A 115,343-nucleotide genomic window follows, 5' to 3' on the forward strand; every position below is an offset into this window, starting at 1 on the left:
TTGACGGTATTGCTTAAATTGTGATCTATTTCAAGCATACGTTTTCGTCCACAGTGTGATTTAGCCATATGGTAAGATTCCTGTGCATGATTTGGAGAATAAGCTCCTGATTTTGTATGGCGCTTCCACTCACGACTAATACTAGATGGATGACGATGAAGTAACTTAGCAATTTGAGAAAAATTTAGGCCTTGCGTACGGTAAATGAGAATACTTTCACGCTCGTCTATGGTAAAATGATGGTAGCTCATAAGATTTCCTTTCGTAACTAGTTCGTTCAATTCTATTTTACTAGAAAATCTTATGAGTTTTTATTGTGCACTTATATTGTATATTCAAGACAAAAAAATAAGGCCAGCGCCATGCTGACCTTGTTTTAATTTTTGAAGGCTTCAACGAGAACTTGGAATTCCTCGTTGCTTAGGGTAATCCCCTTGCCCATCTTGGTGTGGTCTGGACTCCATGCACGGATGTCATACTTAGCCGGTGCGCCATTAAAGCTCACACGATTGAGTTCCTTAGTCCAACCCTTGTCATTCTCAGACAAAACCAAGAGTTTTTCTTCAATTTCAAATGAAAATTCTGCCATTTGCTTACCTCCACTAGCTTTATTCGTTTTTTTTTGTGAAAATTGTCTGTTTTAGAATGAAGTTATCCACAAAAATTCACCTTTCATGCTATAATTATTTTATCAAGAAACGAGGGAAATGACCATGATAAACTTTTTAGAAGCCGTAAAGCATCAGCTTCATCAGTTTGTGGAAACAGGTCACAGCAAACCTGTCCACCTAATGCAGAATCAACTTATTAACGATATCTATCATGCTATTGATCATAATCAAATGGTCATGCTGACATCCAATCAGAAGACCTATAAGGGCTACATCAACCGTTATGACAGGGAGCGACAAGCCATCTTTATCGAGCAAGATAAGATCATCAGCATGATTGAACTTAAAGAAATCAAACGTCTAAAAATCATATCGCAACGAGGTTAAGTTTATCAGTTAACCTCGTTTTGTTATTAGGTTGACTTTTTTGAAACCACTTGCTATAATAAGTTAACTATTTATTTATGAAAGGTTAACTAAAATGACACGAAATCGTACACTGTCGCTTATTCTTCCAGCCTTCGGTGCTGCTATCATTGCCGCACTGGCTCAAATTGTTATTCCTATCGGTGCAGTTCCAATCACACTACAGACTTTCGCTGTTGGACTTGTTGCTGCCATCCTTAAGCCAAGAGAGGCGACACTTGCTGCTACCCTCTACCTGATTCTAGGTGCCATTGGTCTACCTGTTTTTGCAGGTGGAGGCGGTGGGCTCCAAGCATTCTTTGGTCCTTCAGCTGGCTATTTGTTGGCTTATCCATTTTTCGCCTTTGTCACTTCAAAACTGTCGCATGCTGAGACTCCTATTTGGAAAATCTTTGTGGCTTTTGTTTTAGGTGATGCACTTGTCTTTGTCGGTGGTATCCTCAGCCTTCACTTTCTTGGAAAAATGGGTTGGTCTGCTGCTGTAGCAGTTGGCTTGACACCTTTTATCATTCCTGATCTCTTAAAAGGTCTCATCGTCGCTTTGGTAACTAAGCCAGTCTTAAAAGCTCTTAAAAATCATAGCTACTTTAACTAAAAAAGATTGAAGACTTTGTTCGTGTGAACAGAATCTTCAATCTTTTTATTTTTCAAAATAAATATCATAGTGCTTTGAACAAGCTGGGTTGAAGGCACTGTGACAACTGGGACAAGCTTCTACATCTTGATACTCCTCAATTGTCATCTCATGCCTACAAACGCCACAGATAAGGACCTTGTCCTGCTTCAATTGACAAGGATAAGCTCGATAGCTATGATCCTCCAAGCTATCATGACACTGATAACAGGCATAATACTTCTGGCACTCGAAGCATTTTAGGGCAACAATATCTAGTTGGGAATGGTAGTGCTGACATCTACTCTGATCATCTACCAGGAGCCCATTGATTTGACTTGTCATTAGGCACGAACAGTTTTGCTTGAACCGTCTTTTTGGTAAAGGTTAATTAAACCTTCTTTAGTTGAACGAATCATGTCACCAAGTTTAACTTCTTGTGGCACGGTAATTGTAAGAAGTTCCATTGGGTTTGGTGCACGGTCAATTTTGTTACCATTGGCATCGTGAAGGTCTTTGATATCACACTCGAAATGACGGAAGCCTGGTCCGTAGAATTCAACGTGGTCACCTTCGAGGATAACGTTACGTTGACGGATTGTAGCTGTCATAGTTGCTGGATCAAAGTCTACGACTTCACCAACGAATTTGTATTGTGGAATCTTACGACGAGCTCCAAAGAGTTGTTCGTTTTCTGTTGGTGTCTTGTAGTAGAAACCTGTTGCCAATTCACGTTGGGCAACCTTCCAGAGTTCGTTAATCAAATCATCTTTGATGGCATAAAAGGCTTCTGCACTTTCCATGTAAGCGTCACAAGCAGCCTTGTAACAGTTAGCAACTGTTGAGACGTAGTGGACAGATTTCATACGACCTTCGATTTTAAGACTGTCAACGCCATTGTCGATAAGGTCTGGGATATTTTCAATCATACACATGTCAACGGCTGACATTGAGTATTCTTCAGGAACTTCACCGTGGATACTCTTTCGCTCTTGACCGAATGGCATGTCGTAAAGGTCATATTTCCAACGGCAAGACTGTGAACAACCACCACGGTTGGCATCACGGTCTGACATGTGGTTAGAAAGGGTACAGCGACCTGAATATGAGATACACATAGCACCATGGACAAAGGCCTCAATTTCAAGATCCGTACGTTTACGGATTTCAGCCAATTCTTCCATAGTTACCTCACGTGCCAAAACAACACGGGTCAAGCCATACTCTTTCCAAAAATGGAAGGTTTCAACGTTTGTTGCAGATGCTTGCGTTGACAAGTGGATGTTAAGTCCTGGAGCGTAGGTTGAACAGATTTCAATCAAGGCTGGGTCAGATACGATAACAGCATCGAGTCCCATATCACGCAATTCACGGAACCACTCACCAGCACCCTTTTCATTTCCTTCATGGGTAACCATGTTTGAAGCAACGTGTACATCAACGCCACGAGCGTGAGCGTATTCGATACCTTCTCGAAGCTCATCCATGGTAAAGTTTCCGGCACGGCTACGCAAACCATAGGCTTGTCCACCAACGAAAACAGCATCTGCGCCGTAATTTACAGCGACTTTCAATTTTTCCAAAGTCCCAGCAGGTACCAGAACCTCTGGGCGTTTTTTAGTTGTAGTCATAATTTCTCCAATTTGCAAGATTGTCGATTTTAGTTTTTAGAAGGCTCCTTCGTTCCCTGAAAATGGAAAACTCACAAACGAAGGAGGAAGTTTTTTTATTTTACACGGTCAGGTTCATAGTCGTAGAAACCTGTGTCCAAACCACGGTTGGCTGGGTGTAATTTATGAATAGCCTCATCAAAGAGGAAGGCTTGGTCTTGTGAAAATTCGCCAGCCTCGATGAGGTCACGAGCCTTCACAAAATACTCAGTAATTTTTACAAAGTTTTCACCTGGGCAATAAACGCCGTCCAACTTCCAGTGATCAAAACCATGTTCAACGAGTTCTGAAAGTTTAGTCATCATATCCAAGTCATTGTTGGCAAAGATATGTGTTCCATGCAAGTCTTCATAAACTGAGTAGTGAGAATCTGGATCTCCTGGCTCAGAAAGGAAGAGGTCACGTTCTTTGGTAACAGCTTCATCCGTTTTGATAAAGTTGTAGTAGTTTTGAAGAAGCGGACGTTTTGAGTGGTGAATGATACTTGCACCATAAACCAAAACCTCAGCTGGAATTTGAAGATTTTCAGCCATGACGAAAAGTTCCGCAGATGGAATTTCACGAGCCAAAACAGCTTCAGAAGCTCCAGCTTGTTTGCCCCAGAAATTAATCTGACGGCTAGAGGTTACCATGGTTGAAGCATCATAAATCATTTTGAAGGGGCGTTTGTCACGGTTACAAATGTAGAAAACTCCTGCATCACCAACCGTGATATAATCTGCCTTGATTTCTTCAAGAAAATCAAGGTAGTCTGGAAGAGCATCCATCATACCTTGGTGCATGAGGGCGTTAACGGCAACAGTCAATTCCTTGCCAGACTCATGTACCAGCTCTGCAATCTTTCGCATCTCTGCGAATGAAAAAGGCTTAGGCAAACGAAGGCCAAAAGCTTTTTCGCCGATGTAAATACGATCTACGCCAAGTTCTAGGAGCTCACGTGCCTGCTCGTAGCTCTCAGCAGTCGCTGTAATCACTATTTTTTCCATAACTCACATTATAGCACAAATGATTTGATTTTTTTAGAATTTTTAGGCTCAAAACTCTGTATCTAAATATTTTTAATTAGTTTTTGAATACTATGATTTTTACAAAAATCAAAAAAAACTTTGCAATATAAAATTTTTGTGGTATTATTAATGAGATTCTAAATAGTGAAATACTGACTAAGTATTTTAACCTACACGAAAAAGTGATTTAGATATTTTATATAGAAAGGAGGCAGACATGGCTGACAACTTACACCGTCAATTTGATCACATCGAAGATTTCGAGACTGAGCGTCCTCAAACGACGAATTATCAAGATTATCAAGGTTTAAATAGTAATAGTATTAAGCTACAAGATATGATTTTCTTTGGACGTATCTCAAGCTTCTGTGTTTCAACAGTCCTAGTTGCCTTCCTTTTCTTGGTAGCACAGGTGGCTACCTTCTGGGCCTTCTTCTGGGCAATTACCATCAGCGTCATTGGTCAGATAGGCATTTATGTCCTAATCGAATATTATAAAGCACAAAAACGTTGACTGTTTGGTCAACGTTTTTGTGTCTTGAATATACAATATAAGTGCACAATAAAAACTCATAAGATTTTCTAGTAAAATAGAATTGAACGAACTAGTTACGAAAGGAAATCTTATGAGCTACCATCATTTTACCATAGACGAGCGTGAAAGTATTCTCATTTACCGTACGCAAGGCCTAAATTTTTCTCAAATTGCTAAGTTACTTCATCGTCATCCATCTAGTATTAGTCGTGAGTGGAAGCGCCATACAAAATCAGGAGCTTATTCTCCAAATCATGCACAGGAATCTTACCATATGGCTAAATCACACTGTGGACGAAAACGTATGCTTGAAATAGATCACAATTTAAGCAATACCGTCAAACATCTATTTCTCGATTACCAATGGTCTCCTGAAGAAATAGAAGGTCGGTTGCAATTAGAGTACGGAAAAACTGTTATTAGTTATCAAACAATCTATAGAGCCATTTACCGAGGACATTTTGAGGATAACTCATTATCTCATGGTGCTCGTGGTGTCATTCGTAAACTTCGTCATCGTGGGAAAACACGTCATACTAAAGGTCATGTTGAAAATAGAGGGAAAATATCCATTTCTCATACAATTCACGAAAGACCAGAAGAAGCTAATAATCGAACTAGAATAGGAGATTGGGAAGCCGATACTGTTGCAGGTAAAACTGGAAAAGCTTGTTTAGTTACTCTAACAGACCGTTATTCTCGTTTTCTAAAAATCAAAAAGGTAGCTGTTAAGAAAAGCAAGTTGGTAATAGAAGCTATGGTAAAAATGTTAGAACCCTTGACGAAGTATACAGTAACTCCTGATAGAGGGAAAGAATTCACGTATCATCAGAAATTGAGTGATCAATTGAACATTGAAGTCTATTTTCCTGACCCTCATGCTCCATGGCAACGAGGAACCAATGAGAACACGAATGGATTACTTAGAGAATATTTTCCAAAGGGTAGTGATCTAACATTGGTTGATGATCAGACTATTCAGCTATGGGAGAACAAACTTAATAATAGGCCACGAAAATGTCTTAACTGGAAAACACCTTATGAAGTATTCTATGGGGAAAGTATGCACTTAATTTGACAATTCAAGATACTAAAAAAAGCCTCATGGGCTTTCTTTTTTTATTTTGCTTCTGTTGCTTCTTCAGAGATATCTTTGATATCAATGACGATATCATCAACGATAGCTTTGGTTTCTGCTTCAACATCTGCTTGCTCAGGAGTTACTTGTGCTGTTTTCTCTTTGATAAGTTCAAAGCTCTCTTTGGCAAAGTCAGCAACTTGAGCTGTTTTTTCTTGAACTGCTTTTGTCAAATCATCTGCAGTGATGTCGCCATTTTCAAATTTTGTTTTATAGTCTTGGAAAGTATCGACTGCCAAATCTTTGTAGTCGCTAGCTTTTTCCACCACTTGATTTTGATAAGCTTTTGGATCTTCTTTGAATGAAGCGATTTCTTCATCAATACGTGCTTTAACAGCTTTACCTTTTTCAGTTGTAAAGAAGTAAGCTGCTGCAGCTCCAGAAGCTACACCAATGATTAGGGTGTTTAAAAATTTACTCATGAAAAGACCTCCTTATTTTTTCTTGTCTTTTTTACCAAATAGTTTTGAAGCAACCTTACCGATAGCAAAGGCTGAACCTGCTTTACCGACACTTGCTCCTGCTGCACTTGCTTTCGCACCGAGATAACGAGCTTCAGTATTCAAGTCAGAGACACTTTCTGAAAGCTCAGCTACTGCTACGAAGAGAGGATCGATTGTTTGAACTTTTTCATTAACATCTTCAACCAAGACGTTTGCCTTAGCCAAGATTTCATTTGTTTGATGAAGGGTTACATTGATATCTGTACGAAGCACAGCAACTGTTTCTTCAACTTCTTTAACCACATGACGGGTACGAAGTAGAGTAGGGATTAATGCAATGAGAAACGCAGCAAGTGCGATTGCGATAATAAGAAATGCAATTTCTGCCATAGTTTAGGACTCCTTTGACCTTTTTAAAAGGTCGCTACAAGAAAACTGAAGTAGAATCTCCAGTTTCCAGTGACCTTTGTTATGATAATTTTCATTATATTATAACAAAGTCTGAGCTATATGACTAGTTTTTCATTTTATAATCTGCCTCTGGGCGTTGCTTTCGCAAATAGAGCAAGGTTGCACCCAAGATGATAATAGCGATGCTAACCCATTGAGAAACACGCAAGCCAACAAACATGAGGCTATCCGTACGCATGCCTTCAATGACAAAACGTCCAAGACCATACCAGATAAGGTAAAATGAGGTCACATCTCCTTGACGCAGTTTCTTATTAAAGCGTCTTAGTCCTAGGATAATGATAAATCCGACCAAGTTCCAGAGACTTTCGTAAAGAAAGGTCGGTACACGATAACTACCATCAATGTACATCTGCTGGCGAATAAATTCTGGGACATAATTCAGATGACTAACTGCTTTTCCGTAGGCCTCCTGGTTAATAAAGTTTCCCCAGCGACCGATACTCTGAGCAATCATAACGCCAGGTGCCGCGATATCTAGAAAATCCAAGACAGCAATGGCATGACGTTTAGCAAACCAATAGAGGACAGCTGCTCCAGCAATCAAGCCACCATAGATGGCAATTCCACCATTCCAAATTGCAAAAATTTCAGAAGGATTTTGACTGTAGTAGGACCACTGGAAGATCACATAGTAGAGCCTAGCACCAACAATGGCTATCGGAAAGGCAAGAAGAATAAAATCTAAGATGTTTTCAGGGTCAATTCCCTTTTCAGGAGCCCAACGCTGAGCCAGATAAACGGCAAGTAAGAGACCAGATACGATACAGATGGCATACCAATGAATACTAATGGGGCCAAGCCTTAGAGCAATAGGATCAATAGTAGCAAACATTAGTCTTCACCATTCTTACTAATGAGGTTGGTCAAACGTTCTTCAAAGGTTTTGGTTGCATCAAATCCCATTTGCTTAGCACGGTAGTTCATGGCTGCAGCTTCGATAACGACTGATACGTTACGGCCTGTCTTAACAGGAATGCGGACACGTGGAATCTTAACGCCTTGCAATTCGATTTCTTCATTCCCATTTCCAAGACGATCAAAGACCTTACCGTCTTCAAAATTTTCAAGATAGATGGCCAACTGAACTTGAGAAGAATTACGGACAGCACTAGCTCCGTAGAGACTCATGACATCAATGATACCAACCCCACGAATCTCAAGAAGATGGTGGAGGATTTCCGCAGGCTCACCCCAGAGAGTTTCCTCATCCTTAGCATAGACATCCACACGGTCGTCAGCGACTAGACGGTGACCACGTTTCACCAACTCAAGCCCTGTTTCACTCTTACCAATACCAGAATCGCCCTGAATGAGAACACCCATGCCGTAGATATCAACCAAAACACCGTGAACGCTAGTACGCTCAGCCAACTGTGCATTAAGGTACCAAGACATATCACCTGAAAGAGAGGATGTGCCGTTACGACCTTGAAGAACCGCAACGCCATTTTCTTTAGCTGCTCGATACATCTCCTCAGGAATATCAAGTCCACGCGCCACGATAACAGCAGGTGTCTCTTCTTTAAACATGTTACTGAAAACAGAGTAACGGTTGTGGTCAGTCAAAGTTTTAAGGTAAGACCACTCCTTCATCCCAACCAATTGAATACGCTCTGGTGAATAAAAATCAAAATATCCTGTCATTTCTAAACCAGGGCGAGAGATATCAGCGGTTGTGATTGGTTTTGACAATAGTTTTTCATTCCCATAGATAACCTTAAGCTTAAGCTTATCAACCAGCATTTTAACGGTTACTGTCATATTATTTCCTCCGATTATTTACTAGTTTCATTGTATCATAAAAAGGTTTTCAATGCGGTTCTCAAAGCAAAAAAGACCTGTGACTAGCACCAGGGCCAATCATAGGTTAATGTCTATTAACAATTACTTACCAATTCCACTCATCTTCAACAGGTTCAGCGTTTTTACGTTTGCGTCCATCCTTGAGCTTGATTTCGGGATAAATATCTTCTTTGTAAGGAAGGAGAAAGGCTAAAACCAAGTATAGAAAGATTCCAAACTGCGTTGAAACCATGAGAATAATAGCCAAAATACGAGCTAGAGCTAGGTCCCAGCCAAACTTATCTGCCAAACCTGCAACAACACCGGCGACGAGTCTATTTTTTCGTGTCTTATAAAAACGATTTGACATGGTCTTCTTCTCCCATCATTTCTTTGATTTAATTATATGATTTTTTTAAACCAAAAAAATCAGCCCTAGGACTGATTTAGAAAAATGAGTTTGCCTCGGCACAGACCGCAACCAAATTTCTGTGTATTGACACGGCGTTTGCGACGGTAGGTATGACCACAGGATTGGCACTGATAGAGGTAGTAGTTCTCCTCCTGACCTTGCATCTTTGGAGCGTACCTAAGGCCATCGACCTTGGCTAGTAAGTCCTTGAAATCTCTATCCGCATGCTTGTAGCCCTTCCCTTGAAAATAAAGGTGATAATGACAGAGTTCATGGCGGACAATTTTTCGAAAGGTTTCAAGACCATGTTCCTCATAGAGTTTTGGGTTAAAATCTAAATGACCATCCTTGGGAAAGAACCGACCTCCAGTGGTTCGGAGACGCTTGTTCCACAAGGCTTGATGCTTAAATTCCCAACCAAAATCTTCTATAGAAACAGTCTTAACATAATCAGTTAGATTCACGTGGATTCACCAAGGAGAGATTGAGTTTTTCATGCTCTAAATCAACTTTTGATACCCACACGGTAACCAAATCCCCAACAGATACGACCTGACTTGGGTGGTTAACGAAGCTCTTACTCATCTCTGAGATGTGGATAAGTCCATCCTCGTGGACACCGATATCCACAAAGGCACCAAAGTCCACAACGTTACGGACCGTTCCTTCAAGTTTTTGTCCTACTGACAAGTCTTTGAGTTCAAGAACATCTTGACGAAGCACTGGTGCTTCAAAATCGTCACGGAGGTCACGACCTGGTTTCAAAAGGTCAGCAATGATATCTTTGAGGGTTTCCTGTCCAAGTCCCAATCCTTCCGCTGTTTCTTTAAGATTAAGAGCCTTCAATTTTGCCTTGGCAGAGTCGTCCAAGTCTGTGATAGCCAACTGCTTGAAGAGGGCTTTTACCGCTGGGTAAGACTCTGGGTGGACCCCTGTATTATCCAAGATATTCTTGGCATTTGGAATACGAAGGAAACCGGCGGCTTGTTCGAAGGCCTTGGCACCAAGACGTGGGACTTTTTTGATTTCCGCACGTGATGCAATCTCACCATTCTCCTCACGGTAGGCGACGATATTTTCAGAGATGGTCTTGTTGAGTCCTGACACGTGTGACAAGAGGGTACTACTTGCCGTATTGACATTAACACCGACCTGGTTAACCACGGTATCGACGACGAAATCAAGATTTTCAGAGAGTTTCTTCTGACTAACATCATGCTGGTATTGGCCTACTCCGATTGATTTAGGGTCAATCTTAACCAACTCAGCTAATGGGTCTTGAAGACGACGGGCGATAGAAATGGCAGAGCGTTTTTCGACCGTTAAGTCTGGGAACTCATGACGGGCCAACTCTGATGCAGAGTAGACAGAGGCACCACTTTCATTGACAATGACATATGAAGTCTCTGGAAAATCCTTGAGAACTTCTGCCACAAAAGCTTCACTTTCACGACTGGCTGTTCCATTACCGATAGCGATAATCTCAATGGCATGTTTCTTAATGAGGTCAGCCAAGTCTTTCTTAGCTTGGGCAATCTTAGCCTGACTGGCTGGAGCCACTGGATAGATAACTTGCGTTGTGATGAGCTTACCAGTTTGGTCGACGACAGCCAACTTAGCCCCTGTACGAAAGGCTGGGTCAAAACCGAGTACCATCTTACCTTTAAGTGGCGATACTAGAAGAAGACTGCGAAGATTTTGAGAGAAAAGTTGAATAGCACCATCTTCTGCTGCTTCAGTCAACTCGCTACGGATACGACGCTCCATGGCTGGAATGATTTTCTTCTTGAGAGATTGGTTGATAACTTCCTCGATATAGTCATTTTTTTGTTTGAAACGAGCACTGTAAAAACGGTGCATTTTCTCAAGATTGTGCTTAAAGGCCACCTTAATAACACCTAGTTTCTCCCCACGGTTAAGGGCTAACGTACGGTAACCTTGAAGTTTAGACACCTTGTCTTCAAAATCATAGTAGATTTTGAAGGTTTCTTTTTCATCCAGAGATTGATCCTTGAGGGTTGAAGTGATGTCACTGTTGTTCCAGATTTCGTTGTAGGTCCAAGAGCGCAAGCTATTGTCCTCAGAAAAGGCCTCAACCAAAATATCCACAGCACCTGCGAGAGCCTTGTCAGCTGTCGGAAAGGCTTCAGATGTCAGCTTTTCAGCTTCAGCCTTGAGGTTAGGACTATTTTGCAAGATAAGACGAGCCAAGGGGAAAAGACCTGCTTCACGGGCAACCGTCGCCTTGGTGCGGCGTTTTTCCTTATAAGGAAGGTAGAGTTCTTCCACGTCTGCCAACTTTTCAGCGGCTTCAATAGCTGCCTTGAGTTGATCGGTCAATTTGCCCTGAGCCTCAATCTTGGCAAGAACTGTTTCCTTACGGTCTTGAAGAGCAGTCAAGGACTTGTCCATATCAATGATGGCCTTGATTTGCGTTTCATCCAGATTGCCTGTTTTTTCCTTACGGTAACGGGCGATAAAGGGGATGGTATTGCCTTCTGCGGTCAATTCCAAAACAGTTTCAACTTGTTGTTTTTTTAGGCCCAATTCCTGAGCCAATGTCTCTAAATTACGATTTTCCATAAGTTCTATTATACCACGAGAGGAGATTTGCTTGGGCAGAAAACCTTGTAGCTGAAGCGAGAATTTTTAAGCAAGAGGTAGTATAATAGAAAAGTAAACCTATTGTTAGGGGCTATTTCTAACAGAAATAACGCCCTTAGTATCTTATGTAAACTCGGAGGCTTTTTATGGCAGTTATTCAGAAAAAAACAAATGAACTTGAAAGCATGATGGCATCTTTTGCGGCTATCCCTGATTTTGAAAAGGCGGGAACTGATCCTAAGAAGGATAAACGTCTTCAAGAAGATAAGAAGAAATAATTTTTATGGCTATTTTTCATCAACTACCAGATAGCGTTCTGCAGCTTCTGGCAGTTTTTCTATCGATTATTATCGAAGCCCTGCCCTTTGTTTTACTGGGAAGTATCCTATCTGGCTTTATTGAGGTCTTTGTGACTCCTGAAAAGGTCCAAAACTTCCTCCCTAAAAACAAGGTCCTGGCTATTCTCTTTGGAACTCTTATTGGTTTTATTTTCCCTTCTTGTGAGTGTGGGATTGTTCCAATTATCACGCGCTTTTTAGAGAAAAAAGTGCCTAGCTACACGGCTATTCCTTTCATGGCAACTGCTCCTATCATTAATCCAGTCGTTCTCTTTGCGACCTATACGGCCTTTGGGAACTCTTGGTACTACGTGCTTTTACGTTTCGTCGGGGCTTTCTTGATTGCCATGATTTTGGGAATCTTGCTGGGCTTTGTGGTGGATGACCAGATTCTCAAGGACAACCGTAAGGTTAGTCATGTGCACGACTATAGTGGTTTGTCAGCTGGTAAGAAAACCTTTCAAGCTCTGGTTCATGCGGTTGACGAGTTCTTTGACACTGGGCGTTACTTGATTTTCGGGAGCTTGGTGGCCGCAAGTATGCAGACCTACCTACCGACCCGTATCCTCACGACCATCGGTCATAATTCAGTGACAGCCATCCTGATCATGATGCTCTTGGCTTTCATCCTCTCGCTCTGTTCAGAGGCGGATGCCTTTATCGGAGCTTCACTACTCTCTAGTTTCGGAGTAGCACCAACGGTTGCCTTTCTCATCATTGGTCCTATGGTTGATATCAAGAACTTGATTATGATGAAACACCAGTTTAAAACACGCTTTGTTGGTCTCTTCGTAGGAACTGCTAGTCTGGCGACAATCATTTACTGTCTGGTATTGGGGGTGATTTAATGTTACGTTTTCTCATCTTATCTGGGTACTTTGAGCTGGTCATGTACTTGCAAGTTTCTGGCAAGCTCAACCAGTACATTAACATCCACTACTCCTACTTGGCCTACATTTCCATGGTGCTTTCCTTTATTCTTGCTGTGGTTCAACTCATCGTTTGGATGAAGCAGATGAAGGTTCACTCGCATTTGTCAGGTCGAGTAGCCAAGGTAGCCAGCATCGTTCTCTTGGCCTTTCCAGTCCTCACGGGGCTCTTGGTGCCAACAGTGACCTTGGATGCCAATACCGTGTCAGCTAAGGGTTATCATTTTCCACTGGCGGCAGGGAGTGATTCTAATCAGGCCGACCAAGAGGGAACGACTATTCAGTACTTGAAGCCAGACACCAGCTCCTACTTCACCTCCTCAGCTTATGAGAAGGAAATGACCAGAGAGCTCGCCAAGTACAAGGGACGTGAGACCATCCAGATTACCACGGAAAATTACATGGAAGTCATGGAGCTCATCTACCTCTATCCTAACGATTTCGTAGGCAAGAAGGTCACCTATACCGGATTTGTTTACAATGACCCACAAACCAAGGGTTATCAGTTCATCTTCCGTTTTGGGATTATCCACTGTATCGCCGATTCAGGTGTTTACGGACTGGCGACGACAGGAAGTGACCAAACCTTTAAGGACAATACGTGGGTAAAAGTCACTGGTACCATCACTGTGGATTACTATCAAAATCTCAAACAGAGCCTTCCTATCCTTAATTTGACTGAGGTCAAAGAGGTCGGACAGCCTGACAACCCTTATGTATATCGTGTATTTTAAAAAGCCAAGTTCAGTTGAACTGGCTTTTTTAGTTGAATTAATCAAACTGTACAGTCACTTAAATCTTAAAGTACAAAAAAGGGGTTGTGCTTTCCGTCCAAAACTGCCCAGTTGTACAGTTACTTAAATCTTGAGAGTACAAAAACAGCGTGTTGATCCGTTAGCTTTAAAATCAAGTTGTACAGTTACTTAAATCTTGAGAGTACAAAAACACATCATCAATTCTGTATCAGCATTAATGCGTTGTACAGTTACTTAAATCTTGAGAGTACAAAAACCAACGGTGCTGTCTGTGAACTTGTTTTCTGTTGTACAGTTACTTAAATCTTGAGAGTACAAAAACCCATTCGAATCTACTGGAATATCCCATGAAGTTGTACAGTTACTTAAATCTTGAGAGTACAAAAACACATCATCAATTCTGTATCAGCATTAATGCGTTGTACAGTTACTTAAATCTTGAGAGTACAAAAACCAACGGTGCTGTCTGTGAACTTGTTTTCTGTTGTACAGTTACTTAAATCTTGAGAGTACAAAAACCCATTCGAATCTACTGGAATATCCCATGAAGTTGTACAGTTACTTAAATCTTGAGAGTACAAAAACAGTACACATTAGAACTCATTTCTAGTGATGGTTGTACAGTTACTTAAATCTTGAGAGTACAAAAACTGTACTTCTTGCCGTCTACGTCAACACCAGGTTGTACAGTTACTTAAATCTTGAGAGTACAAAAACTGTACCCATTTTATCAAAAAAGTGAGGTAAGTTGTACAGTTACTTAAATCTTGAGAGTACAAAAACTGTGTGAGAAATCGCTAGGTATTTGTTCGTGTTGTACAGTTACTTAAATCTTGAGAGTACAAAAACCAGCCTTGTAAGCATTCGTGTACTCGTTTAGTTGTACAGTTACTTAAATCTTGAGAGTACAAAAACTGTGTGAGAAATCGCTAGGTATTTGTTCGTGTTGTACAGTTACTTAAATCTTGAGAGTACAAAAACGGTAGAGTTCTTTCAATAATCGACTATATTGTTGTACAGTTACTTAAATCTTGAGAGTACAAAAACGTGCCGCTTGTGGGTCTGTGAATTTAGTCGGTTGTACAGTTACTTAAATCTTGAGAGTACAAAAACACCAGAGGGTACGGATGTTTCGAAGAATGGGTTGTACAGTTACTTAAATCTTGAGAGTACAAAAACGGCGTAGAGTCTAAGAAGAAAGAAAATGGAGTTGTACAGTTACTTAAATCTTGAGAGTACAAAAACCCTCAAATGAAATTTTGACGTTTTTATACCCACATAGTGATTATAGAATCAATAACTGTCCTTGTCAATTCTTACTTTCTAAATATCTATGCAATAGCTCCTCATCAGGAGTTTGTGAATATCTTATACGGTAATTAAATTGAAACAGCTGATTTAGGATATTCAAAATTACAGAATCAACAAGTGTGAGACTAGGTTGTCTCAGCATTTTTGTCAATAAATAAGGCGTCACATTCTCTAAGGATTTCCTAAAACCCTCTCTCGGTGGGAAATTATTACTTGGATAATGTTTCTTTACCCTGTCATACATAAACTCAATATCGTACAAATGCTCCACTTGGTCAGATAAAATATTGACGAACCTACTATTTTCTTCATCAATCTTTAAATAGCCTTGATTACTTGGAAATAAAATTAAGTTTAGATTTGGATACTTTTTGACTAGCTGACCAATTTGCTTATAAAAACTATCATAAGATTCCTCTGAAATAAAACTATCAATATTTTTTAGCACAATGAGATATTTCTCTGTTGTTTGTGACAGAAGACGGTCTAACATTTCTAAAAAGAGGGATAGTTTATCAGTATTAGAAACCCATTCAAAAGATAAATTCTTGTTCTCAATGGCAAAAAATGGGCTAAAATTTTTTGAAAGTAGTTGATCTAGTGTAAGAGAACGATTCTCTAAATGGTATTCCACCTTACCACTGTTTAAGTTGATATGCTGGTTCATTGCCCCTTCTATAAGCTCTACTTGTTCATTAATTTTCTCCAAATGGGCTACAATATCAACTTGATTGACAATTTTACCAAGGTAACCATGAGCAAGAGTCCCTTTCTTATATTCCATCTGCTCAAGTAAATCCTTAAAACTTGAAATCTCGATATAGTGATAGCTACTTCGCTTCACTATTTCTCCAGACTCATCAAGTATAGTAGGTTCCTCATAATCAAAAATACTTAAGTCATCACTTGAGTATTTTTTTCCACCAAAATACCAGCTCAAAATCTGCCAAATATAATATTTGAGTTCTTTATTCTGACCAACAATTTGTGTGATTGCACCAATATTCAATTCAATACGTTCCTTGTAAGGATGTTGTACAAAAAATTTCATATAACCACCAACTTATTATCACTGACGATTTCTTCTTGCTTAGTTTTGCCACCTATGATTAATGTCATTTCTGAAAACTGCTTTTCAGTAACCGCCAAAAGTCTCACATTTCCAGCAGGTAGATTACTCATCTTTAACTTCTTATAAAATTTATTTGCAAAACTTCTATTAGGACAAGTGCGATAATAGACCGAAAATTGTAACATTTCAAACCCATTTGAAATTAATTCTTTACGAAAATTTCGATAGATTCTTTTTTCATCCTTGGATTCCATTGGCAAATCAAAAAAACATAATAACCTCAACGCTTCATACCTCATCTTATTTTCTCCACTCTAAACTTGATACCACTGGGCAGTGAAATTTACTACTATCTTTTTCCGAAATATATTTGATAAAGCCTTTGACATATTTGTCCATAGCAACTGTCACTGAACAAGTCTCTTTGCCATATTTGATTTTAGCATTGAGCAAATCTGTCAATCCTAACCTATACTCATACTTAAGGAATTCTTGATCTCGTAGATTATCATAAACCCAAACATCCACAATCTGTCTAAATGGCTCCATTAAGTCATCAACCAAATTAAACTGATTGTATTCATTTTTATGGAAGATACCTAACAAACCGTTTAAACCATAACCCGCCACTATTCTAGCCATCTGAGCCCTCATGATAGCATAGCCATAGTTTAAGCCAGCATTGATAACATCTGCTTCTTGCTGGGTTACTCTGACAAATTGTTTACCAAAGAGTTCATTAAAGTAGACCTTAGCAGCATGACCCTCTCTATTGGTTCTATCACCGGGTTCTATCTGCTCTTTATAGTCTGAAAGTAGTCTAATGTTATCCAAACTTTTTTCAAACATGGCTAGGACATCCTCTTGGTTATTAATTTTATAGTATGTCACAATCTGCCATGCCTTGTCCTTTTGTTTCTGAGACCAGTCCATCTGTTCTTTCAAGCGCTTGTAAGCTCTAAAATGCCCATTTTGTGAATGATAGATCCCTGTTGGTAAATGTTCGTTATCACAAACAACTAAGGCAATATTATATTTACTTAAGGCACTTAACAGACGAAGGGTAACAACTGTATCCCCACCTTCTGCAACAATTATCGAAATATCACTAAGTGGCACCGTAAACTCTTGTCCCATCTTTTGCACTAACAAGTTATCAAGCTTTAAGCGCATCTTCTCACTCTGACTGACATGTACAACTCTCCAAGTCATTTTTTCTCCTTTTTAAATAACGAAAACACCCTGCCATAAAATGACAGGGTGTTGATTTCGGCATGAAGCCTTATCTTTGTAGCTTCTGCAAGATTTAAGTAACTGTGTAAGGCGTCCCTTACACGATAATTATAGTATATGATAACTATAATTGCAACACTTTTTAACAATTAATATTAAAAATCTAGCTTAGGCTTATCACCCTCATTTTTGATGATATGCTGATTTCCTAGGACATCTGTTCTTACTTTATAAATTGATAGATTTTCTATCTGCATATTCTTTTGCAATTGATTAGAAGAAGGTGGGACCTTTCCTAATACCTCAAGTTCTTCTCCCTTCTCGAATCTTGCTTTTTCATAAGGTTTTAATTCTATTTTATGCTTTTCAAAACTTTTTGGATTATCCTTCCCAGTACGAGACCAAAATCTAAAGATTTGTTGACGATTTGTTTCAGTATCCTTAATTAAAATTAAATCATTCTTATACAGTGTAAACTTAAATTCTGAATTCTTACCAATTCCTTCTTTCTCTCTTATTTTATTATACTTAACTTTTGAAATACCGTAAGAACCTCCTTTTTCGAAACACAAATCTGCATACTTTAATCCTAAGAATTCATATTTTCTTGTTTCTGTATTGTAGTATACATCTGTTCTCCAAGGATTCAAAGATAGTAAAGCTACAGGATTTTTACTTTCTGAGGGAGTTATATCAACAAATCTTCCTAGGAGATTATCGTAGTATTTAAGACTCTTGATTTCAGGACCATTGCCTTTTCGACTATACTTGCGAATAGGTCCATTTTCAATTCTATATTTTTCAAAAGGATTAAAATCAACCTCTTTTCCATTTTTGTCCTTTTCTTTAAATGGTCGATATTGTTCCAATATCTTCTCTATTACTTCATCCCAAGTTTTTCTATCCTTCTGATACATTAAGAATTGGGATTTATCCTTTTTGTATAAATCTAAAAACTTATAAAATCCCGTTTTAGAAGGAGTTTTTGTCCCTAAAGCATAGATATCTTTTATTTTCCCCAAAGTATAAGTGTATTCTTTTTTCTCTTTATCTAATTTCGCTTTTCTTGTTGCGTAAATTGTTGCATCAGAAATCTTTCGATTAAACTTAGAATCCACTTGATATGAGAACAAGATACTGTCTTCAAAATCTTTACTCTTCAATGTATCAACAAAATGTTGATAAGGGGCTTTAAATACAGATTCCTTGTACTCATCGTCACTAATAAGTTCACCTGTTTCAATATCAAGTAGTTGGTCTTCTGAATAACTTACAAGAGTATTCTTTTGTTTTTTCCACAAATTCAACTGACTTGAAGCAGCAATAATCAGTGCATCTACGGCATGGTGATGATAGGTATCACGAATCTTATCGATTCCCCAATGGCGTCTCAATTGAGATGTGAATTGCCCGCGAACCACGGAAACTTTTGTATCAATCTTGCGAGTTCTAAAGTGTTCTTGAAGGGCATTGAGGACAACTCTTGAAGCGTATCTTGTATCTACAAGATTTCGTTCAATAAATTTCTTTCGAACATCAAATTTTGAAATATCCTCTTCCGTAAGAAGGTATTCTTTTTTCTTGTTTGAAAGTGTTTTCGACTCACGGACAAAGGCTTTTAGTTCACGGAAAGACCATGCATCATCCATACTATCTAATGCCTGGTAAGGTGTTCGTTGTCCTTTTTCTTGGTTAGCAGTTGCATAAACCAAAACCTTATTAGCAAGGCTATCATCAAAGGTAATAGAGAGAGGTAAAATATGATCTATTTCAAATTGATTGGGATTATTAATCAAATCATGGATTGAAATTGTTTTACCAGTATAAAGGCAACGTTCTCCTTGCTGATGCCAGAGACGGATTTTGGTTGCTAATTGCTTATGACCATGGAAAACACTATGTGGTAATTCAGCCTTTCCATTATATTGGTTGGCAGCCTTAAGCATGGCTGCATCCTTTTCATCTTTATTAGCTTTTTGAATCTTTTGAATAGCCTTCTTTTCGTCATCTTCATTTGTTTCACGAGCCATTTCGATGACAATATTGTCAAAGTCGCTATATTCTTTGATTGCCGCATTTACGATTTTTATAGCTTGGCGAACAGACTTAGCAACAACAGGATTGTAGATTTCTTCAGTTAGTCGTTTCTCATCTATATATTTTGTTTTATTTGAAGACGAAGTCGTTTTTTGTTTTCCTAGTCGTGTCAAAATAGTCATTTGTTCTTCTGACGTCGCATATAATTCTGGGATTAATTCCATCATCAACTTGACAGAAAAATTATGCCAACCTTTTCCAAAAATGGAACTATTTGCTTTGCGAAATTGAACCAATTCGTCAACTTGTTTCTGACTGAAGGTACCATCAGCAAACTCATGCTCTAACGCTTCTTGGATACCTTCCTTCTCCGTATTTAATGTTAAAACATAGGCTAACTTATCAAGCTTTTCTCTCTCCATTTGCTCAATATCAATGGTTTCAAGCGTCTTCATTTTTCGATAGGCTTCGAAAGTATGAATTTCAGCCTTATCTGATTTATCGATACGGTATCCTTTGATATCCGCAACATCGCAAGAAAGTAGTTTAGCGATATACTTAAAGAGTTTCGCTGGACCCATCGCCTTTTCATTTTTGACATAGGTAATGATTTTATTCTTCTGTTCTTCGCTTAACTTCTTGGTTTCTGTTGGAACGGTTAGATTGTTCAAATCATTTAGCAAATTGAATTCTTGAGCCGTGTAGGAAGCTTTTGCTGCTCTATACTCTTCCGGATAAAATGTACATTTCCCAATTAGGATTCCAAAAATATTGTCTAAAGTTAGGTACTCATCTTCAGAATCTTTCTTAGTAGTATACCTTCCATAATCAGTCCGTGACTTCTCATTTCCTGGTCCGTGATAATATTTACGTTTTCCAGTTAGAATTTGGAGATAACTATTAATAAATTCATCGGTAATCTGTGGATTAAATTCTTGTTGGGTTTGCAGTATTCTCAGTGCTTCTGCTCGATAAGCTGATGTTGGAAAGACATTAATTAAGCGATGTTTTTTTCCATCCTCCTCAATAGTAAAATCACCACGTAATTGACCATATTTTTGATAGCGTTCCAATTGAATCTGGCCTGGTGTTTTTGTCTCTAATTGTTTGCTGTTCTCTTTGACAATTTGTGCATAGTCTCCTACTGATGAATTTCCGTCATCACTGGCATCATCAAGATAACTAATCCCACGATGTTTCACCATATTTTTAAGAGCGATAAACAATTCTTCATTAGACAATTCATCGGTCAAGCCCTTAACTCGCAATTGATATGGGTTAAGATTTATTGAAACCTGTGTAAAATCAGTGATTAATCCACTTTCCTCAAATAGATGATTTAAACGAACTCTACGATGTTTTTTACGTCGTGTCAATCGTCTTCCTTGACGATTTGTTCTACGTTCTACATTATTCTCCGCTTGAGCTGCTGGGAAAATGCGTGAGTTCTTATGGATAATTTCTCCCGTCACTTTATTAAGGATACCTACGCCAACAGAACCTATACCGATATCAAGTCCTAAAACTAAGTCGCTCATTTAAGAATCTCCTTATGCTTTTTTCTAATATTTTACAATAATATCTGAAAATTTACAACAAAATTTGTAAACGCTGTCTTTGTTTATATTTTAAAAAGCCAAGTTCAGTTGAACTGGCTTTTTCTTCTTGTATTAAAAACATTTGTCTAGGCTTCTTTTGCTAGTGCCGCTGCTTTTTCAAGGGCTTGATCGGTCGACTCGCAGATATGGTCTGCTCCTATAGTCTGGATAAATCCTGATTTTTCAAGTACTCGGTAGGGTTGAGCATTAACGTGAGAAAGAAGCAAGGTCATGCCACGTTTTTGGCAGATTGCCAGGGTTTCTTCAAGGGCATCTAGGCCTGAGATATCCATGGCTGGAACATTTCGCATGCGTAGGATGAGAACATTCTTAGTTTCATCATTGATTACATTCAAGAAGTTATTGGCTGCACCAAAGAAGAGGGCTCCAAAAACTTCATAGACGACAGTGTTTTTTGGGACTTGCTTCAAGTCGCTATCTTCAGACAAAACTGGATCGTCCAGATTTTCCTTGTCCACCCACTGACGGATTTGAGCCACGTCGGACATGCGCTTGAGGAAGAGGAAGGCTGCTAGGACCATACCAAATTCGATGGCAACCACTAGGTCAAAGAAAACGGTTAAGACAAAGGTTACTAGCAAGACTGCCACATCACTTTTAGGGGCACGTTTGATCATACGACCAACTGTACGCCAACCACTCATGTTATAACCGACAATCATAAGGATTGAGGCCAGACAGGTCATGGGAATCAATGAGGCGTAAGGCATGAGGAAGAGTAAAATCAGAAGTAGGGTGAAGGCATGAACCATACCCGCTACTGGTGTTCGTCCGCCATTTTTGACGTTGGCTGCAGTACGGGCAATAGCTCCCGTTGCCGGAATCCCACCAAAGAGGGCTGACATGATATTCCCGACACCTTGACCGACCAATTCTGCATTAGAGCGGTGATTACCACCAATCATGCCATCTGACACCACGCAAGAAAGGAGCGATTCAATAGCTGCTAGTATGGCAATGGTGAAGGCTGGCGAAATCATTTGACGAATCAAAGAAAATGATAGGTCAGGAACCGTAAAACTTGGGAGTCCCGCCTTGATGGTGTAAAGGTCACCAATGGTTTTGACTGGGAGATGACCAAAGGCCACGATGGCTGTGGTCACAAAGATAGCAACCAGAGAACCCGGAATTTTCTTAGAAAGGCGTGGCCAAAAGATTTGAATGAGCAGGGCCAAAATACCAATAGCTAGGGTCGCCCAACTAATACTTGAAAGATGCTTTCCATAGGCAATCATCTTTTCTAGAAACTCAGCTGGCACGGACTTCATCTCAAGGCCTAGAAAATCCTTAATCTGTCCAGCCACAATCCCAACGGCAATCCCCAAGGTAAAGCCAAGTGTGATGGTTTTGGGAATGAATTTAATCAGGTCACCGAAACGCAGGAGCCCCATGATAATAAGCATGAGTCCCGCCATGAGTGTGGCAACAGTCAGACCCGCCATGCCATACTGGGCGATGATGCCATAGATGATGACAACGAAGGCTGCGGTAGGTCCACCAATCTGAACCCGACTACCTCCTAAAAAGGAAATAAAAAAGCCTGCAACCACTGCTGTGTAAAGACCTTGTTCGGGATTAACACCAGAGGCAATCGCTAGGGCAATCGACAAGGGCAGGGCAATGATAGCCACGATAACTCCTGCAACCAGGTCCTTGATGAACTGTCCCTTGGAATAATCCTTGATGGTGGTGAAAAATTTGGGTGTGATATATTTTAAAGCGTCCATTTTTTCCTCCTAACTATTATCCTAAAACTCTTTGACTTAACTCTTTTTTCAATGAGTGTCAGACGCTTATCATTTTTACAGTCTTATGATAGCACAGGAAATCCCCATTTTCTAGGGGATTGGGAGATGTAAACGTATTATTTCAAGAATTTTTTAACTTTCTTAGTTTAGAAGTGAAGGTATCAAAAAACAAGTCCAGACTATGGACTTGTTTTAACTTATCATGGCTTGATAGATTTCTCTTGAATTACCAACTGGTTGGCAAGGAAATCGGAATGTTAAGCTTGACCTTCATCTTGCTGTTGGTCACGGTAGCCTGCTCAATTTCGTAGCCGATTTCAGGAAGCTTGAGCTGAATCTGATTGTTAACCATGCGAACACCACTGCTTGACTGGGCAATACTCTTCTTGAGGTAAGGCAGAACCAGTGATTTAGGTACAGGGAGACGACCCAGGTGGGCACCTGCCAAGTCTAATAGGATGACTTCCTTGTTTGTGCTGACCGTGAAATCAAGGCTGAATGTTGATTCGATAGGTCCAAGAGACACTGGTAGCTTAGCTGTAAGATAAGAATCATTCAACTCTACAGTACTGTTTAGCAAGGTCTCGTCATTAGAATCAGCCATGCTTGCTTTTAGGATTTGACGAAACTGGTTGCTATCAAGATTAATCTCGGTTGAAACCCCACCTGATGAGAGGGACGCTCCACCAATACCAGCCTGGGCTAGATCGGCAAGAGATGTTTGTGTAGATACATTTTTTAATTGGTCCTGACTGTCAATTTTGTCCGGAATGAGTAGAGCCGCCACTGCAAAAAATAGGACAATGACGAGGACAATGAGTCGTTTAAACCATTTCCACATAGGGATACCTCATTTCAATTTTTCACTTTTGACGTCTATTGTACTGTAATCAAGGGAAAAAAGCGAGTAAGAACTGGAAATTCTCTCATATTTTCTTAATTCAAGAGGTAGGGTTCGAGAGCTTCATAGACTTTTAAGTAAGCATTGGCATAAAGGTGGACACCGTCATAGGTGTGCTCAGCCTTCTGCTCTTTCCTATCATTGACCAGCCCAGCATTACAATTAATAAAGTGGCAGCCATAGGTTTGGGCGATTTCCTCGAGTGCCTGATTACAACGGTCAAGATTTTCAGTTGTTCGCAGTTTCATCCACTGGATTGAAGCCTTGGTCTGCCAAGGTAAATGAAGATTGGCTGGGTAGAAAGCCATGAGGTAAATCTTGGTATGGGGCAAGACAGCTTGTGTTTGCTCAAGAATCTGCCTGATGTTTGCTGTCAGATGCTGGAACCATTGGTCTCCATAAGGCTCCTCGGTCATGTCATTGGTACCGATATTGATAAACACCTTGCTCGGTTGCAGATCCAAAAGTAGGGGATGGATATGCTGGAGAAATTCATCCGTATTTAGGCCACTGATACCTCGATTGTAGATGATGTCGTCGACACCTCTACTCCTAGCGATTTCACAAATTGGAAAAAGCTCCATGAGAGATGAACCTGTGAAGAGCGTCTCCCCCTTGATAGCAACCTCATTTAAGTACTGATAATTTTTAAGTTTGATTTCTTTTAATTCATCCATGATAACTTTTTTCTATATAACTTAATCTAAACGAGGGAGAAGGCAAAGAGAAGCCCTACAACCGTATTGGCCAAGGCGTGGATAAAGACACTTGGAAGAATAGAGCCACCTGCTTTTTTCTCATTGATAGCACCAAAAACGTAAGCGATGAGACTGATAAAGGCCATGATAGCCATAGCTTTTAGGTAACCAGTTAATTGGATAAACATAAGTGCATGGATGAGGCCAAATAAGAGAGACTGAACCAGATTGGCCCCCAGGAATCCTAGTTTTCCTTGTAGCCTTTTCAAAAGAAAACCTCTAAAGAAGATTTCTTCTGGCAAGGCAGTCCCTAAGATAGCGTATGCCAAGATGGCTGGAAGGGCTCCAATTCCCTTTCCAGAAAAAGCTGCTGTGGCCGTTTGGCTAGAGTCGAACCAACTAAAGACCACAATCGAAAAAAGAAGAAAAAGTAGACTAATCCCCAGAATGGTCAGTAGTAATCGCCTCTTCTGCTGACTTTCAACTTTCTTCAACCCAATCCAGTCAAAGAAACCCACCTTTTTCCTGCTCCAAATTAACCAAGTGATGAAAGGAATGACAGAGACTATGAGCAGTTCCATAATACCGTTCATCAGTTTAGATATAAATAGGGTCATGAGTTTGTCCTCCTCTTCTAGTCAAAAGACAGTTTTTACCTTTTGAAAGCGTATACCTCTACATTTTCATTATACTACATTTAGAGGAAGAGAAAACTCATTCTCACCAATCTTGCCAGGTTTCTTTGGCACGAATCACACGGCCTTGCTCATAGTCAATATGGTAAACACGCCAGCCACCAATCCAATCGTCAGCCAGCTGGTACTCAACACTTCCTTTAAGGTCGTTACCCTTGCCCAAGAGCTTCTCCACTTTTTCTCTCGTCATGTCCTCAAGCTGATACTGACGGTGAAAACTCCACATGAGTTTGTGTCGCATAGGAGCTGGTGTATGAGCCCAATTTTCAGGCGTAAATACTCGGTCACGAGGGACAATGATTGCAAAATGAACCAGACAAATGATTTCAATGATTAAGCAAAAGGCTTTTCGCCTTTTTCGTCTGGTTTCTGGGGTGAGGTGTGCCATAGGACTACCTGACTTTCTCTTGCTTCCAATGGTCATCCAAAATCACTGTGTGCTCTTTAGAAAAGCGAATAAGGATGTCTCTGGCAACTTGTTGGGATACACGCGCGACATTGGTCAAGTCTAGTCCTAGCTCAGGTGTGTCGTGTTCCAAACGATACTGGTCATCCTCGTATTCAACAAAGATAAAGCTCGTTGACTTTTTATCGCCATAGGTAAGATAGAGACTATCGTAGGATGCTGGGAGTTGCACCAAGGCATCCCAGATATCACTGTCACTTGGGTTCGTAATCGTTGCATAGTCTACCTGATTAGCTGTCGATATACGCATGACAAGGCCTTCTGCTGCTTTCTTTTTAGGTGCTAGCCACTTAAATAAATGCATCGTTTTCCTCCTTTAGATCATGATTCCTTTTTGCTTGAGATTGTCCAGACATTCCTGTAAATAGGCGGCATCATGCTCTGGGTAAATGATGTCTGGTAATGTCTCCGCTTCAAGCCTATCGTAGGCTCGCATCTGCTTGCCTCGATACTCCTTTTCTAGCCACTCGGAGCTGACACGATAGCCACGTTCCGTCATTTCTTGCATAATGAGTTCATGGTATTTAAACAGGCGATATGGAGAATAATCAAAAACATAGTTAACCGTAGCGTGTTTGCGTTGCCAACCCTTGCCACGAAGGGCACAACATTCTCGGTGTTGTCCTAATAGTTGCTGACGAGGTAGTTTTGCAATCAAGTCTTGATGCCACAGTCTCATTTTGAACCCCCATTAATTAAGGTTGACTCCTCCAGATAACGATTAGGATATGTGATTAGGAGCTCTTTGACGGATTCCACCAAACAATGCTGAGGAATTTGGCCTACTGCATAGCTATCCAGTTGGGCCATAAACTTTTCCTTTTCGCTGGCGGTTGCTTTCTTCTTAAAATATCCCCAGATATGTTGGAAGGCATTGACGACCTGACCGGGATTTTCAGGAAGGTTAAGTGCTTGATCAATGTAGGCTTGAACCTGATCCAAACTAACCTCTTCATTCTTGAGATAGTTACGGATTTCCAAGTAAATCTTGTTTGAATGGCTGAGCACCAGATACTTATTGGCTGCCCATAGTTGCTCGCACTGGCGACGTGGATTAGTAGTTGTCATTAGGAACCTTCCTTCTTGCTTTTTATCAGTATAGCATAGTTTAAATGGGGATAATAGATTATGCCTTTGAGAATCCGAAAGAGTGATTTCCAAGTATTTTCAGAAAAGGTTTTTGCTTGGTTTGTTTGTAAGCGTTTGCTATACTTAAGGTATCAAAGAAAGGAGACAAGCCTATGACATTGTCCAAAAAACTCACACTTTCTCTTGCCTCTATGGCAGTTCTTGGTCTTTTAGCAGCCTGCTCAAACCAGAAAGCTCAAACACCTGAAAGCTCTGCTAGCACCCAACAAAGTTCAAGTAAGGTTTCATCTTCACAAAGTTCTGAAGCCTCTAAACAAACTGAAGGGCTAGATGGCACCTATAAAGGGACTGACGAAAATGATCGCATTACTCTTACCATCTCTGGAAATACTGGAACTTGGGAGGAGGACGAGGCAGATGGCGAAAAGGAAAGCAAGCCTGTAACAGTTAACTCTGACAATCAAAGTCTAACGATCGGTGACGACACCAAATATTATAAACTCGACGGTAATCAACTGACTGTTGAAGATGATGACCATGATCCAAATGATACGGTTATCTTGACGAAATAAGATTAAAAACCTTAGCCAAACCGCTCTATGGAATTTAGCTAAGGTTTTTTATGTTATACTATAGGCAGAAAGAAAACGGATACAAAGAGGAGGTTGACGATGACTCAAAGAAGATTATGGGTGACGCTATTTGTTGTGTCGATTATTGTAACTCTTATTGGACTGGGATTTGCTGTCTATAACTATTATGTCTTTGATAAACCTTTCATGACGACTACTACAAAAGGCTTACTAGCAGCCTTTTTCCTGTGTGCGACAATGGTTGCCATTAGTCTATCCAAGTCAAATAAGAAGTAAAGATAAGAAAGAGGTATAAGTTTGCGGACTTATACCTCTTTTCATACAACATTACTTAATCTTGTGTTTATTCATTTTTTCTTCAAAGATACCTGTCATGATTTTACGTAGCTCTTGGCCTTCTTTTTCAGTCTTTAGATGATGAAGCCAAACGAGTCACCTCCTAAAAATGACACTATGTCATTATCTCAACAAATAGGAAAGAAAAGCTCCCACCGAAATTCAGTGAGAGGTTAAAGTCTATTTCTATGATTTTCTCATAGCCACTAGCCAAGAGGCTATCATGATTTCAAAAATAACCAGAAGGATAATCTGAGTGAGTGAACTCTGAACCAGCATGAGAACAGCCAGACTATCAATTAGCATATGGGCAAGGATACAAGGAACAGCTCCTTTCGAGTACTCTTTAAGAGCTCCCAAAAGAAAGCTATTACCTAAAATCATCAGGTAAAAGATGAGATAGTTGGACGAGCCTGCTGTAATCCAAGGGAGTTGATAGATAGGGATATGCCAGAGGAACCAAACAATGGAAAGAACCATCATTTTAGTTATAAAGTGCTTACTAAAGTAAAGATGTTCTTGTAAAAACCAACGCCAACCGACTTCTTCCAGACCGCCATATAAAAAGGTCCAGGGGAAATATAGGAAGAAGGCCAAGAGGGAGTTCCCAGTAAAGCGAACATTCATGAGCAGGATTGAAATCCCATAATAAATGACTGGAATGAAGATAGCTAGGATCCAGGACAGGGGACTTTCTTTTTGAAGAAAGACCTTTTTGAAAAATTCCCCCAAGGATTTAACTTCCCTCAACACAAGAGAAAAGACAGCCGCCATAATCAGGGGAATACAGTTCATTAGGATAAACAGCAGTGAAGCCCCCATACTACTCCTATCTGGGAAAAACCAAAGGATAACTTGCCCAACTAGAAAGGTAGCAAGGAGGGCAGTCAGTGCATACCAGATAGCGACTGATTGTTTTGAAATAAATTTGCTCATTTTTCCTCCGTAAACAGGATAATAAATCAGATAGATCGCACCTTAATCCGCATCGACTCAAAGATGGTATTGTTCACGATCTTTATAAATCTTACTTAATCTTGTGTTTATTCATTTTTTCTTCAAAGATGCCTGTCATGATTTTTCGCAACTCTTGGCCTTCTTTTTCAGGAAGGTCCCCTTGGCGTTTGGCTACTGCGTAGAGTGCAGGATATTGCTTAGCCACACGCTCCACCGTCTTGGTCGTCGCATGGCCTCTGACAAAAAAAGGAATGCGTTTAATCCATTCTTGAGGTACGAGAGCGAGCAACTTCTTAGCCGCTTCCTTGTCAGAAATCTCAGCTGTACTCAAACCTTTTTCGATTTGCTTTTGTTCTTGTTTTGTAAAATCTTTTAATTCCATACCTTGCTCCTCTTTATCTTTGTATAGTAGATTTTACACCCTTGTATGAGAATATACAACTGATTAAGATGAATGAGGCAAGTCATAAAATACCATAAAAGATAGGCTCAATTTTTTCCAAAAATACCATACAAAAAAATCTGATGAATTTGCTCAACCTCTGTCTCTAAATTGTCACTGTTGTCTAACTGATTTCCCATACTATTAAGAGCATCCATGACATTTAAGATAAGCTCTGTCGATAGGTCTTCAGCAATAGCCCCCTCTTCTTTTCCTAGCTCAATATAAGCACGATAGATATCACGTTTTTTTGCAGTGATCGCTTTCGCTAAGAGAGTTGAAAAAGTAGGTTCTTTCACCATTTTATCTTGAAAATAGTCCGAGATTTGCCGACTCATTTTCTCCTGACATAGGGAAAAAGCCTGGTTTAATTTTGTTTTAAAATCTAGATTACTATTTAAAATGTCCTCAGCTTGCTGTGTGACTTCTTCAAACAAGTCATTAACACAGAGAGCTACCAAATTATCTTTGCCCCCGAAATAATTGTAGATAGAAACTGGTGATACTTCTGCTACCTCTGCAATAGATTTTATACTCGTTTCCTTAAAACCTTTTTCTTTAAATAATTGTAAGGCTGCTTGAATAATCGCTTGCTTCTTTTTCTCAGTCGTCTTTTGATATTGATTCATGTGAACACCTCTGTTACTACCAATTGTAGCATAAGTTTGAAATTAATGAGCATATATTTCATTTTTTCTTGCTATTCTTACTAGCTTTCTCTATAATAAAGTTTGAATTTTAATCATGTATATTTCAAATTTTATTTTCAAAAATGGGAGGGAACATGCTCATTCAATATCTTATAAAGCAATCTAGAAAACCGAGTGGTCTTGTCGGTCGATTGATTACCAACATCTGGTCGTCCTATTTCAAGGAACTCAGCCTTTGGGCAATCAAACAAACCACTATCCCCAACAATAGTCGGATTTTAGAAATCGGCTATGGCGGTGGCAGCACTATTAAGAACCTTCTTGAGTTAGATAAAAATCTTGACATTCATGGTATTGATATTTCCGAAGAGTCTTATCATACTGCTAGACGAATTCATTCAGATGCTATAGAAAACAGAAGTGTTAAGCTGAGGATTGGCAATGTAGCAAACCTTCCCTACCAAAATAATGATTTTGATTTGGTATTTGCCATCCAGACACATATTTTCTGGGAGGATTTAAAACAGAGTTTTCAGGAAATCTATAGAGTCATGTCCAATCCTTCCACTTTGATTATTGCTTCCGAGAAAGAAAAAATAAAATATCATATGACAGATTATGGAACAAGCCATGAATTGAAACAGTTGTTAGCAAGCATTGGCTTTTCAAAGATTGAAGAAAAGCAAAATTACAAATGGGTTGTGTATGTTGTCACTAAGAGTGATTAGGAAATTAAGCATAACAAAAAGTAGTGAAGTGATTCCATCGTCGGAACTTTCTTCACTACTTTTCTTATCTCTTTCCTACTCACCACTATCAGCAATTCAGAGTTGCCACTGCTCAATCAACCAATCCGAAAAAGCGTCATATCTTTCTTGGAGATGGTCATGATGTCCGTAGGGGTCAAATGCTGAATAAGTAGACACGCTCTGTTTTTTGATAAGTTCATGCACTTCTTTGGCATAACTAGGAGCTTTGGCCAGTCTATTCTTATGATTAGCCCCCTCGGTCAAACCGTTATGTAAATAGACTGAGCAAGACTTATTGATGGGCTGGTGGGCTTTGCAGTAAGCTACAAAATTTGGATACCAGAAGGATCCACAAATGGAGAAGAGCAAAGGCATCTTATCACTGCTATAAAGACTGGAAATAGCAGCCAAACCACCCAGCGAGTATCCTCCGTAAGCCATACGACTTTCATCCAGTCGAAACTCCTGTGTGATGCTTTTGAAAATATGCCCAAATAGATGGTCATGATAGCTGGCTAGCTTTCCGCCAAAATCAGAGCTTCCAGGTCTCAGAGCCTGAGCCTGCCAAGGCGTAAAATCATCCAAGCGACTCTGAGGTTCAAGTCCAACCAGGATAACAGAATCTTCCAACTTTCCCAGATAATCAAGCTGCCCATCGTTCAGAAAAACTACTGGATAAGCCTTCTTGGAATCATAGGACTCAGGAAGGGCAACTGTAACCTGAATGTCATGGCAGACAAAGTCTTTATTTATTAACAAAGTCATTAACCTTTTCAAGAGAATCAATCACAGATGGACCGTAATCCATAAGCTCATCATAAGAAATAGTCATGATTTTCTTGTTTTTAACGGCTGGAACATTTTCAAGAACAGCGTTCTTTTCCATCTTGTCTGTTGCTTCCTTGTCCATGGCCTTATTACGGTCACTGGTTACATAGATAATCAATTCTGGTTCCATTGACACGAGATTTTCCAGAGTCAAATCTGATGTTCCTGTCGCAACATTGGTATAACCAAGCTGATTGAGCATACTTTCTTGAAGGGCAGATTTGTAAGTTCCAAAGGTCTCATCGTTGTAAGCACACATGATAAGAGCCTTCTTCAAGTCTTTGTCAGAAGACTTGTTTTTCTTTTTAACAGCGTCGATACGCTTTTGAAGTTGTCCCGCATACTTGTCTGCCTTGTCTTGAACGTTGAAAATGTCACCAATATTTTTAACATCTTCGATGATATTATTCAAATCTTGTTTAGTTGTTGAAACAGAAGCTTTTTGCGTATAGACAGGAATGTCGTTGCTGTTCCATGTACTGATGGTTCCCATTGACTTGTCTGAGAACATCATGTTACGACCAATAAGAGCATCTGGTCCGTAAGCCAAGATGGCTTCTTGAGAAATTGTTTTCTTATCACCGATATGTGGGATTGAAGCAATGTCATCCTTATATTTATCGGTTACTTCATTGTCAGGGTTAAGCATACCGACAATTTTGTCTTTCAAACCAAGCTCAATCAAGATTTCAGTTGATGAAAGGTTGTTGGTGATAACCTTTTCTGGTGCCTTTTTGAAGACTTGATCTAGCTCAGTTCCTTTATCGTCATAAGTTTTGACAGTCAAAGGATACTGGGTTTCTGACTTGGTCTTTTTCACCGTTTCTTTTGCTGTTGATGACGATGATGTGCTGTTTTTATATGTAGAACTGCATGCTGTCAATGTGAGGACTGCTGCAGCGATTAATGCGATACGAAATGTTTTCTTGTTCATAAGGCCTTCCTTTCCTAGGCTTATAAATACTGAATCATTGCCTGCTGGTCATCCGTCCAGGTAATACGACTCTGAACATCATAAACCGCCTGCAAGGATTGTGGGGTTACGGCATCCCTTGGGACACCTTGGGCAACAATCTCACCCCCTTTCATTAAGTAGATATAATCTGAAAAACGACAGGCCAGTTGAATATCGTGGAGAACTGCGAGAACATTGATGCCGAGTTCCTTGACCAAGGCCAACATCTCCAACTGATACTTAATGTCCAAATGATTAGTAGGCTCATCCAATAAAAGTAGTTTGGGTTCCTGAGCCAAGGCACGCGCTAGGATGACTCTTTGTTTTTCGCCACCTGATAAGGACGAATAATAGCGTGTCTTCTTTTCAGACATGCCAACCTTGTCTAGGGCATCCTGAACGAGGACGTGATCCCGCTCTGATTCTTTTTGCAAAAAGGAAAGGTGGGGCGTTCGGCCAAGCATGACAATTTCTTCCACCGTACAATCAAATTGAAGGGTGTTAAACTGTGTCACAACGGCCATTTCTTTTGCAGTTTCCTTTAGGCTTACCTGGTCTAGGGATTTTCCATCAAGAAAAATCTGACCGCTATCTGGTTTCAACTGGCGGTAAATCGTTTTGAGCAAGGTTGATTTTCCACTCCCATTTGGTCCCAGTATGGTCTGGAATTGCCCACCTTCAACCTCAAGAGAGACACCGTTTAGGATTTTTTTCTCTCCAATCGAATAATGAATATCCTGACACTTTACATCCATAAGTCTAAACCACCTTCCTACGATTTCTAGTCACAATATAAATAAAGAAAGGTGCGCCAACCAAGGCTGTAAAGATTCCGATAGGTAGCTCCGCATTTTTGACGAGGATTCTAGCTAAAACGTCTGCCCAAACCACAAACAAGGAACCTAAGAGAGTTGCCACTGGGAAAAGCTTACGATAGTTAGTCCCGACTAAACTTCTAGCAATATGAGGGGTAATCAAGCCGACAAAGCCAATAATCCCACAGCTAGCAACTAAGATGGCCGTTATGACCGCAACAATGGCAATGTAAAGATACCAGTAGAGTCTAAGTGGAATCCCTAAAGTCAAAGCTGCTTCATCTCCCATCATCATGGCATTGAAGACACGATACTGAGTTGAGAAAAAGAGAAAGGCCAAACCAACCACTACTGCTGGAAGCATCACATCTGACCAAGATGTTCCTGTCAATGAACCCATGGTCCAAAACTTAATGGTCATGACACTGTCTGCTGTCGCTCCAATAGAGATTATAAAATTGGCAAAGGCAATAAAGAGGGCATTGACAACCGTTCCAGATAAAATCAGGCCAGATGTGGTCACTCTCCCCTGCATAGAGGCAATGATTAGGACAAGAATCGTCGCTAGGATAGCCCCCACAAAGGCACCCAAGCCTACCACAGCCTTAAGGCCTAAAATGATGGCCAAGGTTGCTCCAAAAGTTGCCCCTGCCGAGATTCCCAGGATATAGGGTTCGGCAATCGGATTATTGACGGTTGACTGCATGACACTCCCAGACATGGAAAGACCTGCACCAACTATTAACCCTAGGAGAACCCTAGGAACTCGCATATTCCAGATAATAGCTTCAAGTGGCTTGGCTATGCTATGACTGGCAATCGGAAGCCCCAATTTACTGAAGATGACACCATAGGTATCACCTATATCTATAGTGACCGCCCCTAAAGACACTGCTACAAAAACTGACGCTACTAGTAAAACTAGAAGCAAACAGAGCAGGCTTAGGTAGCGGGAAAAAACAAGGTGTTTTGTTTTTTTAAAAGGCATTAGCACCTCCTTTCCACCTGTAATGTCAGAAAATTTTGACAATACCTTTCTAGTATAACATGCCTCAAAAATATGGGCAAGGTCATTTGAGGCTTACAAAGAAAAAAAGAGCAGTCACTTAACTACTCTTAGGAATTATAACTAACTAAAACAATGAAAATCAAGCTAGCTTAGGATTTCACTTTCTCCATACTGCTACCAGCAATTTTCATTGCAAGAAGAATTATCAACACCTTAATCACAAGGGATAACCAAAGGCTCTCCTCAGTTGATGACAGTTGCGATAAAGCATTGACTAGCGCATGAGTCATGACACAAAGCCAAAGGCTTCTGGTCTTGGTATAAATAGCGGATAAGATAAAACAGTTGCTTAATAAACCTAGCAAAAATGGCAATAAATGAATCGTGGCCAGAGAGCCATCAATGTAAAAATAGAGGATATGCCATAGTGACCACGCCAAAAATGTAAAGAGCGTGGACACTAGATAGGTCAACTTTTCTTGCAAAGCAGGCTGGAAAAAATAGCGCCAACCGATTTCTTCGATACCACCAAAGACAAGGGTTTTGCAAAATAAGATAATGGGGAGATACCAAGCCTGAATAATCATCCCTCCACTCAAGACCAGTGGTAAAAAATCCAAACCTAGAAAAATGAGGACTAAGAGATAGTTACTAAGAGGCTGTTTGACTTGGAAAAAATCTCTGACAAGTTGTTTAAAACTAGAGTGATGATAGCGGATGCTAACATAGCCTCCCCAAATGGCTGATGACAAGCCACCTAAGATAAGGGTAAAGAGGCCAATTGGAGTTCCATAATCAACCCTAACTCCTCCTGCTCTTAGCAACCAAACTAGGAGACTGACCAGTAAGATTTGTCCAAGGGTCCCCACTAGATAAAGCAACAAGGCTTGTTTTCTTTTCATATCTTGCTTCCTTTTTCTTGCCTATTTAAAACCTTCTTCTCACCTTAAGCTAGTCCATATCCACCCATTTGCCATTGTCCATGATAAAGGGTTTGGCTAGACCCGGTCCGGTATAATCCTTGTACTTGGTTGTGAGATACTTGTAGCAATCTTTCTTACTAGCAAATTTTATGGCTTGGTAGGGCTCTTCGAAGGTCAATTTTTCGACAAATAAGTATCCATCTGTCGTAGGTACCAGGACGCCAACGTGACCGACAAAAAGGGAATCTCCATCCAGATTATCGTGGACAACGACTGACAGCATGCGTGCCTTGTCATCAAAGGTGAATTGCTTGTAGTAATCCTCCATATGCTTGGCGTGAATCTTGACATCTTGGGTGGCTTCAGTCTTGACCCTTGAAAAGAGAATTTCAAAGTCTGCCTGATCCTTGGCATCAAAGAGCTTGCCCTTGTCAATAGCGTCCTTATCTTGGAAAAGGAGCTCACTATCACTCTTGACCTGTGGAATCTTAATTTTGCCTTTCAGTAGCGTATAGGTGTTGATACGACAGTTGGTACCGATAAAGTCACCATGCTTAGCTGTCCACAGGCTACTGATTTTTTCCACATCATAGTCTGTTTTGCTAAATGGTGCAAAATCCCCAGAAAGTCCAACAGAACCCACGGTATCATTGTAATCCCTAACCAGATTGATAAAGTTATCCACACTCCCCTTTTCCAAATGTTTCGAGAGAATGGAGCGCACTTCATTAAGACTGGCCTTGCTATTAAGGTTGGAGTAGCTTGGTTTTTCCTCCTTTTTGTGGATATGTGCAAAAACTGCTAGACCGACGAGTAATAGGCTAGCGATAGATAAAAGAATTAGCGTCTGTTTTTTCAGATGTTTCATAGGCGCCTCCTTGGCTTCATTATACCAGATTTTGCTGACTGCTCATTCTCAAGATGCTTTTTCTTGTGGATAAAGACTTTTACTTGAGACTTTCCTTAGGTGATAGCGGACGCCAGCGAACTCCTTCGAAGTTCCATGGCTAATTTTTGAGCCTAAAGTCTCAAAAATTCCGAACGCCTGAAATACCAATGCTTCAGGCGTTTTTATCACGGCGTAAAGTCTCAGTTTAGACTCACACCATTTGAAGACTATGGAATGTTATCTTTTTTTCTCTATTTTTTATTATTTCCAAAATAGTTGTTCAATTTTTATTATATTATCTACAACTTTTTCGGGACTTTCCGATAAATCATTATCAATCCAAAAAGAAATAATGGTTTCAAAAGATGCAGAGAAGGCTTTTATCACAATTTCATCTGAAATCTTCGTATTTTTCTTGATCTTTTCTCTAATAGTTTTGTTGTTATTTATTAAGTCGCAAATTAGTTGTTGAACTTTATCTTTAAATTGAACGTGAGGTGCTTTTGATATTGCTTTAAAATGTTTATAGTCATTTTTAATTAATAGTAGAGCCTTTAAAAGCATGTCCTCTTTATCTAAATTTCCTTGAGCTAAAATCTCCCAAAATCTTTGCATCGTCTCTGTTCCGATAGAGTATGCTAAATCATCCTTATCAAGAAAATGTTGGTAAAATGTTCCCCTACTAACATTTGCTCTCTGAGTTATATTTCCAATGGTTATTTTTGAGTACTCCATTTCAAGTAGGAGGTCTATCAAGGCAGCCTTGAGGTTAGTAACGCTATTAGTCTTTCTTTTATTTGTCATTTTTTCCTTAATTAAACATATTGTTTGATGTTGTCATGGTCAATATATGGGTATTATTATATTCTTTTTATGTGAATTGTAAAAGTAAAAAAAGACTGTTTTATGTTCACTAAGATAATTGATGCATCATTAATCATTTAACAAAATAATTAATGAAGGGAATAGAATTTAATGACAAAATCAAGAAAAATTCTAGGATTTATAGGGCTAGTTTTAGCAATGTTTATGGGAGCTTTAGATGCAACGATTGTTAATATCGCCCTACCAAATATTATGGAAGACTTACATACTGGATTGACTGATACAAGTTGGGTAGCAACAATCTATGTTTTAGCAATGTCTGTATTTATTATTACTGTTTCAAAACTCGCTGATATCTACGGTAGAAAATTGGTTATGCTAATTGGTGTTGTAATATTTGGTATTTTCTCATTCGCCTGCATGATGGCTGATTCATTATTACTCTTAATTATTTTTAGGTTCTTCCAAGGAATTGGAGGTGCCATATTAACTCCAATTGTTCTCCCCATGGGAATTGAACTATTGGGGAAAGAGAATACCAGCCGTATTACTGCTATTATGGGGGCCTTCAGTGCCTTAGCTGCAGCGGGAGGACCAGTAATTGGTGGTTTAATTGTCCATTGGACAACATATCATTGGATTTTTGGTATTAATGTTCCAATCGCCATTATTGCATTTTTGATGATCCTAGTGGGAACAAAAGAATCATATGATTTAACAATTTCAAAGAATATTGACAGGCTAGGTATTATTTTTCTTACTTGTACTTTAGGTGGACTTATATTTGGTTTATTAGAAGGTCGCGAGTATGGTTGGGGTTCACAAACCATCATAGCTAGTTTTGTTATTAGTGTCGTAGGCCTATTTTTCCTTTTTTTAACCGAAAGAAGAGTAAAATCACCTGTCATTGACTTAAAATTATTCAAGGAAAGTACGTTTACATCTTCAAGTCTTATTTATATGATTTTTGGATTTGCGATTATCGTACCTTCATTAATCTTAAACTATTTCTTGCAAAATGTTCGCAACTATTCTGCTTTGCATTCAGCATATCTTATTATTCCTACTTCTTTAGCTATCGTAGTAGGTATGCCGTTAGCAACTAAAATGTACCAAAAAATTAGTGCAAGATTGCTCATTAGTATCGGTTTAGTTATTACAGCAGGTGGATTATTTATGCTTAGTCTTATTCAGTATAATACCTCACAAAGCATCATTGTTTGTTGTAATGTAATTATTGGTTTAGGACTAGGATTTATGGCAATGTCCTTAACATCATCAGTAAAATATTTACCAATTAATAAGGCCGGAATTGGGTCAGGTATCGTTAACTCTTCTAGATATGTTGGACAGGCCATTGGTATGGCTCTTCTCGTTACCATTTTAAATAGTAATGTCAATATTGCTAAAACACAAATTAAGGAAACAGCGTATAACCAAATTGAAAAACGGGTTTTATCAACAGACGTAAAAAAAGTTGCTAAGAAGGAAATTGCAAAAACTTTCGATACGACTAAGAATAGTAATAGTATTTCAACCAAACAAAGCAATATGGGCGATACAATCAAAACAGCTGCTCAAAAAACAGATAATCTTCCAGAACCTAAAAAGGGGAGCAATTATAGAAAGATTTATGATACAAATCAGTTATTGATCAATGGAGTTGAAACCATTAGTTCAAGTGTCTCTCAGTTATCAAGCAGTTTAAAAACTATATCTGGAGAACAAGCTAAAGTTGGTACAGCGGTTAAATTATTAGCTCAAAGGGATGAATTATCATCTGCTCTTAAAGTCATTGTCAATGAAAAAAATGATCAGTTAAGCAGGGCATTTGATAATGTATTTATTGTAGGAGCAATCGTTGTATTGATATGTACTCCGTCAGCTCTGATGACAGAAAAGCGAAAAGTTGAATAACTAAATTATTTTATAATAGGAAAAGCCAGTCTAAACTTTAGGCTGGCTCAAAATGAAGACAAGGTCCTCAGAAGTTATACTTCTGGGGATTTTTCTTGCTTTTTATGAACTTGTTCCTAAAGACCATTTTCTAAGAAAAGTCGAGGAAACGATTGATTTCTCTTTTATTTATGATCTTGTCGAAGATAGTTATTCCTCGGATAATGGTCGCCCTAGTCTAGACCCTGTTTTATTAGTTAAAATTCCGTTGATTCAATGTTTTTATGGCATTCGTTCTATGCGCCAAACCATTAAAGATATTGAGGTGAATACGGCTTACCGTTGGTTTCTTGGCTTATCTCTGGACGATAAGGTGCCTCATTTTACAACTTACGGTAAGAACTATAGCCGACGCTTTGAAAACAAGGAAGTGTTAGCACACATTTTTAGTCATGTGCTTCATCATGTTTTGGAAGCAGGGCTCATTGATCCCTCAGAAATCTTCATTGATGGGACCCATATCAAGGCAGCTGCTAATAATCATAAGTACAAAACTGTTGTTATTGATCAAAAAGCTAAATTCATGAGTGAACAACTGGAGATTGAGATTAATTTAGATAGGAAAAAACACGCAAAAAAGTTCTTAAAGCCCGCCAAAAAAGGCGAGGCTAAACCTAAGAAACAATCAACGACAGACCCAGACAGTGGTTGGTTTCATAAGGGGGAACATAAGGAAGTCTTCGCTTACAATGCTCAAGTAGCTTGTGATAAACACGGCTGGGCCTTAGCTTATACGGTTGAAGCATGATTTACAAGATAAAAGCGGAGTGAGCGATTATGAAAACAAATGGACTTAATAGTCGTTTGAATTTCGTACAGATTGCGAAAGTGGGATACCAAAATAATGGCTTTTTTATTGTCTTTATGCATCGGTGTAAGATAGTTTAATAAATCTCTCTTTTCTTTCATTTGGTAAAAGATGTGAGACTTTGGTAGCTTCCTATTTTCAATTTCTGAAATAAAGAAATTTAACGAATCCATATAACCTTTTTTATACGCCCTCAGTGGATATCCCAGAGTCGCCAACATTGATAATCGTTCCTCTTGAATTAAAAGACTCTCATTAAACCAGTCAACCGTCCAATTACGCGATAAACTCTCTCCTCGATGTCGATAAATATAAGATCCTTTATGGATATAGACTATTTTTTCTGATTTCAAGAAAACTTTCAAATTAAATAAGGCATCTTCCCCCGTCCTTGCCAATGGAAAGTGAAGATCATTAAGAATTTCTTTTCGATAAATTTTTGCCCAAGGAACAATTAAAGCGGCATTTTTCGACTCTCTAGAATCATTTAATAAGTTCATTACTGAATAATTGTCATAAATTTCTTCATAATAGTCATTTGACATATGGAAGTAAAAGTTAGAATCTTCATCATTGAAGCTGGTATAATTTTCAAAAACAATATCTGCTTGATATTCTTCAATTTTTTCATATAAGACTTCAACATAAGTCGGTTCAATCCAATCATCAGAGTCTATAAAAATAATATATTCAGAAGTAGCAAAGTCTAATCCTAAATTACGCGCTTCGGACACGCCTCCATTTTCCTTTTCTAGATAAACAATTCGGTTATCTCGTGCTTCATATTCCTGACAAATAGCACCAGAATTATCCGTCGAACCATCATTCACAATAATGACCTCGAACTGATTAAAAGTCTGTCCTAAAATACTATCCAGACATTGCCTTAAGTATTTTTCTACATTAAAGACTGGCACAATAATGCTAACGAGTTTTTTCATTTATAAATCTCCATCATAACTACAATTGGTTTTTATCTGCATAATCCTTTTTAAATAATGTCATGATTAATTTCATATCCATAAATATTAATGCTATCTAAAAATAGGTATTATTCATAAGATTTCATTAACTTCTCACTATACATATTTTCTAATCACTATTTACTCTATTATTACTAGTTACACTTGGTCTATCAATTACTAAGTATTCATTCAAAATTTCTTCAACTGCTATGAGGCGTAAACTATCACATAACCTATCACTGAAAGTTCCTTGCTCGCAAGTTTTATGACAAACAAAACACTTACTATCATTCATTATTGCATTTTACACTTTTTCCGAAGTCAAAGAAAAATATTACTAATACTCTTTGTGAACAGTACAATTAAAATGTTCGGAAATACTAGAGATATATGGGTAAGTTCATTTTAATAGTAAACTAGAACCAAGCCAAGAAGCTGGTTCCATTGAAATCTAAAAGGCGACACGTGTTCCATGAACTTGCTCAAGACCAGGTATGGCAAGAAATTGGTCACGATTAGCCAGGGAGATACCACCACCGGCTAAAATCTCCAACTGACCTTCTGCTAACCCAACCAATTCTGCATAACGTTTCAAGCGTGATTCTAAATCAGTCTCGGGAGTCCCAGCACGTGTGAGAAGACGCGTCACACCGTGGTCCTTAAGCCATTGGATAGCACTAGGTTGATCTGCTTTAGGAATCTGGTCAAAGGCCATATGCATGGTAACCTCTAAGCCTCGACAGGCATCTAGCAAGGCCTTTAGAGCCTCTGTATCGAGTTGATTTTCTGAAGTCAAAGCACCAAGTGCAAAGCCGTCAACACCCAAGTCACGCGCACATTTGATATCTTCTAGCATGATAGCCAATTCCTGCTGGCTATAGACAAAGTCGCCCCCTCGTGGACGGATCATCACAATCACCTTAGCCTGATAATCCTTGGCCAGCTCAACGGCTGCCTTTATGACACCATAAGAAGGCGTCGTGCCTCCAACAGCCAGATTATCACACAACTCCACGCGTTGAGCACCGGCTTTAAAAGCTTTTTCTAAGTTAGTGACATTCTCTGCACAAAATTCATAAATTGGCATACTGAACCTCCTATTAGTTGTAGTAGCGAGGGGATTACTACTTCTTCTTATGTGGAAAAAGGGGAAGGCCGAGCTTAGCAATCTTTTCTGCTGGGGTCTTCATGCCATCCTTGACCCATTTGGAAATTACTGAAACAATAGCCGAGCTCCAGAAGGAATTAAGGTAGCTACCGGAACCATTTGATGAGCTACCATTTCGTTTTTCCAAAAAATCATAAACAGCCTTGGTCAATACCTGCTCAAAATTATAATCAATGGCAAGACTGATGATTTTGGCTTCTTTTTTGACTTCTTTAAGGAGATAAACCCAGACTTGGTAAAGATCTGTCTTGAGATTATAGCCGTCCAAAGACTTGGTAATCTTTGCAATACTAGACTCAAAAATAGACTTCAAAATCTCTTCCTTGGACCCATAATTGCGATAAAAGGCAGCACGAGATACACCTGCACGCTCAACCAGTTCCGATATGGTAATCTTTTTAAAGTCTTTTTTCTCCAACAATTGCAGGAGAGAAATTTCGATGGATTCTCGTGTAATTGCCTTGTTTTCTTGGTTAAATCGTTTCAGATTTTCCAAGGATTTCTCTGAGATTTTTCTTTCTGCCATAACATTCACTTTCTATCTGTCACACCTGATGAGATCTACTATGATAGCAATACACTTCATGATAAAATTGTAAAAGAAGACAAAACACTTGTCAATGTACATTATGCAGATATGAGGTATAAACCTATGAAATAGAAAATTATTGCGGATTCAGGCTGTGACTACCGTTCTTTAGACAATCTGGCACCAGATACGGAGTTTGTCAGTGTCCCTTTGACTATCCAAGTGGGCGAAACCATTTACAGGGATGATGCCCAACTCAATATTGATCAAATGATGGAGGAGATGTATGCGACTACAACTGCTTCAAAATCTGCTTGTCCAAGTCCTGATGACTACATGAAGTCCTTTGAAGGGGCGGACAATATCGTCGTCGTGACGATTACTGGAACCCTTTCTGGTAGCTATAATAGTGCTGAAATCGCTAAGAAAATTTATCTTGAAGAGCATCCTGATACCAAGATTCACGTCATTGATAGCCTGTCAGCTGGTGGCGAGGTCGACCTGCTCGTTCGTAAGCTCAATCGCTTAGTTGCTGAAGGCCTTGATTTTAACCAAGTCCTTGATGCTATCACAGCTTACCAATCTAAGACTAAGTTGCTCTTTGTTTTAGCCAAAGTTGATAATTTGGTGAAAAATGGTCGTCTAAGTAAACTAGTTGGCACCGTTGTTGGACTCCTCAATATCCGTATGGTCGGTGAAGCTAGTATGACGGGTACCCTTGAGTTACTTCAAAAAGCTCGTGGTCAAAAGAAAGCTATCAAAGCTGCCTTTGATGAACTGATCAAGGCTGGTTATACAGGTGGACATATTACGATTGCCCACCGCAACAATGACAAATTTATCGAGCACTTCTCTGAATTGGTTCGTGAAAAATTTGCCCATGCAAGCATCGAAACCCTTCCAACTTCTGGACTTTGTAGTTTTTATGCCGAAGAAGGCGGACTCCTTATGGGATATGAAATTTAAGAAGACATCGAATAGAGGCTGTACTAGATGTTCAGTCTTTTTTAAATCCTACTCTGTTATTAGATAATCAGTAGAATAAAATTTTATAACTAAAGATTCTCTCTTTTTCTTTGCGATAACCTAACGTAATCGCTTTCATTACCCCCATCATTTATGGTAAGATGGAAGTGACGCATTAGTGTCATATTCTTATAATCTTAAATCCCCTTATTAAACATGGAGATGCTTTATGAAACAGAAACATTCACATTTTCTAATCCCTGGAATCCTTCTTCTAGGGATCGTTTTGCGGGCTCCGTTCACAACCTTGTCCACTGTCTTATCAGACATTGCTTCTGGTCTAGGTGTTGAGGTCAGTTCACTCGGTCTCTTGACAAGTCTGCCTCTCTTGACCTTTGCCATATTCTCGCCTTTTGCGGCTAGGTGGGCCAAACGCTTTGGTATCGAAAGACTCTTCCTAGGTGTTTTAATTGTGATGACTCTTGGTTCTGCTCTGCGTACCGTCAATCTCCCTCTTCTTTATGCGGGAACGCTTTTAGTCGGAGCTGGGATTGCCTTTATCAACGTCCTTCTCCCAAGCCTAATTCAGGCTAATGAGCCAAATCAGTTAGGATTCTTAACCACACTCTACATTACAGCCATGGGCTTGTCCACAGCCGTGGCTTCATCGGTAGCCGTTCCAATCACTAAGGCAACCTCATGGCAAGGTTTGGTCTGGGTATTGACAGCAGTCTGTGCCTTGGCTCTTGTGGTTTGGCTTCCTAATGTCCGCCATAATCATTATTTAGAACAAGATACTTCTACCAGCGAAAACTCAGGCAGTTGGTATAAGAGCGGCAAAGTCTGGGCCATCATGATTTTCGGTGGATTACAGTCACTCTTCTTCTATACCACTATCACTTGGCTTCCAACCATGGCTACTCAAGCTAGTGTCGGCGAAGCCAATGCCGGAATTCTAGCTTCCGTTTTTACACTGACGAGTATTCCATTCTCTATGATTGTTCCTAGCCTAATCACGAAACTTTCTGATCGCAACCGTCATTTGATGCTAGTAACCACTATCCTAGCGGGATTAGTCGGAGTTGCCATGCTTTTGGTTAATACCAACAGCTTTGTTTATTGGTTGGTCCTTAACCTCTTAATCGGAAGTTCTGCTAGTGTCCTATTCCCTTACATGATGGTTGTCTTTTCAATGAAGGCTAGCTCTCCTGAAAAAACAGCCCAACTATCAGGGTTATCCCAAACCGGAGGCTATATCTTTGCAGCCCTTGGTCCAGTCTTGTTCGGTTCAAGCAAACAACTCTTTAACTCTTGGACCCCTGCTGTTTTAATTCTTCTCGTCTTGACCCTAATTATGGGAATAGCCCTCTATAAAGTCGAAAAAACAGACGTTATTTTGTAAGTGAAGAACTCATATAAGAAAATGCCCCACAAGTTATAACTTGTGGGGTGGTTTTTGTGTGTAATCAATTATTATTCTCCAAAAATGGAACAACCAACTCAATCCACTCTTGAGGTAGGTAGGCTGATAAATAGCCGTGATTATAACCCTTTGCTTCATACAGGATAGTGTTGGGATACAACTGCTGAAACAATCTAGCTGATTCCTTAACACAGTTCAATTCTTTTTCACCATAGATATAATGAACCTGAGCCTTACTTTTAGAAATCCTACTATTCAATTTGTAGTGCCCCATATAGGTTTTATAGATGGTCACTAATGTTTTGATAGGTGTCCTTGGTATATCCTCTATATAATAATTTTTTATCTCGTCTGGATAAGCTAATTGGGGATAGAATTTATTCATTAAGCTTAACTGAAGTTTACAAGAGGATTTACTGAACATCAGTTTACCGAATAATGCTACCAGTAGGATGCAAAGTCTCGCCAAACTTGGTTGAGGAATACAGATACTTCCATCTATAATTGCTTTCTCAGCTATATCGCTGTCTAAGGACAAAAGTTCCATAGCAATTTGACCACCAAGAGAAACTCCACCTAAAGCAAACAGTTTTCCATCACAGTTTTGTCGAACATAGTTCAGAATTTCCTGTGCCGAATCTTCCGTTGATATATAATCCTTTTGATACTCCTCTCCGTGACCATTGAGTGTTGGTAGAATGACATGGTATTTATGAGACAAGATACGAGCTTGCCTAAGGTAACTCCACCAAGAACTACCCCCACCGTGTATTAATAAAATGGGAGGCAAATTTTTATCACCAAATTCATGAAATTTCATATTTGAACTCCTTACTGTAGACTTCTACTAGATCCTTCAATTAAGACTTATCACGTTCAAACTGTAAAAATACCACAACGTATGATTTCAGTATACATCTATATTTTAATAAAACTATGATAAAAAACGCTAAAAATCCGCGTCAGAACAGTGAATGCCACGCAAAGTAGCAAAAATAATGAGAATGCAACCGATACTTGCTTGTGCTGTAATCTTCGTTTATTCTATACTAAAATCAGTCATATTGCTACTTTATGACAAATTACATCATAAAATATAGAGGAGGGCATACAACATGACATTTGCCAAAAAATTAAAATCCATACGTAAACAAGTAGGGATGTCACAAGAACTTTTAGCTGAAAAAATCGGTGTATCAAGACAGGCTGTAACAAAGTGGGAAACAGGTGCTGGAATTCCAGATATCGAAAATATGATATCCATCTCAAACCTATTTAACATCTCTATCGATGAGCTAATCTGTAATGAAAGAACTAGTCTTAAGACAAGCGAATATCTTTTTGAGAGTATCACAGAGTATGATATTGATAAGATCAAGAGCTATGATATGAAATTTGGAGGCTCAGAAAAGTTTGTATTGTCCGGATACAAGGGAGAAAAGATTCGAGTTCGTCTGGTATCCAATCTTCTTTCTACACTTCAAAATGATTTTAAAGTAAAAATTGATGATAGTAGAAAAAGAATTGACCTAGATGTAAAACGTTACAATGGTGTAACAGAGGCAACGGCTAAAGAAACGGTCAGTATCTTTGTGCAAATCCCAACTCGCTATATTAGTCACATTGAATGTGCGGTTCGTGCAGAGTCTGTAGAAATTCACTCCCTAGAATGTGACAATATCGAACTTGACCTTAAAACATCTCGTATTACCCTAGAAGATATTTCAGGTAAAGTAAAAATAAACTGTAATCTTGATATGGAAGTATTATGTCATTCATTAAACGGTGAAATTGACATTAATCAGATTTCAGCAACATCCAGAATTCGTATTCCTGAAAACAGCCTATTTACTGCTGTTGCTAAAGGGATTGGAACAAACATTTATTATGAAAAAAATGGGCAAAAAACTGAACCATTCGATTCACCTGATTCAGATAATATAATTGAATTGAATGGAATTAAGAGTGAACTGGTTATCTATACAGCCGAAGAAAGAGGATAACTAAATGAATGTAAATTATTTAAAAAGATACATCATCAGTTCTTATGTCCTTGTTTGGGCACTCATTATTTTTGTAGCAGCTCCTGCAAGTTTAGTATTTAAGGTTCCACCTGTTATCATGTGGATTGTACGAAATATCGTCGCATGGTCTCCATCATACCTTCTTTTATTTGGATGGAAGTATTTCAGGACTGATGAGAAAAGAACAACTTTCCTTAAGCGGTGTTTCTCTGCTAAAGTGTCGTTACTCCCACTGCTATCTTCATTTGGTCTTACATTTGGGCTCAGTATTTTATCACTCTTCCTCTACTCACTTATGACCAAAAAAACAATGTTCTCCTACATCAATCTAGGAACCGTATCATTGCCACTAAGTATTTTCTTATCATTTACATCAGGTCCGACTGGAGAAGAATTAGGGTGGCGTGGTTATATGAGAGAAGAATTTAATAAAAAATATCATTTTTTAAAATCCTCTATTGACCAAGGCCTAGTCTGGTGTTTCTGGCATACACTTCTGTGGGTTGTAGATTCAAAATTTACGGACTGGCGCGCGGTTCCTTATATTATTGCTAATATAGTTGTGATTACATCTATTACTATTTGTATGAATATTATTCTGGAAAAATATAATAATCTGATTTATTCTATTTTCATGCATTTTGGCTTTAATATCATTTATGTATTTTTGGATGCTGATATCGGATTTTTTATCATTTTGACCTTGCTATACCTACTTATCACTCCGATTGCAATTCATATACGAAATAAAACTGTGGAGAGATTATAATGAGAAAAATCCTCCATTAACCGTACAAAATTTTAAGCCCATTCTGAGAAAAAGCCAACAATTAACTTTTAAAATGAAATCACTTGCAAATTCCTTAGTTTAGTCATTATTTAATCTATCGCTATTTCACTCTATTACTGTTTCAGTAACAAGCTTACCCAATCAACAGTTCGAACTAAATATTTCATTTCGCAGAATCATAGAGTAGGCTCTAGGATTTTCAGTGATCTTGCGACAGTGACCATATCCTTGCCAAATATGAAATTTGGCTTGAGGATACTTTTTGGGGAGAGCTTTTTTAGCAGCTATCAAGTCGAATTCTTTTGAACCATAAAAGAATACACAACTTTTTTGTTCCTCTGGCGTAAGGTTGGGCAAATCCACAAATGCACAATCATGGGAAATATGTTTGATGCTTTCTTCATCCATAGCAATGAAAGAATCTGCCATCATCACTCCTTTTTCTCCATAAAGTGAAACCATCTTTCGAACAGCTAGATCTATGTTGCGTATAGCTTTTCTATGTTTTTTTAGCAATAGGTACCTAGTAAATACATCAAGCAAAGGTGATTTTGTCCATAAACTTACCCCCTCAAAAACAACCTTACCAAACCCGATATCCTTATATTTCAATAATTTTAGTAAAACGACTCCACCCAAGGAAGCACCGAACGCTAAACGCAAGTCTTTAATATGATGATCCTTTAAATATTCATAAATCATTTGGCTTTCCTTAAGAGCCGATTCGTAAATGGTCGAAGCTGATTGCCCATGTGCAGATAAATCCGGAATGATATATCTAAACTCTTGTCCCATCTGATCTGCAATCAGCGATTTCATCCCTTGTGCAGAAGATAACATTGGATGGATTAATAATATCGTCTCCTTCTGATTAGAATTAAGATCAAGAATGTTCATTTTTTTCCACCAGATTTCCTTCCTTTACTACTCTTCTTAAGTTTCATCCAGATAAATATTGACTGCTAGGTATTCTTGCTTTTTAGCATAAGCAAATACATCTGAGGCTCTAATATAATCAAAAATATTTTCCTCTAAATCTTCATCCCAGGTTGATTCACTAAAGATTTGATTGTCTTGACTAGCTTCATAGAAAATATCAAGGTGAACTTGATAAAACTCTTCATCTTCATTTGGAGCTTGCCTTACTAACGATAGTTGAAACAAGGGTTTATTAGATATAGCTGAATATGCCCCTGTCTCAAATAAAATCATCTCATCCTCAATAGGAACACTACACAAATCTTCAAAGATTTCTACCATATCCTCTAAAGGCATCTTATCAGTGATTCTATCTTTTAAAAATTCAAGTGATTGCTTCATGCTTTTCCTCTTTCTACATAATTGCCATCAGAAACTAACTTAAAATTAAAAATGACTTATAAATCAAAGTAGTATCTCCTTATTGGAGTTGCTACTATAGATGCCATAACAACTATACCGATAACAATCCATAGCCAGATATTCCTTTGGGCCTATTCGATGACAAAAGCACTAAAATAAAGGATCACCCAAAGTATGGACAGATAAAGAGATCCCACACCTAAAAAAGCCCTGTCATCCAAGTGTAGGGAAATGGTTCCCTGATAAGATAATTCTCTAAAATAAAATAAGAAATAATCTCTCGAATTCACTCAACTTTCTTATCTCTAATCTGGATTTTAACTTAATAGAATGACTAATATCAGCTTGGAAAAAATCTAATAAAAAGTAGAACCTCTACTCCCTTCATTATACTACATAAATAGGATAAAAGACTGAACCATATAGTTTTCACCTTGGTTTCAGTCTTATTTTTTTATAAGAGCCACGTTGTAAAATGAAGTGCAACACAAAGTTCCTCATCCTACTTATAAAAAATCTTGACCCAATCCTGCTCTGCACTTAGGATACGAGCAACATACACTGTATGCTTCTCCATATAATAAAATGCGAGATAGTTCTCTATTGGCATATAACGATAGGGTTTTCCATCATTTGTCATATCACCATACCCCCGGCTTGATACCAGAGGACATGCTTCTGGAAACAGTTCTAGGGTCTCAAGAGCGCTTAATAGCAAATCGACTTTGCCATCTGCAGCTTGCTGACTATAAAAATTCACAAGAATATAGTCGTGAATCTCTCGCAAGTCCTGCTTAGCTCTATCTGTAAGGAAGACCTGATAGCGTTTCAACTTAGTCAAGACCAAATTCCTTTCTCACATCGGCTACAGAAGTGACTTTTCCTTGAGCAATTTCCTGGTGCCCCACTAAAATCTCCTTCTTTAAGTCCTCAAAGGCCACTTGATACTGCGTGTTCTGCAAATCACTTGAAACAAATTCTCTTGGATCCACAGTCCCGTTGGCAATTTTTCGAAGTGCTGCATTCAGGACATCTGACACAGAAATTTTTTCATCTGCAAGTACTTCTTTTGTTTTCTGATAAAACATCGCATCTGCGCGAAAATTCACTGCTTTCGTGTTTGCCATTTCTACCTCTCCTTTGTACATACAATTTGTATATACATTCTACCATATGAAAGAGAGGAGATTCAAGTGAAGAATGGATTCTTCTTTCACCGAATATAAGGTGGAATAGATAAGAGGGCTGAAGTAATTAATATTTTTTGACAGAAAAAGGTGATAGATTATTCTGTCTATCACCTTGTGTTTTGTATTTGCGAAGTTCCTTATTTCCCCTTTAAAAATGGCTCAACTAAATCAACCCACTCTTGAGGCAGGTAAGCTGATAAATAGCCATGGTTATAGCCCTTTGCTTCATACAGGATCGTGTTAGGATGCAACTGCTGAAATAATCTAGCTGATTCCTTAACACAGTTCAATTCTTTTTCACCATAAATATAGAGAACCTGCGCCTTACTTTTGGAAATCCTACTATTCAATTTGTAGTGCCTCATATAAGTTTTATAGATGGTCACTAATGTTTTGATAGGTGTCCTTGGCATATCTTCCATAAAATAATTTTTTATCTCGTCTGGATAAGCTAACTGGGGATAGATGTTATTCATTATGCATAATTGAAGTTTACAGGCGGGTTTACCGAACATCAGTTTACCGAATAATGCTACCAATAGGATGCTAAATCTCGCCAACCTTGATTGAGGAATACAGATACTTCCGTCTATGATAGCCTTCTCAGCTATATCGCTGTCTAATGACAAAAGCTCCATGGCAATTTGACCGCCAAGTGAAACACCACCCACAGCAAGTAATTTCCCACCGCAGTTCTGTCGGACATAGTTCAGAATTTCCTGTGCCGAATCTTCCGTTGATATATAATCCTTTTGATGCTCCTCTCCGTGACCATTGAGTGTTGGTAGAATGACATGGTATTTATGAGACAAGATACGAGCTTGCCTAAGGTAACTCCACCAAGAACTACCCCCACCGTGTATTAATAAAACGGGAGGCAAATTTTTATCACCAAATTCATGAAATTTCATATTTGATACCCTCCAAAATGTCTCATATAGATAGTACTATTCTTTTTTTGAACGCCTACGCTCGTCTTTTTCATTCTACTTATAAAAAATCTTCACCCAATCTTGTTTTGCACTTAAAATACGAGCAACAAATACTGTATGATTCTCAATATAATAAAATGCGAGATAATTCTCTATTGGCATATAACGATAGGGTTTCCCATCGTCCGTCATTTCACCATAACCTCTACTAGATACAAGTGGACATGCTTCAGGAAATATTTCTAAGGTTTCAAGAGCAGTCAATATCAAATCGACCTTACCATCTGCAGATTGTTGGCTATAAAAATTCATAACAATATAGTCATGAATTTCTCGTAAGTCCTGCTTAGCTCGATCCGCAAGAAAAACCTGATAGCGTTTCAACTTAGTCAAGGCCAAATTCCTTTCTCACATCTGCTACAGAAGTAACTTTATCTTGCGCAATTTCCTGATGCCCGATTAAAATTTCCCTCTTTAAATCCTCAAAAGCCACTTGATACTGTGTATCTTGCAAATCACTAGAAACAAATTCTCTTGCATCAACTGTCCTATTAGCAATTTTTCTAAGTGCTGCATTGAGGACATCTGATACCGTAATTTTTTCATCTGCTAAGATGTCTTTCGTTTTTTGGTAAAATACCGAATCTGCTCGAAAATTTACTGCTTGTGTCTTTGCCATACTAACAACTCCTTTCGTAAATACATTTTGTATATACATTCTAACATATAAAAGAAAAAGTATTCAACTAAAAATAACGCATCACATACGACAAAAAGCCCTTTCGTTCAAAGGTTTCTAAGATTTTAAGCAGAGAAACACACTCCACACGGTGCATCTTGTGGAAGTTCAAAGCTCCGGTGGAGCTTTGAAGCGTCTCGCCTAGAAATGTAAATGCGAGATGTTTGACTACATTTTACTAACAAACATACACACTCAACGTGAAACGAGTGCTCGCTAAGTACGTCAAGTAGTTATGTCTGTATGTGGGAACATGTCTATAACCCTTTTAACGATAGATAAAGTCTATCGTTAAAAAGTATCAGACAGATAAACTGGGATTTCTCTCTATTCTCTCCAAATGTATTATGTGGAGCACACCACCCGTATATACAATCTAACATCTGCAAGATACTCTTTAGACAAGCTACCCTTTAAGCTGTTGTGATACTTTAAAAGTAGGTTGGATTACTGCTCTTGTTCAATACCTAAATCCTTATTCGTGAAATTTGACTAAGCTATTATTTCAAACTTAGATGCATCAACATCTCTCCATTAGCTCCTACCCCAAAACTGGATTTGAAAAGACTTGTCTATAATGATAAGCTTTATCACGTACAAAACGGGACAGTTCTTTTTTTCTCATGTTGCATTTTTAAGATGCCTGAACGGAGACCATATGTGCGTAAACACCGTCTTTTTCCATGAGTTTCTCGTGATTTCCACGCTCTATGATTTTCCCGTCAGATATAACAAGGATCTGGTCTGCATCTTTTATCGTCTTTAATCTATGGGCAATGACAAGAAGCGTCTTATTCTTGCATAGTTCCGAAATCGCTTCTTGTATCGCACATTCATTATCTGCGTCAACACTTGCTGTTGCTTCATCTAAAATAACGATGGGCGAATCCTTCAGGATACATCTAGCAATGGAAAGTCTTTGCTTTTCTCCGCCGGAAAGCGATGCTCCGCCTTCCCCGATTACCGTATCAAATCCTTCTGGAAACGACATAATAAGGTCATAACATCTTGCCTTCTTTGCAGCCTCAATTACTTCTTCCCTTGTAGCATCAGGTCTACCAATTATGATATTGTTGTATATCGTGTCCTTAAAAAGATAAACCCTCTGGAACACCATACTGATTTTATCCATAAGGCTTCCCAAGGAAACATTTTTTATATCTTTGCCATCAACTTTAATCGTTCCATCCTTGATATCCCAAAATCTCGCAAGAAGAGAGGCTATTGTAGATTTTCCACCACCTGAGGGTCCTACAAGAGCAGTCATTTCCCCCTTTTTCATAGTAAAAGAGATATGATTCAGCACATTCTTTCCTGTATAGCCAAAGCTTACATCGCTATACTCAACAAGAGAATCATTTCCCCCTGCATCTTTAGATAATGCAATATCAGCAAAATCATGAAGTTCTTCCGCTTCAAACACCTCTTCTATTCTGTCTAAAGATGCCGCTGTTACGGTAAGTCTGGTAATTTGTCCATAATAGCTCTCTATGGAAATAAATAGATCAAATAAGAACAATACCATTCCCACCATATTGTCCGACGCCATTTCACCTTTCGCATATAACAGGCCTGCTACAGCAAGCATGAAGGATGTGCCAATCCCGTAAGTAAGGTATAAAGCCCTCGCCCACGGCCCATAACTTTTCTCAAAATCAATACTTTCCCTACAGCTTTTATCAAACTCAGCGGAAAGACTTTTTGATTTTTCCCCTAGCATATTAAATGACTTGATAATTCCTATTCCTTCGGCAAAAGCCAAAACCTCTTCCGTAAGCGATTCACTTCCCTCTTGCTTCGTCTTGGAATGCACAAGAGTCGTTTTCATCATGCAATTTCCAACGATGAAAAAGGCAATAATGACTACGCATGCAGCAACCCCTAATCGTATATCCATGACAAACATCATGAGTGTCATGAGCCCCTGGGAAATCATAAAAGTCACAAGTTCCGACAAAACACCCATACAGCACTCTTCAATAAATACCATGTCTGTACATAGAACCGTGCTTATTTTTCCCATATTTCCTTCTGTAAAGTATCCCATAGGAAGTTTCCGGAGATGATCTCCGAGTCTCATTCGCATATCCGCAAACACCTCATATCCTGTTGCGGATTGAAGAACATTCGTGATGTGTTCAAAAACAGCTTCTACCGCTATACAAATAACAAGACCAATTCCGAGATAAAGGCATATCTTTTCATTCATCTGCCCTTTCATAAACAGACTGATTGCAAAAAAACTGAAGATTAACGGTGCCTTCATCATAATCCCCTTGATGAAAGAAGTTAGATACGAAGCTCTAATCCTGGAGCTATATTTTCCTGTCATACAAACAATTCTATGCAGTATCTTTAACATGCCTTCTCCCCCTTAATCTTCCATGTACTTGCACTTACAGAGGCATCCCAGAATTTCTTATACTCCGGACATTCTTCCAAGAGCTTCTCATGCTTATCGGCTGCCATACACTTGCCCTCCTTTAGCACACAAATCTTATCCGCATTTTTTACCGTGGAAAGTCTGTGCGCAATCACAAGCACCGTCTTATTCTTTGTGATTTCATCAAGAGCAGCATTTAATTTTTCTTCATTTTCAGGGTCCATAAAAGCAGTAGCCTCGTCCAAAACAATAATCGGCGCATCCTTCAAAATCGCACGTGCCAAGGAAATTCTCTGGCGCTCCCCTCCGGACAGTTGCTTTCCGCCGTCTCCCGCTATGGTCTCTATTCCATCCGGAAGTCTCTTCAGAAATTCATCACACTGCGCTCTCTTTGCCGCTTTGAGCACCTCTTCTCTTTTCGCATCGGGCTTTCCGATAAGAATATTTTCATACAGACTTGTATTAAATAAAAATTGTTCCTGCGAAACATAAGAGACCTCATTATTCAGTGCTTCCAGAGACATGTCTGTGATATCCTGTCCACCGATCCGGATTTTTCCCTCATTCAAGTCATAATAATGTACTAAAAGCTTAGCCAGTGTAGATTTTCCGCTTCCCGATTCTCCCACCAGAGCGGTTGTCGTTCCCTGCTTCAGTTCGAGACTTACCCCATGAAGAATCTCTTTCTCTCCATAAGCGAATCTGACATTTTCAAACTGAACATCCCTATTCACTCCACTAAACTTTGCACTTCCCTCTTTAAGAGCCGGTTTATCCATAAGATGTTCCAGCTCTGTGATTTTATAATTCAGCTGAGGAAACTTTCCTGCATAATTCATCGCCTTCATAAAAGACGGACCGACTGCGAAAGACATACAAAGCACTAAAATCAGTTTATCTAAGGCAAGACTTCCACTGATAACCCAAAATGCCCCTACCGGAATAATGAAAAGCGAAAGACTCGGCAAAACACTGGAATACATGGCCATCCAGGGCCAACAAGCTTTGTACCATAAAAGTGTAAAATCTCTGTAGTTCTTTACGACTTCTCTAAATCTTTTATAAGAATCGCCGTCCTTATTGAATACCTTCACCACTTCCATTCCATTTACATATTCAATAATCGTGTTATTCATCACTGCAGCGGATTCATAGTAGGCATCCATCTTCGAGTTGCCCTGCTTCATCATCATGCCCATGGCAAAGATCCCTACGAGAATGGGAATAAAGGAAAGCAAAGCTAAGCGGTAATCCACCGCAAACATCAGAACGAGGATGGCAAACGGAATCAAAATATTGGCAATCCCTTCCGGAATCGCATGAGCAAGTAAAAGCTCAATCATATCAATATCTTCTGTAAATACCTTTTTTATACGTCCTGTACCAAGGCTCTCTATATTTCCGAGAGGCTGTTTTTCCAGTTTTCCCTGCAGAGATATTCTTAAATTTTTTAGGGTATTGTATGCACTGATATGGGAAAATATCAGTCCTTTCACATAGGCAAAAGAGTAAATGATTTCAGATAAAAGTATCCCGAACACTCTCAGCATCACATATTCCAAACTAATCGATTGCCCCTTTGTCAATGGTGAAACAATCTGATACAGAAAAAAATAGGGCATTATTTTTGCCACAATTCCAATACACATCATCATTACCGCTCTGAAAGTGTATTTCTTGTATTCTCCCATATAGGGAGCTACTTTTTTAAACATTTCGCTCTCCTTTCGAGTTAGTTCAAACTAATGCTATTGTTTATTTTAAACCGTCTTTCGACAGTCTGAAATTTATTAATCCATTATTCCCACTGCATTTTTCCAATCCATGAATCTGCATACAACTTTGCAATGCTCTTCAATTTCTTTCCAAGACATTTCATGAATGAAAGGCTCATAAACAGATGTCCAGAATATCATACAGAGAACGTGCATTTCCTCATCCGTAATCTCCGCTTTAGCGATATTTCTCCTTTTTGCCTCTTCGTAATATTGCTTATAGGCATGCGTCATGCGAAAAGCAAAATCATGCCTGAAGTTTTCAAGCATTGTCCCGGCAGATTTTTCCAAAAGTAATACAAATTCTTCTCGAATATCCCATAGGATTTGGAACACAGCTAAGATGTATTCCTCATTCATAGTCCATGTATTTCTTACTTCTTCATCGCTCATAGAGGAGAAATCCACATCTGTTCGTTCCGAAACAAAACTATCTAAAGTTGCTACAGCCTTTTCAACAACTGCTCTAAACAGTTCTTCTTTTCCTTTATATCTTTTATAAACAGCCCCAGTTGTTATATTTGCATTCTCACATATCATTTTCAGTTCGGCTTTTATAAATCCCTTTTCAATGAACTCTTTACGAGCACTTTCAATAAGCCTTGAATCAATGCTTGTATCACGGTTTGACATTTACTTTCTCCTCAAGATATTACGATAATTAGATTACCGATAATTCGATTATCAATTACATTTGTAACATTTCATAGTTTAAATGTCAACTGTTTTTCTTGGCGCTTTAAATTATCGTGTGTATAAAAAATCCCTCCATAGAATATGATTGAAATTCAATCATATTCTATGGAGGGCGGAATATATCATTCCAAATATTGATTTTTCTACACTTATGCTTTATGTCACTGATTCCGGCATTGTAAAATCGGAAATCATCTCTGTTGATGGTGCTATTTTTTTGATATCATGCTTGTCCGAAAAAATGGAAATTCCTTTTTAATTATTCAAATTATCAATTTTCTACTGCAACAACTTTCGATAAACTCTCCATCGTGAGTTGCCACAATAATCGTCTTTCCCATTGATTGAAGTTCTTTTAAGATTTCTGATATATCCATCATATGCTTATAATCCAAGCCACTTGTTGGTTCATCCAAGAGAATTATATCATTATCTTCAGCTATAGCGCTGGCTATAGCAACTCGTTGCATTTGCCCTCCAGAAAGACTTAGTGGATGTCTTTCCTCTACCATTCTTAAATCTAGTTTTTTCAAGATAGTAAGTGCATTATCTCTATTTTCTTCTTCCATTCCTAATAGAACTTCCTCTAATACACTATCGGTAAATAGTTGGTGACTTACATCCTGCATAATCATAAACATCTTCATTCTTCGTTGCTTCCAATCAAGAGGTTTTCCATCTATTACTAAATCGCCCTTGCACTTTCTAATACCGCATAAGCATTTTAAAAAAGTGGTCTTTCCCGCTCCGTTATGTCCTATCAGAGCAGTAATTTCACCTTTGGCAATTTTTACATCATCTGCCTCAAAGATTCTGTCGCTCTTTTTATATCTGAATTTATAATTTTTAAAATCTAATATATTATCACTATCTGTAGCTTCATCTATATCAAGCTTAAAAGGGTTCCTTTCAACAAAGCTTCGGATTCCGAAATCTCTTACCTCTTCCTCCGTGATCTTTTTCATTTCTTCTTTATCAAGATTTCTTATTATTCGTCCATCATTAATAATAATAGTTCTGTCACACATTTCCCAAAGGTAAGCTATCCTATGCTCTGAAGCAATAATAGTCTTCCCCTCTGTTTTCCATATAGAGATTAGTTCCTTTAATCTTTTTACAGCTTCGTAATCAAGATTCGCCGATGGCTCGTCGAGCAATATAATCTTGGTTTTTTCCATGTCTATTGATGCACAGGCAACCTGCTGTTTTTCTCCACCGGACAGTTCAAACATTCCTCTGTCTAAAAGCTTTTCGATAGAAAATCTTTTAACCGTCTCATCGAGTCTATTATTTATTTCCTCCTCTGGAATTCCCTCATTCTCGCATCCAAATACAAGCTCGCTTTTTACCTCACAGGTATAAAACTGAGATCTTGGATTTTGAAAAACTGTGCCACTCATCTTTGCCAGATCGTAAATATTAGATTGCTCTGCGTTGAGACCATCTATATATATTTCTCCCTCCAAGTTTGCATCATAAAAATATGGAATAAGCCCATTCATAAGCCTTAAAATCGTTGTTTTTCCACAACCTGATTCTCCTGTTAAGAGAACAAATTCTCCATCCTCTATAGTCAAACTAATATCTTTCAATACCCTGTGATTTGGTTCAGCAGCATAAGTAACTGTGCAATTTTTTATCTCAATCATCCTTATACTCCTACTAAACTCATGATTAATCTAGCTATTCCCACTACAAAAAAGACAAAAAAAACATAATCTAAAATTCCAAATCCAATCTTACAAATATTGGTACGTTTATTTCCTGAAGCTAATCCTCTTGTGATAGCTGCTGCTGATAGTTCCTCGCCAATTCGCACTGAACAAATGAGCATCGGAATCATTTTATACTCCAAAACTTTAGATGCTTTTTTTCCTCCAAAACAAATCCCACGCATTCTCATTGCATCATCTATTGATTGAAATTCCTCTTTTAACATCGGCAAAAACCTAAAAATAACTGTCAATGGAATGATTATTTTTTCAGAAACATGCAGTTTTTCCATTCCGGCTACAAACTCGCTAATCTTAGTCGACTTTACCACATAGTAACCAATTGCTACTGTAGGTATCATTCTTGAAAAAATACTGCCAACAACTATAGCCAATGTCCCAACCAACATGTTGTCCCAAACATAAGGAATATATAAAATACAGTAACTAATCAACAGCCCTATTAAGCTTTTCAGGCAATATGAATACTCTTTTTCTGCCCAAAGCAAAATATATGGTACAACTGTCAAAATCATTTGAAAGACACGCAGTTTTTCTCCACCTAATCGGCTCAAAACAACCAAAGCTGCTATGATAATAAGAAATAGTTTTGTTCTGGGATCGAGCTTAAAAAATTTCCTATTCATTACGCAATTCCCGCTCTTTTAAAATGTTTTTTCAGTAGCACTCTGCCAAGAAGTCCGCCAAATATACCACTCACAAAACAAACTGCAACCAATATCGGCGCCATATATGTAGGAAAAAGCGCTCGTACTGCATTAATATATCCTTCTCCATAAACTTGACGTGTTGACCAATATGCATCTGGGTTAAAGAACAGTTCATAATAGTTACCCCAACACCAAATACTAAAAAAGCCATTTGCCAAAACAGCTAACTTAGCACTTGTAAATCTTCCTTTTGTATAAGTAATATCAGCCAAAAAGCCAAAAAATGTTCCTGTAATAATTGGAATGTATCCCATGCCTGTTAACAGCATAATTAAGCCTAATAAGAATCCCATAATTGTTATCATTCCGAATTTCTTTACTTTTGTTAAAAATAATTCAAAAATAATGCCTCCGACAAGTGGTACAAAAACAGTAAGAAGGACCAAAAAAATCGGTATCATCCCGAGCATTGCAACGGCAAAAACAACAACAAAATATATTGCAGTGAAAACGCCAATATTTATCAAATCTTTTCCATCTAATTTTTTAAATACTTTTCTTTCATTCATAATTTTCTCCTCTTTCTATCTCCGTTATTTCTAATTCTGAATTATTAACTGCACCTTAAATCCATCGTTACCCTTTGCCAATATCGTTTCTCTAATTATATGGTAGATTTCCTTATCAATTAAAAAGACGCTATGATTTCTCAATCGCTTTTACTTCCGAACGTTTCGGCTATCTGCTGTTCTCGGCACTGCACCCCAATAATGGGACAAGAGAAAAACCTCTTATGCGACCAGTTTTCTGTAATCTACAGGAGACTGGTCATTTAATTTCTGTTGAATTCTAGTTTCATTATAAAATAGGATGTAATTTTTAACAATATCTGTTATACTATCCTTAGTTAGGCTTCTCCACTTATGGAGATAGAAGGTTTCAGACTTGAGAACAGAATGGAACCATTCGATACAGGCATTATCTGCTGGTGTTCCTTTTCGGGACATGGAGCGGGTGATGCCTTTTTCTGTACAAGCCTGATAGTAGGCTTTTGAGGTGTAGACAGAGCCCTGGTCGCTGTGTAAAAGTGCTCCTTGAGGTAGCTCAAGTTGATTAAGTGTGTCGAGCACAAAGTCCGTATCTTGGCACTCTGAGATGGTATAAGCTACTATTTCACGATTATAGAGATCCATGATTGAAGATAGATAAAGTCTACAGTTTTCAAAATAGAGGTAGGTGATGTCTGTGACAAGTTTCTCCATAGCCTTGTCTGCCTGGAAATCACGATCCAGCTTATTGTCTGTTACATGGTAAGGCTTCCCTAATTTAGGTCCCTTCTTGGGACGGCCACGGCAAAGGCAACCCTTTTCCTTTTCGCTTCATATAGCTTTCTATGTCAAACAAATTCTTCTTATCATAGTCCTCAAGTAATCTATAGTTCTTATGCTTTGTAATATCGTATTTATCTGAAAGAAAAGGTCTGACACCTCTAAGCTGAAAGATACATTTACTACCGTCCATTACAGTAATCTCATCTTGACTCATCAGTTCTTTGCCTGTCTTTTGATAGTTTAAACCAAAGCTCTTTTGATTTGACCTTGTTTCCGATGTGTTATATAAATCTATCGTTTCTTTTCCCAGTGTTTCAGACAATTCTTTTAGTGTAGTTTGCTCCTTGCCACCAAGAAACAAGGTACTATCACAGTTACCTACGATTGTATCGGCATTATCCTTATAGATTGCCTTTAACTGAGATTGTGCTTGAAGTATGATACTTGCTGAAATCTCTCTACTTCTGATTGTGGCAATCAGCTTTTCAAACTTTGGAATTAAGCCGATATTTGCAAACTCATCAAGAAGGCATCTTACATGAACAGGAAGCCTACCGCCATATACATCATCTGCCTTATCACATAAGAGATTAAAAAGTTGTGAGTACATAATGGATACTACAAAGTTAAAGGTATCATCTGTATCAGAGATAATAACAAAGAGAGCCGTTTTTCTATCCCCCAGTGTATCAAGCTCCAGTTCATCTTCACTCATCAAGTCCCTAAATTCCCTAATATCAAATGGAGCAAGCCTTGCACCACTTTGATGAAATTTTTTAAATCATAAGAATAGAATCTGTTAAGCCACTTTTTGAGCAATCATCACACCAATCGGTGCAAGACCTCCATGTGCCAATTTCATTTCAACTACTGAAAATCCATATTCTTTAATAAAATCTTCAAATTCCTTTTTATCCCATTCTTGATACATCTTAAATCCTAAAATAGACATCAAACTTTTTATCATTTTTCTTTGTTTTCCCTCTTTCCATAGAAAAGTGGGGGCGAACAAAGTCCCATTAGGTTTTAACACCCTATATATTTCTTTCATCGCCTCATCCGGTTTAGGCATAATATGAAGTGCATTAGCAATTAACACACAATCAAATTTTTCATGCGAATAGGATAATGCTACTGCATCGGCTGTTTCAAATGTAAGATTTTCGTATTCCCCACGCTTTTTAGCTTCCTTAATCATTTGTTCGGAAAAATCTGTGCCAATCCAACTTTTCGTATGCTTTGAAAGATTAAACGATAATTGTCCTGAGCCACAAGCAAGTTCAAGCACCTCCATGTCTTTATTCAAATGAGGACGAATGTATTCGCAAACTTTATCATATACTCCTTTGTCTTTTTTCATGAAAGGAGCATATAGCTTAGCAAATTTATCCCAAAATTTTTTATTGCTTTTATCAATCATTTCAACGCTCCTTTAAATATAAAAATGATCCTATCAATCTTTATATTGAGCCTATTTTCTCATTGATACCTTGCAAGAAAGGAATAATAGCTGTTCCTATACCAAGTAGGAATGTCATAAATGCAGAAAGTCATATGCTGTCATTCTTTTCTATTCAATCATTTTGAAGTGTCTCAAGGCATCCATGATAGCTTCTTCTTTTTCAGGTGTACACTGTGGAATAATTTGTTTCTCCTTTTTAGACTTGCTGTAATGTTCTCGTAATTCTATTCCACATTTCCTTTTTATCTGTGCAATATATAATGTCGGAACTTTTAATTCAAATTTATTCCAAACATATTCTTTGATTTGAGCATATGTTGCCTTACTTTCAGCACTGGTCAAATCAAGCTCATCCAGCTCAATTTCAACGTCTATATGCTTATCGACATCGAGTTTGGACAAAAGTGCTACCGTCTCAACATGATGCGTTTGAGGAAACAAATCCACCGGCTGTACTTTTTTCAATTCATAGCCCAACTCTTGATAGAGTTTGATATCACGCGCCATGGTTGCTGGGTTACATGAGACGTAGGTAATCTTCTCTGGTTGCATGGCAACACTGGCTTTGATGAAGCTTTCTGTCAAGCCCTTGCGTGGTGGGTCCACAATGATAACATCTGGTTTGATGCCATCCTTGCTCCACTTGGCCATGGCATTTTCAGCTGAGTCGGCTACATAGTGGGCGTTAGTAATGCCGTTGCGTTCTGCATTTTTCTTAGCATCTTCGACGGCTGTTTCGATGACTTCAACGCCATAGACTTCCTTGACCTGTTTGGCGAATGACAAACCGATTGTCCCGATACCTGAATAGGCATCAATAACAATGCTGTCGCTGTTTAGGTCTGAGAAGTCAATGGCTGTTTGATAGAGTTTTTCAGCCATCTCGGTGTTAACCTGATAGAAAGACTGGGCAGAAATCTCATAGTCATTGCCCAACATACTGTCTGTAATGGTGTCTTGACCATAAAGGGTGCGGAACTCTTTGCCAAAGATGGCGTTAGTGTTCTTATCGTTGATGTTTTGGATGATAGAAACAACACTTGGGAAGGCTTCCGTAATCTTAGCAATGACTTGGTCAATACGGAAAATTTTTGGTCTGGTCGTTACAAAGACCAACATCATCTGACCTGAATAATGGCCTCGACGAACCACCAAGTGACGAATCAAACCTGTCTGCTCCTTCTCGTCGTATGGTTTGAGGTCATAGCGACGGAGAAGGTCACGGACAAAGACAATGAGTTTATCAATTTCCTTGTCTTGGATAAGGAAATCTTCAATTGGAATCAAGTCGTGCGAATTCTTGCGGTAGAAACCTGTTTCAAGCTGACCTTTAACACGGCGAACAGGTACCTGAGCCTTGTTACGGTAGGCGTAAGGCGTCTCCATCCCCAATGTTTCAGCGACCTCTACGTCTGAGATACCTGCTGTCTTATAAAGGTTGTCCACAACTTGTTTACGCTTAAACTTGAGCTGCTCCTCGTAGGTCATATGGCCAAAATCAGCAATCCCTGAACGGAGATAGGTTGCATCAATGTCCTGATTGCGGTTTGGTGAAAGGGTCACATGCTCCTCAACCTTACCAAAGCCGATATTTTTCTTGAGCTTAAGCACGCGCATCTTGATGACTTCACCTGGGAGGGCATTATCCACAAAAAAGACAAAGCCATTCACCTTGGCAACGCCTGCTCCTTCATGTGTCAAATCGACAATTTCAACTTCTACAATATCGTTTTTATTTAACATAATTCAACTTTCTTTACTCTTATAGGGCTTAAACATATCTTCTAAAGCCTTTTACTACCCTCCATTATAGCACATATAAATCAAATTTATGGCTGGCCATAAATAATATAGATTTTTCAGAAAAGTCATACAGTGCTATCATAGGTCCATGACAAAAAATTAAACGACTCAGCAACTTGCTAGATGTCGTTTCTATATAAAGGAGAATAATCATGCCAGATATTACCATTCATACAATCGAAACTGCACCAGAAGAAGTCAAAGACGTCCTTCAAACAGTCAAAGATGCCAATGGGGGATACATTCCAAACTTGATTGGTCTCCTTGCTAATGCGCCAACTGCGCTTGAAACTTACCGTACTGTCGGTGAAATCAACCGTCGCAATTCATTGACACCAACTGAACGTGAGGTTGTTCAAATTACAGCTGCTGTTACTAACGGATGTGCTTTCTGTGTGGCAGGTCACACAGCCTTTTCAATCAAGCAAATCCAAATGACACCACAACTCTTGGAAGCCCTTCGTAACCGTACACCAATCGAAGACGATCCAAAACTTGATACCCTTGCTAAATTCACTATTGCCGTGATCAATACCAAAGGTGCTGTTGGTGACGAAGCCTACAATGACTTCTTGGAAGCTGGCTACACTGCTCAAAATGCCCTTGACGTTATCTTGGGTGTCAGCCTTGCTAGCTTGTGTAACTACGCTAACAATCTCGCACAAACACCGATTAACCCTGAACTTCAAGAATTCGCTTAATTCAAAATCAAAGGATAAACTAGAGGAGGACCTAAGCCTATGTCACATTTTTCAAAAGAATTCCTTACTTGGTTGGATACCAACGCTGACCATATTGACCAAGAGTCTGGACCCATTGCGGACCAACTTCTTGAAAAAATTGCTGAAAACGACGTCTTTAAAATCGGCGTACCTGCTGAGTTTGATGGCCTAGGTGGTGGTCCTACTCAAGTCGTTGATGTGCTTGATGAATTGGCACAACACTCTTTGACAGCTTCCTTTATTTCTTGGGGGCACCGTACTTTCATCGAGTATATCCTTGCGAGTGACAATGCTTACCCTCGTGAAACATGGTTGAAAGAATTGTATACCGGTGAGCGTGCTGGTGGAACTGGCTTGTCAAATGCGGTCAAATTCTTGTCAGATATTGAAGAATTGAATGTTACCATCAGTCAAGAAGGCGATGACTACTATCTCGATGGCCGTTTGCCTTGGGTAACTAACCTACGTTCTGATAAATTCGCCGCTCTCTTTGCTGCTGACTTTAAAGACGGTAGCCAACCTTGGATTATTACTATTCCATCTGAAGCTGAGGGCCTTAGCCGTTCTGAAGATTTGGAATTCGTTTCCCTTCAAGGTGCTAACACTGCCTCTCTTACTTTCGATCACGTTAAGTTAGATCCTAATTGGGTCCTTTCAAAAGAAGGTACGGACTATATTGCCAAAACACGTCCGAACTTCCTTGGCTTCCAATTTGGTCTTGCCTTTGGTTTGGCACAACGTTCTCTTGATGAGGTTGAAGCTAGTCTAAACAGTAACCGTAGCGTTCTTCGTGAAGAATTTGAAACTACACGCAATAACCTTCTTGCTATTCAAGATCAACTCTTTGCGGGTCTTAATGATGCCGATTATTTCATTGACAAACCACGTGAACTTTTCCAATTGCGTATCGATATCGTCGACGTCGTAGCTAACAGCCTGCTCCTCGAACTTCAGGCTAGTGGTGGTCGTGGCTATTTGAAAGAATCAGAGTCAAGCTTTATCCGTCGTTGGAATGAAGGCGTCTTCCTTCCTATTGTATCTCCGAGTGCGGTGCAGCTTCGTCACATTCTTGCAGCTAGCTAGAAAGGCCGGTGGACCAATGAAGGTATTTTTCCAGAAAATTCCCTTGGCCCTATCTAGTCTGGTTCTTGCCCTCTTTAGTTTATCCAATCAAATAAGCCACTATACCCTGATTGCTCAGGGTATTTGGTGTTTAGCCAGTATAGGTTTTATACTTATACTGGGACGCTTGATTCTTGGCTTTGAACAAGTAAGGGAAGATTTGCACAATCCAGTCATTGCTTCAGCCTTTGCTAGCTACTTTATGGCTGCCTTTCTCTTTGCCAGCCACCTTCCACTAGCTCAAATAGGCTTAAGTGTGACTTGGGTTGGGCTCCTTGGACTTTATATTGCCTATATTATTTTTTTCAGTCTGCGTTTTATGCGCCCACTATCTTTGAACCAAGTCTTTCCAAGCTGGTTCGTGATCTACGTTGGACCTGCTATCAGTCTTGTGACAGTACCAGCTAGTGTTCCAACTAGCATCAAGGGACTTATTCTGGGAGTAACGGCATTAGCGACTCTGGCCCTCTTTCCACTTGTTTTGTGGAGAATGAGACAGATAGCCATCCCTCACCTCTATCGACCTATACTTGCTATTTTAGCAGCACCTCTGGCCCTTCTCATTACCAGCTCAATCAAGAGTAATCAAAGACCTGCAACTATTATTTTACTTGCCCTACTCTTATTCTCGCAAGCATTCTTTTTCTATGCTCTTGATCTCTTCGTAAAACTGGTTAGAAAAGGCTTTATGCCACTTTTTGCAGCTTTTAGCTTTCCCTTGGTCAATAGTGTCAATGCTTTTAAGGCAGCCACTACCAGTCTTGGACTAGTCAATCCAGCTACCCAATTAGTTTATAAGGTAGAGTGCGTCTTCGTTCTTGTCATCATGGCCTATTTGCTCTATCATTTTCTAAAACTCTTATACAAGGCGCTTATACAAGCTCTTAATATCAAAAAACAAGCAGGTTCAGTGTGAACCTGCTTTGTTTTCTTATCTAAATCCTAGTTCTTTTAATTTTGACTGATAGTTATCAAAGTCAATTTCAATCCCTTGACCGCCATACAAATCATAGCTGTCAATCCAATCACCATCTGAAGGAATGGTTTGCGAATTGATCCCTTTTTTGAAACTTCCAGCATTTGAAAGTCCCAAGTCCAACATGTCTGTCATACTCATATTGGTTGAGGTTAGAGAGTAGACCTTCCCCAAAGCCTCAGGCCCTTTGAAGAGGCTAAGTGGATTCTTAAGTTGCTTCATGACAGCCTGCATCACTTGTTGCTGGCGCTTGGTACGGCCATAATCTCCCTCGTCATCCTTACGGAAACGGGCATAATTCAGAAGGGTGCGGCCATCCATATCTTGCTTACCAACTTTAATGGTTTGATTTGGCACGTGACCGTTCTTGTTCATCTTCAAATCATCTGGAACTTGAACCGAAGATACTTTTTTACCATCGATGGTCGCAAACTTCGCATTGATTTCTACACCATTTGGGAAGAGGGTATCAACCCCTGTCGCAAAGGTTTCAAAGTCAACCATGGCATAGTACTTGATATCAATATCAAAGTTGCGTTTGAGCGTCTCACGCATGAGCTCTGCCCCTTGATGATTATTTTGCTCACCAATATTGAAAGCCGTATTGAGTTTCAAGTCCTGAGAATAGTCGGTTTCTGAAGCCCCCTTGATATTGACTAAGGTGTCTCGCATAAAGCTAACCATCTTAACCTTACCTTCTTTATTGCCCACATTGACTACCATAATGGAGTCTGTTCTGGCATCGGTAGATTCTTGGCTAACGCGCTGGTCAGAACCTAGAATAAGGATATTGACCCCATCCTTGGTATCCTTACCATTAAAGGTCTCAACTATGGCAGGCTGGTAGGATTTACCATTATTACCCGCGGCAGAAAGGTCTGTTCCCTTGTAAAATTGATAAGCCATGGCTATCACTAGGAACACAACTCCAAGACTCAAGCAACTAAGTACTAGCTTAACAACCTTCTTGAGCCTTCTCTTTTTCTTTGGTCGCTTCTTCTTGGCTACTTGCGACTTGGACCTTGGAGCCGACGTTGCTGAAGGGGACGCTTGTCTTTGAACCTTTTTACGTTTAGGTTGACTTTGAGCAACTTCCTCTCGATAGATGGGAAGCCCTTCCTCTGTCAGCTGATTGGCAGCCTCATAATCACGCTCTTGATAGTAGTCATAACGATTGTCATAAGGCTGACGCCATGCTGCTTGATAGTCCTCTCTTTGCGCTTGATATCTCCGCTCAGCTTCATAGGCATCTAACTTTCCTTGGAGATAATTGAATTCTGAAGCCTGCTGTCCATTCAGGTGAGCAAGATTTTTTAAAAGATAGCTGTAACGTAACCGTTCATGATGTGTAAACGGCCCATTGTTAGATTTGGTCATAAGATTTCCCTTTAAATTTCATAGACTTGGTAAGCACCCAAGATTTTATATCCAATTCCAACTGCAGTTAGCTCTTCAAGAGCGAACTGAGCCAACTTTTCCTTTGTATAATCACAATCAATAATGAAGAAATACTCGCCAAGTACCGTCTTCAAAGGACGGCTTTCAATCTTGGTCAAGTCAATGCCTCGCCAGGCAAAGGTCGATAGGGCCTTGTAAAGTGCCCCTGGCATATTGTCAGGCAGGGTCAAGGCCAGCGTTAATTTACAATCAATCTGATTGAGCAGAATCTCAGGCACAGTGTTCCCCAGCACCCAAAATCGGGTATAATTCTTTTCAATCTCCTGGATATCCTTAGCCAATATTTGAAGACCGTATTCCTTAGCAGCTGCATGAGGAGCGATTGCTGCATAAGTCTGATCTGGATTATCAGCGACAAAACGAGCCGCAAAGGCTGTACTTGCTGTTGTCTCAATCTTGGCATGTGGAAAATGCTGTTTAATATACTTTTTCCCTTGGGCAATGGCCTGTGGGTGTGAGAAGATTTTCTCAATTTTCTCATGATGTTTAGTCGCCATCAACTGCTGCTTGATGGGCTGAACAATCTCTGCCACAGCACGAATATCGGCCTGATGGAAGAGATAGTCTAAACTCTCATGAACAGAGCCCTCAATGGAATTTTCCACCGGAATGACCGCGTAATCCACACGTCCCTCTTCATAAGACTTGATAACCTCAGTAATGGTGCCTAATGAAACCAATTCTGCCTCAGGAAAAGCCTTTAAGGCTGCATTATGTGTAAACGACCCACTTGGGCCCAAATAACCTACATACATTTGATAAACCTTGCTACTTCTTCTGGCGTTCGGTTATCAACTGTGACAACCAAATCTGCTAAATCTTGATAGAGTGCCATTCGACCGTCGTAAATAACCTTAAAATCCTCTTTTGAATGATTGAGAAAGACTGGGCGTTGATTTTTGGTATCCTTTTGAATGCGATCATAGACCACATCGAAAGAAGCATGGAGCCAAACGTTATGCTTACGATTCTTGGCCAAGAGCTGACGATTACGCTCTGTTACAACGACACCACCTCCAGTAGAGATGATGACATCATCTCCCTCTTGAAGAAGTTCTTCCAAAGTCTCAGACTCAATCTGACGAAAGGCTGCCTCACCTTCTTTTGCAAAAAAATCAGCAATGGACATGCCGATTTTCTCCTCGATGACCTGATCCATATCCACGAAACGACCATCCAGGTATGGGGCGACGGAACTCTTACCAACTCCCATAAAGCCCAATAAAACTTTAGCCATTGAGCAATCCTTCCAAGTCACTAAAGAAGCTTGGGTAACTTGTATTGATAGCTTCTGCACGTTGCAAGTCAACCTCACCATCTTGAACCAAGAGGGCAGCAATAGCTGTCATCATACCAATGCGGTGGTCACCAAAGGTATTGACCTCTGCCCCATGAAGAGCGGTCTTACCAGTGATAATCATACCATCCTCAGTTGGTACAATATCAGCACCCATAGCATTCAAGGCATCTGCCACCACCTGAATACGGTCTGTTTCTTTTACCTTGAGTTCCTCAGCATCACGAATCACAGTCTTACCTTGGGCTTGTGTCGCCAAGAGTGTGATAATCGGAAGTTCATCAATCAAACGTGGAATGATATCGCCACCAATTTCAGTTCCTTTAAGTTCTGAAGTTTCAACCGTAATAGTCGCAGATTTAGCAACTTGGTCAATATCTGAAAGGGTAATCTTACCGCCCATATCTTTGATCACATCAATAATACCAGTACGCGTCTCATTGATGCCGACATTTTCCAAGACAATCTTAGAGTTAGGCACCACGAGTCCCGCTACCAACCAAAAGGCCGCTGAAGAAATATCCCCTGGAACCACGACTTCTTGAGCAGTAAAGCTTTGGCCACCAGAAATACGAATTTCCTTGCCATCTACTTGAAGCTGACCACCAAACTGCTGAATCATATCTTCCGTATGATTACGTGTTTTTTCCTTTTCAATGATGACAGATTCGCCATCAGCTTGAAGCGCTGCAAAAATAAGAGCAGATTTTACCTGAGCAGAGGCCACAGGCAATTGGTAATGAATAGGTTTAAGGGACTTGCTACCGTGCATTTTCAATGGTGGCAAATCACGGTCTGTTTGACCAGAAACCTCTACACCCATCTGACGCAAGGGAATGGTCACACGGTCCATAGGACGTTTTGAAAGGGAATCATCTCCAAACATCTCTACATCGAAATCTTGACCTGCAAGCACACCTGAAATCAAGCGAATAGATGTCCCAGAGTTACCCATGTCCAACTTGTTTTGAGGAGCCTTGAGACCATCAAAACCAACACCGTGAATGCGTACCACATCACCATCATCCTCGATAGTCACACCCAAATCACGGAAGACCTGCATAGTTGAGAGGACATCCTCACCTCGTAAAATATCACGAACAGTTGTCACACCTTTGGCAAGACTTCCGAACATGATAGAACGGTGACTGATTGACTTGTCACCAGGGATGCGCAAGCTGCCATGAAGACCTTGAGCCTTGGTTTCTAGTTTCATAGGTTACTCCTAAAAATTTTATAGTTATTCCCATTATACCATATTTGAAAGCCTAACCATAGACTGAATTGTCAAAATATTCACTCGCTTGTATTGCCATACTTTTCTTTCAAGAAGGCAACCGCCTCTTGAACACGGTTCCGAATCAAGTTAGCAGACTCCTGCAAAAGATTTTTTTCCTCAGCCGACAAAGACAAGCGAACGGGAGCAGCCACCCCATGACGCCCTAGGATGACTGGATAGCCAAGATAGGTTTGATAGGCTTCTTGATAGCTTGATACTGCCACTTCTTCTTGAGCATCCGAAAGGATAATAGACACCAAACGAAGAGCCGCACTGGCAATGCCGTAAGACGTATAGCCCTTACCATAAAAGACTTTGTGGCCACCCTTCATGGATGCCATAAACAAATTTTGTCGCTCTTCTTCACTGGTCAATTCTGTAATGTCTTGCCCTTTAACCTTGACTTGACTCCAAGCTGTAAATTGGGAATTCCCATGTTCGCCAAGATTGTAGCCAGATACTGATTTAGGATTTACTGACAAATCATCTCCTACCGCTGCCTTCATTCTCGCCGTATCGAGTAGAGTCCCTGTCCCAATCACACGTTCTCTTGGCCAGCCTGTGAATTCCTGATAGAGGGCTGATACAGCATCTACAGGATTCGAGATAACCAAGAGTATGCCTTTAAAATTCAATTTTTTAAGTGCCTGAGAAACCTGATAAACGGCTTCTCGAGTAAATGGAAATTCAGCAAAGCGATCCTCACCAGCATTATGCTGTAACTGAATGTTTCCAAGAGATGAAATAATCACATCAGCATCTTCAAGTGCCGCATAATCATTGACAACAATGCTTGCATAGCTAGGCAGATTTGCCATGGCATCCTTAAAATCCTGGGCATCTGCCTCGGCCTTCTTCTCATTGATATCTATAAAGACATAGCTATCAGCCAAGCCTTGAGCAATTGCTCCATGAGCTACTGCAGCTCCAACATTTCCCATACCAATAATTCCAATCTTACGACTCATCATTTTCCTCCTTAATATTTCTAGCTTCTTCCTTAGACAATCTCTTTTGAATGCAGAAAAGGGCCTGTCAATTGACACACCCTCTTTGATTAACTATTCAATTCTTGCAAAGGTTTGAAGATGATACGTTCAATATCGTTCAAATAAACAGACAAACCTTGTTGTGCAGTCAAGTATTCTTTCAAAAGGGCATTAGCTTCTACCTTTTGACCCAATTCTTGAACAGCAGCTTGTTCTTCTGCTGTTGGCATTGTACCAGCTTGCATTTTAGCATAGAAATCCTCTTGGAAATCAGTAAACTCTTTGAAAAGAGCGCTAGCTTCAGCATCAGCTGCAATCGCTTCTTTTTTCTCTACCAAAGTTTTGTACTCAGGAAGGGCACGAATGCCACGTTCCAACTCATTTGCTAAATCATAAATATTTGTCATTTTATTCTCCTAGGCGATCACCACATGATAATCCGTATTGGCTTCAATAACAGTCTTAGCATGTGTGCGATCTTTTTCATTTTTAAAAGTAATTTGGAGGATACCGTGAATATCCTCACGATTTTCCTCATTAATACGAAGGTTAACCAAAGACGTTCCTCGCAGCAATTCCATAATGTTAAGGATAACGTCTTCTCGGTCAGGCACATCCACGAAAATATCGAAGGCACTTTCCACGCCACCTTTTTTGTGGATCTCCATCTCTTTACGTTTCTTACGACCGTTGTCAAAGAACTCCCAAATGGCATTCTCATCTTCAGCCTTAATCAAGTCAGCCACATGGTCCAAACGTTTTTTGAAATCTTCAATACGATCCAAAACAGCTGGCCCATTGGTCATGAGAATGGAAGCCCACATGCCAGGTTCACTTTCTGCAATACGGGTCATATCTCGGAAGCCCCCAGCCGCAAAGTGATTGGTCATCTCGTGAGCCTGCGCATAATCAGCTGCCTGCTCCATAAGTCCAGAAGCTAAAAGGTGTGGAAAATGACTGATTTGACTGGTTACACGATCATGTTCAGCCGCATCAATCTCCACATAACGTGATTTAAGCCCTGACAAGATGTCCTTAAGTTCAGGGATAGTTGTCTCTCTTGTTAGACTCGTCGGTGTGAAAATAGAATAGGCATTTTCGAAAAGTGTCACGTCAGCTGCAATAGCCCCTGATTTATGGGAACCAGCCATAGGGTGAGAACCCACAAACTGAACATTTTTACCAGTTAGGTAACGTTCAGCTGCCTCAACGATATCCAACTTAGTAGACCCTGCGTCTGTGATGATGACATCATCTTTGAGATCCAGGTCAGCCAACTCCTTCAAGTAGGCCACCGTTTGCTTAATTGGCACTGCAAGGACAATAACATCCGCGAGGGGAGCAAATTCTTTGAAATCACTTGTTGCACGGTCAACGATGCCACGCTCAAGTGCAATATTTCGAGAATAGTCAGAGCGATTATATCCAAGAATCTCATAATCAGGGTGGTCCCTTTGAATCCCTAAGGCCAAGGAGCCACCAATCAAGCCCAATCCTGCGATATAAATAGTTTTCTTACTCATTACTACTCCCATCTATTGTCTGATGCTGCTTAAAAGTTTTTCACATAGTCACGGTGACGTGCTACCGCTTCTTTCAATTCTTCCATGTTGTCAGAAGAGAATTTGTCCAAGATTTCATTGGCTACGACTGTAGCGACTACGGATTCCATAACGACACCCGCTGCAGGCAAGGCCGTTGGATCTGAACGCTCGACTGTTGCCTTGTATGGTTCATGTGTTTCGATATCTACTGACATCAATGGCTTGTATAGGGTTGGAATAGGTTTCATAACCCCACGGACCACAATCGGTTGCCCGTTGGTCATACCACCTTCAAAACCACCAAGGTTGTTAGTGCGACGTGTATAGCCGTCCTCTTCATTCCAGAGAATCTCGTCCATTACTTGAGAGCCCTTGAGGTAGCCATCCTTGAAACCAAGTCCAAATTCTACACCCTTGAAGGCATTGATGGATACAACAGCTTGAGCAATCTTAGCATCAAGTTTGGTATCCCATTGGACATAAGAACCAAGACCAACAGGGACGCCGCCAACAACAGTTTCAACGACACCACCGATTGTGTCTCCCTCTTTTTTGATTTGGTCAATGTAATCTTTAATTTCTTGTTCACGTTCTTGGTTAACAACTGAAATCTCTGATTGTTGAGCCAATTCCTTGATTTGAGCGACTGTCAAATTCTCAGGCACATCAATTTCCTTACCACCAAAGACAACAACATGGTTAGCAATTTCAATATCAAGCTCAGCCAAGATACGTTTAGCGACAGCACCTACTGCCACACGCATAGTTGTCTCACGCGCACTAGAACGTTCCAATGAATTACGCAAGTCATCGAAACGGTACTTCATTCCACCAACCAAGTCAGCATGTCCTGGACGTGGGTGAGTGATTTTACGTTTGGTTTTCAAACGGTCCTCAATATCTTCCACAGCCATGATATCCAACCATTTTTGATGGTCCTTATTGATAACATGAAGGGTGATTGGAGCCCCTGTTGTTTTCCCATGACGAACACCAGAAGTGATTTCAACCTTATCAGACTCAATTTTCATACGGCCACCACGACCATAGCCACCTTGACGACGTTTCAAATCGCCATTGATATCTTCAGCCGTCAAGGGAAGACCTGCTGGAACACCTTCGATAATTGCTGTTAAACGTGGGCCGTGAGACTCACCTGCTGTTAAATATCTCATTTATTTCTCCAAGTACTCTTTCATTTCAACTAAAGGAATTTGATTGATAGCTGCCTTACCAATCTCTGGAACGATAACCGTCTTAATGCTATTACCACGGGCTTTTTTGTCATGTGTGAGAGCTGTATAAAGCTCCTCAACACGCCATGGCTCATAGTCTACTGGCAAGCCAAATTTGACACACATCTCAGCAATTTGACGTGTGATCCCCTTAGGCATGAGGCCTTTTTCCTCAGCAACTCGTGAAATCTGAACCATTCCGATAGCCACCGCTTCACCGTGCATGACTTTACCGTAACCAGCTGTTTGTTCAACGGCATGCCCAATCGTATGACCAAAGTTTAGATACATACGGACGCCACCTTCAAACTCGTCTTCAACCACAATTTTACGCTTAACGTTACATGAACGATAAATGATAGTTTCTGAATTTTCTAGGATACTGTGAACTGAACCATCAATGCTTTCAAGCAAGTGCCAAAGCTCAGGATCATCAATCAAACCGTATTTGACAACCTCACCCATACCCTCAATCAATTCACGTTTACCAAGTGTCTCAAGGACATTAGGGTCAATCAAGACACCATCAGGCTGAGCGAAAGTTCCCACGATATTTTTAGCAAATGGTGTGTTCACACCTGTCTTACCACCAATAGATGAATCCACTTGGGCAGTTAGACTAGTTGGAACCTGAACGAAGTGAATGCCACGCATATAGGTCGAAGCGACAAAGCCTGCCAAATCACCAACAACGCCACCACCAAGAGCAAGAATGCCATCACTACGAGTCATGCCATTCTTAATCAAAAACTCATAAGCCTTATTAACAGTTTTAAGATTTTTACTTGCTTCACCTTCTAGGAAATCAAAAACGACTACCTCAAAACCTTCGTGCTCCAAGCTAAGCTTAACTTTTTCTGCATATAGAGCCCCCACATGATTGTCCGTGATAAGTGCAATCTTTTGTGGTTCCCAAAGTGACTTCACCCATTGACCGACGGTCTTAAGGGCTCCTTTTTCAATAATAATGTCATAAGGGTTATGTGTTAAATTTACCTCTAGTTTCATAGTCGTCCCCTCCTAGCTATTGTAAATATTTTCTAATTCCTGCCAAATGGCGTCTGTTGGCATGTCCTTGCCGGTCCACAATTTAAAGGCACCTGCTGCTTGATGAAGCAACATGCCAAGTCCATTTACAGCCTCGATTCCCTGTTTTCTAGCCAAGGCCAAGAAAGGTGTTTCAAAAGGCTGATAAATGATATCAGCAACCAAGAGTCCCTTAGGAAATTTTGTGTCTGTAGGAATGGGCAAGGATTCGCCATCCATCCCAACACTCGTCGCATTCACCAATAAATCAGCCTGGCCTAGTTCCTCTTGAAAATACTCAAAATCATTTAAAGCATGAAACTCCAATTGGCAAGTTGCCTGTTCAAGTAAGGACTTAAAACTTTCTTTTGCCTTATCCAATGACTGAGGGCGAACGTAGACACTGACTTTTTTTGCATCATCAAGAACTGCCTGCGTCACAATAGCTTTAGCGGCACCACCAGCACCCAAAATCATCAGATGAGCGTCTCTAGGGCTAAAGTTCTTTAGACTAGCAAAGAAACCAAAACCGTCCGTATTATGACCAATCAAATGACCATCACGATTAACAACTGTATTGACAGCACCAATCAGTTGAGCTGCAGGACTAATCTCATCCAAAAAAGGAATGACTGCTTCCTTATATGGCATCGACAAGTTGATACCGAACATGTTGTAACGTCTAATATTTTCAACTGTCTCGGCTAGGTCTGATTCTGGAATCTCCCAGGCCACATAAACACCATTAACTTGTGTCTTTTCGAAGGCCGAATTATGAATAAATGGCGAAATAGAGTGCTTGATGGGATTGGCGACAACAGCTGCTAGGCGTGTGTGTCCATCAATCTGCATCTAAAATCTCCCTAATTCTACGCATATCTGCTAGACTAATTTGTCCTGGAGCACTGGCATTATCAAGACTAGCAAAGGTCCATGATGAACCCATCAAGTCGCCAGCAAGACGTGACATACGACCAAGTTTACCCATTGACATAGTTGCAAACTCTTGTTCAGGATTATAGGCCTTGAAACCACGTGTGAAGTTCATAAGGTCAATAACATCCTGCTCATGCTTAGGCATAACCGCCACCTTTACCACTCTTGGTGTCAAGTTTGCCATCTCAGATAAAAGTGCCATAAGGTTTTCAGGTGTCTCCTCAAAGTTATGATAAGACAAAACCAAGTTTGAAAATTCGAGCATTTGGTCAAAGACAGCCTTACGTGTGAAATACTCAAAATCAATATAATCTGGCGAATAGATAGCAGCTACATCCTTAATTAGTGCGACGTATTCCGCATCCGTTAACTCAAGCTTGCCACCCTCACGCGTCGTACGGATGGTAAAGACAATCTCAAAGCCTGCGAATTTCTCGAAAATAGCTGGAGCAACCGTTAAGATACTATCCTTATCTAAAAAATCTGCACGCCATTCTATAATGTCTGCCCCCTCAAAACGAGACAGTTCAAGCTCTTGTGCCTCCTCTAAACTAGTTGGCATAATCGGAACTACAATTTTCATTTATTTACCTTTATTGTGTATACTTTCAAATAATTTGATGTTGGATCATTAGGATTGACGGTAAAATCCGCTGGTAATTGTTGCAGGTTAACGAAGTCCGCTGAAACATCTCCCAAGCCCTTACGCAGTTGTTTTTTAAACTGTTGCACGGTCATATTAGCAGCATTGGTACTTGCAATGATTGTCCCATGCTCTGATAAAATATCAAGACTCTGTGCAATTAACTTGTGGTAATCCTTATTTGCTGAGAAGGTGCGTTTCTTATTTCGAGCAAAGCTTGGCGGATCAATGACGATAAGGTCATAAGATAAGCCTTTTTTCTTTGCATATTTGAAATAATCAAAGACATCCATCACGACCAAGCGATGATTGCCCATACTGAAACCATTAGCTTCAAAATGAGCCGTCGATAATTCACGTGAACGCTTAGCCAAATCAACCGATGTCGTTTCAACCGCTCCCCCCATAGCCGCAGCAACTGAAAAAGCTGCCGTATAGGAGAACATATTCAGAACTGATTTACCCAAAGCTAGGCCATTAACTAAACCATCACGCACTTCATGCTGATCAAGGAAAATCCCCGTCATTAGCCCATCATTGAGGAAAACTTCATAAGTTACCCCATTTTCTAAAATGGTGAAGGTATCGGCCGCCTCTTGCCCAAAAAGATGGTCTGATTCGAAATCAAGACCCTTGAAGCGAATTTTCTCATAGCCTCCCAAAACCTCAGGAAAGACCGCTTGGAAAGCCTCTACAATAACATCCTTCAAGGAATAAACAAAGGCATTGTACCATGAAAAGAGGGCGTAATCGCCATATAGATCAATAGTGAGACCACCAAAATCGTCACCATCCTGGTTGAAAAGACGAAAAGCTGTCGTCAACTCATTATCATAATAGGATTGACGTTTGGCCTTAGCCCTTTCAAAAAGTCCTTGAAAATAAGTCACTGTCAATTTTTCTTTATTAGGGGACAGAAACCATCCTATCCCCTTATTTTGACTTGACAAATAGCCCGTTCCTAAAAAATCTTTGGACTGGCTATAAAGGTAAACCAACTGATTATTTTCAGTGATATTTGGAAAATCTTCCGCTAAAAGAAGCTGTTTTCCTTGTTTGATTTTTTTCTCCGCAAAGGGACTTACCGTCAATATACTCATGTTACTATTATACCAAAAAAATGCTATTATTTCTGTTTCGTAACTAGATTTTATCAATTATATGTCAAGGAATATCACACTCAATGGCAGTAAATTTTTGAGAGTCATTATCTTATTTGGTATAATGATTAAGATAATATAGAATCAAAGGAAGTATTACTTTGAAAAAAATTAATGAAGCCTTTTGGAAAGGAGTTTCATCAAGACTTGGATTTATCCTCTTGTTACTCTTCTTTTACTGGCTAAAAACCATATTCGCTTATTACGTCAACATTAATCTTGAGTTGGAAAGCAGATATCAGGTTATGCTTTCGCTGATTAACCCTATTCCACTAGGATTAATGCTTCTAGGTTTAGGACTATACTTTAAGAAACGACGTTTCTTTTATAGCATTACCATTGCTATCTATGTCATCCTTAACCTCTTACTTATCGCTAATGTGATTTACTTTGGAGAGTTTACAGACTTTATCACTGTAAATACCATCCTAGCAAGTTCTAGTTCGGCAGCAGGACTAGGAGACTCCGCCAAGAACCTTCTTGAGCCAAGCTATCTCTTCTACCTGATTGATGTACCTTTCTTCATCTATGCTGGTTTCAGGAAGAAGCTTAAGATGGACAGCAAGCCATTTAACAAACGAGCTAGTTTTGCCGTCACTGCACTGTCGACACTCCTTCTCTCAGTTAACCTCTTCTTAGCGGAAGTTAACCGTGGCGAGTTGTTGACACGTGGTTTCTCAAATAACTATATTGTTCGTGCTATGGGGATTCCCTTCTTCACAGCCTATTCTGGTAACTTAACTTATCAGGCCTCACAGGCTCGTTCATCTGCAACAGCTGAGGATATGAAAAAGGTTGAAGCTTACGTTAAGGAGCACTACGCGGCACCTGATCCTAAGTATTACGGAATTGCTAAAGGAAGAAACGTCATTGTTATTCACTTGGAAAGCTTTCAACAGTTCCTCATAGACTACAAGCTCCAAGTAGACGGTAAAGACTATGAGGTTACTCCATTCATCAATTCCATCTACCACTCAAACGATTCGCTAGCCTTTTCAAACTTTTTCCACCAAGTTAAATCAGGGAAAACTTCTGATGCTGAAACCTTGATGGAAACATCTCTCTTTGGACTAAGTACAGGATCATACATGGTAAACTATGGTGGTACCAATACAGCCTATGCGGCACCATCTATCCTAGCTCAAACAGGTGACTATACGTCAGCTGTTTTCCACGGAAACACTGGATCCTTCTGGAATCGTAATAATACCTATAAACAATGGGGGTATAATTACTTCTTTGACTCATCAGCCTTCACTGAAAAAACTGATGAAAACTCCTTCCAGTATGGTCTAAATGACAAGTACATGTTCCCAGATTCCATCAAATATCTGGAACAAATGCAACAACCTTTCTACGTTAAATACCTTACAGTATCTAACCACTACCCATACACTTCACTCTCAGGCGATGAAAAGGAACAAGGTTTCCCACTCGCTGAAACAAAAGACGAAACAGTCAACGGATATTTTGCAACAGCTAACTATCTTGACTCAGCAATCAAAGACTTCTTTGATTACCTTAAGGAAACTGGTCTTTACGACAACTCAATTATTGTCATGTACGGTGACCACTATGGTATCTCTGATACACGAAGTAGCAATCTTGCTGAACTTCTCGGTAAGAACCCTGAAACTTGGTCAAACTATGATAAGGCCATGCTTCAACGTGTTCCTTACATGATTCATATTCCAGGATATACTGGTGGTGGCATCTCTAACACCTTTGGCGGTGAGGTCGATGCCCTTCCAACTCTCCTTCACATTCTTGGTGTTGACACTAGCTCTTATATCCAGATGGGACAAGACCTCCTATCTCCTGATAACAAGCAAATTGTCGCATTTAGAACCTCAGGTCAATATGTTACTCCTCAATACACTAGCTATTCTGGTCGACTCTATAATACTCAAACAGGGGAAGAAATTACCAACCCTGATGAAACGACTAAAAAGGATAACGAAGCCATTCGTAAGGCAGTAGCCACTCAGCTTTCAATGAGTGACGCTGTTCAAACAGGTGACCTCCTTCGTTTCTATACACCAAATGGTTTGAAACCTGTTGATTCTAGCAAGATTTCCTACACGAAACAGATGGATCAACTGAAACAGATCAACAAAAAGCTGAAAGATAAATCAACTAGCCTCTACAAGCAGAAAGGCAATAAATCAACAGCTGATCTATTCAAGACGCCATCTTACAAGGAGCTACATCCTGTAGAATCCGAATCAAGCTCTAGCTCAAGTTCGGGTGAATCAGAGCCAAGCAGCTCTTCAACGGAACAACAATAACCCCTAAAGGCAGTCCAATATGGACTGCCTTTTTAGATTAAACAAGTCTCAATAGTGCTTAACTGGAAAATTGTAACTCTCATATCAGTCGCTTCAAACATATTTCTTGCTAGTTTGCTATAAGCGTGATTAAATAGGATTTGTAAGAAAACTTATAAAGGAGAACCGATATGAATCCAATGGAATTATTTAACCAAGTAAAAGAAATGATCGAAAAGAAAGATTTCGAAGCTGCTAAAAAGTTTGTCGATGAAAACAAAGATGATTTGGGCGAGTACTTCGACCAAGCTAAATCTCTTGTTTCAGGTAACGAAATGGTCAGTGGAGCTTTAGACAAGATTAAAGGCCTATTCTAAGACGAAATCCCCGCAATCAATAGGATTGCAGGGATTTTTTATATTTAGAAGTCCTATTTAGAGACGGTGCCCATCTTAGTCTAAAATTTTTTAGAACAAGCAAAAAAAAGAGATTCCCTAAGGAACCTCTTTTCATTCTATATGACTATAGAATTATTTTTTCAAGTTGTAGAATGATTTTAAACCACGGTATTCTGCAACTTCACCAAGTTGGTCTTCGATACGAAGCAATTGGTTGTATTTAGCGATACGGTCAGTACGTGACAATGAACCTGTCTTGATTTGACCAGCGTTAGTTGCAACTGCGATATCAGCGATTGTTGAATCTTCAGTTTCACCTGAACGGTGTGATACTACTGCTGTGTATCCAGCTTCTTTCGCCATTTCGATAGCGTCGAAAGTTTCAGTCAAAGTACCGATTTGGTTAACTTTGATAAGGATTGAGTTAGCAGCGTGTTCTGCAATACCTTTTTCAAGGTAAGCTGTGTTAGTTACGAAGAAGTCGTCACCAACCAATTGAACTTTACCACCAAGACGTTCAGTAAGAGCTTTCCAACCGTCCCAGTCGTTTTCGTCCATACCATCTTCGATAGTGATGATTGGGTATTTGTTAACCAATTCTTCAAGGTAGTCGATTTGTTCTGCAGCAGTACGAACAGCAGCGCCTTCACCTTCAAATTTAGTGTAGTCGTAAACTTTACGTTCTGCATCGTAGAATTCAGATGATGCACAGTCAAATCCGATAAATACGTCTTTACCTGGTACATATCCAGCAGCTTCGATAGCTTTGATGATAGTTTCAACACCATCTTCAGTTCCGTCGAAACGAGGTGCGAAACCACCTTCGTCACCTACGGCTGTTTCAAGTCCACGTTCTTTAAGGATTTTCTTAAGTGCGTGGAAGATTTCAGCACCCCAACGAAGAGCTTCTTTGAATGTTGGTGCACCAGCAGGTACGATCATGAATTCTTGGAAAGCGATTGGAGCGTCTGAGTGAGAACCACCGTTGATGATGTTCATCATTGGAGTTGGAAGAACTTTAGTGTTGAATCCGCCAAGGTAGCTGTAAAGTGGAACTTCAAGGTAGTCAGCAGCTGCGCGTGCTACAGCGATAGACACACCAAGAATAGCGTTGGCACCAAGTTTACCTTTGTTTGGAGTACCGTCAAGAGCGATCATTGCGCGGTCAATACCTTGTTGATCACGTACGTCGAATCCGATGATGTGTTCAGCAATAACGTTGTTTACGTTATCAACTGCTTTTTGAGTACCAAGACCACCGTAACGAGCTTTGTCACCATCACGAAGTTCTACTGCTTCGTGTTCACCAGTTGAAGCTCCTGAAGGAACCATACCGCGACCGAATGCACCAGATTCAGTGTAAACTTCTACTTCAAGTGTTGGGTTACCGCGTGAGTCAAGGACTTCGCGTGCGTAAACATCAGTAATAATTGACATTACAATACTCTCCTTATGAGTTAAAATTTTTTACACCTATATATTACCATAATATCAAGGCTTAAGCAAATTAAAACCAGAATTTTCTAGCGATTTTCTATTTTTTAATATTTTCAATTGTTTTTGAAAATCTCAGAAAACGACCCGAATGAAAAGGAATTCAAAATATTGTATAATACAAGTAGAAAACTTACAGGAGATTCCTATGACTTCACTTGAAAACAAAGTACTCCAATGCGCTAGTGGCGAAAAACGCCTTAATCCCGATGAACTTCGTCAGTATTTTGGAACCTATGCGGAACGTGTAGTCCTAGCTGTTCTATTGGAAAATGCTGAAAAGAAAACTGTAATTGACCATTTTCCGCAGATTTTAAAAGACTTGCAAGCCGTTTACCCGAATCTTAGTCTCAAGCTATCGCCAAAATTAGCTGACCAGATACAATTTACCTATATCAAAACGGCTCAAGCACTCAACATTTCAGCTACTATCGTAGACGAGGCCAAGGCCCATTCACCATACGGTCTTATTGTACATAGTAATCAAGCAGAAAACCTTGATAAAGTATTATTTTCTGAGCTCTATCCTGATATCCTTGCTCCTACAGAAACTGAACCTGTTACTGAAAAAAAGGGATTTTTCGCTAAACTATTTGGAAAATAAAAGCTGACGCAAGGTCAGCTTTTTCTTATATCACAATGTTTTACTGAGCTTGATGAGATTTCCAACATTGAGTCCTGTTCGATAGAGATTCTCTTTAGCAGCAGCTAAAACTTGGTCTAAGTCTGCTACTTTTCCAATAATGGGAAAGGCAGCTGAAATGCCTGCTACCGGAAAATCAGGCAAATCATCCTTCAAACTACCGCAGATAGCAATGACAGGAATAGCTGATGGTGTCCGCCTAGCCACCCCGACCGGTGCCTTACCAGATAAGGACTGGCTATCCATACGTCCTTCCCCTACTATAACCAAATCAGCATACTTCACACGTTGGTCAAAATCAACACAATCAAGTACAAAGTCAATCCCTGATTTAATTTCTGCATCTGCAAAGGCCACCAGGCCTGCAGCCATGCCTCCCCCCGCTCCGGAACCAGCCAGTTTTAAAACTTCAGGAGCAAAGTCAGTGTAGAATTGTGACATATCTTGGTCAACTTTTTTAAATTGTGAAGGAGACAAGCCTTTTTGTTCACCAAAAATATAGGTCGCTCCATGTTGACCACACAAGGGGTTGTCTACATCAGTAATCAGACGAATGGTGACACCAGACAAATCAAGCTTATTTTCAGAGGAAACCTTTTTAATGAGACCAAGATTAGCACCTATTGGCTCAAGCTCCTGTCCCTCAGAATCATAAAAACGATAACCCAATCCATATGCCATACCAATACCACCATCATTGGTAGCAGATCCACCTACGCCTATAATAAAATCTCGGACGCCAGATTGAACCAAATGAACAATTAGTTCACCTACTCCTTGTGTCGTTAGAGCTAGAGGATTTCGTTTCTCCTTAGAAATATGCTCCAAGCCACAAATCGCAGCCATTTCAAAAATGGCAGTCTGGCCATTGCTAGCAAAAAAAACACTTCCATCACTTGTATAGGCATGAGGAATCTTGATACTTTTCTTCTCAAGATTTAGATTTTCAGCAAGAGCATCTAAGGTGCCTTCGCCACCATCGCCTATTGGCATGAGGTCAAAATCAGCGTTGGGTAAAGCATTTTCAAAGCCTGATTTAAGAGCTAAGGCGACCTCTTTTGCAGATAAGCTCTCCTTAAATGAATCAGGTGCAATCAAAATTCGCATGATGTCCTCCTTCTATTTTTCTTTTAGGTAAGGGGATAAAGCCTGAACTAACTCTTCTGTCATATGTCGAGGACCTCGAACAGTTTTAATACCTAAACACTTTAGTCTATCACTATCAAAGTCAGTGTCAATAAAAGTGTATAAGGGTTTAATCCGCATCAACTCTCTAATACTCTCCTCTTCACGATAACCTTGATTAGGGATATTTGCCTCTAAAACCTGACAGAGGTAACGGATGGCCTTGGTAGGTGCCGTAATATAGATAGCCACAAAATCTCCCTTTTGCATACTAGCTTTCTGTGTCCAAAGAATCTCCTCATTTGCGGAAAACTCCTCCCCAATATCGTAGTATTTCAAATTTACCGGGATAATCCAATAATGAGGCTCCGAAGCCTTTCTAAGATGTTTTGGGGCCACCAGGGAGCGACTTTCACTAAGAAGCTCAAAAATGGTATGGTCCGACAATGTCTCATCTAAAACAAGACTAACCCAGGTCTTCTTGGACATATGGTAACTAGGAAAAACGCCATCCATTTTCAAGAGTTTATCCATTTGCTTCGGATTAACCTTGAGGTTAACCACATCATATGTTAATTCCGCCTTTTCTCCATCAAGCCCTAGTTTTTCTCCCTTAAGAGGAAAAAACAAGGCATACCATTTACCATCAACTCTAAAAGATAGATAGCTTGGTTCCTTCTCGAAAGGATGGTCTGCTTGGTCTGAAAATTCTTGAACTAAAAACTTAGCCAGGCGATTAGCTTGTGGAGATGAGAATAATTGATCTTCATAACAAGAATCAGCTACCTGTGACAGAAGTTCTCCATAAGCTTCTCTGACTTGACCAACGTAAGTTCCAGTAGCCTGAGGACTCCTGAAGATATCATAAGGCTCATCAAGATCACTATCGACAACCTGTCCCGTCAACTTACCTTCTAAATCAATAAACAATCGAGCTTCAAGTTCTTCAGCTATCAGTGTTTTTCTGAACTCGTAGCCTTGCTCGGTAGCTGTAAAACCAAAAGTCTCTAGGCTATCAGGTTTTAGGACTTTCTTTTTAAAATAAGCATCCTCAAAAGTCATTGGTTCTCCCTTTTTCTAAAAAAGAGAAGTTGAGACAAACTTATGTCTCAACTCCTTTTTTATTTTGTTGACTGACGTAAGGTAAGACCATGATTAAGAATAACATCTTTTTCTTCAAGCTCTTCCTTATTCATGATTTTAGTCAACATACGCATGCTAACCGCCCCTAAATCATAGAGAGGATAATTAATACTAGAAAGGTTTGGACGTGTATAACTTGTAATTGGTGAATCATTGCTTGTGATGATTTCGAAGTCTTCTGGAACAGATTTACCTGCAGCAAAGAGGCCATTCAAGAGACCCGCAGCCAATTCATCTTCCCCAACATAGGCAGCAGTGGCACCAGAGTTCAAGACACGTTGTGCTAAATCAAAGCCGTCTTTATAGCTATATTTAGCTTCAAAGACAAGTCCTTCATTGTAGCGCAAATTATTCTTTTCAAGTCCAGCCTTATAACCAGCTAGACGGAGCTTACCATTAATATCATCAATTAGTGGTCCTGATACAAAAGCAACCTTTTCATTACTTTTAGCAAGCTGCGTTACAGAATCCTCAACGGCAGCTTTATAGTCTATGTTAACACTCGGTAATTGGTGTTCGAGGTCCACTGTTCCTGCTAGGACAATCGGCGTACGAGTACGAGAAAATTCTGCACGAATTTTTTCCGTCAAGTGGTAACCCATGAAGATGATACCATCTACTTGTTTGGCAAATAGAGAGTTAATCACGGTAACTTCGTGATCGTCATTTTCATCACTAGATGCAAGAACAATATTGTACTTGTACATGGTTGCAATATCATCAATCCCCCTTGCTAAAGTAGCAAAATAACTATTAGCAATATTTGGAATAACAACTCCTACAGTAGTGGTTTTCTTACTCGCCAAGCCACGCGCAACCGCATTTGGACGGTAATCCAAACGATCAATGACCTCAAGCACTTTTTTTCGGGTGTTTTCTTTTACATTTTTATTTCCATTTACCACACGAGACACAGTCGCCATCGAAACACCTGCTTCACGCGCAACGTCGTATATAGTAATTGTTTCATCAGTATTCATAAAAACACTTCCTTTCTCATTTTACGCTCACTTATTCATGCTAATTGTATCAGATTCTGAAAACACTTTCAATTATTTTGACTGATTTTTTACAAAAAAATGAAAGGGATTCCTTCTTCATGGTTATGAGGAAGAAAGCCATTTCAGAAAAAGACCTGTCATTTCGTGTTTCCAAGACTATCCATCGCTTACAAACCTAGCCTAAAAAAGTCTCAATGAAAGTAAATGATTTAATGAAAAGCCAAAAAAAACAGCTTGCATTTTTACTATAAAAGTGACAGAATGAGTGTAAGAAATACAAAGGAGTTTTTTCTATGTCTAAACTTGATCGCATTCGTCATTTTTTGAATGAAAATAAAGCAGGGCTAGCTATTGTTTCAGATCCTGTAACTGTCAATTATCTTACTGGTTTTGATTGTGACCCACATGAACGCCAAATGTTCCTCTTCGTCTACGAAAATCGTGAACCTGCCCTCTTTGTTCCTGCTCTTGAGGTTGCACGTGCCTCTGCTGTACTCGACTTCCCAGTCTTTGGTTATGTGGATTCTGAAAATCCATGGCAAAAAATCAAGGCTGGCCTAGCAAGTACAGACAGCCCTATTATTTATGCAGAGTTTGACAATCTCAATGTGACTAAGTTCCAAGGATTGCAAACGGTCTTTGAAGGTCGCTTTGAAAACTTGACACCATTCATTCAAAAAATGCGCGTTATCAAGTCAGCTGATGAAATTCAAAAAATGATTGTTGCCGGTGATTATGCTGATAAAGCTGTTAATATCGGTTTCGACAATATCTCTCTTGATGTTACTGAAACAGACATCATTGCTCAAATCGAATTTGGCATGAAGAAAATCGGTATCAATCAAATGTCCTTTGAAACGATGGTTCTTACAGGTAATAATGCCGCAAACCCTCATGGTATTCCAGGAACTAACCGTATTGAAAATGACAGCCTCCTCCTCTTCGACTTGGGTGTTGTTAGTCAAGGCTATGTTTCAGATATGACACGTACCGTAGCTGTCGGTCAACCTGACCAATTCAAGAAAGATATTTACAATATCTGTTTGGAAGCTCAACTCACTGCCCTTGATTTTATCAAACCAGGTGTAACTGCCAGCGAAGTCGATGCTGCAGCACGTAATGTTATTGAAAAAGCTGGTTACGGCGAATACTTCAACCACCGTCTGGGACATGGGCTTGGTATGGATGTCCACGAGTTCCCTTCAATCATGGAAGGAAATGACTTGGTAATCGAAGAAGGAATGTGTTTCTCTGTTGAACCAGGTATTTACATTCCTGAAAAAGTTGGTGTTCGTATTGAGGACTGTGGTTATGTGACAAAAGATGGCTTTGAAGTCTTCACACACACACCAAAAGAATTGCTCTATTTTGATGTCTAATTAATAAACATGGGTCTTCAATTAAATTGAAGATCTTTTTGTTTGTAGCCAAATCGAAAACACCAAAAAAGCCGACTCATTGAGAGTCAGCTTTTGCTATTTTTCCTCATGCTCTTGTCTAAGATAGTCAAGTCCTTCTTCAATCCATCCTGGCATTGCTTCTGCCAAGGGTTTAAAGCCATAGTTCAAACGACTATCTGAGAAACGATGACGATGAGGGATTTTATTTTTTTCTTCCTCAAGGGTTCTCAAAGAAAGACTGGCCTTTTGTGTAAATTCATCAAAATCAACAACTTGAACCAAGACCTCCTGGTCTACCTTGAGGGTATTGTAGATGTTGTCGATATAACCTGTCTTAATCTCTGAGATGTGAATCAAGCCTGTGGTACCATTTTCCAATGAAACAAAGGCACCGTAAGGCTTGATGCCTGTGATAACACCCCTAAGCTTGTCTCCAATTTTCATCTTAGTCTGCTACCTCAACTGTTTCAATCACAACATCCTCAAGTGGCTTATCTTGAGCTCCAACCTCAACATTGGCAATCTCATCAAGCACCTTGTAAGAGTCTTCATCCACCAATTGACCAAAGACTGTGTGACGACGGTCTAGGTGAGGTGTTCCACCATTTTCAGCATAAGCTTCTGCGATTGGTGCTGGCCAACCACCACGTTCGAGTTCCTTTTTAGCATAAGGAATTTCAGGCGTTTGAACGATGAAGAACTGGCTACCATTAGTATCTGGTCCTGCATTGGCCATAGAAAGCGCACCACGGAGGTTATAGAGCTCTTCAGAAAATTCATCCTGGAAGCTACCACCGAAGCTTGACTCACCACCCATACCAGTACCAGTTGGGTCACCACCTTGAATCATAAAGTCCTTGATAATACGGTGGAAAATCACACCGTCATAGTAGCCACTCTTGGCCAAATTGACAAAGTTAGTAACTGTTAATGGTGCATGATCAGGGAAAAGCTTGATGACCAAATCACCATGGTTTGTTTTAATTGTTGCGACTGGACCTTCTACTGCATCCAAGTCAAGTTGTGGGAAATGAAGTTCTTTTTCTACCAATCCGAGTTCCTCCAAGGCATTGAAAATGCCATCTTCTTCTACTGTTCCTGTAACGTAATCTGCTTTTTCTTTCAATTCTGGTGCGGCATTACCCATGGCAATCTTAAGTCCAACATAGTCAAAAATCTCCATATCATTTGGACCATCACCAAACATCATAGCATTGACCGGTTTAAGGTTTTCATGCTCCAAGACATGCTCGACACCAGATGCTTTTGAGATACCATTTGCTACGACGTCAGATGAGTGTTCGTGCCAAGGTACCATACGAACATGTGTCGCAAGTTCTTCTGGTAACTCAAGCTCACCATCATTTTCCGCAAAAGTCCACATATGGTAAACATCGTTCGACAAATGGAAGTCTGGCTCCACATCACAAAGACCATAGACTGGTTTCATAGCATCATCAATCAAATCTGAACGCTCTGAGACAACTGGCTTATCCTTACCGGCAAAGCCCCAAGCAATCCCAATCTCCTTGCACCAAGCAACAAAGGCTTCTGTAACTTCACGAGCTAGGGGCTGGTTATAAATTTCTTCCCCTTTTCGATTAATCACATAAGTTCCATTGATGGTTACAAAATAATCGGGCTCTAGGTCTCGAATGTCCTCAACGACACCATAGTAGCCACGTCCTGTGGCAATCCCCGTCAAAATTCCTTTTTCTTTAAGCCCTTTGAAAACAGCCTTAATAGACTCAGGAATGTAGCCTGTCTTTTTGACACGAAGGGTGTCGTCAATGTCGAAGAAAACAATCTTTGTCTTCTTGGCCTTGTATTTTGTTTTAGCATCTACTGGCATCGCTAATCTCCTTTACAGTATCACGACCAGAGTTAGGTATACCTGCTATCCTAACTAAAGACCGTATGGTACTCCCATTATATCATGTCTTAAAGCCAAAAACAAAAAATCATCTAGGACTATAGCAGTCTTAGATGATAGGCGTTTTAACGGTTAACACTCTTGATAATACGTTTGATATCACGTTCTTGTTCACGACGTTTGATAGATTCACGTTTATCATAATCATGTTTCCCTTTGACAATACCAAGCAATACCTTGGCAAAACCGTTTTTTAGGTATACCTTCAAAGGAACCAAGGTCATTCCTGTTCCCTTAAGGTCATTTTGAAGTTTGGTGATTTGCTTCTTCTTGAGCAATAATTTTCTCGTACGGTCTGGATCCTGATTCCAAATATTACCTTGCTCAAACGGAGCAATATGAACATTGATTAACCAAGCCTCACCGTTCTTGATTTGGGCATAGCCATCTTTTAGTTGGATGCGTGCCGCACGAACGGATTTAATCTCCGTCCCTGTTAGCACGATACCTGCTTCAATAGTATCAACGATACTATAGTCATGTCTAGCCTTTTTATTCTGAGCAACAACATTGCCTTCACCCTTTGGCATAGCAGTCCCTCCATTCTCATCCTATTTTCGTTTTTTAGCAACGTCCTTGTAGAAAGGTTTGTTCCCTTTCTTCTTACGACGGCCACTCTCACGTCCCTTGTTATCATTATGAGGACGGTTTTGATTCTTACGCTTGTCGGGTTTCTTAGATGACTTACGTTTTTCGTCATAAGAGCCTTTACGACCATTAGCATCTTGATGGTTACGGTTATCCCCACGTTTACCACGACGTTCGAAGTCTCCATTTTGACGGTCACGACGTGGACCTCTATTGCGGAAGGCTTTCGCCTTCTCTTCACGTTCCTGACGAGCCTTGTGGTCTACTTTCTCAGTAACATCATACTCGCTTGGAAGGTATTGGAAGTCAATGTCTCCGGTTTCCTTATCCGCACGTGTTAACTTGACACGGATAGGCTGACCAACTCGGAAAGTCTTACCAGTTTTCTCACCCTGAAGTGTCATGGTACGTTCATTGTAATTGTAAAATTCTGGAAGGGTCGTGATGTGAACCAAACCTTCGATAGTGTTTGGCAATTCCACAAACATACCAAATTTAACCACACTTCCGACAATACCATCGAATTCTTGGCCAACAAACTCTTCCATGTATTCCGCTTTTTTCATAGCTTCAACGACACGTTCGGCATCAATGGCACGACGTTCAAGAGTTGAAGATGATGTCGCTAACTCAGGAATAACCTCTTCAAAATGTTCACGTGTTCCTTGAGACATATTGTTAGTGTACTCACGAATCATTCGGTGAACCAAGAGGTCTGGGTAACGACGGATTGGACTAGTAAAGTGGGTATAGTACTGAGCCGCAAGTCCGTAGTGTCCATGATTGTGTTCTGAGTAGCGGGCTTGTTGCATTGAACGAAGCAGCATCATGTTCATGACCTCTGCTCCAGGTTTCCCCTGAACTTTGGCCATAAACTCTTGCAAGTCTAGCTGATCCATCTTATTGGCAGTCCCTTTGATTTGAACACCAAAGATAGAGGCATAATCCATGAAGCGTTGCAATTTCTCGGCCTTTGGTTCTTCGTGGATACGGTAGATAAATGGCAACTTAGCCTTAGCAAAGTGCTCTGCCACACATTCATTGGCAGCCAACATGAAGGATTCAATCATTCGCTCGGCTGTTCCACGTTCACGCACCACGATATCCACTGGCATCCCCTTCTCATTGACCAAGATACGAGCTTCAGATGTATCAAAGTTAAGGGCACCACGACGCTCACGCATGTCTTCTAAAATCTTATGCAATTCTGCCATAGCTGATACAGAATCCATGATTGGCTTAAACTGCTCAATCTTTTCTGGATTTCCAGCCAACATCTCATTGACATCACTGTAGGTCATACGGAAGGTTGTATTAATCACAGATTGACAAATCTTATGATTAACCACCTTACCTTTTGGAGTAATCTCCATGATGGCTGACTGCGTTAAGCGGTCAACATTGGGATTTAGTGAACAAATACCATTTGAAAGACGCTCAGGCAACATTGGCACCACGCGGTCTGTCACATAAACAGAGGTCCCACGTGCTACAGCCTCACGGTTAAGAGCAGACCCTTCAGTGACATAGTAGGACACATCGGCAATATGAACACCAAGTTCAAAGTTACCATTTGGCAAATGTTTGATATGGACCGCATCGTCCAAGTCCTTAGCATCGGCTCCGTCAATAGTAAAGGTTACTTCTTGACGAAGGTCAACACGACCAACGAGGTCTTCTTGACTCGGTGCATCTGGGACAGCTTCTGCTTCCGCCATGACATCCTCTGGGAACTCTGAAACAATATCCATTGATTCCAAGACTTCCAAGACATCAATACCAGCATCCCCCTGATGACCAATAATGTCACGAACACTTCCTACGAAATAATCATAGTGACGGTTAGGGTATTTTTCAATATCAACCTTGATAATTTCAGTACCATCTAGGGCAACTGGTTCTTTCTTGATATAAATTGGCTGCTGAATTTTTTGGTTTTTAGACTTAATGTAACCCGCATAGGGTTCTTTCTCGTCGCTAAGGATAAATTTCCCTACAACAGTCTTAAGTGAACGTTCTACAATTTCAACAACTCGTGCTTCTGCTGCTGTCCCACGCAAACGATCTGCTGGTTTCTTGATGACAACGGCAACAGTATCACCGTCAATGGCATGGCCAACATCATTACGACCAATGAACATATCATCTTCACTGTCATCGACATGCAAGAAACCAAAACCGTTCTTATTGGCACGGAAGACACCTTCAACAGTCACCTGATTAGGGTTTTCTTTCTTAGGACGCAAGGATACAGATCCATCTCGGTTAAAACGCAACTGTCCCTTACTTTCCATGGCTGATATGGCCTTGATGAGCTGAGGGAACTTTTCTCCCCCAGCATGATTAAGAGCCTGGGCAATGTCGTTTACACTAGATTTCCCATGCTCCTTCAAATAATTTATAATAGATTCTTTCATGATTTCCTTTTCTTTTATTTATTGACTATAACGCAAAAAATGAGCCAACCTCAGTCAGCTCATTACTTACTTGAGAGAATGGAAAGGACGATTGCATCTACAATCCATAGAAAAACCATGATTCCTGTAAAGCGTTGCATAAAGGCTTCAAAACCACGTGGTTTACTACGTTCAAATAGTGCTTCTGACCCACCACCATCAAAGACATTGCTACTTGGATTTTTTTGTGGCTGCATGAATACCGCAATCACAATAATAGCTGACATCACCAAGAGCAGCGTTAATAATAAGTCGTACATAGTTATTCCTCCGAAAAAGTCCTTTTTATTCTACCATAGAACCCTTTAAGATTCAACATGTAAGGTTACTTTTCTATCCTTAGGGCAGAATTTGGGTACCTGAATTTTATCAGGATGATTCTGTTTATTTTTACTTGTGAGATAGTTGATGCTCCCACATTCACTACACTTTAAATTGATTTTAACTCTCACCTATATTCTTGACTCCTAGCAATTTTCTAAAGATGATTAAGGACCAGACAAAATTTCCAAAGACAATCATCGCAGTCACAAAGAAGACCCAGCGATAACCAAGCCCTGTCGCAACTGCTGACCCAACAAAAGGACCTAAAACCTGTCCAATATATGAAAAGCTTTGATTAAAGCTAAATATTCTTGAGATTCCTTCTTTGGGTGTCATCTTGGTCAATAAAGAATTGACACTAGGCATAAGGGCACCCACACCAAAGCCATAGGCAAAACGTAAGATACCCAGTTGCAAGGCTGAACCGGCAAAACCACAGAGGAAATACAAGAGAAAGCTATAAAACAGCCCCATTAAAAGCAGGCGATGATTTCCAATACGGTCTCCCAGTTTTCCCAGAAAAGGGGTACTTAAGAGACTAGAGAAGCCCATAGCAGAAACAATTAACCCTGAGTAAAAAAGGATATTTTCCCTCTGACCTAAATAACGAATGTAAAGGGCCAACATAGGCGCAATCGATTGGGCAGAAATCTGGATAATCATACTGGTCACAAAAAGTCCAATCAACATAGATTTGCTAGGAATTTTTGCAAAAACTTGAGAAAGGGTCATCATCTCTCCCTTTTCGACAGGCTGGAAATCCTCTCGCAAACCAAAAATAGTTAAGAGGCAGCAGATAAATAGAATGAGTCCAACCAATAAAAAGGTGCCCCTCATACCAAACGCCTCAGACAAGGTACCACCTAACAAAGGACCAATCAGAACACCTGCCGTTAGACCCGTAGACAAGGTCCCCAGGGCATAGCCAGAACGGTTCTGAGGAGCCTGACTAGCAATTAATGCTGTGGCATTTGGGACATAGCCCGCAAATAAACCATTCAGCGTTCTCAAGAAAAGTAGCCAGAAAACATTTGGGACTAAGGCAAGACCTCCCATTGTAAAAGTCATCACCATGCTGGCCCTGATCATCATGGGCTTTCGACCATAACGGTCAGCCAGGCGTCCCCAAACAGGAGAAACCAAGGCAGAAGCTAAGGCAGAGATGGCAACAGACAAGCCAGCATACCATTCGACCATATCTCCTTTAACACCCAGTTCCTCAATGTAGAGGGCCATAAAAGGCATAACAATGGAGAAACTAGCTCCAGTAAAAAAGGTTCCTATCCATGCAATTTTAAGGTTACGTTGCCAATCAGTACTTTTAAGTTCTTTTTGGCGCAAATAATCATCTTCTTTCTAAAATTCACTATCCATTATATCACAATGGCTAGCTATGAGGAGCTCGTTAAATCATTTATTGCACTCTTAACCTTTTTCTTCAAATCATCGAGACTACCGTTATTATCAAGAACCAAGCTGGCATAAGGCATTTTCTCAGCTAAAGACATCTGGCTATCAATACGCAGCTTAGCTTCCTCAACACTTAAGTGATTACGTTTCATCAAGCGTTGGCACTGGATCTCCGGTGACACTGCCACCAACCAAATCTGATCAAACCAGTCCTGATACCCATTCTCAATAAGCAAGGGAATATCCATGAAAAAAACATCTTCTTCCTTGGCCAAACGATCCCTCTGAGCTGCTAGTTCCTCTCGAATAATTGTCCCTTGAATCTCAGCAGACCGCTGTCTCATCTCCTCATTGGAAAATATCAGTTGCCCTAGTTTAGGACGATTCAATTCTCCATTAGGAAGGAGAATTCCCTCTCCCAACCAATCAAGCAAGGCACGGTACAGACGGCCCCCTTGGGCCTGCATGTCGTGTACAAGCTGATCAGCGTCAATGACCTTGTAACCTGCCTCTTTAATCATTTCAACAACAGTAGATTTTCCTGAAGCAATACCACCTGTTAACCCAATAATCATCGTTTCTGACAATGAGGACACAAATGTGTTCCTCTCCCTCCTAACTTGATTTTCTCAATTGTGCTTGCGCAGCGTGGACAAGGCTGTCCCGTCTTTCCGTAAACCTGTAAATAGTTCTGCATGGTCCCATCCTCACCAAGAGCATTACGATAAGTCCTTATGGTTGAGCCACCTTTTTCAATTCCTAGCTGTAAAATAGCAATCGTTTGATCATGGACCCGCTTCATAGCTGCCTTGCTGAGTTTCTTTGCTGGCGTCTCAGGATGAACCTTAGCTGCCCAAAGCACCTCATCAACATAGATATTGCCTAGACCAGCCACCAATTTCTGCTCCAAAAGGAGACTTTTAATAGGCTTTGCAGAGGTCATCAAGGCTCTCTCAAACGGGGCGTATTTAAAAGCCTTCTTAGTAGGCTCAGGACCAAGCTTTTTCTTTGTAAAATAAGCCTCCTCTTGATTTTTAGCCAATAAATCAAAGGTCCCAAACTTACGGACATCCTGATAAACAAGAGTCGAGCCATCATCTAAGGTAAAGAAAAGATGGAAATGCTTATTAGCAGGAACCTGATCTGTAAACAAGAGGTATTTTCCTTCCATGCGCAAGTGGGAAACCATAATCAATTGTCCAAAGTCAAAAATCAAGTACTTACCTCTACGTCGCATGGCTTGAATAGTTTGGCCAGGTAAGTCATTTAAAAAACTATCATAGGAGGTCTTAATCATTTTCGGGACCTTAACTTCAACAGACAAAATGGTCCGGCCTACTACCAATCTTTCTAACCCTCGTCTAACAGTTTCTACCTCAGGTAACTCAGGCATCTGCTCCTCCTTCTAACAAGAAAGCCGAGCAAGTGCCCAGCTTTTTAATATTCTTTTTCTTTGTATCCGAAATCGGCAAGATCTAATTTCTTATCACGCCAATTTTTCTTAACCTTAACCCAGGTTTCAAGGAAGACCTTGTCCCCAAGCATGACTTCAATATCTTTACGAGCAAGGGTACCAATTTTCTTGAGCATGGAACCTTGCTTACCAATGACAATACCTTTTTGGCTGTCACGCTCAACCATGATTGTCGCACGAATATGAATCTTATCCGTGTCTTCATCACGCTTCATCTCATCAATGACAACCGCAACAGAGTGTGGAATTTCTTCACGTGTCAACTGAAGGACTTTTTCACGAATCATCTCCGATACCAAGAAACGCTCTGGGTGGTCGGTGATTTGGTCCGCTGGGAAATATTGGAACCCTTCCTCAAGGTTATCACTCAAGACATCCACAAGATGAGAAACGTTGTTTCCTTGGAGGGCAGATATCGGAATAATCTCCTTGAAATCCATTTGTGTACGGAAATCCTCAATCTGCTCTAAGAGCTGATCTGGATGAACCTTGTCAATCTTATTGATTACCAAGATAACTGGAACCTTAGCTTGTTTAAGACGTTCGATAATCATATTATCACCCTTACCACGGGGTTCATCCGCTGGTACCATAAAGAGGACGGTATCCACTTCACGAAGGGTTGAATAAGCAGATTCCACCATGAAATCTCCAAGAGCCGTCTTAGGCTTGTGAATCCCTGGTGTATCGATAAAGACAATCTGTTCCTTATCAGTTGTGTAAATCCCCATAATTTTATTACGGGTTGTTTGAGCCTTATCACTCATGATAGCAATTTTTTGCCCCATAACATGGTTCAAAAACGTTGATTTTCCTACATTAGGACGGCCAATAATAGCCACAAATCCTGATTTAAATGTCATATAACTTCTTTCCTATTTTCTTTTAATTAAAAATTAAGTGCCAAATTTTAGGTATAAAAACAATCATACCCGTAATGAGTGCATAACAAGAAACCACTAAAACAGCTCCTGCAGCCATATCCTTGGCATTTTTAGCTAGCATCGAAAAGTGATAATTACTGGCCAAATCGACAACATTTTCAATGGCAGAATTAACAATCTCTAGGGCAATTACGAGAAAAACTGCCATCAAAAGAAAGAGCCATTCTGTCGCAGACACCCGAAAAATCAAGCCAGCCAATACCACCAAGATAGCTGAAACCAAGTGCTTGCGCATGTTACGTTCTTCTTTAAAAGCTGTGATAATCCCTGTTAGAGCAAACTCAAAACTAGCTGTAAATTCTCTGTTTTTCCACTTTTTTTGTGGGTTATTGTCGCGTAAGTCCATAAGCAGTCAAAATTTCTTCCTGTAATCCAAACATTTCCGCTTCTTCTTCTGGGGTGTAATGGTCGTAGCCATTGATGTGAAGAAAACCGTGAACAGCCAAGAAGCCCATCTCACGCTCGAAACTATGGCCATAATCCTCAGCTTGCTCGTGAGCCTTATCAACAGAAATAAAGAGTTCACCGATATAACTATCAAACTCTCCCATCATTTCAGCTAATTCAGGATTTTCAGCCAACTCTTCCTCATCAAAGCTAATGTCTAATTCAGGCTTATACTCCAAACTAATAACATCCGTTGGACGGTCCGTATCACGATATTCCAGGTTTAGCTCGTGGCTACGTTCGTTGGTTACAAATGTAACCGCCATTTCCTTGTCTTCCTTGCCAAGTCTTTGTGCTGCAAAATCTAGCAACTCCAAGGTTTGTTCTTTTAATTTCTCAGAGACTTGTCCAGTCTCATCAATCATTTCAATATACATAAGATACTTTAGGAACGGCTATGATCACTTCAAGCATAGAACCGCTCGCTTCCTTTCACTAACTCATTAGCTTTTTTATACAAATACTCAAATACATAGAATACTAGTCCAGAGTATTTTTGGTCTAATATTAATCACCTCATTATACCATAAGGACACAGAAAAAGCAGACTTAAGGCTAATTGTCTGCTTTTTGTAGGACGTCTCTGGGAAGCGTTACTTATCTAAATTATCCCTAAGACGTTGAATATGAATGGTTAAAAAGACTTGTTCGTCTAAACTCAGCTCAAAGACATAACTTGTCTTGATATATGCAGCAATCTTTTGGGTACAGATAAAGGACTCTGGATAATTTATCTTAACTTGTTCATATAGAAAAGCATCATTCTTGCCACCACTAACTCCACTCACAATACGTTGTGCTAGGTATTGGAGATGGGTCATAAAACGGTTATACGAGAAACTATCCTCCTCCAAATCATAACCAAAATGAAGACGGACAATGTCACTAATCCCAACCACAATTTGAGTCATCTGCCGGTCTTTTTCATGGAGACCTGCATCTTTTTGTGCATTAACAAAATGTAAAGCGACAGAGGCAGCCTCATCATCTTCCAACTGGACTTCTAAATCCTTGGCAATCAAACGAAGGGCTTGTTTCCCAATTTCATACTCCCGAGGATAAAATTTTCGAACCTCCCAAGCCAGAGGATTCTGCAAAGAAATACCCTCTCTACTTCTTTCAATAGCGTAATGTAGGTGGTCTGCAAGGGCAATGAAAAATGAGGGATCAAACTTGGTTTGCAGAACAGCCTCAGCAAAAGTAAGGATATTCAAAAAGACCTGCATTTCACCGTCAGGCAAATCGACATAAACACGAGACCATTCCTCTACTGCCTCTGTATTTTCCAAAACAAAAGTCTTTTCAATCTTTTCCTTATCAACAAGGTCTCCAACCCTCTTTTGAAAGCCGAGTCCCTTACCCATGACAATATATTCCACATTATTATCCAAAGCTTGGACAACATTGTTGTTTAAAACCTTTTCAATCTTCATCATGATTCCTCGTTATAAAAGCGCTTACTTTATTTTACCAAATTTTTAATGAGAAACCTATTTACTACAAACAAAAAGTGCTGGCCTGACCAACACCTCTTACTTATAATTCTGTTCGATTTTCGATAGCTCTTAGCAAGGTCACTTCATCAGCATACTCAATGTCAGAACCGACGGCCAAACCACGCGCTAAACGAGTCACCTTGATTCCTGCAGGTTTAAGGACACGAGAAATATACATAGAGGTTGCCTCACCATCTGCTGTTGCATTAGTGGCGATGATAACCTCGTCAACCTCGCTGTCCATAAGACGGGTAATCAAACTTTTCAGGTTAATATCGTCTGGCCCAACACCATTCATAGGGGAAATAAGCCCTTGAAGCACATGGTAGAGACCACGGTATTCCTGAATCTTTTCCATAGCTGAAACATCTTTGGAGTCTTCAACAACCAAAATCTTAGTACGGTCTCTAGTTTCATCGGTACAAATGTTACATGGATCATCATCTGTCAAACGACCACAGACCGAACAATAAGTCAATTCACGTTTTGCTGCCAAGAGGTTTTTTGCGAAATCATTGACATCTTCATCAGACATGCTAATGGTATAAAAAGCTAGGCGTGTCGCTGTTTTAGCCCCAATTCCAGGGAGTTTTGAAAAGCTATCAATCAGCTTCGCAATTGGAGTAGGATAAAGCATGAAGGCCTCCTGTTCTTTATATTTTTTTATTCATCACTTATCTTTTGTCACTTTCATGGATAAGTCTTTACCCAAGAACAAATACTCAAACACTATATCACAGAAAAATCCCTCGTGCAAGGCACAAGAGATTTTAGATATTTAGTGAGTATTTTGATAAAGCTCCATGATAGATTTTACCGCATTTTGTTGGGCCTTGCTCTTAGAATCTAGAGCGTGTGGATACATAATACCTACAGCCAGCTTAGTGCCATCTTTGGCAGTCGCATAGGCAACCGCATTAAGGTTAACCGTTGTTACAGAATTACCGGAACCATCCGTCGCATATGTTTCGGCTGTCCCTGTTTTACCACTAATCGGAATGATAGAACTTGCCATAGCTTTACCAGTCGCAAGGCTAGAGCCAGAATTGACCACATCATTGAAACCTTGTTGGATAAGGCCTAATTGCTCAGAATCGAGAGGTAAGGTATTTAATACACGTGTATCTACCGTTGAAGCTAGAGTTCCTAGACTACCATTAGCTCCTGCATCGTAGATACCTCCAACAATATGGGGTGCTACACGTTTACCACCATTGGCAATTGAAGCAACATACTGAGCCAGCTGAATGGTTGTATAAGAGTCGTACTGACCAAAGGCCTCTGTCAAGACGTTGGCTACATTGTAATTCTTAGAAATGTAACCTTCTGATTCTCCAGGTAAATCAAGTCCTGTAGACACCCCCATACCAAAATCAGCATAGGTGTCACGAAGCGTCGTCATGGCCTTATCCATATTGTCAGTCGACAAGGCCATACCTGGAACATACTGTTGGCCAAGTAGTTTAATTGCAATCTGCACCATATAGGTATTTGATGAGTATTCTAGAGCCTGTGTCGCGGTAATAGCACGGCTACCTTGGTCTGTAAACCAAGATGTGATAGGGGCTGAACCGGCAATGTTGATGGGTTGGTCAGTCAAGACCTGATTTCCATAAATGGCACCTGAACGCCAACCAGCAGTTAAGGTTGCTCCCTTAACAACAGATCCTGGGATGAAGACATCAGTGATTGTTCCTAAGGCATTGGCCTTAAAATCTTGTGCTCCTTGTTCATGTTTTTGCCCTGCCATAGCAAGTACAGCACCAGTGTCAGCATTCATAACCACTGCATACATTCCTTCAGAATAGGTTGCTTTATTCTCTGAAATTTCTGAAGAAAGCTGTTGACCTAGGATATCTTCAACTCCTTTTTGGAAATCAAGGTCGATGGTCAACTGCAGATTGTTCCCCTTGCTGCCCTTTTGAGTGATTTTATCACTAGCAACTTCGCCTTCCTTGTCTACTGTAATCTCACGAACAGTATGTTTTCCTTGTAGTTTCTCTTCATATTCTTTTTCTAGATAGGACGTTCCTACACGGTCATTAAGGGCATACCCTTTTTTGAGGTACTCCTTGGCATCTTCTTGTGGCAAACCTGCTTCTGAACTTGAGACTTTCCCGATAAGAGGTGACAAGGCTGAATCAACCGTATGACGTTCCCAATCCTTAACAACCGTAATACCATTGAGTTCCTTCTGTTTAGCTGCTACAATCGCAATTTGTTCAGGCGTCAAGTCTCCTGTTTTCAATGTAACTGTTGAGAAATTAGAAACAGCATTCATCTGTGAGTAAATGTAGACAATCTTAAGCTCATCCTCAGAGTAATCCACTGCTTCATCAGGAACTGCATCAACAGCATTGTTGTAAATAGTAGCTTCAGCTAATTTATTACCAAATTTATCTGTTTTCTTGTCGTTTGGAAGATCATTAACAACACGCTTATAAGTGGCAGAGTCCGCTAGATAGAAATCTCGTTTTTGACGTGCTGTTACCTTCGTTTCCGTCAGAGTCACCATGGTCGCCAACTTTTCAGCGACCTTCTTCATCGTATCTGATGACACCAAATTGCTACGTGTGAAGGTGATAACATCCTTACTCTGGTTGGTCGTGAGGGCAACCCCTTTAGCATCAAAGATTTGCCCACGTTCGCTTGCAATCCTAACTGTATACTTAGAATTATCCTCTAATTTCTTCGTATAAAACGATTTGTTATAAACCTGCATATAGGTCAAACGTGCAAAAAGCAACAAAAAAAGGACAAAGACTACACTAAAAAGCAAGTAAACACGACGGGAGATGCTTACTGGCTTTCTAGGTTTATTCGCTCGTTTTTCTTTTCGTTTTTGGCGCCGTTTTTCCCATTTTTGACTGAGTTTTTTCGAAAATAATGTCACTTTTTTTCCTCTATATTCTCATAAAAATTCTCTTTTATTTTATCACAAATAAGCTTTAGCAAACTTAAAAAAATGTCGAAATCTAAAAAAACTTGCCTCACTATAAGACATGTTTTTTAGATTATAATGACAACTTTTTCATCCAGCTAGGAATGGCTTTACTGATATGAGTCGGTAAAACCACATAGGCATTTTTAGCCAAATCATCTGCGATAGCTGAGTGAAGCCAGACAGCAACTGTAACTGCTTTATAGGAGTCAACCGAAGCGAATTGGACCAGAAAACCAGTAATCATACCAGCCAAAGTATCTCCCATGCCTCCTGTGGCTTGATAGGGGCCACCAACTTCTAAATGAGCTACTGTTTCACCTTGATAGACAGCGGTCTTGTGACTCTTGGCAACTAGGATTGTCCCAGCTTGGAACTCTCCCAAGGCTTTCTGGGTGTTAGAGACTGTCTGCTCTGGAATCCTTAAACCAGACAAACGTTCCCATTCTTTTTGATGCGGGGTGAGAGTAAGGTGACAATCTGGTAAGTCCTTCTTAGTCTTCTTAGCCAAAAGATTAAGAGCTGAGCCATCAACAACCAAGTTCTGATCTGCCTTAATATTTGCTAGAACCAAATCCATAGCTTGTCTAGCTACACCATCCTCACCTAGGCCAGAACCGATTAATACCACATCAGCTGCCCTAAGATTATCAAGAAATCTTTCAGTCTCTCTAAGGTCAAAAGCCATGGCTTCAGGGAGATGGGCATGAAGGGCTGTGATGTTGTCACGATCCGTAGCCACTGTGACCAGGCCTGCCCCACTATTGACACAAGCTATGGCAGCCATAATGATGGCACCACCATAAGGGTAAAGCCCACCAACTAAAAGCACTCGACCGTAAGAACCCTTATGGGACTCTCTCAAGCGAGGTTTTATCACTTGCCTAGCTAAATCGTCATCAACTTTCATAAACTATCCTTTCGCACTACGAAGAGCAGCTTGATAGGTCTGTTCCATAAGCATGGTAATGGTCATAGGGCCTACACCACCTGGAACAGGCGTGATCATGCCAACCTTATCTTTCACTTGATCAAAATCAACGTCACCACAAAGTTTGCCTTCTTCATCACGGTTGATTCCCACATCAATGACAACAGCACCCTCTTTGACATAGTCTTCTGTTACAAATTTTGCACGTCCAATAGCTACAATCAAGACATCTGCCTTGCTGCAAACCTTAGCCAAATTCGGTGTTCGTGAGTGGGTCAAGGTAACTGTAGCATTTTTTTCCAAAAGAAGCTGAGCCATAGGTTTACCAACAATGTTACTACGTCCGATAATAACCGCTGTCTTACCTTCTAATTCAACATTGTACTCACGAAGGATTTCCATAATCCCAGCAGGTGTACAAGGTACCATTTGACGACGACCATTCCAAAGATTACCAGTATTCATAGGATGGAAACCATCGACATCTTTTTTAGGATCAATAGCCAAAAGAATACGCATTTCATTAATATGATTTGGCAATGGCAACTGAACCAAAATACCATGGAATAGCGGATCCTGGTTATATTGTTCAATAACCTCAATCAATTCTTCCTCACTAATACTCTCAGAAAGATTGATCGTCTGGCTATGGAAGCCAGCTTTTTTAGCAGCACGTTCCTTATTACGCACATAAACCTGACTGGCAGGGTTATCACCAACCATGATTACCACTAGTCCAGGCACAATCCATTCATTTTCTTTAAGACGTGCTACCTTTTCTTGCAATTGATCCTGCATTTTAGCAGCTAGGGCCTTACCATCCATTATTATCGCCATGGGTGTTCTCCAATACATACTTTTTTTCAATTATACCATAGTGAGAGCTCTTTGTGACTAAATTTTCTAAATTTTCAAAAAGACATCTTAAATACGAAACTAAAAAAGCTGGAATCACCTTCCAACTTTTTTCTGATTATGCTTAGTGACTAGTCCACAAAACCATTTTGCTGACTCCAGCCCTTAATAACCTTCAAGGTCTTCTGCTGGAATTTGCCACTTTCATACATGTGATCTGCACCCGTTAAGGAGACAAGAACGGAATCACGGTAGTTCTTAGCCGTTCTTCTGGCAATATTAGGATGAGTCATCTTATCCTTAGTCCCAGAAATGACGAGAACAGGACATGAAATCTGACTAAAGTCAACGTAAGCTGCTTTTGTCTTATCAAACCAATGAAGAGCCATCTGAGTATAAACTTTTCCTGATTCAGGAACCAGATCAGCAAAAACTTCCTCTTTCAAAGATTCCTCTTGTTCATTCATGCAATACTTGAAAAACTCCTTTTTATACGGAGGCATGGCTTTTTTCCAAAATCCCCAACGTAAAAAGTGTTTGCCAAAACAAGCTAACATGGTTGGATAAAAGGCAAAAATATCTGCTGTTGGTGCTGGTCCCATGAGAATCATACCAGCTACTTCTGTTTTTTCGGCAACCATCTGAGCCACTAAACACCCTAAAGAGTGTCCCAAGATAAGTGGTGGTTGGTCAAGACTTTCAATCAAGGCCACTAAATCATCTCGATAGTCCTGCAGGGTAACAGTCCCAACCTTAGCTAGACACTCTTGATAAGGTAGGTCATGGTAACGAAAGCTAGGTGTATGAACCTTATATCCCATTTGACGTAGACCTGTCGCAAATTCTCCCCAAACATTGCCATCACACCAGGTCCCATGAATTAGGACAATCTCTTTGTTCAAAACCATTCCTTATACATCTCCCTTTTTTGTTAAAAATTTAGATTTTTTATCTATATTATAGTATCACACTTCCAACCTAGATACCTTTATACATTTCTTACAATCGTAAGAAAATGGTCTCTTAAATGAATAAGAGACCATTTTTCTATATATTATTTTATTAGCGATTAGCCTTATGCATTTCTTCCTTAACCGGACAAGAACACTCGCAATCGCCACAAGATCCTTTTCCTTTGATATAGTGACGGATGCCAAGACCAGCTAAAGCAAAAATAATGAAAGCAATGATAAAGGTAGACATAACAATTCCTCCTAAACCTAAATATGAGCTTCTCGAAGATTATCCAAGCTAATGATTTGATCCTTAATCTGACGTGGTTTACGAACAACAAAGTAAATCATCGTTACTAAAAGTAAGAAAGCAACAAAAGTCCAAATTGTCATTGACTTACCGTACAGGATGACTTGACCAAACTGGTAAAGAATTAAACTCACACAATAAGCTAGACCTGTTTGGAAACCGATAGCCCCAACTGTCCATTTAAGATTGGCCATTTCACGCTTAATAGCTCCAATAGCCGCAAAACATGGCGCACAAAGTAGGTTAAAAATCAAGAAGGAATAGGCCGCTAAGGAAGAATAATCTCCTCGAAGAGCCGCAGCTAGACCGGCCTCACTGCTATTATGATAGAGAATACCAAAGGTGGCAACAACAGTCTCCTTGGCAGCTAAACCTGTGAGAGCCGCAACTGTTGCCTTCCAATTTCCAAATCCGAGTGGATCAAAAATCCAAGACAAGCCCTTCCCTAAAGTCGCCAAAATGCTAGCTTCCGTATCCACAGTATGTAGGGTAAAGTTGTAGTTAGACATAAACCAGATAAGAACGGTCAAACTGAAAATGATGGTTCCCGCACGTTTGACAAAACTCATAGCCTTACCAAAGGCATAACGTAAGACTGACATGGCTTTAGGCCAGTGGTAGGCAGGCAATTCCATAATAAACGGGCTGGTTAAACCACCCAAAAAACTCGTCTTTTTGAGTGCAATACCTGATAGAATAATGGCAGCCATCCCAATAAAATAGGTACTTGGTGCCACTAAAGAATTACTAGGGAAGAAAGCTCCAGCAATCAGGGCAATAATTTCCAACTTAGCAGAACAAGGCATGAAGGTTGTCGTCATAATGGTAATGCGACGGTCCCTTTCATTTTCAATGGTTCGACTAGACATAACCGCTGGTACCCCACAACCTGTAGAAATCAACATAGGAATAAAGGATTTTCCAGAAAGTCCAAAACGACGGAAAATACGGTCCATAACAAAGGCAATACGACTCATATATCCAATGTCCTCAAGCACACCCAAACAGATAAAGAGCACAAAAATTTGAGGAAGGAAGCCTAGCACTGTCCCAATCCCAGCGACAATCCCATCGACAATCAAAGACTTAAGCCAGTCCTGAACTTGAAGATAGTCAAGACCAGACGTTACCAAATCTGGAACATACTTACCAAAAAGCACATCGTTAGCCCAGTTTGTCCACATGGTTCCAACAGTCTGAATAGATAAGAAATAAACCAAATACATAACCACTGCGAAAATTGGCAAGGCCAAAATACGGTTGGTGACAATCCTATCAATCTTATCTGACAAGGTCAGAGCAAAATCTTCTGTATGACTTTGAGCCATCTGACAAACTCGTTCGATAAAGGCATAACGCTCATTAATGACAATTGACTCCGCATCTTCGGTGAAAACTTCCTCAGTGATTCGAATGATGTCTTTGATTTCTTTTCGTTGGAATGGGGACAAGTCTAGCTCAGCCTCAACTAAAGCATCGTGTTCAAAGAGTTTAATGGCGTAAAAACGAGCAGACCTTTGCGGCACCGAATTTCCCAAGACTTCCAAAATTTGTGAGATAGCAGCTTCTAATTTATCGTCATAAATTGGAAAAGCAATGTCGGCAACTGTAGAGGTTGTCGTATGAGCTGCCTTCTTCACTACCTGATCAACACCAGTTTGCTTGAGAGCACTAGTAGCTACTACTGGGACGCCTAGATGGTAAGATAATTTATCAACATTAATCTGCTTTCCCTGAGCCTCTAGAACATCACTCATGTTAAGCGCTAAAGTGACTGGAATACCTGTCTCAATCAACTGCGTTGTCAGATAAAGGTTACGCTCCAAATTTGTCGCATCAACTACATTTAAAATGCTGTCAGCCCTTTGGCTCAACAAATAGTCACGCGCTACCTTTTCTTCAGGACTATAGGGTGACATTGAGTAAATCCCTGGTAAATCCTGGATTTCTAAATCCTTATTCTTTTTGACCAGACCACTTTTTCGTTCTACGGTAACACCCGGCCAGTTACCAACACGCTGATTGTTCCCTGTTATCAGGTTGAATAAACTGGTTTTACCACTATTAGGATTACCTATTAATGCAATTTCTGTCATTTTTCCTCTCCCTCATCCAGCATGACCACACTAATCATTTGCGCTTCTGACTTGCGTAGGGTTAATTCATACCCTCTCAAACTAATTTCTAGAGGATCTCCCAAAGGGGCTACCTTACGTAATAAGACCCGAGTACGCTTTGTAATTCCCATATCCATAAGACGTCGTTTGGTTTCATTTGCTGAAAAAATATCAGTAACGATAGCCGAACGTCCAACTGGTAATTCAGAAAGAGGTATCTTTTCCTGATCTTCCTCGGCAGGTGCCAAATCAATCTTATCCAGAATCGACGCATCAAAGGCTAAGCGACTCCCTTTAACGATAATAATAGCACTATTCTTGGTCTTAGTTACCACCTCAATCGTTTCACCGGCAGCCAACCCTAGATTAGATAAGTGCAAAAGACTATCCTTAGGGAGGTTAATGCCAAGAATCCGGTAAGGCGTTTTTAAGGCCGCATTATATATGAGCATATTTCTTGACCTACTTTATTATTTTTGATACAGCATCATTATAGCATATTTATCCATCTTTTCCGCAATATTATCCTAAACAAGAATGATTCTAGAAAAGTAGAACACAAAAAGAAAAGGCTGGAAAAGTTCCAGCCTTCACAAACAATGTATATATACTTAATGAATATCTTACAAAACCTTACTCAAGAAATCCTTGGTACGATCTTCCTTAGTATTGTCGAAGATCTCTTGTGGTGTGCCTTCTTCGACAATGACACCGCCATCCATAAAGATAACACGATCTGCCACTTCATAAGCAAAGCCCATTTCGTGGGTAACGATTGCCATTGTCATCCCTGATTTAGCAAGGTCCTGCATAACGGATAGAACTTCACCAACCATCTCTGGGTCAAGGGCTGATGTTGGTTCGTCAAACAAGAGAACGTCTGGATCCATAGCCAAACCACGTGCAATTGCAATACGTTGTTGCTGACCACCTGATAGACTTGTTGGGTAGGCATCTGCCTTATCTTTCAAGCCAACCTTTTCTAAAAGTTCCATAGCCTTTGCTTCTGCATCAGCTTTAGAAACACCTTTAGTCTTAATTGGTGACAAGGTGATATTTTCTTTAACTGTCATATTAGGGAAGAGGTTGAACTGTTGGAAAACCATCCCCATCTTCTCACGCATTTTGAAAATGTCGTTATTTTTATCTGTAATATCCACACCTTCAAAGGAGATAACACCTTTTGTAGGTTTCTCAAGCAAGTTCATTGAGCGTAGGAAGGTTGACTTTCCTGATCCTGAAGGACCGATGATAACCACTACTTCACCCTTTTTAATATCTAGATCAATCCCTTTGAGAACTTCGTTCTTACCAAAATACTTGTGAAGATTTTTAATCTCAATAATTGTTTCTGCCATTATTTACGTCCCTCCCCAAGTCGTTTTTCCATTTGTTTCAAGAGTGCCGTCATAGCTGTTGTCACAATCAAGTAATAGAAGGCTGCGAACAAGAGCGGCGTCAAGGTCAAGTAGGTTGTTGTTGCAACAGTTTGTGCACCATTCCACAATTCCATAACCCCGATGGTTTGCAAGAGCGAACTATCCTTAATAATAGTAACAAACTCGTTACCCAAGGCAGGCAAGATATTTTTAATAGCTTGAGGCAAGACCACATAACGCATGGTATTCCATGGACGGATACCAAGTGAGTAGGCAGCTTCAACCTGACCTTTAGGAATAGACTCGATACCTGCACGTACACTCTCAGAAATATAAGCACCACTATTCAAAGAAAGGACGATAATACCTGGAACGATACGTGACAAATCAAGGTTCAAAATGCCAAACTGAACAGTTGGAAGATTCATGTGGATAAGGTTAAAAGCAATCATAATCTGCACAACCATAGGAGTCCCACGGAAAACCCAAACATAAAGGCTTACCAACCACTCCAAAGGTTTGATTCCAGAACGTTTGGCCAAGGATACCAAAACCCCAAGGATGGTTCCGAAGAAGACCACGCAGACCGAAATCATAATTGTTACTAAGACACCATAGTTAAAGTAAGACCAAAACTGTGGTAGAAATGAAAAATTCATCTAGATACTCCTTACTAATATTCTTCAATATTATATCAGAAGACTGTATAATAATAAAGTATTTTCTTATAAATGCGATATTTCAGTATAAAAACTAAGTTATAGACCTAGCTAGCAAAACTCTTAAGCAATACACCTCATGTATTTTCGAGATGACACCACGCCAAAAACTTTGCCAATGAGTTGAAACACTGCCTGTTTTGACAAGCCATACAAGCATCACCCCATGTTTTCATCCTGATAAAAATGCCTGAAACTCGATAGTTTCAGGCATTCTGATTTTTGGAATCTTGTAAAGTTCCAAAATAATTTATTAGTAAAGCAAATCGTAGATTTCCATTGCAATCAAGTCGATGCTATCAAATGAATAAGATTCACGTGCTTCAACGTCACGCAATGTGAAAACTGGACCATTTTCAGGATCGTTGCTAAATGATACTTCGGCAACAACCACTCCTTCACGTTCAAAATTACGTTTCAAATTACCACCATCAGCCGCCATCATTTCAAGACGGTTAATGATTCTCACCAAATGTGATTCCATGTTATTTCTCCTATTAATTGTGTATTTCTTACTTATTTTATCACACTTATGGGAAAAATGGGGGAATTTTAAATATTTTTCAAGGAATTGTACATAATGGCCTTGATAGAATGCATACGATTCTCAGCTTCTTGGAAGATGATATCACTGTATTTTTGGAAGACTTGATCGGTGATTTCTAACTCTGCCAAACCGTATTTGTCATAGATTTCTTTCCCAATTTGGGTATTGAGATCATGAAAGGCTGGGAGACAGTGCATAACGATGACATCTGGATTTTCCGTCTTGGCAAGTAGGTCTGCATTAATTTGATAAGGCAAGAGTAAATCAATACGAGATTTAAAGTCTACTTCTTCACCCATAGATACCCAGACATCCGTATAAAGCATATCCACTCCCTTGACCTCTGAAATATCATCTGTAATGGTTAAATCGGCACCATTATTATGTTTCTGAGCTAGGGCTACAATCTCATCTTCGGGTTGCAGCACCTCTGGGGCAATAATCTTGACATTAACGCCTAAAATAGCCGAAGTGACCAAAAGTGAGTTGGCCATATTATTTCTACCATCTCCAATATAGGCGATGGTCAAACCTTCCAAACTACCAAAATGCTCCTTCAAAGTCATGAAATCCGCAATCATTTGCGTTGGATGCCAGGTATCCGTCAAACCATTCCAGACCGGAACACCTGAGTACTTAGCCAAATCTTCGACATCTTCTTGCTTAAAACCACGGTATTCGATTCCATCAAACATAGAACCAAGCACCTTGGCTGTATCAACTACAGATTCCTTTTTACCTAACTGAATGTCTCCAGCACCAAGATAGGTCACATTCATACCTAGATCCTGACCAGCCACTGTAAAAGCTGAGCGAGTTCTTGTAGATGTTTTTTCAAAAATCAAGGCAATATTTAAGCCATCTAAATATTTATGCGGAATTCTTTCCTTCTTTAACTGTTTAAATTTTATGGATAAATCGATCAACTCCTCAAGTTCCTGCTTGGTAAAGTCGATTTCTTTCAAAAATGATTTAGCTTGTGTCATAGGTATCTCTCTTTCGTTCTGAATAATATAAAATAATTATATAATATTTATACATTTTAGACAAGCGATTCTGAATTAAAATTCAAAATTAGCACTCTTATCAAGAGAGTGCCAAACCTAGATGCTTTTTACTTGCAATCTACCTTCCGCATGCTATAATGAAGTCATAGATTTGACCTTTTTTGACCAAGATTTTTTTCAATAAAGGTCTTTCCCAATTCAGATAGAAAAGAGGTACTGATATGCTCTGTCAAAACTGTAACCTTAATGAAGCTAGTATTCATTTGTATACCAATGTAAATGGTAATCAGCAACAAGTTGACCTCTGTCAAAATTGTTATAAAATCATGAAATCTGACCCAGAGAACCCCCTCAATCAATTCAATCAAACAGGAGGTTCCAACTTCTTCGACGATTTCTTCAGCGACCTAAATAACTTCCGTTCTTCTAACGGCGATCTTCCCAATACACCTCCAACACAAGAAGGAGGTAACCAAGGAAACGGTGGCAATACACAAGGGCCAGGCCGTCCAGGAGGACCACGCCAACAAGCTCCTCAACAGCCACAAGGTCTTCTTGAAGAGTTCGGCATCAACATCACTGACATCGCTCGTCGCGGAGACATTGATCCTGTTATTGGTCGTGACGAGGAAATCATTCGTGTCATCGAAATTCTTAACCGCCGTACCAAAAACAACCCTGTCCTCATCGGTGAACCCGGTGTCGGTAAGACTGCTGTCGTTGAAGGCCTAGCTCAAAAAATCGTTGACGGTAGCGTGCCACAAAAACTCCAAGGCAAACAAGTCATCCGTCTTGATGTGGTCAGCCTGGTTCAAGGGACTGGTATCCGTGGCCAATTTGAAGAACGCATGCAAAAACTCATGGAAGAAATTCGTCAACGTCAGGATGTGATCCTATTTATTGATGAAATCCATGAAATTGTAGGAGCTGGTAATGCTGGTGATGGCAATATGGATGCTGGAAACATCCTAAAACCTGCCCTTGCTCGTGGGGAACTTCAACTGGTCGGAGCAACAACACTCAACGAATACCGCATCATCGAAAAAGATGCTGCCCTAGAGCGTCGTATGCAACCAGTTAAGGTTGACGAACCAACGGTTGAGGAAACCATCACTATTTTGCGTGGTATTCAACCTAAATATCAAGACTACCACCACGTCAAATATACGGACGAAGCGATTACTGCAGCTGCAGAATTGTCCAACCGCTACATTCAAGACCGTTTCTTGCCAGACAAGGCCATTGACCTTCTCGATGAAGCTGGTTCTAAGATGAACTTGACCCTCAATTTTGTTGATCCTAAAGATATCGACAAACGTTTGATTGAGGCTGAAAACCTCAAGGCTCAAGCTACTCGTGACGAAGACTTTGAAAAAGCTGCCTATTTCCGTGATCAAATTGCTAAATACAAGGAAATGCAAAAACAAACCATCAAAGACCAAGATATGCCTGTCATCACAGAAAAACATATCGAAGCCATTGTGGAACAAAAAACCAATATTCCTGTCGGTGATTTGAAAGAAAAAGAACAATCACAACTTCTTAGTCTTGCTGATGATCTTAAATCACATGTTATTGGACAAGATGCAGCAGTTGATAAGATTGCCAAAGCCATCCGTCGTAATCGTGTTGGATTGGGTGCACCAAATCGCCCAATTGGTAGCTTCCTCTTCGTAGGTCCTACAGGAGTCGGTAAAACTGAACTCTCTAAACAATTGGCTATTGAACTCTTTGGTTCAGCTGACAGTATGATTCGTTTCGACATGTCAGAATACATGGAAAAACATGCTGTCGCTAAATTGGTCGGTGCCCCTCCAGGATACGTCGGTTACGACGAAGCTGGTCAGTTAACTGAAAAAGTCCGCCGTAATCCATATTCACTCATTCTTCTGGATGAGGTTGAAAAAGCTCACCCAGACGTTCTTCACATGTTCCTCCAAGTTCTTGACGACGGTCGCTTGACTGATGGTCAAGGGCGAACTGTAAGTTTCAAGGATTCCATCATCATCATGACTTCAAATGCTGGTACAGGTAAAGTTGAAGCTAGCGTTGGCTTTGGAGCTGCCCGTGAAAATCGTACCAATTCTGTGCTTAACCAGCTTGGAGATTTCTTCAGCCCTGAATTCATGAACCGCTTTGACGGTATTATCGAATTCTCTGCCCTTAGCAAAGAAAATCTCCTTACTATCGTTGACCTCATGCTTGATAATGTCAACCAACGCTTGGCTAATAACGGTATCCACCTCAGTGTAACTGAGAAAGTTAAGGAAAAATTGGTTGACCTTGGTTACGATCCTAAGATGGGGGCTCGACCACTACGTCGTACCATCCAAGACCATATTGAAGATGCTATTACAGACTTCTACCTTGAAAATCCAAATGAAAAAGATCTCAAGGCAGTCATGACTTCAAAAGGCCACATCACCATTAAGTCTGCTAAAAAAGCTGAAAAAGCTACTCAGAAAGCTGAGACATCAAAAGAAACTGATTAAACAAAGAAACCAAGTCGCAATGACTTGGTTTCTTTATCTTTTCATTTCCTATTTTCAAATTTATCCCTAATTCTGCCTAAATCAATAGGAAAATGAGCAAAATTTTAGTATAATATAGGCAAATAAACGTAAGGAGCAACTCATGAATCCAACATTTGGTGACAAGGTTGAGGGAGCTCATTATCAAACACGTTACGGTGTTTATGCTGTGATTCCTAACCAAGAAAATACAAAGATTATTTTAGTCCAGGCTCCTAACGGGGCTTGGTTTCTCCCAGGTGGAGAGATCGAAGCAGGCGAGGATCACTATAGTGCATTAGAACGCGAGTTAATTGAAGAACTTGGGTTTACAGCCACTTTGGGCCAGTACTATGGCCAGGCCGATGAATACTTCTATTCAAGCCACCGTGACACTTACTATTACAATCCAGCCTATATTTATGAAGTTGTAGATTTTTCAAAAATTGGCAAACCTCTTGAAGATTTCAATAATCTGGCTTGGTTTCCAATTGATGAAGCCATTGCTAAACTTAAACGTGGCAGTCATAAATGGGGAATCGAACAATGGAAAGAAACTAACACAACAACTGACAAATCCTAGGAGGAAACTATGAAACTCATTAATACGACCCGTACACACCAAGAACTCGTTCAAAACCAACTGGACAACACGGATGCCTTTCTCGTAGAGACCTACTCTGCTGGGAATACTGATGTTGTCTTTACACAAGCACCTAAGCATTATGAACTCTTGATTTCAAATAAACACCGTGCTGTTAAAGACAATGAATTAGAAGTTATCCGTGAATTCTTCCTCAAACGAAAAATCGACAAGGATATTGTTTTGATGGACAAACTCAGAACAGTACACACTGACAAATTGATTGAGATTTCATTCCCAACAACTGTATAAGACAAAACAAGCAATGGCTAATACCACTGCTTGTTTTTTTGTATGTTACAAAGCTTTCGAAGCTTGATCCAGAACTTCCATAACCTGACGACTATGTTCCAACCGCTTGGCAACACTGTCAAAATCCTTAGTAGCCACCATCTTTTCAAAAGCCACAAATTCATCATGCATACGATGTTGTGGACTATTGAGATTGACGACTCTCTCTTTCTGACCATTGAGAGTGACTCCAATCTCAGGAAGAGTATTGGTTGCACCAAAAATTGTAATAGCGCCCTTATCACCTTGTATAGTTGAACGAATCTCCGCACTACAATCTTTAGCTCCAATGGCAACAGCCTTAAAGTGACCATAGTCCAAAACTAGAATTCCTGACGTATCCACTCCTCGCTCCACATTAGGTAGATATTCCACACGATGAGGCTTTCCAAAAAGGCCAACCAGGAGATGGATATTATAGATATTAAGATCTCTAAGTGCTCCCCCACCCATTTCAGGGTTGAAGGCAGGAGCAATCTCTCCTCGCTTAAAGGCGTCATAACGTGACGAATATTGAGAATAATTGATATTCACAATCTTAACATCTCCAATATCAGACAAGGCTTCCTTAATCGCTGTAAAATTAGCCAAATATTGATTGGTAATAGCCTCCATCAAGAGAAGCTCTTTTTCTTGAGCAAGCTTAGCTAGCTCTTCAAACTCTTTCAAATGTAAGGTGAAGGGTTTCTCACAGATAACATGCTTGCCGGCCAAAAGTGCTTTCTTAGCATAATCATAGTGGGTATGGTTGGGCGTTCCCACATAAATCGTATCGACTTCTGGATTGGACAAAATTAACTCATAATCACTAGTCGCCTGAGACAAACCATATTGCTTAGCTAGGGCTTCTGCCTTGTCAAGTGAGCGTGGTGTCGACAAGATAGCTTCAAGCTCAATGCCCTCAATAGTCGTTAACACAGGAAGAACCTCTGTCACAATCATTCCTGTACCCAATAATGCAAGTTTCATCAACTTACCTCCTTAATTTCTAATCTCTCTTTGAAACGGACTAACACTAAGGACAAACTCATAGGTGTTAAATTCTTCTTTAGTTACTTGAATGAAGCTCATTTTTTTCCTTCCTAAAATGGATAAAGTAAATGACGAGTGAGATAAAAAGCAAGATGGCAAGTACTGCCACTAATGGCATTCGGATTGGACGGATATTAAGCAACAAATCTCCACTAACTGCATAAACAATCGATACTGGCGTCACTCCAATAAGTGTCGCCAAAATCCTCGTCCTTGTGGGTAAATTCATTTGAACACAAGCATAATTGACCAGAGCTGATGGTATAAATGGAATAGAGAAGGCCAGTGAAATCCCAATAAAGCGATGCTTAAAGTTCTCAATATAGTTTAGAAGTTTCTCCATGCGTTTGGACTTCTCTGGCTTTTCAAGTCTTCTCAGAATTTCAAAACTAGTTAAATTCCCAAAAGTATTACCAATAATATTCATCGGAATCGCAAGCAAAGGGCCATAGAGTAGCCCAACAAAAATACAAAAAATAGAACTTGAAACTCCAGGAATAGCCGATGACAGAATCATGAGACTAAGAAGGATCAGTGCATTTTGGAAATTAGCCTGCTTAAAAACTTCTCTTAAAAAGGCTTGATCATGCTTAGCGTTGGTCCATTCCTTGATTAAGGGGATGAAGTTATTTAAAAGAGGCCATAAGAATACCAGTATTAAACCTGCTATCCCTATAAAAAATAGTCTTTTTTTAGTCATTACATCTCCATAATCTTAATCGCTCCTTTTATTATAACAAAAAAATGCGGCTCTATAATTTCTGTAGTGGGTAAAACCACTGTAGAGATTACAGAGCTTTTTGAATGCAGACAAAAAGTCCCATAAGAACTATAATGAAAAGCAACCAAACCATCATTAGGAAGAACTTATGAGACTTATTAAGAATACCACAGAATTAATCGGAATTAAAGACCAAAATATCAATATTTCACTTGT

The 115,343-nt window shown here is 39.9% G+C and carries 121 protein-coding genes, 4 pseudogenes and 1 CRISPR repeat array (2 of these 126 cut by a window edge); of the genes and pseudogenes, 27 read left to right on the forward strand and 98 right to left on the reverse strand.

Annotated features, from left to right (window positions below; genetic code table 11):
• Together V471_RS09325 and V471_RS09330 are read right to left on the reverse strand one after the other, a co-directional pair.
• Positions 1-251, reverse strand: the start of a protein-coding gene (locus V471_RS09325) for an IS30 family transposase (protein ID WP_084871102.1). 736 nt of this gene lie to the left of the window's left edge; 251 of the gene's 987 nt are visible here — the first part of the coding sequence; it begins with the start codon at positions 249-251; its stop codon lies beyond the left edge, outside the window.
• 125 nt (positions 252-376) lie between these two features.
• Entirely contained in the window at positions 377-589 is a 213-nt protein-coding gene (locus V471_RS09330; RefSeq protein ID WP_004182772.1) for a YdbC family protein, read from the reverse strand.
• A gap of 124 nt (positions 590-713) precedes the next feature.
• Between V471_RS09330 and V471_RS09335 the strand changes: the two genes are divergently transcribed.
• On the forward strand, positions 714-998 hold the full coding sequence (locus V471_RS09335) for a hypothetical protein (protein WP_004182773.1): 285 nt from the start codon (positions 714-716) through the stop codon (positions 996-998).
• A gap of 94 nt (positions 999-1,092) precedes the next feature.
• Entirely contained in the window at positions 1,093-1,632 is a 540-nt protein-coding gene (locus V471_RS09340; protein ID WP_014633328.1) for a biotin transporter BioY, read from the forward strand.
• A gap of 45 nt (positions 1,633-1,677) precedes the next feature.
• Here the strand turns inward: V471_RS09340 and V471_RS09345 are convergent, their stop codons facing one another.
• The 3 genes from V471_RS09345 to V471_RS09355 all read right to left on the reverse strand — a co-directional run bounded on the left by V471_RS09345 (position 1,678) and on the right by V471_RS09355 (position 4,306).
• On the reverse strand, positions 1,678-1,995 hold the full coding sequence (locus V471_RS09345; RefSeq protein ID WP_073687076.1) for a CHY zinc finger protein: 318 nt from the start codon (positions 1,993-1,995) through the stop codon (positions 1,678-1,680).
• Positions 1,995-3,281, reverse strand: a complete 1,287-nt coding sequence (locus tag V471_RS09350; protein WP_049528881.1) for a peptidase U32 family protein — start codon at positions 3,279-3,281, stop codon at positions 1,995-1,997. The genes V471_RS09345 and V471_RS09350 overlap by 1 nt, the downstream gene beginning before the upstream one ends.
• A gap of 95 nt (positions 3,282-3,376) precedes the next feature.
• Positions 3,377-4,306 carry a peptidase U32 family protein gene (locus V471_RS09355; RefSeq protein ID WP_002886038.1) on the reverse strand — a complete coding sequence of 310 codons (930 nt, stop codon included), beginning with the start codon at positions 4,304-4,306 and terminating at the stop codon, positions 3,377-3,379.
• Between the two features lie 238 nt (positions 4,307-4,544).
• Here V471_RS09355 and V471_RS09360 point away from each other — a divergent pair, with 238 nt between their 5' ends.
• Together V471_RS09360 and V471_RS09365 are read left to right on the forward strand one after the other, a co-directional pair.
• Positions 4,545-4,841, forward strand: a complete 297-nt coding sequence (locus tag V471_RS09360) for a DUF3270 domain-containing protein (RefSeq protein WP_002886140.1) — start codon at positions 4,545-4,547, stop codon at positions 4,839-4,841.
• A gap of 112 nt (positions 4,842-4,953) precedes the next feature.
• The gene (locus V471_RS09365; protein ID WP_084871102.1) at positions 4,954-5,940 is read left to right on the forward strand and encodes an IS30 family transposase; all 987 of its coding nucleotides are present in this window, start codon (positions 4,954-4,956) and stop codon (positions 5,938-5,940) included.
• Positions 5,941-5,981: 41 nt separating this feature from the next.
• Here the strand turns inward: V471_RS09365 and V471_RS09370 are convergent, their stop codons facing one another.
• From V471_RS09370 to V471_RS09400, 7 genes are all read right to left on the reverse strand, one after another.
• The gene (locus V471_RS09370) at positions 5,982-6,422 is read right to left on the reverse strand and encodes a YtxH domain-containing protein (protein ID WP_084871433.1); all 441 of its coding nucleotides are present in this window, start codon (positions 6,420-6,422) and stop codon (positions 5,982-5,984) included.
• Positions 6,423-6,434: 12 nt separating this feature from the next.
• Complete coding sequence (locus V471_RS09375; RefSeq protein WP_002885965.1) at positions 6,435-6,833, reverse strand: DUF948 domain-containing protein; 399 nt, start codon at positions 6,831-6,833, stop codon at positions 6,435-6,437.
• A 124-nt stretch (positions 6,834-6,957) separates the two neighbouring features.
• Positions 6,958-7,749 carry a prolipoprotein diacylglyceryl transferase gene (gene lgt / locus V471_RS09380; RefSeq protein ID WP_004182779.1) on the reverse strand — a complete coding sequence of 264 codons (792 nt, stop codon included), beginning with the start codon at positions 7,747-7,749 and terminating at the stop codon, positions 6,958-6,960.
• The gene (gene hprK / locus V471_RS09385) at positions 7,749-8,678 is read right to left on the reverse strand and encodes an HPr(Ser) kinase/phosphatase (RefSeq protein ID WP_084871434.1); all 930 of its coding nucleotides are present in this window, start codon (positions 8,676-8,678) and stop codon (positions 7,749-7,751) included. The genes lgt and hprK overlap by 1 nt, the downstream gene beginning before the upstream one ends.
• 127 nt (positions 8,679-8,805) lie before the next feature.
• Entirely contained in the window at positions 8,806-9,069 is a 264-nt protein-coding gene (locus V471_RS09390; protein ID WP_002885986.1) for a PspC domain-containing protein, read from the reverse strand.
• Between the two features lie 65 nt (positions 9,070-9,134).
• Positions 9,135-9,575, reverse strand: a complete 441-nt coding sequence (locus tag V471_RS09395; RefSeq protein WP_084871435.1) for a SprT family protein — start codon at positions 9,573-9,575, stop codon at positions 9,135-9,137.
• Positions 9,562-11,694 carry a Tex family protein gene (locus V471_RS09400; protein WP_084871436.1) on the reverse strand — a complete coding sequence of 711 codons (2,133 nt, stop codon included), beginning with the start codon at positions 11,692-11,694 and terminating at the stop codon, positions 9,562-9,564. Before V471_RS09400 ends, V471_RS09395 begins: the two co-directional genes overlap by 14 nt.
• Positions 11,695-11,861: 167 nt before the next feature.
• On the opposite strand from V471_RS09400, the gene V471_RS11340 reads away from it, so the two are divergent.
• The 3 genes from V471_RS11340 to V471_RS09410 are packed head-to-tail and all read left to right on the forward strand — an operon-like array spanning position 11,862 to position 13,716.
• Complete coding sequence (locus tag V471_RS11340; protein ID WP_002885949.1) at positions 11,862-11,993, forward strand: SPJ_0845 family protein; 132 nt, start codon at positions 11,862-11,864, stop codon at positions 11,991-11,993.
• 5 nt (positions 11,994-11,998) lie between these two features.
• Positions 11,999-12,901: a permease gene (locus tag V471_RS09405; RefSeq protein ID WP_049528653.1), complete on the forward strand. Its 903-nt coding sequence runs from the start codon at positions 11,999-12,001 to the stop codon at positions 12,899-12,901.
• Positions 12,901-13,716, forward strand: a complete 816-nt coding sequence (locus V471_RS09410) for a TIGR03943 family putative permease subunit (RefSeq protein WP_084871437.1) — start codon at positions 12,901-12,903, stop codon at positions 13,714-13,716. The genes V471_RS09405 and V471_RS09410 overlap by 1 nt, the downstream gene beginning before the upstream one ends.
• A 110-nt stretch (positions 13,717-13,826) precedes the next feature.
• Positions 13,827-14,982: direct repeats of the CRISPR family, unit length 36 nt; unit sequence GTTGTACAGTTACTTAAATCTTGAGAGTACAAAAAC.
• A 64-nt stretch (positions 14,983-15,046) separates the two neighbouring features.
• Here V471_RS09410 and csn2-St read toward each other — a convergent pair.
• The 12 genes from csn2-St to V471_RS09470 all read right to left on the reverse strand — a co-directional run bounded on the left by csn2-St (position 15,047) and on the right by V471_RS09470 (position 26,585).
• A complete protein-coding gene (gene csn2-St / locus V471_RS09415; protein ID WP_049528648.1) occupies positions 15,047-16,099 on the reverse strand; it encodes a CRISPR-associated protein Csn2-St in 1,053 nt (350 codons plus the stop codon).
• Entirely contained in the window at positions 16,096-16,419 is a 324-nt protein-coding gene (gene cas2, locus V471_RS09420; RefSeq protein ID WP_002946754.1) for a CRISPR-associated endonuclease Cas2, read from the reverse strand. The genes csn2-St and cas2 overlap by 4 nt, the downstream gene beginning before the upstream one ends.
• Position 16,420: 1 nt before the next feature.
• Entirely contained in the window at positions 16,421-17,332 is a 912-nt protein-coding gene (gene cas1 / locus V471_RS09425) for a type II CRISPR-associated endonuclease Cas1 (protein WP_049528643.1), read from the reverse strand.
• A gap of 176 nt (positions 17,333-17,508) precedes the next feature.
• Positions 17,509-20,928 carry a type II CRISPR RNA-guided endonuclease Cas9 gene (gene cas9, locus V471_RS09430; RefSeq protein WP_084871438.1) on the reverse strand — a complete coding sequence of 1,140 codons (3,420 nt, stop codon included), beginning with the start codon at positions 20,926-20,928 and terminating at the stop codon, positions 17,509-17,511.
• 146 nt (positions 20,929-21,074) lie between these two features.
• On the reverse strand, positions 21,075-22,736 hold the full coding sequence (locus V471_RS09435; RefSeq protein WP_084871439.1) for a SulP family inorganic anion transporter: 1,662 nt from the start codon (positions 22,734-22,736) through the stop codon (positions 21,075-21,077).
• A 247-nt stretch (positions 22,737-22,983) separates the two neighbouring features.
• On the reverse strand, positions 22,984-23,598 hold the full coding sequence (locus tag V471_RS09440; RefSeq protein ID WP_061652218.1) for a hypothetical protein: 615 nt from the start codon (positions 23,596-23,598) through the stop codon (positions 22,984-22,986).
• A 95-nt stretch (positions 23,599-23,693) separates the two neighbouring features.
• Positions 23,694-24,335: a GDSL-type esterase/lipase family protein gene (locus V471_RS09445; protein ID WP_013990847.1), complete on the reverse strand. Its 642-nt coding sequence runs from the start codon at positions 24,333-24,335 to the stop codon at positions 23,694-23,696.
• Positions 24,336-24,361: 26 nt separating this feature from the next.
• Entirely contained in the window at positions 24,362-24,973 is a 612-nt protein-coding gene (locus tag V471_RS09450) for a CPBP family intramembrane glutamic endopeptidase (protein WP_084871440.1), read from the reverse strand.
• Between the two features lie 103 nt (positions 24,974-25,076).
• Positions 25,077-25,439: a hypothetical protein gene (locus V471_RS09455; protein WP_084871514.1), complete on the reverse strand. Its 363-nt coding sequence runs from the start codon at positions 25,437-25,439 to the stop codon at positions 25,077-25,079.
• A 4-nt stretch (positions 25,440-25,443) separates the two neighbouring features.
• Positions 25,444-25,821, reverse strand: coding sequence for a hypothetical protein (locus tag V471_RS09460; protein WP_070847082.1), 378 nt, complete (start codon positions 25,819-25,821; stop codon positions 25,444-25,446).
• A 12-nt stretch (positions 25,822-25,833) separates the two neighbouring features.
• Complete coding sequence (locus tag V471_RS09465) at positions 25,834-26,196, reverse strand: TIGR02328 family protein (RefSeq protein ID WP_084871441.1); 363 nt, start codon at positions 26,194-26,196, stop codon at positions 25,834-25,836.
• Positions 26,193-26,585, reverse strand: a complete 393-nt coding sequence (locus V471_RS09470) for a YbgA family protein (RefSeq protein WP_064523350.1) — start codon at positions 26,583-26,585, stop codon at positions 26,193-26,195. The genes V471_RS09465 and V471_RS09470 overlap by 4 nt, the downstream gene beginning before the upstream one ends.
• A gap of 173 nt (positions 26,586-26,758) precedes the next feature.
• On the opposite strand from V471_RS09470, the gene V471_RS09475 reads away from it, so the two are divergent.
• Both V471_RS09475 and V471_RS09480 read left to right on the forward strand, forming a co-directional pair.
• Positions 26,759-27,178 (forward strand): SP_0198 family lipoprotein, encoded by a 420-nt coding sequence (locus tag V471_RS09475; protein ID WP_084871442.1) that lies wholly within the window; start codon positions 26,759-26,761, stop codon positions 27,176-27,178.
• Between the two features lie 99 nt (positions 27,179-27,277).
• Positions 27,278-27,475 carry a hypothetical protein gene (locus V471_RS09480; RefSeq protein ID WP_002886034.1) on the forward strand — a complete coding sequence of 66 codons (198 nt, stop codon included), beginning with the start codon at positions 27,278-27,280 and terminating at the stop codon, positions 27,473-27,475.
• Positions 27,476-27,721: 246 nt separating this feature from the next.
• On the opposite strand, the gene V471_RS09485 is transcribed toward V471_RS09480, so the two are convergent.
• The 3 genes from V471_RS09485 to V471_RS09495 form a co-directional block, all read right to left on the reverse strand.
• Positions 27,722-28,471 (reverse strand): CPBP family intramembrane glutamic endopeptidase, encoded by a 750-nt coding sequence (locus V471_RS09485; RefSeq protein WP_045768928.1) that lies wholly within the window; start codon positions 28,469-28,471, stop codon positions 27,722-27,724.
• Between the two features lie 91 nt (positions 28,472-28,562).
• Positions 28,563-28,874: a hypothetical protein gene (locus tag V471_RS09490; RefSeq protein ID WP_084871443.1), complete on the reverse strand. Its 312-nt coding sequence runs from the start codon at positions 28,872-28,874 to the stop codon at positions 28,563-28,565.
• A gap of 107 nt (positions 28,875-28,981) precedes the next feature.
• Positions 28,982-29,563 (reverse strand): TetR/AcrR family transcriptional regulator, encoded by a 582-nt coding sequence (locus V471_RS09495; RefSeq protein WP_037603931.1) that lies wholly within the window; start codon positions 29,561-29,563, stop codon positions 28,982-28,984.
• Positions 29,564-29,718: 155 nt separating this feature from the next.
• On the opposite strand from V471_RS09495, the gene V471_RS09500 reads away from it, so the two are divergent.
• On the forward strand, positions 29,719-30,312 hold the full coding sequence (locus tag V471_RS09500) for a class I SAM-dependent methyltransferase (protein ID WP_045768929.1): 594 nt from the start codon (positions 29,719-29,721) through the stop codon (positions 30,310-30,312).
• Between the two features lie 96 nt (positions 30,313-30,408).
• On the opposite strand, the gene V471_RS09505 is transcribed toward V471_RS09500, so the two are convergent.
• The 7 genes from V471_RS09505 to V471_RS09535 all read right to left on the reverse strand — a co-directional run bounded on the left by V471_RS09505 (position 30,409) and on the right by V471_RS09535 (position 36,556).
• A complete protein-coding gene (locus V471_RS09505; protein WP_045768930.1) occupies positions 30,409-31,098 on the reverse strand; it encodes an alpha/beta hydrolase-fold protein in 690 nt (229 codons plus the stop codon).
• Entirely contained in the window at positions 31,079-32,095 is a 1,017-nt protein-coding gene (locus V471_RS09510) for an ABC transporter substrate-binding protein (RefSeq protein ID WP_045771843.1), read from the reverse strand. The genes V471_RS09505 and V471_RS09510 overlap by 20 nt, the downstream gene beginning before the upstream one ends.
• A gap of 20 nt (positions 32,096-32,115) precedes the next feature.
• Positions 32,116-32,871, reverse strand: coding sequence for an ABC transporter ATP-binding protein (locus V471_RS09515; RefSeq protein ID WP_045771844.1), 756 nt, complete (start codon positions 32,869-32,871; stop codon positions 32,116-32,118).
• Positions 32,872-32,875: 4 nt separating this feature from the next.
• The gene (locus V471_RS09520) at positions 32,876-33,919 is read right to left on the reverse strand and encodes a FecCD family ABC transporter permease (protein WP_045771845.1); all 1,044 of its coding nucleotides are present in this window, start codon (positions 33,917-33,919) and stop codon (positions 32,876-32,878) included.
• Between the two features lie 170 nt (positions 33,920-34,089).
• A complete protein-coding gene (locus V471_RS09525; RefSeq protein WP_014633354.1) occupies positions 34,090-34,842 on the reverse strand; it encodes a CPBP family intramembrane glutamic endopeptidase in 753 nt (250 codons plus the stop codon).
• Positions 34,843-34,891: 49 nt separating this feature from the next.
• Positions 34,892-35,731 carry a DUF4300 family protein gene (locus V471_RS09530; protein ID WP_014633355.1) on the reverse strand — a complete coding sequence of 280 codons (840 nt, stop codon included), beginning with the start codon at positions 35,729-35,731 and terminating at the stop codon, positions 34,892-34,894.
• 282 nt (positions 35,732-36,013) lie between these two features.
• Complete coding sequence (locus V471_RS09535; RefSeq protein ID WP_014633356.1) at positions 36,014-36,556, reverse strand: TetR/AcrR family transcriptional regulator; 543 nt, start codon at positions 36,554-36,556, stop codon at positions 36,014-36,016.
• A gap of 171 nt (positions 36,557-36,727) precedes the next feature.
• Here V471_RS09535 and V471_RS09540 point away from each other — a divergent pair, with 171 nt between their 5' ends.
• Positions 36,728-38,494: an MDR family MFS transporter gene (locus V471_RS09540; protein WP_045768932.1), complete on the forward strand. Its 1,767-nt coding sequence runs from the start codon at positions 36,728-36,730 to the stop codon at positions 38,492-38,494.
• 52 nt (positions 38,495-38,546) lie between these two features.
• A pseudogene (locus V471_RS09545) lies at positions 38,547-39,278 on the forward strand (transposase); the annotation flags it as partial.
• On the opposite strand, the gene V471_RS09550 reads toward V471_RS09545, so the two are convergent.
• From V471_RS09550 to V471_RS09560, 3 genes are all read right to left on the reverse strand, one after another.
• Positions 39,263-40,282 (reverse strand): glycosyltransferase family 2 protein, encoded by a 1,020-nt coding sequence (locus V471_RS09550; protein ID WP_232326833.1) that lies wholly within the window; start codon positions 40,280-40,282, stop codon positions 39,263-39,265. The pseudogene V471_RS09545 and the gene V471_RS09550 overlap by 16 nt on opposite strands.
• Positions 40,283-40,757: 475 nt before the next feature.
• The gene (locus V471_RS09555) at positions 40,758-41,393 is read right to left on the reverse strand and encodes a copper homeostasis protein CutC (protein WP_045771848.1); all 636 of its coding nucleotides are present in this window, start codon (positions 41,391-41,393) and stop codon (positions 40,758-40,760) included.
• Between the two features lie 37 nt (positions 41,394-41,430).
• On the reverse strand, positions 41,431-42,000 hold the full coding sequence (locus V471_RS09560; protein WP_070847071.1) for a TetR/AcrR family transcriptional regulator: 570 nt from the start codon (positions 41,998-42,000) through the stop codon (positions 41,431-41,433).
• 138 nt (positions 42,001-42,138) lie between these two features.
• Here V471_RS09560 and V471_RS09565 point away from each other — a divergent pair, with 138 nt between their 5' ends.
• On the forward strand, positions 42,139-42,969 hold the full coding sequence (locus V471_RS09565) for a DegV family protein (RefSeq protein ID WP_231910696.1): 831 nt from the start codon (positions 42,139-42,141) through the stop codon (positions 42,967-42,969).
• Positions 42,970-43,198: 229 nt separating this feature from the next.
• Positions 43,199-44,371 (forward strand): MFS transporter, encoded by a 1,173-nt coding sequence (locus V471_RS09570; protein WP_084871444.1) that lies wholly within the window; start codon positions 43,199-43,201, stop codon positions 44,369-44,371.
• Between the two features lie 64 nt (positions 44,372-44,435).
• On the opposite strand, the gene V471_RS09575 is transcribed toward V471_RS09570, so the two are convergent.
• A complete protein-coding gene (locus tag V471_RS09575; protein WP_013990870.1) occupies positions 44,436-45,212 on the reverse strand; it encodes an alpha/beta hydrolase in 777 nt (258 codons plus the stop codon).
• Positions 45,213-45,507: 295 nt separating this feature from the next.
• Between V471_RS09575 and V471_RS09580 the strand changes: the two genes are divergently transcribed.
• Both V471_RS09580 and V471_RS09585 read left to right on the forward strand, forming a co-directional pair.
• Positions 45,508-46,395: a helix-turn-helix domain-containing protein gene (locus tag V471_RS09580; RefSeq protein WP_045768937.1), complete on the forward strand. Its 888-nt coding sequence runs from the start codon at positions 45,508-45,510 to the stop codon at positions 46,393-46,395.
• 4 nt (positions 46,396-46,399) lie between these two features.
• The gene (locus V471_RS09585) at positions 46,400-47,185 is read left to right on the forward strand and encodes a CPBP family intramembrane glutamic endopeptidase (protein WP_073688136.1); all 786 of its coding nucleotides are present in this window, start codon (positions 46,400-46,402) and stop codon (positions 47,183-47,185) included.
• Between the two features lie 162 nt (positions 47,186-47,347).
• Here V471_RS09585 and V471_RS09590 read toward each other — a convergent pair whose 3' ends face one another.
• The 17 genes and pseudogenes from V471_RS09590 to rlmD all read right to left on the reverse strand — a co-directional run bounded on the left by V471_RS09590 (position 47,348) and on the right by rlmD (position 63,181).
• Positions 47,348-48,103: an alpha/beta hydrolase gene (locus V471_RS09590; RefSeq protein ID WP_013990873.1), complete on the reverse strand. Its 756-nt coding sequence runs from the start codon at positions 48,101-48,103 to the stop codon at positions 47,348-47,350.
• A 36-nt stretch (positions 48,104-48,139) separates the two neighbouring features.
• Positions 48,140-48,526, reverse strand: a complete 387-nt coding sequence (locus V471_RS09595; RefSeq protein WP_070577946.1) for a hypothetical protein — start codon at positions 48,524-48,526, stop codon at positions 48,140-48,142.
• A gap of 523 nt (positions 48,527-49,049) precedes the next feature.
• Positions 49,050-49,388: a type II toxin-antitoxin system RelE/ParE family toxin gene (locus V471_RS09600; protein WP_084871445.1), complete on the reverse strand. Its 339-nt coding sequence runs from the start codon at positions 49,386-49,388 to the stop codon at positions 49,050-49,052.
• Positions 49,381-49,674, reverse strand: coding sequence for a type II toxin-antitoxin system RelB/ParD family antitoxin (gene relB, locus V471_RS09605; RefSeq protein ID WP_049497549.1), 294 nt, complete (start codon positions 49,672-49,674; stop codon positions 49,381-49,383). The genes V471_RS09600 and relB overlap by 8 nt, the downstream gene beginning before the upstream one ends.
• 200 nt (positions 49,675-49,874) lie before the next feature.
• Positions 49,875-50,648, reverse strand: coding sequence for an alpha/beta fold hydrolase (locus tag V471_RS09610; protein ID WP_084871446.1), 774 nt, complete (start codon positions 50,646-50,648; stop codon positions 49,875-49,877).
• A 75-nt stretch (positions 50,649-50,723) separates the two neighbouring features.
• Positions 50,724-51,062, reverse strand: coding sequence for a type II toxin-antitoxin system RelE/ParE family toxin (locus V471_RS09615; protein ID WP_084871447.1), 339 nt, complete (start codon positions 51,060-51,062; stop codon positions 50,724-50,726).
• Positions 51,055-51,348 carry an antitoxin gene (locus tag V471_RS09620; RefSeq protein ID WP_084871448.1) on the reverse strand — a complete coding sequence of 98 codons (294 nt, stop codon included), beginning with the start codon at positions 51,346-51,348 and terminating at the stop codon, positions 51,055-51,057. Before V471_RS09620 ends, V471_RS09615 begins: the two co-directional genes overlap by 8 nt.
• A 694-nt stretch (positions 51,349-52,042) precedes the next feature.
• Positions 52,043-53,770 carry an ABC transporter ATP-binding protein gene (locus V471_RS09625; RefSeq protein WP_084871449.1) on the reverse strand — a complete coding sequence of 576 codons (1,728 nt, stop codon included), beginning with the start codon at positions 53,768-53,770 and terminating at the stop codon, positions 52,043-52,045.
• Positions 53,764-55,506 (reverse strand): ABC transporter ATP-binding protein, encoded by a 1,743-nt coding sequence (locus tag V471_RS09630; protein WP_084871450.1) that lies wholly within the window; start codon positions 55,504-55,506, stop codon positions 53,764-53,766. Before V471_RS09630 ends, V471_RS09625 begins: the two co-directional genes overlap by 7 nt.
• A gap of 75 nt (positions 55,507-55,581) precedes the next feature.
• A complete protein-coding gene (locus tag V471_RS09635; protein WP_084871451.1) occupies positions 55,582-56,199 on the reverse strand; it encodes a TetR/AcrR family transcriptional regulator in 618 nt (205 codons plus the stop codon).
• A 326-nt stretch (positions 56,200-56,525) separates the two neighbouring features.
• Positions 56,526-57,911 carry an ABC transporter ATP-binding protein gene (locus V471_RS09640; RefSeq protein ID WP_084871452.1) on the reverse strand — a complete coding sequence of 462 codons (1,386 nt, stop codon included), beginning with the start codon at positions 57,909-57,911 and terminating at the stop codon, positions 56,526-56,528.
• A gap of 2 nt (positions 57,912-57,913) precedes the next feature.
• Positions 57,914-58,621, reverse strand: coding sequence for an energy-coupling factor transporter transmembrane component T (locus V471_RS09645; protein ID WP_084871453.1), 708 nt, complete (start codon positions 58,619-58,621; stop codon positions 57,914-57,916).
• Entirely contained in the window at positions 58,621-59,214 is a 594-nt protein-coding gene (locus tag V471_RS09650; protein ID WP_084871454.1) for an MptD family putative ECF transporter S component, read from the reverse strand. Before V471_RS09650 ends, V471_RS09645 begins: the two co-directional genes overlap by 1 nt.
• 222 nt (positions 59,215-59,436) lie before the next feature.
• Positions 59,437-60,000 (reverse strand): annotated as a pseudogene (locus V471_RS09655) (IS3 family transposase); the annotation flags it as partial.
• Positions 59,972-60,736 (reverse strand): annotated as a pseudogene (locus tag V471_RS09660) (VirD4-like conjugal transfer protein, CD1115 family); the annotation flags it as partial. The pseudogenes V471_RS09660 and V471_RS09655, both read right to left, overlap by 29 nt.
• A 39-nt stretch (positions 60,737-60,775) precedes the next feature.
• Positions 60,776-61,396 (reverse strand): class I SAM-dependent methyltransferase, encoded by a 621-nt coding sequence (locus V471_RS09665; RefSeq protein WP_002890480.1) that lies wholly within the window; start codon positions 61,394-61,396, stop codon positions 60,776-60,778.
• A gap of 150 nt (positions 61,397-61,546) precedes the next feature.
• The gene (gene rlmD / locus V471_RS09670; protein ID WP_084871456.1) at positions 61,547-63,181 is read right to left on the reverse strand and encodes a 23S rRNA (uracil(1939)-C(5))-methyltransferase RlmD; all 1,635 of its coding nucleotides are present in this window, start codon (positions 63,179-63,181) and stop codon (positions 61,547-61,549) included.
• Positions 63,182-63,393: 212 nt separating this feature from the next.
• Here rlmD and V471_RS09675 point away from each other — a divergent pair, with 212 nt between their 5' ends.
• Genes V471_RS09675 through V471_RS09685 form a run of 3 tightly spaced genes read left to right on the forward strand, consistent with a single transcriptional unit; the run spans position 63,394 to position 66,001 of the window.
• Complete coding sequence (locus V471_RS09675) at positions 63,394-63,942, forward strand: carboxymuconolactone decarboxylase family protein (protein WP_002885920.1); 549 nt, start codon at positions 63,394-63,396, stop codon at positions 63,940-63,942.
• Between the two features lie 39 nt (positions 63,943-63,981).
• A complete protein-coding gene (locus tag V471_RS09680) occupies positions 63,982-65,046 on the forward strand; it encodes an acyl-CoA dehydrogenase family protein (protein WP_084871457.1) in 1,065 nt (354 codons plus the stop codon).
• A 16-nt stretch (positions 65,047-65,062) separates the two neighbouring features.
• Positions 65,063-66,001 carry an SLAC1 family transporter gene (locus tag V471_RS09685; RefSeq protein WP_084871458.1) on the forward strand — a complete coding sequence of 313 codons (939 nt, stop codon included), beginning with the start codon at positions 65,063-65,065 and terminating at the stop codon, positions 65,999-66,001.
• Between the two features lie 15 nt (positions 66,002-66,016).
• Here V471_RS09685 and V471_RS09690 read toward each other — a convergent pair whose 3' ends face one another.
• The 12 genes from V471_RS09690 to V471_RS09745 all read right to left on the reverse strand — a co-directional run bounded on the left by V471_RS09690 (position 66,017) and on the right by V471_RS09745 (position 77,568).
• Positions 66,017-67,438 (reverse strand): LCP family protein, encoded by a 1,422-nt coding sequence (locus V471_RS09690; RefSeq protein WP_084871459.1) that lies wholly within the window; start codon positions 67,436-67,438, stop codon positions 66,017-66,019.
• Between the two features lie 11 nt (positions 67,439-67,449).
• The gene (gene pheA / locus V471_RS09695; protein ID WP_070847378.1) at positions 67,450-68,274 is read right to left on the reverse strand and encodes a prephenate dehydratase; all 825 of its coding nucleotides are present in this window, start codon (positions 68,272-68,274) and stop codon (positions 67,450-67,452) included.
• Positions 68,265-68,756, reverse strand: coding sequence for a shikimate kinase (locus V471_RS09700; protein WP_048790544.1), 492 nt, complete (start codon positions 68,754-68,756; stop codon positions 68,265-68,267). Before V471_RS09700 ends, pheA begins: the two co-directional genes overlap by 10 nt.
• Complete coding sequence (gene aroA, locus V471_RS09705) at positions 68,749-70,032, reverse strand: 3-phosphoshikimate 1-carboxyvinyltransferase (RefSeq protein ID WP_003093644.1); 1,284 nt, start codon at positions 70,030-70,032, stop codon at positions 68,749-68,751. Before aroA ends, V471_RS09700 begins: the two co-directional genes overlap by 8 nt.
• An 80-nt stretch (positions 70,033-70,112) precedes the next feature.
• Positions 70,113-71,063: an L-lactate dehydrogenase gene (locus tag V471_RS09710; RefSeq protein WP_070847375.1), complete on the reverse strand. Its 951-nt coding sequence runs from the start codon at positions 71,061-71,063 to the stop codon at positions 70,113-70,115.
• Between the two features lie 89 nt (positions 71,064-71,152).
• A complete protein-coding gene (locus V471_RS09715; protein WP_070847373.1) occupies positions 71,153-71,491 on the reverse strand; it encodes a YlbF/YmcA family competence regulator in 339 nt (112 codons plus the stop codon).
• A gap of 9 nt (positions 71,492-71,500) precedes the next feature.
• Positions 71,501-72,607 carry a prephenate dehydrogenase gene (locus V471_RS09720; protein WP_084871460.1) on the reverse strand — a complete coding sequence of 369 codons (1,107 nt, stop codon included), beginning with the start codon at positions 72,605-72,607 and terminating at the stop codon, positions 71,501-71,503.
• A gap of 29 nt (positions 72,608-72,636) precedes the next feature.
• A complete protein-coding gene (gene aroC, locus V471_RS09725; protein WP_003094323.1) occupies positions 72,637-73,803 on the reverse strand; it encodes a chorismate synthase in 1,167 nt (388 codons plus the stop codon).
• A complete protein-coding gene (aroB, locus tag V471_RS09730) occupies positions 73,804-74,871 on the reverse strand; it encodes a 3-dehydroquinate synthase (RefSeq protein WP_013990891.1) in 1,068 nt (355 codons plus the stop codon).
• Between the two features lie 12 nt (positions 74,872-74,883).
• Positions 74,884-75,741 carry a shikimate dehydrogenase gene (locus V471_RS09735; protein ID WP_070577874.1) on the reverse strand — a complete coding sequence of 286 codons (858 nt, stop codon included), beginning with the start codon at positions 75,739-75,741 and terminating at the stop codon, positions 74,884-74,886.
• Entirely contained in the window at positions 75,731-76,408 is a 678-nt protein-coding gene (gene aroD / locus V471_RS09740) for a type I 3-dehydroquinate dehydratase (protein WP_070850334.1), read from the reverse strand. Before aroD ends, V471_RS09735 begins: the two co-directional genes overlap by 11 nt.
• Positions 76,405-77,568, reverse strand: coding sequence for a class I SAM-dependent rRNA methyltransferase (locus V471_RS09745; protein ID WP_013990894.1), 1,164 nt, complete (start codon positions 77,566-77,568; stop codon positions 76,405-76,407). Before V471_RS09745 ends, aroD begins: the two co-directional genes overlap by 4 nt.
• A 161-nt stretch (positions 77,569-77,729) precedes the next feature.
• Here V471_RS09745 and V471_RS09750 point away from each other — a divergent pair, with 161 nt between their 5' ends.
• Complete coding sequence (locus V471_RS09750) at positions 77,730-79,916, forward strand: LTA synthase family protein (protein ID WP_084871461.1); 2,187 nt, start codon at positions 77,730-77,732, stop codon at positions 79,914-79,916.
• 170 nt (positions 79,917-80,086) lie between these two features.
• On the forward strand, positions 80,087-80,272 hold the full coding sequence (locus V471_RS09755; RefSeq protein ID WP_002886071.1) for a hypothetical protein: 186 nt from the start codon (positions 80,087-80,089) through the stop codon (positions 80,270-80,272).
• A gap of 153 nt (positions 80,273-80,425) precedes the next feature.
• On the opposite strand, the gene eno is transcribed toward V471_RS09755, so the two are convergent.
• Positions 80,426-81,730, reverse strand: a complete 1,305-nt coding sequence (gene eno / locus V471_RS09760) for a surface-displayed alpha-enolase (protein ID WP_002886048.1) — start codon at positions 81,728-81,730, stop codon at positions 80,426-80,428.
• A 205-nt stretch (positions 81,731-81,935) separates the two neighbouring features.
• Between eno and V471_RS09765 the strand changes: the two genes are divergently transcribed.
• On the forward strand, positions 81,936-82,391 hold the full coding sequence (locus V471_RS09765; protein ID WP_049528980.1) for a YueI family protein: 456 nt from the start codon (positions 81,936-81,938) through the stop codon (positions 82,389-82,391).
• Between the two features lie 30 nt (positions 82,392-82,421).
• On the opposite strand, the gene V471_RS09770 is transcribed toward V471_RS09765, so the two are convergent.
• Genes V471_RS09770 through ccpA form a run of 3 tightly spaced genes read right to left on the reverse strand, consistent with a single transcriptional unit; the run spans position 82,422 to position 85,678 of the window.
• Positions 82,422-83,537, reverse strand: a complete 1,116-nt coding sequence (locus V471_RS09770) for a glycerate kinase (RefSeq protein ID WP_049528977.1) — start codon at positions 83,535-83,537, stop codon at positions 82,422-82,424.
• A gap of 12 nt (positions 83,538-83,549) precedes the next feature.
• Entirely contained in the window at positions 83,550-84,617 is a 1,068-nt protein-coding gene (locus tag V471_RS09775; protein WP_049528974.1) for an MmcQ/YjbR family DNA-binding protein, read from the reverse strand.
• A gap of 59 nt (positions 84,618-84,676) precedes the next feature.
• Positions 84,677-85,678 carry a catabolite control protein A gene (ccpA, locus tag V471_RS09780; RefSeq protein WP_084871462.1) on the reverse strand — a complete coding sequence of 334 codons (1,002 nt, stop codon included), beginning with the start codon at positions 85,676-85,678 and terminating at the stop codon, positions 84,677-84,679.
• 314 nt (positions 85,679-85,992) lie between these two features.
• Between ccpA and V471_RS09785 the strand changes: the two genes are divergently transcribed.
• The gene (locus V471_RS09785) at positions 85,993-87,078 is read left to right on the forward strand and encodes a M24 family metallopeptidase (RefSeq protein WP_014633399.1); all 1,086 of its coding nucleotides are present in this window, start codon (positions 85,993-85,995) and stop codon (positions 87,076-87,078) included.
• Positions 87,079-87,174: 96 nt separating this feature from the next.
• Here the strand turns inward: V471_RS09785 and V471_RS09790 are convergent, their stop codons facing one another.
• From V471_RS09790 to argF, 25 genes are all read right to left on the reverse strand, one after another.
• A complete protein-coding gene (locus V471_RS09790; RefSeq protein ID WP_002886108.1) occupies positions 87,175-87,543 on the reverse strand; it encodes a S1 RNA-binding domain-containing protein in 369 nt (122 codons plus the stop codon).
• Between the two features lies 1 nt (position 87,544).
• Positions 87,545-88,951 (reverse strand): Cof-type HAD-IIB family hydrolase, encoded by a 1,407-nt coding sequence (locus V471_RS09795; RefSeq protein ID WP_049528968.1) that lies wholly within the window; start codon positions 88,949-88,951, stop codon positions 87,545-87,547.
• 146 nt (positions 88,952-89,097) lie between these two features.
• A complete protein-coding gene (gene smpB / locus V471_RS09800) occupies positions 89,098-89,562 on the reverse strand; it encodes an SsrA-binding protein SmpB (protein ID WP_014634133.1) in 465 nt (154 codons plus the stop codon).
• 21 nt (positions 89,563-89,583) lie between these two features.
• Positions 89,584-92,037 (reverse strand): ribonuclease R, encoded by a 2,454-nt coding sequence (rnr, locus tag V471_RS09805; protein WP_084871463.1) that lies wholly within the window; start codon positions 92,035-92,037, stop codon positions 89,584-89,586.
• Positions 92,038-92,099: 62 nt separating this feature from the next.
• The gene (gene secG / locus V471_RS09810; RefSeq protein ID WP_002886135.1) at positions 92,100-92,336 is read right to left on the reverse strand and encodes a preprotein translocase subunit SecG; all 237 of its coding nucleotides are present in this window, start codon (positions 92,334-92,336) and stop codon (positions 92,100-92,102) included.
• 45 nt (positions 92,337-92,381) lie between these two features.
• The gene (gene rpmG, locus V471_RS09815; RefSeq protein WP_084871464.1) at positions 92,382-92,528 is read right to left on the reverse strand and encodes a 50S ribosomal protein L33; all 147 of its coding nucleotides are present in this window, start codon (positions 92,526-92,528) and stop codon (positions 92,382-92,384) included.
• The gene (locus tag V471_RS09820) at positions 92,518-93,693 is read right to left on the reverse strand and encodes a multidrug efflux MFS transporter (RefSeq protein WP_332309268.1); all 1,176 of its coding nucleotides are present in this window, start codon (positions 93,691-93,693) and stop codon (positions 92,518-92,520) included. The genes rpmG and V471_RS09820 overlap by 11 nt, the downstream gene beginning before the upstream one ends.
• Before the next feature lie 98 nt (positions 93,694-93,791).
• Positions 93,792-94,385 carry a dephospho-CoA kinase gene (coaE, locus tag V471_RS09825; protein WP_084871466.1) on the reverse strand — a complete coding sequence of 198 codons (594 nt, stop codon included), beginning with the start codon at positions 94,383-94,385 and terminating at the stop codon, positions 93,792-93,794.
• The gene (mutM, locus tag V471_RS09830) at positions 94,382-95,203 is read right to left on the reverse strand and encodes a DNA-formamidopyrimidine glycosylase (protein WP_070850191.1); all 822 of its coding nucleotides are present in this window, start codon (positions 95,201-95,203) and stop codon (positions 94,382-94,384) included. Before mutM ends, coaE begins: the two co-directional genes overlap by 4 nt.
• Before the next feature lie 44 nt (positions 95,204-95,247).
• A complete protein-coding gene (era, locus tag V471_RS09835; RefSeq protein ID WP_084871467.1) occupies positions 95,248-96,147 on the reverse strand; it encodes a GTPase Era in 900 nt (299 codons plus the stop codon).
• 22 nt (positions 96,148-96,169) lie between these two features.
• The gene (locus V471_RS09840; protein ID WP_004182934.1) at positions 96,170-96,574 is read right to left on the reverse strand and encodes a diacylglycerol kinase family protein; all 405 of its coding nucleotides are present in this window, start codon (positions 96,572-96,574) and stop codon (positions 96,170-96,172) included.
• On the reverse strand, positions 96,555-97,052 hold the full coding sequence (gene ybeY, locus V471_RS09845) for an rRNA maturation RNase YbeY (RefSeq protein WP_002886021.1): 498 nt from the start codon (positions 97,050-97,052) through the stop codon (positions 96,555-96,557). The genes V471_RS09840 and ybeY overlap by 20 nt, the downstream gene beginning before the upstream one ends.
• 216 nt (positions 97,053-97,268) lie before the next feature.
• On the reverse strand, positions 97,269-98,108 hold the full coding sequence (gene licT, locus V471_RS09850) for a BglG family transcription antiterminator LicT (RefSeq protein WP_049528961.1): 840 nt from the start codon (positions 98,106-98,108) through the stop codon (positions 97,269-97,271).
• 103 nt (positions 98,109-98,211) lie between these two features.
• On the reverse strand, positions 98,212-98,808 hold the full coding sequence (gene recR / locus V471_RS09855) for a recombination mediator RecR (protein ID WP_002889030.1): 597 nt from the start codon (positions 98,806-98,808) through the stop codon (positions 98,212-98,214).
• A gap of 141 nt (positions 98,809-98,949) precedes the next feature.
• Positions 98,950-101,064, reverse strand: a complete 2,115-nt coding sequence (gene pbp2b / locus V471_RS09860; RefSeq protein WP_084871468.1) for a penicillin-binding protein PBP2B — start codon at positions 101,062-101,064, stop codon at positions 98,950-98,952.
• A 121-nt stretch (positions 101,065-101,185) separates the two neighbouring features.
• Positions 101,186-102,022: an NAD(P)H-hydrate dehydratase gene (locus tag V471_RS09865; protein WP_045768965.1), complete on the reverse strand. Its 837-nt coding sequence runs from the start codon at positions 102,020-102,022 to the stop codon at positions 101,186-101,188.
• Between the two features lie 3 nt (positions 102,023-102,025).
• Positions 102,026-102,880 (reverse strand): bifunctional methylenetetrahydrofolate dehydrogenase/methenyltetrahydrofolate cyclohydrolase, encoded by an 855-nt coding sequence (locus V471_RS09870; RefSeq protein ID WP_049554162.1) that lies wholly within the window; start codon positions 102,878-102,880, stop codon positions 102,026-102,028.
• Positions 102,881-103,029: 149 nt separating this feature from the next.
• Positions 103,030-103,806, reverse strand: a complete 777-nt coding sequence (locus V471_RS09875; RefSeq protein ID WP_049528953.1) for an alpha/beta fold hydrolase — start codon at positions 103,804-103,806, stop codon at positions 103,030-103,032.
• Positions 103,807-103,960: 154 nt separating this feature from the next.
• The gene (locus tag V471_RS09880; protein ID WP_002890392.1) at positions 103,961-104,101 is read right to left on the reverse strand and encodes a FeoB-associated Cys-rich membrane protein; all 141 of its coding nucleotides are present in this window, start codon (positions 104,099-104,101) and stop codon (positions 103,961-103,963) included.
• A 17-nt stretch (positions 104,102-104,118) separates the two neighbouring features.
• Positions 104,119-106,257, reverse strand: a complete 2,139-nt coding sequence (gene feoB / locus V471_RS09885; protein WP_084871469.1) for a ferrous iron transport protein B — start codon at positions 106,255-106,257, stop codon at positions 104,119-104,121.
• Positions 106,254-106,730 carry a ferrous iron transport protein A gene (locus V471_RS09890; RefSeq protein ID WP_004182941.1) on the reverse strand — a complete coding sequence of 159 codons (477 nt, stop codon included), beginning with the start codon at positions 106,728-106,730 and terminating at the stop codon, positions 106,254-106,256. Before V471_RS09890 ends, feoB begins: the two co-directional genes overlap by 4 nt.
• Before the next feature lie 171 nt (positions 106,731-106,901).
• Positions 106,902-107,636: an amino acid ABC transporter ATP-binding protein gene (locus tag V471_RS09895; protein ID WP_013990918.1), complete on the reverse strand. Its 735-nt coding sequence runs from the start codon at positions 107,634-107,636 to the stop codon at positions 106,902-106,904.
• On the reverse strand, positions 107,636-108,316 hold the full coding sequence (locus V471_RS09900; RefSeq protein ID WP_002886081.1) for an amino acid ABC transporter permease: 681 nt from the start codon (positions 108,314-108,316) through the stop codon (positions 107,636-107,638). Before V471_RS09900 ends, V471_RS09895 begins: the two co-directional genes overlap by 1 nt.
• 313 nt (positions 108,317-108,629) lie before the next feature.
• On the reverse strand, positions 108,630-108,860 hold the full coding sequence (locus V471_RS09905; protein ID WP_002885970.1) for a DUF1797 family protein: 231 nt from the start codon (positions 108,858-108,860) through the stop codon (positions 108,630-108,632).
• Between the two features lie 68 nt (positions 108,861-108,928).
• Positions 108,929-109,909, reverse strand: coding sequence for an ornithine carbamoyltransferase (gene argF / locus V471_RS09910; protein ID WP_004182944.1), 981 nt, complete (start codon positions 109,907-109,909; stop codon positions 108,929-108,931).
• Between the two features lie 242 nt (positions 109,910-110,151).
• Between argF and V471_RS09915 the strand changes: the two genes are divergently transcribed.
• The 3 genes from V471_RS09915 (at position 110,152) to V471_RS09925 (ending at position 113,335) form a co-directional block, all read left to right on the forward strand.
• On the forward strand, positions 110,152-112,422 hold the full coding sequence (locus V471_RS09915) for an ATP-dependent Clp protease ATP-binding subunit (RefSeq protein ID WP_084871470.1): 2,271 nt from the start codon (positions 110,152-110,154) through the stop codon (positions 112,420-112,422).
• A 142-nt stretch (positions 112,423-112,564) separates the two neighbouring features.
• Positions 112,565-113,023, forward strand: a complete 459-nt coding sequence (locus tag V471_RS09920) for an NUDIX hydrolase (protein ID WP_013990921.1) — start codon at positions 112,565-112,567, stop codon at positions 113,021-113,023.
• 9 nt (positions 113,024-113,032) lie between these two features.
• Positions 113,033-113,335: a DUF1827 family protein gene (locus tag V471_RS09925; RefSeq protein WP_002885967.1), complete on the forward strand. Its 303-nt coding sequence runs from the start codon at positions 113,033-113,035 to the stop codon at positions 113,333-113,335.
• 45 nt (positions 113,336-113,380) lie between these two features.
• Here V471_RS09925 and V471_RS09930 read toward each other — a convergent pair whose 3' ends face one another.
• Positions 113,381-114,343, reverse strand: a complete 963-nt coding sequence (locus tag V471_RS09930; RefSeq protein ID WP_013990922.1) for a Gfo/Idh/MocA family protein — start codon at positions 114,341-114,343, stop codon at positions 113,381-113,383.
• 79 nt (positions 114,344-114,422) lie between these two features.
• Positions 114,423-115,106 (reverse strand): TVP38/TMEM64 family protein, encoded by a 684-nt coding sequence (locus V471_RS09935; protein WP_014633415.1) that lies wholly within the window; start codon positions 115,104-115,106, stop codon positions 114,423-114,425.
• Positions 115,107-115,275: 169 nt separating this feature from the next.
• On the opposite strand from V471_RS09935, the pseudogene V471_RS09940 reads away from it, so the two are divergent.
• A pseudogene (locus V471_RS09940) lies at positions 115,276-115,343 on the forward strand (ISL3 family transposase); it runs 1,182 nt beyond the window's last position.

Origin of the sequence: Streptococcus salivarius, assembly GCF_002094975.1 — a bacterium.
GTDB classification, from domain to species: Bacteria; Bacillota; Bacilli; order Lactobacillales; family Streptococcaceae; genus Streptococcus; species Streptococcus salivarius_D.

Coding starts and splice junctions, on each gene's coding strand:
- V471_RS09330 (WP_004182772.1), bottom strand. CDS start 589: ATGGCAGAATTTTCATTTGAAATTGAAGAAAAACTCTTGGTTTTGTCT.
- V471_RS09335 (WP_004182773.1), top strand. CDS start 714: ATGATAAACTTTTTAGAAGCCGTAAAGCATCAGCTTCATCAGTTTGTG.
- V471_RS09340 (WP_014633328.1), top strand. CDS start 1,093: ATGACACGAAATCGTACACTGTCGCTTATTCTTCCAGCCTTCGGTGCT.
- V471_RS09345 (WP_073687076.1), bottom strand. CDS start 1,995: ATGACAAGTCAAATCAATGGGCTCCTGGTAGATGATCAGAGTAGATGT.
- V471_RS09350 (WP_049528881.1), bottom strand. CDS start 3,281: ATGACTACAACTAAAAAACGCCCAGAGGTTCTGGTACCTGCTGGGACT.
- V471_RS09355 (WP_002886038.1), bottom strand. CDS start 4,306: ATGGAAAAAATAGTGATTACAGCGACTGCTGAGAGCTACGAGCAGGCA.
- V471_RS09360 (WP_002886140.1), top strand. CDS start 4,545: ATGGCTGACAACTTACACCGTCAATTTGATCACATCGAAGATTTCGAG.
- V471_RS09365 (WP_084871102.1), top strand. CDS start 4,954: ATGAGCTACCATCATTTTACCATAGACGAGCGTGAAAGTATTCTCATT.
- V471_RS09370 (WP_084871433.1), bottom strand. CDS start 6,422: ATGAGTAAATTTTTAAACACCCTAATCATTGGTGTAGCTTCTGGAGCT.
- V471_RS09375 (WP_002885965.1), bottom strand. CDS start 6,833: ATGGCAGAAATTGCATTTCTTATTATCGCAATCGCACTTGCTGCGTTT.
- lgt (WP_004182779.1), bottom strand. CDS start 7,749: ATGTTTGCTACTATTGATCCTATTGCTCTAAGGCTTGGCCCCATTAGT.
- hprK (WP_084871434.1), bottom strand. CDS start 8,678: ATGACAGTAACCGTTAAAATGCTGGTTGATAAGCTTAAGCTTAAGGTT.
- V471_RS09390 (WP_002885986.1), bottom strand. CDS start 9,069: ATGTCAAATCGTTTTTATAAGACACGAAAAAATAGACTCGTCGCCGGT.
- V471_RS09400 (WP_084871436.1), bottom strand. CDS start 11,694: ATGGAAAATCGTAATTTAGAGACATTGGCTCAGGAATTGGGCCTAAAA.
- V471_RS11340 (WP_002885949.1), top strand. CDS start 11,862: ATGGCAGTTATTCAGAAAAAAACAAATGAACTTGAAAGCATGATGGCA.
- V471_RS09405 (WP_049528653.1), top strand. CDS start 11,999: ATGGCTATTTTTCATCAACTACCAGATAGCGTTCTGCAGCTTCTGGCA.
- V471_RS09410 (WP_084871437.1), top strand. CDS start 12,901: ATGTTACGTTTTCTCATCTTATCTGGGTACTTTGAGCTGGTCATGTAC.
- csn2-St (WP_049528648.1), bottom strand. CDS start 16,099: ATGAAATTTTTTGTACAACATCCTTACAAGGAACGTATTGAATTGAAT.
- cas2 (WP_002946754.1), bottom strand. CDS start 16,419: ATGAGGTATGAAGCGTTGAGGTTATTATGTTTTTTTGATTTGCCAATG.
- cas1 (WP_049528643.1), bottom strand. CDS start 17,332: ATGACTTGGAGAGTTGTACATGTCAGTCAGAGTGAGAAGATGCGCTTA.
- cas9 (WP_084871438.1), bottom strand. CDS start 20,928: ATGAGCGACTTAGTTTTAGGACTTGATATCGGTATAGGTTCTGTTGGC.
- V471_RS09435 (WP_084871439.1), bottom strand. CDS start 22,736: ATGGACGCTTTAAAATATATCACACCCAAATTTTTCACCACCATCAAG.
- V471_RS09440 (WP_061652218.1), bottom strand. CDS start 23,598: ATGTGGAAATGGTTTAAACGACTCATTGTCCTCGTCATTGTCCTATTT.
- V471_RS09445 (WP_013990847.1), bottom strand. CDS start 24,335: ATGGATGAATTAAAAGAAATCAAACTTAAAAATTATCAGTACTTAAAT.
- V471_RS09450 (WP_084871440.1), bottom strand. CDS start 24,973: ATGACCCTATTTATATCTAAACTGATGAACGGTATTATGGAACTGCTC.
- V471_RS09455 (WP_084871514.1), bottom strand. CDS start 25,439: ATGGCACACCTCACCCCAGAAACCAGACGAAAAAGGCGAAAAGCCTTT.
- V471_RS09460 (WP_070847082.1), bottom strand. CDS start 25,821: ATGCATTTATTTAAGTGGCTAGCACCTAAAAAGAAAGCAGCAGAAGGC.
- V471_RS09465 (WP_084871441.1), bottom strand. CDS start 26,196: ATGAGACTGTGGCATCAAGACTTGATTGCAAAACTACCTCGTCAGCAA.
- V471_RS09470 (WP_064523350.1), bottom strand. CDS start 26,585: ATGACAACTACTAATCCACGTCGCCAGTGCGAGCAACTATGGGCAGCC.
- V471_RS09475 (WP_084871442.1), top strand. CDS start 26,759: ATGACATTGTCCAAAAAACTCACACTTTCTCTTGCCTCTATGGCAGTT.
- V471_RS09480 (WP_002886034.1), top strand. CDS start 27,278: ATGACTCAAAGAAGATTATGGGTGACGCTATTTGTTGTGTCGATTATT.
- V471_RS09485 (WP_045768928.1), bottom strand. CDS start 28,471: ATGAGCAAATTTATTTCAAAACAATCAGTCGCTATCTGGTATGCACTG.
- V471_RS09490 (WP_084871443.1), bottom strand. CDS start 28,874: ATGGAATTAAAAGATTTTACAAAACAAGAACAAAAGCAAATCGAAAAA.
- V471_RS09495 (WP_037603931.1), bottom strand. CDS start 29,563: ATGAATCAATATCAAAAGACGACTGAGAAAAAGAAGCAAGCGATTATT.
- V471_RS09500 (WP_045768929.1), top strand. CDS start 29,719: ATGCTCATTCAATATCTTATAAAGCAATCTAGAAAACCGAGTGGTCTT.
- V471_RS09505 (WP_045768930.1), bottom strand. CDS start 31,098: ATGACTTTGTTAATAAATAAAGACTTTGTCTGCCATGACATTCAGGTT.
- V471_RS09510 (WP_045771843.1), bottom strand. CDS start 32,095: ATGAACAAGAAAACATTTCGTATCGCATTAATCGCTGCAGCAGTCCTC.
- V471_RS09515 (WP_045771844.1), bottom strand. CDS start 32,871: ATGGATGTAAAGTGTCAGGATATTCATTATTCGATTGGAGAGAAAAAA.
- V471_RS09520 (WP_045771845.1), bottom strand. CDS start 33,919: ATGCCTTTTAAAAAAACAAAACACCTTGTTTTTTCCCGCTACCTAAGC.
- V471_RS09525 (WP_014633354.1), bottom strand. CDS start 34,842: ATGAAAAGAAAACAAGCCTTGTTGCTTTATCTAGTGGGGACCCTTGGA.
- V471_RS09530 (WP_014633355.1), bottom strand. CDS start 35,731: ATGAAACATCTGAAAAAACAGACGCTAATTCTTTTATCTATCGCTAGC.
- V471_RS09535 (WP_014633356.1), bottom strand. CDS start 36,556: ATGACAAATAAAAGAAAGACTAATAGCGTTACTAACCTCAAGGCTGCC.
- V471_RS09540 (WP_045768932.1), top strand. CDS start 36,728: ATGACAAAATCAAGAAAAATTCTAGGATTTATAGGGCTAGTTTTAGCA.
- V471_RS09550 (WP_232326833.1), bottom strand. CDS start 40,282: ATGAAAAAACTCGTTAGCATTATTGTGCCAGTCTTTAATGTAGAAAAA.
- V471_RS09555 (WP_045771848.1), bottom strand. CDS start 41,393: ATGCCAATTTATGAATTTTGTGCAGAGAATGTCACTAACTTAGAAAAA.
- V471_RS09560 (WP_070847071.1), bottom strand. CDS start 42,000: ATGGCAGAAAGAAAAATCTCAGAGAAATCCTTGGAAAATCTGAAACGA.
- V471_RS09570 (WP_084871444.1), top strand. CDS start 43,199: ATGAAACAGAAACATTCACATTTTCTAATCCCTGGAATCCTTCTTCTA.
- V471_RS09575 (WP_013990870.1), bottom strand. CDS start 45,212: ATGAAATTTCATGAATTTGGTGATAAAAATTTGCCTCCCATTTTATTA.
- V471_RS09580 (WP_045768937.1), top strand. CDS start 45,508: ATGACATTTGCCAAAAAATTAAAATCCATACGTAAACAAGTAGGGATG.
- V471_RS09585 (WP_073688136.1), top strand. CDS start 46,400: ATGAATGTAAATTATTTAAAAAGATACATCATCAGTTCTTATGTCCTT.
- V471_RS09590 (WP_013990873.1), bottom strand. CDS start 48,103: ATGAACATTCTTGATCTTAATTCTAATCAGAAGGAGACGATATTATTA.
- V471_RS09595 (WP_070577946.1), bottom strand. CDS start 48,526: ATGAAGCAATCACTTGAATTTTTAAAAGATAGAATCACTGATAAGATG.
- relB (WP_049497549.1), bottom strand. CDS start 49,674: ATGGCAAACACGAAAGCAGTGAATTTTCGCGCAGATGCGATGTTTTAT.
- V471_RS09610 (WP_084871446.1), bottom strand. CDS start 50,648: ATGAAATTTCATGAATTTGGTGATAAAAATTTGCCTCCCGTTTTATTA.
- V471_RS09620 (WP_084871448.1), bottom strand. CDS start 51,348: ATGGCAAAGACACAAGCAGTAAATTTTCGAGCAGATTCGGTATTTTAC.
- V471_RS09625 (WP_084871449.1), bottom strand. CDS start 53,770: ATGTTAAAGATACTGCATAGAATTGTTTGTATGACAGGAAAATATAGC.
- V471_RS09630 (WP_084871450.1), bottom strand. CDS start 55,506: ATGTTTAAAAAAGTAGCTCCCTATATGGGAGAATACAAGAAATACACT.
- V471_RS09635 (WP_084871451.1), bottom strand. CDS start 56,199: ATGTCAAACCGTGATACAAGCATTGATTCAAGGCTTATTGAAAGTGCT.
- V471_RS09640 (WP_084871452.1), bottom strand. CDS start 57,911: ATGATTGAGATAAAAAATTGCACAGTTACTTATGCTGCTGAACCAAAT.
- V471_RS09645 (WP_084871453.1), bottom strand. CDS start 58,621: ATGAATAGGAAATTTTTTAAGCTCGATCCCAGAACAAAACTATTTCTT.
- V471_RS09650 (WP_084871454.1), bottom strand. CDS start 59,214: ATGAATGAAAGAAAAGTATTTAAAAAATTAGATGGAAAAGATTTGATA.
- V471_RS09665 (WP_002890480.1), bottom strand. CDS start 61,396: ATGATTGATAAAAGCAATAAAAAATTTTGGGATAAATTTGCTAAGCTA.
- rlmD (WP_084871456.1), bottom strand. CDS start 63,181: ATGTTAAATAAAAACGATATTGTAGAAGTTGAAATTGTCGATTTGACA.
- V471_RS09675 (WP_002885920.1), top strand. CDS start 63,394: ATGCCAGATATTACCATTCATACAATCGAAACTGCACCAGAAGAAGTC.
- V471_RS09680 (WP_084871457.1), top strand. CDS start 63,982: ATGTCACATTTTTCAAAAGAATTCCTTACTTGGTTGGATACCAACGCT.
- V471_RS09685 (WP_084871458.1), top strand. CDS start 65,063: ATGAAGGTATTTTTCCAGAAAATTCCCTTGGCCCTATCTAGTCTGGTT.
- V471_RS09690 (WP_084871459.1), bottom strand. CDS start 67,438: ATGACCAAATCTAACAATGGGCCGTTTACACATCATGAACGGTTACGT.
- pheA (WP_070847378.1), bottom strand. CDS start 68,274: ATGTATGTAGGTTATTTGGGCCCAAGTGGGTCGTTTACACATAATGCA.
- V471_RS09700 (WP_048790544.1), bottom strand. CDS start 68,756: ATGGCTAAAGTTTTATTGGGCTTTATGGGAGTTGGTAAGAGTTCCGTC.
- aroA (WP_003093644.1), bottom strand. CDS start 70,032: ATGAAACTAGAAACCAAGGCTCAAGGTCTTCATGGCAGCTTGCGCATC.
- V471_RS09710 (WP_070847375.1), bottom strand. CDS start 71,063: ATGAGTCGTAAGATTGGAATTATTGGTATGGGAAATGTTGGAGCTGCA.
- V471_RS09715 (WP_070847373.1), bottom strand. CDS start 71,491: ATGACAAATATTTATGATTTAGCAAATGAGTTGGAACGTGGCATTCGT.
- V471_RS09720 (WP_084871460.1), bottom strand. CDS start 72,607: ATGAGTAAGAAAACTATTTATATCGCAGGATTGGGCTTGATTGGTGGC.
- aroC (WP_003094323.1), bottom strand. CDS start 73,803: ATGAGATATTTAACAGCAGGTGAGTCTCACGGCCCACGTTTAACAGCA.
- aroB (WP_013990891.1), bottom strand. CDS start 74,871: ATGAAACTAGAGGTAAATTTAACACATAACCCTTATGACATTATTATT.
- V471_RS09735 (WP_070577874.1), bottom strand. CDS start 75,741: ATGCAGATTGATGGACACACACGCCTAGCAGCTGTTGTCGCCAATCCC.
- aroD (WP_070850334.1), bottom strand. CDS start 76,408: ATGAAAATTGTAGTTCCGATTATGCCAACTAGTTTAGAGGAGGCACAA.
- V471_RS09745 (WP_013990894.1), bottom strand. CDS start 77,568: ATGAGTATATTGACGGTAAGTCCCTTTGCGGAGAAAAAAATCAAACAA.
- V471_RS09755 (WP_002886071.1), top strand. CDS start 80,087: ATGAATCCAATGGAATTATTTAACCAAGTAAAAGAAATGATCGAAAAG.
- eno (WP_002886048.1), bottom strand. CDS start 81,730: ATGTCAATTATTACTGATGTTTACGCACGCGAAGTCCTTGACTCACGC.
- V471_RS09765 (WP_049528980.1), top strand. CDS start 81,936: ATGACTTCACTTGAAAACAAAGTACTCCAATGCGCTAGTGGCGAAAAA.
- V471_RS09770 (WP_049528977.1), bottom strand. CDS start 83,537: ATGCGAATTTTGATTGCACCTGATTCATTTAAGGAGAGCTTATCTGCA.
- V471_RS09775 (WP_049528974.1), bottom strand. CDS start 84,617: ATGACTTTTGAGGATGCTTATTTTAAAAAGAAAGTCCTAAAACCTGAT.
- ccpA (WP_084871462.1), bottom strand. CDS start 85,678: ATGAATACTGATGAAACAATTACTATATACGACGTTGCGCGTGAAGCA.
- V471_RS09785 (WP_014633399.1), top strand. CDS start 85,993: ATGTCTAAACTTGATCGCATTCGTCATTTTTTGAATGAAAATAAAGCA.
- V471_RS09790 (WP_002886108.1), bottom strand. CDS start 87,543: ATGAAAATTGGAGACAAGCTTAGGGGTGTTATCACAGGCATCAAGCCT.
- V471_RS09795 (WP_049528968.1), bottom strand. CDS start 88,951: ATGCCAGTAGATGCTAAAACAAAATACAAGGCCAAGAAGACAAAGATT.
- smpB (WP_014634133.1), bottom strand. CDS start 89,562: ATGCCAAAGGGTGAAGGCAATGTTGTTGCTCAGAATAAAAAGGCTAGA.
- rnr (WP_084871463.1), bottom strand. CDS start 92,037: ATGAAAGAATCTATTATAAATTATTTGAAGGAGCATGGGAAATCTAGT.
- secG (WP_002886135.1), bottom strand. CDS start 92,336: ATGTACGACTTATTATTAACGCTGCTCTTGGTGATGTCAGCTATTATT.
- coaE (WP_084871466.1), bottom strand. CDS start 94,385: ATGATTATTGGGTTAACAGGTGGTATTGCTTCAGGAAAATCTACTGTT.
- mutM (WP_070850191.1), bottom strand. CDS start 95,203: ATGCCTGAGTTACCTGAGGTAGAAACTGTTAGACGAGGGTTAGAAAGA.
- era (WP_084871467.1), bottom strand. CDS start 96,147: ATGACATTTAAATCAGGATTTGTGGCTATTATTGGCCGTCCTAATGTA.
- V471_RS09840 (WP_004182934.1), bottom strand. CDS start 96,574: ATGGACTTACGCGACAATAACCCACAAAAAAAGTGGAAAAACAGAGAA.
- ybeY (WP_002886021.1), bottom strand. CDS start 97,052: ATGTATATTGAAATGATTGATGAGACTGGACAAGTCTCTGAGAAATTA.
- licT (WP_049528961.1), bottom strand. CDS start 98,108: ATGAAGATTGAAAAGGTTTTAAACAACAATGTTGTCCAAGCTTTGGAT.
- recR (WP_002889030.1), bottom strand. CDS start 98,808: ATGCTTTATCCTACTCCAATTGCGAAGCTGATTGATAGCTTTTCAAAA.
- V471_RS09865 (WP_045768965.1), bottom strand. CDS start 102,022: ATGAAAGTTGATGACGATTTAGCTAGGCAAGTGATAAAACCTCGCTTG.
- V471_RS09870 (WP_049554162.1), bottom strand. CDS start 102,880: ATGGCGATAATAATGGATGGTAAGGCCCTAGCTGCTAAAATGCAGGAT.
- V471_RS09875 (WP_049528953.1), bottom strand. CDS start 103,806: ATGGTTTTGAACAAAGAGATTGTCCTAATTCATGGGACCTGGTGTGAT.
- V471_RS09880 (WP_002890392.1), bottom strand. CDS start 104,101: ATGTCTACCTTTATCATTGCTTTCATTATTTTTGCTTTAGCTGGTCTT.
- feoB (WP_084871469.1), bottom strand. CDS start 106,257: ATGACAGAAATTGCATTAATAGGTAATCCTAATAGTGGTAAAACCAGT.
- V471_RS09890 (WP_004182941.1), bottom strand. CDS start 106,730: ATGCTCATATATAATGCGGCCTTAAAAACGCCTTACCGGATTCTTGGC.
- V471_RS09895 (WP_013990918.1), bottom strand. CDS start 107,636: ATGGCAGAAACAATTATTGAGATTAAAAATCTTCACAAGTATTTTGGT.
- V471_RS09900 (WP_002886081.1), bottom strand. CDS start 108,316: ATGAATTTTTCATTTCTACCACAGTTTTGGTCTTACTTTAACTATGGT.
- V471_RS09905 (WP_002885970.1), bottom strand. CDS start 108,860: ATGGAATCACATTTGGTGAGAATCATTAACCGTCTTGAAATGATGGCG.
- argF (WP_004182944.1), bottom strand. CDS start 109,909: ATGACACAAGCTAAATCATTTTTGAAAGAAATCGACTTTACCAAGCAG.
- V471_RS09915 (WP_084871470.1), top strand. CDS start 110,152: ATGCTCTGTCAAAACTGTAACCTTAATGAAGCTAGTATTCATTTGTAT.
- V471_RS09920 (WP_013990921.1), top strand. CDS start 112,565: ATGAATCCAACATTTGGTGACAAGGTTGAGGGAGCTCATTATCAAACA.
- V471_RS09925 (WP_002885967.1), top strand. CDS start 113,033: ATGAAACTCATTAATACGACCCGTACACACCAAGAACTCGTTCAAAAC.
- V471_RS09930 (WP_013990922.1), bottom strand. CDS start 114,343: ATGAAACTTGCATTATTGGGTACAGGAATGATTGTGACAGAGGTTCTT.
- V471_RS09935 (WP_014633415.1), bottom strand. CDS start 115,106: ATGACTAAAAAAAGACTATTTTTTATAGGGATAGCAGGTTTAATACTG.